The sequence below is a fragment of the Parabacteroides sp. AM08-6 genome, assembly GCF_003473295.1.
Classification (GTDB): Bacteria; Bacteroidota; Bacteroidia; order Bacteroidales; family Tannerellaceae; genus Parabacteroides.
Genome location: NZ_QRMP01000010.1, coordinates 1 through 93,171, shown reverse-complemented (window position 1 = coordinate 93,171; position 93,171 = coordinate 1). Strand labels below are relative to the sequence as shown.

74 protein-coding genes and 1 pseudogene are annotated in these 93,171 nt (G+C 41.6%); 35 read left to right on the top strand and 40 right to left on the bottom strand.

The genetic code is table 11. The annotated features are described in order from the left end of the window. The first annotated feature begins 376 nt into the window (after positions 1-376). Entirely contained in the window at positions 377-1,396 is a 1,020-nt protein-coding gene (locus tag DW103_RS09135; protein ID WP_122275330.1) for a glycoside hydrolase family 43 protein, read from the top strand. A 64-nt stretch (positions 1,397-1,460) separates the two neighbouring features. On the opposite strand, the gene DW103_RS09130 is transcribed toward DW103_RS09135, so the two are convergent. The 4 genes from DW103_RS09130 to DW103_RS09115 all read right to left on the bottom strand — a co-directional run bounded on the left by DW103_RS09130 (position 1,461) and on the right by DW103_RS09115 (position 9,397). Beyond that, positions 1,461-4,034, bottom strand: a complete 2,574-nt coding sequence (locus DW103_RS09130; RefSeq protein WP_122275328.1) for a glycoside hydrolase family 38 C-terminal domain-containing protein — start codon at positions 4,032-4,034, stop codon at positions 1,461-1,463. 299 nt (positions 4,035-4,333) lie between these two features. Then, positions 4,334-5,266, bottom strand: a complete 933-nt coding sequence (locus DW103_RS09125) for a metallophosphoesterase (RefSeq protein WP_122275326.1) — start codon at positions 5,264-5,266, stop codon at positions 4,334-4,336. 17 nt (positions 5,267-5,283) lie between these two features. Further along, positions 5,284-6,657 (bottom strand): hypothetical protein, encoded by a 1,374-nt coding sequence (locus tag DW103_RS09120; RefSeq protein WP_122275324.1) that lies wholly within the window; start codon positions 6,655-6,657, stop codon positions 5,284-5,286. 40 nt (positions 6,658-6,697) lie between these two features. Continuing rightward, the gene (locus DW103_RS09115; protein WP_122275322.1) at positions 6,698-9,397 is read right to left on the bottom strand and encodes a TonB-dependent receptor domain-containing protein; all 2,700 of its coding nucleotides are present in this window, start codon (positions 9,395-9,397) and stop codon (positions 6,698-6,700) included. Between the two features lie 636 nt (positions 9,398-10,033). Between DW103_RS09115 and DW103_RS09110 the strand changes: the two genes are divergently transcribed. The 5 genes from DW103_RS09110 to DW103_RS09090 all read left to right on the top strand — a co-directional run bounded on the left by DW103_RS09110 (position 10,034) and on the right by DW103_RS09090 (position 18,841). Then, positions 10,034-12,364: a glycosyl hydrolase gene (locus tag DW103_RS09110; RefSeq protein ID WP_122275383.1), complete on the top strand. Its 2,331-nt coding sequence runs from the start codon at positions 10,034-10,036 to the stop codon at positions 12,362-12,364. Positions 12,365-12,396: 32 nt separating this feature from the next. Further along, entirely contained in the window at positions 12,397-14,076 is a 1,680-nt protein-coding gene (locus tag DW103_RS09105; RefSeq protein WP_122275320.1) for a hypothetical protein, read from the top strand. A gap of 135 nt (positions 14,077-14,211) precedes the next feature. Beyond that, positions 14,212-16,974 (top strand): family 78 glycoside hydrolase catalytic domain, encoded by a 2,763-nt coding sequence (locus tag DW103_RS09100; protein ID WP_122275318.1) that lies wholly within the window; start codon positions 14,212-14,214, stop codon positions 16,972-16,974. Between the two features lie 140 nt (positions 16,975-17,114). After that, a complete protein-coding gene (locus DW103_RS09095) occupies positions 17,115-17,930 on the top strand; it encodes an alpha/beta hydrolase (RefSeq protein WP_122275316.1) in 816 nt (271 codons plus the stop codon). Between the two features lie 26 nt (positions 17,931-17,956). After that, positions 17,957-18,841 (top strand): TIM barrel protein, encoded by an 885-nt coding sequence (locus tag DW103_RS09090; protein ID WP_122275314.1) that lies wholly within the window; start codon positions 17,957-17,959, stop codon positions 18,839-18,841. Positions 18,842-18,981: 140 nt separating this feature from the next. On the opposite strand, the gene DW103_RS09085 is transcribed toward DW103_RS09090, so the two are convergent. The 8 genes from DW103_RS09085 to DW103_RS09050 all read right to left on the bottom strand — a co-directional run bounded on the left by DW103_RS09085 (position 18,982) and on the right by DW103_RS09050 (position 27,576). Then, a complete protein-coding gene (locus DW103_RS09085; protein WP_122275312.1) occupies positions 18,982-19,431 on the bottom strand; it encodes a YqaA family protein in 450 nt (149 codons plus the stop codon). Beyond that, positions 19,416-20,429 carry a hypothetical protein gene (locus DW103_RS09080; RefSeq protein WP_122275310.1) on the bottom strand — a complete coding sequence of 338 codons (1,014 nt, stop codon included), beginning with the start codon at positions 20,427-20,429 and terminating at the stop codon, positions 19,416-19,418. Before DW103_RS09080 ends, DW103_RS09085 begins: the two co-directional genes overlap by 16 nt. 57 nt (positions 20,430-20,486) lie before the next feature. After that, a complete protein-coding gene (gene purD / locus DW103_RS09075; protein ID WP_122275308.1) occupies positions 20,487-21,758 on the bottom strand; it encodes a phosphoribosylamine--glycine ligase in 1,272 nt (423 codons plus the stop codon). 11 nt (positions 21,759-21,769) lie between these two features. Beyond that, positions 21,770-23,980 carry a S9 family peptidase gene (locus DW103_RS09070; RefSeq protein ID WP_122275381.1) on the bottom strand — a complete coding sequence of 737 codons (2,211 nt, stop codon included), beginning with the start codon at positions 23,978-23,980 and terminating at the stop codon, positions 21,770-21,772. Continuing rightward, positions 23,970-25,466, bottom strand: a complete 1,497-nt coding sequence (locus DW103_RS09065; protein WP_122275306.1) for a class I SAM-dependent RNA methyltransferase — start codon at positions 25,464-25,466, stop codon at positions 23,970-23,972. Before DW103_RS09065 ends, DW103_RS09070 begins: the two co-directional genes overlap by 11 nt. 88 nt (positions 25,467-25,554) lie before the next feature. Further along, positions 25,555-26,487 carry a serine O-acetyltransferase gene (locus tag DW103_RS09060; protein WP_122275304.1) on the bottom strand — a complete coding sequence of 311 codons (933 nt, stop codon included), beginning with the start codon at positions 26,485-26,487 and terminating at the stop codon, positions 25,555-25,557. Positions 26,488-26,535: 48 nt separating this feature from the next. Further along, a complete protein-coding gene (locus tag DW103_RS09055; protein WP_122275302.1) occupies positions 26,536-27,003 on the bottom strand; it encodes a hypothetical protein in 468 nt (155 codons plus the stop codon). Between the two features lie 87 nt (positions 27,004-27,090). Then, on the bottom strand, positions 27,091-27,576 hold the full coding sequence (locus DW103_RS09050) for a pyridoxamine 5'-phosphate oxidase family protein (protein WP_122275300.1): 486 nt from the start codon (positions 27,574-27,576) through the stop codon (positions 27,091-27,093). Positions 27,577-27,678: 102 nt separating this feature from the next. Here DW103_RS09050 and DW103_RS09045 point away from each other — a divergent pair, with 102 nt between their 5' ends. Next, positions 27,679-28,314, top strand: a complete 636-nt coding sequence (locus DW103_RS09045) for an RNA polymerase sigma factor (protein ID WP_255418450.1) — start codon at positions 27,679-27,681, stop codon at positions 28,312-28,314. On the opposite strand, the gene DW103_RS09040 is transcribed toward DW103_RS09045, so the two are convergent. From DW103_RS09040 to DW103_RS09005, 8 genes are all read right to left on the bottom strand, one after another. After that, positions 28,286-29,920, bottom strand: a complete 1,635-nt coding sequence (locus DW103_RS09040; protein ID WP_122275296.1) for a family 78 glycoside hydrolase catalytic domain — start codon at positions 29,918-29,920, stop codon at positions 28,286-28,288. The genes DW103_RS09045 and DW103_RS09040 overlap by 29 nt on opposite strands. Positions 29,921-29,960: 40 nt before the next feature. Then, positions 29,961-30,947: a nucleoside hydrolase gene (locus DW103_RS09035; protein WP_122275294.1), complete on the bottom strand. Its 987-nt coding sequence runs from the start codon at positions 30,945-30,947 to the stop codon at positions 29,961-29,963. 33 nt (positions 30,948-30,980) lie between these two features. Continuing rightward, positions 30,981-31,919: a sugar phosphate isomerase/epimerase gene (locus tag DW103_RS09030; protein ID WP_122275292.1), complete on the bottom strand. Its 939-nt coding sequence runs from the start codon at positions 31,917-31,919 to the stop codon at positions 30,981-30,983. Between the two features lie 19 nt (positions 31,920-31,938). After that, entirely contained in the window at positions 31,939-33,249 is a 1,311-nt protein-coding gene (locus DW103_RS09025) for a Gfo/Idh/MocA family protein (protein WP_122275290.1), read from the bottom strand. Positions 33,250-33,310: 61 nt separating this feature from the next. Continuing rightward, positions 33,311-35,041, bottom strand: a complete 1,731-nt coding sequence (locus DW103_RS09020; RefSeq protein WP_122275379.1) for a RagB/SusD family nutrient uptake outer membrane protein — start codon at positions 35,039-35,041, stop codon at positions 33,311-33,313. A gap of 26 nt (positions 35,042-35,067) precedes the next feature. Beyond that, positions 35,068-38,301, bottom strand: a complete 3,234-nt coding sequence (locus tag DW103_RS09015; protein WP_233545650.1) for a SusC/RagA family TonB-linked outer membrane protein — start codon at positions 38,299-38,301, stop codon at positions 35,068-35,070. Positions 38,302-38,523: 222 nt separating this feature from the next. After that, positions 38,524-39,498: a FecR family protein gene (locus tag DW103_RS09010; protein ID WP_122275286.1), complete on the bottom strand. Its 975-nt coding sequence runs from the start codon at positions 39,496-39,498 to the stop codon at positions 38,524-38,526. Between the two features lie 327 nt (positions 39,499-39,825). Then, on the bottom strand, positions 39,826-40,116 hold the full coding sequence (locus DW103_RS09005; RefSeq protein WP_233545649.1) for a hypothetical protein: 291 nt from the start codon (positions 40,114-40,116) through the stop codon (positions 39,826-39,828). 361 nt (positions 40,117-40,477) lie between these two features. On the opposite strand from DW103_RS09005, the gene DW103_RS09000 reads away from it, so the two are divergent. The 5 genes from DW103_RS09000 to DW103_RS08980 all read left to right on the top strand — a co-directional run bounded on the left by DW103_RS09000 (position 40,478) and on the right by DW103_RS08980 (position 44,542). Then, the gene (locus DW103_RS09000) at positions 40,478-41,554 is read left to right on the top strand and encodes an acyltransferase (protein WP_158576679.1); all 1,077 of its coding nucleotides are present in this window, start codon (positions 40,478-40,480) and stop codon (positions 41,552-41,554) included. Between the two features lie 116 nt (positions 41,555-41,670). Then, positions 41,671-42,564 (top strand): metal ABC transporter solute-binding protein, Zn/Mn family, encoded by an 894-nt coding sequence (locus DW103_RS08995; protein WP_122275282.1) that lies wholly within the window; start codon positions 41,671-41,673, stop codon positions 42,562-42,564. Next, positions 42,548-43,306: a metal ABC transporter ATP-binding protein gene (locus tag DW103_RS08990; RefSeq protein WP_122275279.1), complete on the top strand. Its 759-nt coding sequence runs from the start codon at positions 42,548-42,550 to the stop codon at positions 43,304-43,306. Before DW103_RS08995 ends, DW103_RS08990 begins: the two co-directional genes overlap by 17 nt. Before the next feature lie 14 nt (positions 43,307-43,320). Next, positions 43,321-43,530, top strand: coding sequence for a hypothetical protein (locus tag DW103_RS08985; RefSeq protein WP_122275277.1), 210 nt, complete (start codon positions 43,321-43,323; stop codon positions 43,528-43,530). Positions 43,531-43,534: 4 nt separating this feature from the next. Continuing rightward, positions 43,535-44,542 carry an NAD(P)-dependent oxidoreductase gene (locus DW103_RS08980; protein WP_122275275.1) on the top strand — a complete coding sequence of 336 codons (1,008 nt, stop codon included), beginning with the start codon at positions 43,535-43,537 and terminating at the stop codon, positions 44,540-44,542. A gap of 25 nt (positions 44,543-44,567) precedes the next feature. Here the strand turns inward: DW103_RS08980 and DW103_RS08975 are convergent, their stop codons facing one another. The 3 genes from DW103_RS08975 to DW103_RS08965 all read right to left on the bottom strand — a co-directional run bounded on the left by DW103_RS08975 (position 44,568) and on the right by DW103_RS08965 (position 47,371). Further along, on the bottom strand, positions 44,568-45,356 hold the full coding sequence (locus DW103_RS08975) for a head GIN domain-containing protein (RefSeq protein ID WP_122275273.1): 789 nt from the start codon (positions 45,354-45,356) through the stop codon (positions 44,568-44,570). Positions 45,357-45,655: 299 nt separating this feature from the next. After that, a complete protein-coding gene (locus DW103_RS08970) occupies positions 45,656-46,483 on the bottom strand; it encodes a head GIN domain-containing protein (RefSeq protein ID WP_122275271.1) in 828 nt (275 codons plus the stop codon). A 24-nt stretch (positions 46,484-46,507) separates the two neighbouring features. Then, on the bottom strand, positions 46,508-47,371 hold the full coding sequence (locus DW103_RS08965) for a head GIN domain-containing protein (protein WP_122275269.1): 864 nt from the start codon (positions 47,369-47,371) through the stop codon (positions 46,508-46,510). A 463-nt stretch (positions 47,372-47,834) separates the two neighbouring features. On the opposite strand from DW103_RS08965, the gene DW103_RS08960 reads away from it, so the two are divergent. From DW103_RS08960 to DW103_RS08930, 6 genes are all read left to right on the top strand, one after another. Beyond that, on the top strand, positions 47,835-48,572 hold the full coding sequence (locus tag DW103_RS08960) for a LiaI-LiaF-like domain-containing protein (RefSeq protein ID WP_122275267.1): 738 nt from the start codon (positions 47,835-47,837) through the stop codon (positions 48,570-48,572). Between the two features lie 3 nt (positions 48,573-48,575). Further along, positions 48,576-49,379, top strand: a complete 804-nt coding sequence (locus DW103_RS08955) for a LytTR family DNA-binding domain-containing protein (RefSeq protein WP_122275265.1) — start codon at positions 48,576-48,578, stop codon at positions 49,377-49,379. A gap of 293 nt (positions 49,380-49,672) precedes the next feature. Further along, complete coding sequence (locus DW103_RS08950; protein ID WP_122275377.1) at positions 49,673-50,455, top strand: HipA family kinase; 783 nt, start codon at positions 49,673-49,675, stop codon at positions 50,453-50,455. Beyond that, positions 50,433-50,816, top strand: coding sequence for a DUF3037 domain-containing protein (locus DW103_RS08945; RefSeq protein WP_122275263.1), 384 nt, complete (start codon positions 50,433-50,435; stop codon positions 50,814-50,816). The genes DW103_RS08950 and DW103_RS08945 overlap by 23 nt, the downstream gene beginning before the upstream one ends. 307 nt (positions 50,817-51,123) lie before the next feature. Continuing rightward, on the top strand, positions 51,124-52,329 hold the full coding sequence (locus DW103_RS08935; protein ID WP_122275261.1) for a 6-bladed beta-propeller: 1,206 nt from the start codon (positions 51,124-51,126) through the stop codon (positions 52,327-52,329). A gap of 80 nt (positions 52,330-52,409) precedes the next feature. Beyond that, positions 52,410-53,306, top strand: a complete 897-nt coding sequence (locus tag DW103_RS08930; RefSeq protein ID WP_122275375.1) for a glycerophosphodiester phosphodiesterase family protein — start codon at positions 52,410-52,412, stop codon at positions 53,304-53,306. A gap of 198 nt (positions 53,307-53,504) precedes the next feature. Here the strand turns inward: DW103_RS08930 and dprA are convergent, their stop codons facing one another. The 7 genes from dprA to DW103_RS08895 form a co-directional block, all read right to left on the bottom strand. Further along, on the bottom strand, positions 53,505-54,614 hold the full coding sequence (gene dprA / locus DW103_RS08925; protein WP_122275259.1) for a DNA-processing protein DprA: 1,110 nt from the start codon (positions 54,612-54,614) through the stop codon (positions 53,505-53,507). Continuing rightward, entirely contained in the window at positions 54,615-55,016 is a 402-nt protein-coding gene (locus DW103_RS08920; protein ID WP_122275257.1) for a thioesterase family protein, read from the bottom strand. Then, positions 55,016-56,275 (bottom strand): peptidase U32 family protein, encoded by a 1,260-nt coding sequence (locus DW103_RS08915; RefSeq protein WP_122275255.1) that lies wholly within the window; start codon positions 56,273-56,275, stop codon positions 55,016-55,018. Before DW103_RS08915 ends, DW103_RS08920 begins: the two co-directional genes overlap by 1 nt. A gap of 370 nt (positions 56,276-56,645) precedes the next feature. Beyond that, complete coding sequence (locus DW103_RS08910; RefSeq protein WP_122275373.1) at positions 56,646-58,793, bottom strand: alpha-N-acetylglucosaminidase; 2,148 nt, start codon at positions 58,791-58,793, stop codon at positions 56,646-56,648. 87 nt (positions 58,794-58,880) lie between these two features. Further along, entirely contained in the window at positions 58,881-60,308 is a 1,428-nt protein-coding gene (locus DW103_RS08905) for a Gfo/Idh/MocA family protein (protein WP_122275253.1), read from the bottom strand. Between the two features lie 131 nt (positions 60,309-60,439). Beyond that, on the bottom strand, positions 60,440-61,117 hold the full coding sequence (locus DW103_RS08900) for a hypothetical protein (protein WP_122275251.1): 678 nt from the start codon (positions 61,115-61,117) through the stop codon (positions 60,440-60,442). Between the two features lie 14 nt (positions 61,118-61,131). After that, the gene (locus DW103_RS08895; protein WP_122275249.1) at positions 61,132-61,488 is read right to left on the bottom strand and encodes a BlaI/MecI/CopY family transcriptional regulator; all 357 of its coding nucleotides are present in this window, start codon (positions 61,486-61,488) and stop codon (positions 61,132-61,134) included. A gap of 218 nt (positions 61,489-61,706) precedes the next feature. Here DW103_RS08895 and dusB point away from each other — a divergent pair, with 218 nt between their 5' ends. Continuing rightward, positions 61,707-62,690: a tRNA dihydrouridine synthase DusB gene (dusB, locus tag DW103_RS08890; RefSeq protein ID WP_122275247.1), complete on the top strand. Its 984-nt coding sequence runs from the start codon at positions 61,707-61,709 to the stop codon at positions 62,688-62,690. A gap of 385 nt (positions 62,691-63,075) precedes the next feature. Here dusB and DW103_RS08880 read toward each other — a convergent pair whose 3' ends face one another. From DW103_RS08880 to DW103_RS08870, 3 genes are read right to left on the bottom strand one after another with little or no spacing between them, the layout of a single operon-like run. Next, positions 63,076-63,831 carry a succinate dehydrogenase/fumarate reductase iron-sulfur subunit gene (locus tag DW103_RS08880; RefSeq protein WP_122275243.1) on the bottom strand — a complete coding sequence of 252 codons (756 nt, stop codon included), beginning with the start codon at positions 63,829-63,831 and terminating at the stop codon, positions 63,076-63,078. A gap of 19 nt (positions 63,832-63,850) precedes the next feature. Further along, the gene (locus tag DW103_RS08875) at positions 63,851-65,794 is read right to left on the bottom strand and encodes a fumarate reductase/succinate dehydrogenase flavoprotein subunit (RefSeq protein WP_122275236.1); all 1,944 of its coding nucleotides are present in this window, start codon (positions 65,792-65,794) and stop codon (positions 63,851-63,853) included. Positions 65,795-65,828: 34 nt separating this feature from the next. Beyond that, the gene (locus tag DW103_RS08870) at positions 65,829-66,551 is read right to left on the bottom strand and encodes a succinate dehydrogenase/fumarate reductase cytochrome b subunit (RefSeq protein WP_122275235.1); all 723 of its coding nucleotides are present in this window, start codon (positions 66,549-66,551) and stop codon (positions 65,829-65,831) included. Positions 66,552-67,165: 614 nt separating this feature from the next. Here DW103_RS08870 and DW103_RS08865 point away from each other — a divergent pair. The 5 genes and pseudogenes from DW103_RS08865 (at position 67,166) to mobV (ending at position 71,748) form a co-directional block, all read left to right on the top strand. Beyond that, positions 67,166-68,398: pseudogene (locus DW103_RS08865) on the top strand (site-specific integrase). A gap of 11 nt (positions 68,399-68,409) precedes the next feature. After that, positions 68,410-68,799 carry a hypothetical protein gene (locus DW103_RS08860; protein ID WP_122275234.1) on the top strand — a complete coding sequence of 130 codons (390 nt, stop codon included), beginning with the start codon at positions 68,410-68,412 and terminating at the stop codon, positions 68,797-68,799. 34 nt (positions 68,800-68,833) lie between these two features. Next, positions 68,834-69,148, top strand: coding sequence for a hypothetical protein (locus DW103_RS08855; RefSeq protein ID WP_122275233.1), 315 nt, complete (start codon positions 68,834-68,836; stop codon positions 69,146-69,148). A gap of 230 nt (positions 69,149-69,378) precedes the next feature. Then, positions 69,379-70,254, top strand: a complete 876-nt coding sequence (locus tag DW103_RS08850) for a toprim domain-containing protein (protein WP_233545648.1) — start codon at positions 69,379-69,381, stop codon at positions 70,252-70,254. Positions 70,255-70,449: 195 nt separating this feature from the next. Further along, positions 70,450-71,748, top strand: coding sequence for a MobV family relaxase (gene mobV / locus DW103_RS08845; protein WP_122275231.1), 1,299 nt, complete (start codon positions 70,450-70,452; stop codon positions 71,746-71,748). Between the two features lie 109 nt (positions 71,749-71,857). Here the strand turns inward: mobV and DW103_RS08840 are convergent, their stop codons facing one another. The 7 genes from DW103_RS08840 to DW103_RS18445 all read right to left on the bottom strand — a co-directional run bounded on the left by DW103_RS08840 (position 71,858) and on the right by DW103_RS18445 (position 77,590). Further along, on the bottom strand, positions 71,858-72,340 hold the full coding sequence (locus DW103_RS08840) for a nuclear transport factor 2 family protein (protein ID WP_199652998.1): 483 nt from the start codon (positions 72,338-72,340) through the stop codon (positions 71,858-71,860). Positions 72,341-72,361: 21 nt separating this feature from the next. Further along, positions 72,362-72,955, bottom strand: coding sequence for a flavodoxin (locus tag DW103_RS08835; protein ID WP_122275230.1), 594 nt, complete (start codon positions 72,953-72,955; stop codon positions 72,362-72,364). Between the two features lie 4 nt (positions 72,956-72,959). Beyond that, complete coding sequence (locus DW103_RS08830) at positions 72,960-73,976, bottom strand: alpha/beta fold hydrolase (RefSeq protein ID WP_370453472.1); 1,017 nt, start codon at positions 73,974-73,976, stop codon at positions 72,960-72,962. 113 nt (positions 73,977-74,089) lie between these two features. Next, positions 74,090-75,337: a DUF418 domain-containing protein gene (locus tag DW103_RS08825; protein WP_122275229.1), complete on the bottom strand. Its 1,248-nt coding sequence runs from the start codon at positions 75,335-75,337 to the stop codon at positions 74,090-74,092. A gap of 20 nt (positions 75,338-75,357) precedes the next feature. After that, positions 75,358-75,840: a cupin domain-containing protein gene (locus DW103_RS08820; protein ID WP_122275228.1), complete on the bottom strand. Its 483-nt coding sequence runs from the start codon at positions 75,838-75,840 to the stop codon at positions 75,358-75,360. Positions 75,841-75,852: 12 nt separating this feature from the next. Continuing rightward, the gene (locus DW103_RS08815; RefSeq protein ID WP_233545653.1) at positions 75,853-77,496 is read right to left on the bottom strand and encodes an alpha/beta fold hydrolase; all 1,644 of its coding nucleotides are present in this window, start codon (positions 77,494-77,496) and stop codon (positions 75,853-75,855) included. Next, on the bottom strand, positions 77,438-77,590 hold the full coding sequence (locus tag DW103_RS18445; protein ID WP_233545654.1) for a hypothetical protein: 153 nt from the start codon (positions 77,588-77,590) through the stop codon (positions 77,438-77,440). The genes DW103_RS08815 and DW103_RS18445 overlap by 59 nt, the downstream gene beginning before the upstream one ends. Positions 77,591-77,765: 175 nt before the next feature. Here DW103_RS18445 and DW103_RS08810 point away from each other — a divergent pair, with 175 nt between their 5' ends. The 11 genes from DW103_RS08810 to DW103_RS08760 all read left to right on the top strand — a co-directional run bounded on the left by DW103_RS08810 (position 77,766) and on the right by DW103_RS08760 (position 93,021). Beyond that, entirely contained in the window at positions 77,766-78,662 is an 897-nt protein-coding gene (locus DW103_RS08810; RefSeq protein WP_122275226.1) for an AraC family transcriptional regulator, read from the top strand. Positions 78,663-79,155: 493 nt separating this feature from the next. Beyond that, on the top strand, positions 79,156-80,541 hold the full coding sequence (locus DW103_RS08805) for a family 43 glycosylhydrolase (protein WP_122275225.1): 1,386 nt from the start codon (positions 79,156-79,158) through the stop codon (positions 80,539-80,541). Between the two features lie 7 nt (positions 80,542-80,548). Next, positions 80,549-82,129, top strand: a complete 1,581-nt coding sequence (locus tag DW103_RS08800; RefSeq protein WP_233545647.1) for a glycoside hydrolase 43 family protein — start codon at positions 80,549-80,551, stop codon at positions 82,127-82,129. A gap of 309 nt (positions 82,130-82,438) precedes the next feature. Then, positions 82,439-83,536 (top strand): efflux RND transporter periplasmic adaptor subunit, encoded by a 1,098-nt coding sequence (locus DW103_RS08795; RefSeq protein ID WP_122275223.1) that lies wholly within the window; start codon positions 82,439-82,441, stop codon positions 83,534-83,536. Between the two features lie 8 nt (positions 83,537-83,544). Further along, positions 83,545-86,586 carry an efflux RND transporter permease subunit gene (locus DW103_RS08790; protein ID WP_122275222.1) on the top strand — a complete coding sequence of 1,014 codons (3,042 nt, stop codon included), beginning with the start codon at positions 83,545-83,547 and terminating at the stop codon, positions 86,584-86,586. Between the two features lie 35 nt (positions 86,587-86,621). Then, a complete protein-coding gene (locus DW103_RS08785) occupies positions 86,622-87,944 on the top strand; it encodes a TolC family protein (protein WP_370453474.1) in 1,323 nt (440 codons plus the stop codon). Between the two features lie 191 nt (positions 87,945-88,135). Beyond that, positions 88,136-88,873, top strand: a complete 738-nt coding sequence (locus DW103_RS08780) for an anti-sigma factor antagonist (RefSeq protein WP_122275221.1) — start codon at positions 88,136-88,138, stop codon at positions 88,871-88,873. 12 nt (positions 88,874-88,885) lie between these two features. Further along, the gene (locus DW103_RS08775; protein WP_122275220.1) at positions 88,886-89,818 is read left to right on the top strand and encodes an ABC transporter substrate-binding protein; all 933 of its coding nucleotides are present in this window, start codon (positions 88,886-88,888) and stop codon (positions 89,816-89,818) included. 20 nt (positions 89,819-89,838) lie between these two features. Further along, positions 89,839-91,749 carry a SpoIIE family protein phosphatase gene (locus tag DW103_RS08770; RefSeq protein WP_122275219.1) on the top strand — a complete coding sequence of 637 codons (1,911 nt, stop codon included), beginning with the start codon at positions 89,839-89,841 and terminating at the stop codon, positions 91,747-91,749. Positions 91,750-91,773: 24 nt separating this feature from the next. Continuing rightward, entirely contained in the window at positions 91,774-92,187 is a 414-nt protein-coding gene (locus DW103_RS08765; protein WP_233545646.1) for an ATP-binding protein, read from the top strand. A gap of 42 nt (positions 92,188-92,229) precedes the next feature. Next, positions 92,230-93,021 (top strand): SAM-dependent methyltransferase, encoded by a 792-nt coding sequence (locus DW103_RS08760; RefSeq protein WP_122275218.1) that lies wholly within the window; start codon positions 92,230-92,232, stop codon positions 93,019-93,021. Positions 93,022-93,171 lie beyond the last annotated feature (150 nt).

Below are 93,171 nucleotides of genomic sequence, written 5' to 3'. Positions count from 1 at the left end.
AATTTCAAAACCCCTATAAACAATTAAAGGCTGTCTCACGACAACCCCTAACCAAACTTTGTTAACCTTAAATCTAATACTATTATGAAAAAACCACGATGCAAAGATACGACCTCTCCCCGGTTTGTCAATAGTTAAAATGCTAATTTATGTTGTAAAGCATCTAATAAAAACTAACAGCATTCAAATTCTTTATTATTTGGACCGTAAATACTGAAGGAATGGATGGATTCTATAAAGTCAACCAATGATAATGTAAATAGTAAAAGAAATAATTGTTTTTTATTTTAAGCGATTTTGTATCTTAGTGGCTGATATCAGAAAAGAGCTTGTGGCTATTCGATAATAACAGTAAATGACAGATATAAATTGAATTATGAAAATGACACTCTACACATTTGTACTAATGATTTTGTTAGGACTTCCGGGTTTCCAACCGCTAAAGGGGCAAACTCCTGTTACTGTACAGAATATAGCCGATATCTATATTCGTGATCCTTATATTCTGACGGATACGAAAACAAATACTTATTATATGTATCGTTCGGCAGGCTCTAAAAATCAAAAAGGGGAGTCTGTCGGTGGAGTCGAGGTTTTTAAAAGTAAGGATTTAAAGAGTTGGGAAGGGCCATATCGCGTATTTACAGTTCCCGAAAACAATTGGATTACCGGAAGTGTTTGGGCACCTGAAGTACATGCTTATAATGGGAAATATTATCTGTTTGCTACTTTAAACAGTGATATTCAGTGGAAGAAAAGTCAGGCCGGATGGCCGGATTATACGTTCCGTGGTACACAGATATTTCATTCTGATTCGCCGGAAGGACCGTTTTTGCCGTTCGGTTTAGTTCCTCATACCCCTATGGACCGTATGGCTCTTGATGGGACACTATATGTAGAAAATGGCATACCATATATGGTTTATTGCCACGAATGGGTACAGGTTGCCGATGGAACGATGGAACTGGTGAAGTTGGCTTCCGATTTGTCTGCTCCGGAAGGTAACTCTCTAACTTTGTTTAATGCGTCTGCTGCCGACTGGTCTACAGGTTCTGTCCATAAAGCACCGCTGCCGACCTCCTATGTAACGGACGGTTGTTTTCTTTACCGAACCAAAACAGGCAAATTATTAATGATTTGGTCCAGTTTTATGGAGGATGATTATGCGATTGGCATTGCAGAATCGGTAACAGGTAGAATTGCGGGGCCTTGGAAACAGCAACCGACTCCCTTGTTTAACCAGAATGGGGGACATGGTATGATATTTAAGTCTTTTGATGGACGGTTGTTTATTACTTTCCATGGTCCTAATTCTCCATCCGGCTCAGAAAGAGCGCATATTTATGAATTGGAAGATACAGGTGATACGTTGAAATTGAAAAAAGAGATTATTTAGGAGAAATCCTAAATAACCTCTTTTTAGCGACACTTTACTTTTATGATAACGTATTTTGTTGTAATTACCGGGAAAGGGAAATGTCTCTTATTTTTAAAGTCCTTATTCCGTATCGGGGTATAGAAATCTTTATGGAAGATGTATTATTTTTTGCCGACACAGGTAAATTTTCAATCAGACGTCCATCCAGTTCCACCAAGCAGGCTTTCATGTTTTCCGTCGAGAAAGTAAGTGTTTTAGGTGCTTGGCTATCTTGTGCATTGAATAAACGAATATACAAACCATCTTCTTTGTAAGTCATGGAAACCAGCTCATAGGCGTTGTTCTCTATGTGAAAGAAAGAGCCTGTATTTAAAGAAGAATCATCTGTAAGGGTTGCCAATAGAGGTTCATTACGTCGCTCGCTCCATGTCCATATATGGTTCTTTTCCCATGTGCCGGAATGAGGCATGATTGCGTATGTTATCTCTGTAGGACGTGTTATATTATAGTCTCTTCCCCAAAGTCCTTTTCCTGCATATTGGAGATTCAGGGAAAGAGGAAAATCTTGTCCATGTGCATAACTGGTGGTATGGTTTGTGAAAAGAGCTAAACCGTACGGCTTGTCTTTGCTAGCCAAGTCAACCCAGTTCAAGATAATATTGTGTTTGATACTGTCCCAACGGTTAAAGAATGTGTTTTCCAGACGACTTTCGCAAACATCAAAAGGTGCATTTTTATAAATTTGTTGTTTCGATATATTGGAAGGAAAATGTACCAGTAGCTTATAGCGGTCATCATAAAAAGCTTTGCGGGGATTTTTCGCATCGAACGGAATTCCCGGTTCACCTATATGCGGATTACCTATCCAATCCAGTTTTACATACATATCTATGCGGGGCTCACCCTGCGCCAGGCAGATTGTTTGTGTAAACGGATGTTTACCGATTTTTCCTTCTATCGCAATTTTTACAAATAACGGACCTTGTTCGACTATTCGTATTTTTGCAGGTTGTTCCGTACTTGATATAAATCTTCCTTCGTCTACGAAATAACCGCGTATCTCATTAAAGTTACGTTCTTCCGTTTGATCTACAAATTCATATCCTCGTGCTTTTTTTGCTTTGAGGCTACGTATGATTCCCCCTTGAACAGGATCAAGGATTAATGTGTATAAGTCGCTTTCCAACTTATAGGTTCCGTCTGTGTTTTTTATGATTTCGGGTCCATTTTTTTTTGTTTTATCCGCTTTGTGAAGAGTGTAGGATGCATGGCCGGTTGAAGGAACTTTTGCCCGGAAAAACATTCGGGTATTTCCCTTTTCCGAAACTAATTGTGTAGGATACGTTTTCCCTTTTCTGTCTGCAACCATCCATTCAGAGTTTGTCCAGGCCTCCGGAACCTCTACGGATACAAGCTCATCGCGGTCTATGGCTAATGTATTATAGATACGTACGGTTGATTGCCCTTTTTCTGTCAATAAATCGAGTGCGTGATGAATAACTTTTTGACTGTTTAGGTTTGTCGCCGTTGTCCAGTCAGTAACGGTCTCAGCCCAGTTTTTTCCCTCCATTAAGTTGTTGTAGGGAACTATCCAACAATCGTGGTGTTGTGATAATAAAAGTGTCCTCCATCCTTCGTCAATCACACTGGCAGGCCAGTCCATTCCCTTATACAAACGAGCATAAACGGCCATTTTCTCAGCTTGCACGATTGCATTTTCTGAGGCACGTACTTCAGTAGACAAGCGTTGCATGACCTGTGTCCCCCACATTAATCCGGGCAATATATCCTCCTGTGTAGCATGCCAGTCATCTTGTGTTGTTGCAACAGAACTATTCTGAATATAATCACGCCAAGTTTTATAAGCGGTAGGTGTATAATAACCGGAAGTGTCTTGTCCTAACCAAGGGCCTTTATCCCAACCGTGACTCCAGGCGGCATCTTGAATGCACATACCTACCGGATTTTTTATACCTGCCTCCAAGCATTTGTGTATATATTCTTTTGAATTGTAGCTTGCGATGGATGTCCAGGTAGAATTGGGCGACAAATCCTCACAAGCATATCGTGGCACAGTAAGTAGCTTTGTACCGTCCGGTCCCATCCAATTTACTAATTCTCCTCCATAAGCATTTACGTATCCTCCCCACATTGTGTTCGGGTTTTTGGTTGAAGCATACGAGAAACCAAAAGATTTCAAAATGGTAGGCAAACAACTTGTAAAGCAAGGTTCTTCTGCCGAATAAGTGGAAAAGACAGCCTCCGGAAAATGTTTCCGTATCAGACGCATCCCGTATTCAAACTGCCGGATAGCGCTTTCGCCTGAAGTTCCGAAAAAATAACTTTGCGCATAAGTCGGATTAATGTATTCAATCCGTCCCGTTTCTACTGACTGATCTTTAAATAATCGTTTAAAGGCGGCATATCCTTCCGGGTCACGTAGCTTTACAACATTCCACGACTCAGGCTCAATCTCGATGTTCACACGCCAGTCCGGATTTTGACGTAGTTTCAAAGCTATAAAGGATGTCTGTCCTACCGGGTAATGTCCGTAAATACCTCCATGGTATCCATCGATAAAATAGGCTTGTTGGGCATCAACCCCTCCCGACACGAAAAAAAGAGTGATTATGAATGCAACTAGTTTTTTTTTCATGAATAGTTTCTGTTTGATACAATGCTTATTAAGACAAAGTTACGCAACTTTATTGTTTGTCAGGTGTTTTCTCCTAAGAATTTAACAAATGACAAAAGAAATATATTTTGAAAGACAGAATAGAAGAGCATAGCTACTGAAAATTGACCATATTTGTTCAACAAGGTGAAAATATTCTTATAAGTATATCTGATAAGATTTTGTGATAAAAGAAAGGTGCCCCTTTTGTGATAAAAGAGACACCTCGCATTGTCTATATTTATAGAGAGTAGAATTTATTTTTGTTGATAAGAGAAACTCTACTTCTTTCGGGTTATGGTATGAAGTATTTTCCCTGTTTTGTCTATCATGCGTAGAATCAGTTCTTTTTTATCAATGGAACAAACTGAGAATCCCGGTTCAGAACTACAAAACTTTGTTCCTTCAATGGGCTTTACTTCACGTGCCAGTGAAGCGGAAGAATTGACAATGTAGTCTATGTTATTTCCCGGAATACGGATATGCTGGAAGTTATGGATATGACCACAGATATACATATCTACTTTATATTTTTGTAAAATAGAATCTACACGTTTTTGCATGTTGAGACGTTCACTCTCTTCTTTTGATGTGTATGCGTGGATAGGGTGATGACCGGCTACGATAATCCAATTTTCTTTTGCATCGGATAAAACAGATTCTAACCATGATAATTGTTTATTGATATCTTGTTTACAAGCATCGGGGTATTTATCGTTTTCAGTACGATATTTGTCAATCAGAGGAGTTGTATCTATCCAGATAATGCGAATAGTGATACCTTTTTCTTCAAATACTTTGGTATAATAACGCTCGGGCATAGACCAGCGGCGACTTATATTCGTATAATCTAATACTGCTTGAGTATTTCCACGATATTCGTGATTTCCCAAAACAGGAAACCAGTCAATCATAAGTTCTGGATGTGTGTAAATAAGTTCGTAGTTTGTCATCCATAAAGGATCGTTTACACTTTGGACACCTTCGAAATGATGAACGTCTCCTGTGGCAAGAATAAACTCGGGACCGATTTCTTCTGCCATTGTTCCCATAAGTTCGGCTATATTCTTTTGGTCGTAATAACCGTTACGCCCCAAGTCATTAGCAATATAGAAATTAAACTTTTTGTCAAATATAGCGTAATCAGTCAGCTGGGCTTGAATAGCCGTGCTGACTGTAATAAATATAAATAGAAATAAGCTTTTAAATCTCATATTGTACAAATATTATTTTAATTTGTTCCATATGCTCCAAAACGTGCTTGTGGTGTTGGGGTTGTATATGATTGCCCGTTTATGGTAAGTCCATTGGTATTGAAGAATGTTTTTCCGCTAAAGTCACTGCATGCTCCGCTTAATACCGGACTATCTGCAGTTACATGAAAATTCCATGAGTTGTCATACGTGTAACTGTTTAGCTCATTGGTATTATAGGGGAAGTTTATGAATTTTGGATTGGTAGCGTCATCTCCAGCGAAAGCACTAATGATGCTGTTCTGATCAATAGCATCATTGTAATTTTTATTTTTTAATGTATAGCCGGCATAAGCGGTGATAGTACCGTTTTCGATATCTTGTGTCAAAGAGCTTTGTTGAGAGCCGGAAGCATAGTAGTTGTAATTAATAATAGAATTATTGTCACAGCCAGCATCCGGTGCTGGAGTTCCCCAACTGGGCACCATTGCTTTGAATTTACAGTTAACCATTAAATTATTAAAAACATTGACTAACGCATTTTTTTCAATGTAAGCGGAGCCTCCTTTAGTACCATCGCGTCTCCATCCGGCATTAATAATTGTATTGTTGTAAGCATTGATTAATGCCTGATAACGTCCGGCCTCATCGTTCTGTCCTGAACTGGAGAGTTTCAAACCGTTGGTGTTCGGACTATATATCACGTTAAAGGCAGCTTCTACTTTGCAACCGGCTTTGACGTTAATAGCTTCTCCTCCTGTTTCTCCGTTTGCCACAAACAAATTATTGGCGATGATGCCTTTTCCTCCCATCATGTAGATGGCATCAGATACTCCGTTTCTGAGAGTAGAGTTTATGATGACGTATTGTCCGTTCACGTTGTTTGTTGTGATTTGCGGAACATTATCATCTCCAGGAGTATATATTTCTTTTAGTGCAGATGGAGAGTCTGTAAGTACCTCTCCTCCGGTATATTCGATAACTGTATGATTAATTAACATTTCCGGGCAATTGTTGGTCGCAACGATGCCTCCCCAAAGTCCCTTAAAAGTATTTGTACTAGTACGTTCTGCTTCAGGGATGCTAAATAGTATTGGATTCTCCTCTGTCCCTTTGCAATATAAGCTTCCGTCTACAATAATTTCGATAGGGGTATGATTGACTCCTACCCCGTCTGTGTTAACTATAATTTTTACACCTTCTTCGATGGTTAAGCTCTTTCCTTGAGGAATGGTGAGGTGTCCGTCAACATTGATGGTTGAATTTCTCTCCCATATACCTGAAACTTCACCTGTTACAGTTTCTTCTTCTCCTGTATCTCCTCCATCAATGTTGATGTTGTCGTCGTCACTACACGCTGTTAACATCATGGACAGCGTAAAAACACTCATTAAAAAACTTTTAATTTTCATATTCTTTATGATATTATATTGTAAAAATGTTTCTTTTCTATTAAAGTTTAAATCTCACTCCCACCAATATGGATTGTCCGTAATGCTCCTTGCGCTCGGTGACTCCGCTTTTGTGGCGTTCGATTTCTTTCGAAAGAGTTTCATTTTGCTGGTTGCATGGTGTATAGCGTATCAGCGGGGTATTTAGTAAATTGGATGCTTTGGCAAATAGGCAGAGGCCACATTTGAACGATTTCTCAATGGAAGTATCTAATTTGACATAACCGTCTTCCCAAATATCATTATTATAATAGCGGGATATACTAACCATTCTTTTACCGGTATATCCGAATGCAATCTGCCCGTCCCAACCATGTTTTGTTTCTTTAAATAATAAGGAAAAATTGGCTACATGTGCCGCTTGTCCGAATAATGGACGTTTCTGTTCAACAGTTGTCGTTACTGTATTTGTTTCCGCATTCGGGTCTGGATTAGGGATTAACAGTGTTTTAGGAGTTTTGATTCTGGAATGGGTATAAGTGTAATTTGCCTTGATACCTATCCAATTGAAATACTTCATCACGTCTACTTCGACTCCTGAGTTGTGTGCAGTTCCGAAGTTATCCGGCATATAGTACACATCTTGTCCGCTGATTTTCAGCCCGTATTCGATGGGGTCTTGGATTCGCTTGTAAAAAGCTCCAATCATAAACTGCTCTGATGAACGAGGAAAGTATTCGTAGCGTAAGTCAATATTGTCGGAAATAGTACGTTGTAAATCCGGATTACCCTTTTCTTTATATTCTTCATTAATGATATTGTATGGTACGATTTCAAAGAAACTAGGGCGGTTAATGGCTCTTGCGTATGAGAATCGCAGATTGGCATTCTTGTGAACCGTATATTTCAGGTGAAAATCAGGTAATACGTCTACGTATTTTTGATTTCCGATGTTACGTGCTCCTTCGGTTGTGAATTTAAGTTCATATCCTTGATTGGTATGTTCTACACGTACTCCGGTTATAAGTTCTAATTTTCCGTATGTATATTTGGCCATTCCGTATCCGGCACCAATCTTTTCTGTCGCATCATAGTTTAGCGGGTCGCTTAGATTACCGAATCTTTTAACTTCAAACTTAATCTCGTCAAAATTCGTCCAATCCTCTCCTCTGACTTGTGTTCGCTGGTCGGCAATAGGTTTGAATGTATAAGAATTGAAGTAACTGTCCCGTTTCTTGTTTCTGTACATACCACCAGTGGAAATATCGAGCGAGGAATGGTTGCACAAGTTCCAGTGATAAGACAAGTCAAGGTATCCTGCTTTATCACGGTCGGAGTTATGTTCCCAACGTCGGGTAGCACCATGATTGATAGCAACTGTCTGTAACCCGCTTTGAGCAGTGGTTAGTTCAATTTCCGCATTATCCGGTGTTTCGTTATATGCTTTGGACAGTATGGCAGACCAGTTCAGTTTTAGAGCATTGCTTCTTAGTAGGCTATGTTCTCCTTTCAAAGTGGAACTGACAATGTATTGTCTATTATAACGCATGCGGATTGTTTCCCATTCAGGGTTAACAGCATCACGGATTTGTGAACTTCTCATATTGATGTATCCATTGTACCACATCAGCTTATTCCGGCTGTTGATGTGATAATCGAATTTAGCATGTGCTCCGAGCCGTGTTTGCACTTCGGAGAAGAAACGGTCTGTGATTCCGGTATAGTTGCTTCCAGGTTGATAGTAAATATCACTTTCTTTTCCTCGTTTATTATTTTGGAAATTGCCAGCAAGAATTATTCCTAATTTATCGTAGAAGAAACGGTCTCCATAAGAAATGCCGGCAACTAAATCGGGTAGTGCTGTTTTAGACTTCATGTGCAAGTTGGCAGATGTAAAGTCATCCATTGTGACGGCATAATCCGTTCCATGAATCTCGTTCGGAGATTTTTTTGTGATTGCTGAGTGATTGAATGAGAGGAAATCTCGGTCAAAAAAAAGTGAGTTATATCCGGTAGATAAATTGATAGAGAATTTCCGTTCATTGGGAGCATCTTTCATAATTAGATTGACTGCTCCACCGATTCCGTCACCTTCCATATTGGCTGTGAGTGATTTTGTTACTTCCAACCGGTCTAACAGTTCCGAAGGAAAAATATCCAGAGGAACAAAGCGGTTTTTATTGTCAGGACTAGGAATTTTAACACCGTTAACCAATGTATAATTATATCGTTTATCCATTCCGCGAAGAATGGCATATTGTCCTTCTCCGGTGCTGCTGCGTTCTACTGTCACTCCCGACATGCGCTGGATGACATTGGCAACGGTTAAATCGGGAGATAGTTCAATAGCTTTTGCGCTCATCACATTTACCACGTTCATGGCACGTTTTTCAATATCTCGTGCTGCGTTTTCCGTTCGTCCGTGGTTGATACCTGTCACAACGATTTCATTTAATTCTTCGATAACACTATCCAATATGATTTCAATGTCGTGATCGTGTTCCTTTCCACTCAGTTTGTATTCTGCATTTTTGTAACCAATATACGAGCATATTAATGTACCTGCATTATCTTTTAGTGTAAGAGTAAAACTTCCATCTAAGCCGGAAACAGTTCCTTTGGATGGGTCTTCTTTGACGACGATAGTGGCTCCAATAATTTCTTCACCCGATTGGCGGTCTTTTACTTTGCCTTTTACTACTTTTGCTTCTATTCCAGTTACGCTTAACAATAATAGCAGTAAAAATAATCCTTTTCTCATATCTACACTGTCTTTGCTTTTTGCCACAAAAGTAGAAGTGCTATATTTCTAAAAAATAACAGAGATGTTAATGTCTTGAAACAAAAGTATTACAATCACGTTGCTTTTGCTTTTGTAACAGACGTAGGAGTTTGACATTTGAACAATTGGTATTGATACATGATGGGAAAGAAAGATTACGGAGTTTTTTTGTCAGCGTTAATGAACCATCTAAAAAAGGATTACTTACAGATAAAGAAAGGATGGGTGGTATGGAGAGTTTTCTTCTATCCTTTGTTCCATTTTGTCTCAAGCAAATATACTTTCCATATATGTTGAAAGTAAAAAGCATAATTATCTTTTTTTCTTTCCATATATGTTGAAAGCAAAATATACAATTGTTGAAAGAATTTTTATCGGGAGGAAAATGAGAAAAAACGAGAGATGTTTAGTCTCTTTGTTCAATGACAAATTTACGACATTCGATTGTTTTTTGTCTCTATTTTTCTTGGAAAATTGAGAGAAATTGGGAAAAAGGGCAGATTCGCTTGTTTTTGAGCATAGAAACTAAAAATTAGAGAGGAAACATCTGTGAGGAAGAAATATTTTGATAACTTTGAATCTCAAATGTTTCCTATTGCTTAATGTATGAATGATATGAAAAAACTGGGAATTGTGTTGGGCGTGTGTGTGCTGTTCTTGGGGCATGTGGGCTGTAATGATTCTGCTGTTAAAAGCAGGAAAGAGATGAAAGCAAATTTTATCAGTCCTCCTAACAAATACCGGCCACAGCCTTTTTGGCATATAAATGGAGAGTTGACAAAAGAAGGTATTTACGAACAGCTAACGGATGCCTGTAAAAAGGATGGTTTCGGAGGTGTATCTGTTTTGCCGTTGACTCCGGCTACGATGTGGGGAGGAAATGGTGTTTGTCCGGGTACGACTCCGGCATACTTATCAGATGGTTATTTCGACAGATACCGGGATATTCTGGAATGTTCGCATCAATTGGGAACAGAGGTCATCTTATATGACGATGTGGATTTCCCCAGCGGAGTGATGGGTGGAAAAATGACGAAAGAATATCCACAGTATACGCAAAAGCGTTTATCCAAACAGGAAGCGGATATTGTCGGTCCGAGAAAAATCATTGAGAAAGTTCAGGTGAAGGATGCTTTTATGGGAGCGATGGCTATGAATATGGAAACATTGGAACGTGTAGACCTGACAGATAATGTGTCGGATGATGTATTGAAATGGGATGCACCAGCCGGAAAATGGAAAGTCATGTCATTTTATCTGGAGTATAATGTGGATGCGCGTTTGGATTATATGGATTCGGAAGCTGTCGAGCAGTTTATTTCGATGACCTACGAACAGTATAAGTCCCGTTTTCAGGATTATTTCGGAAAGACAATCCGAAGGACTTTTTTTGATGATGTCGGTTATCTTGGTAACTCACGTTTTTGGAATTTGGCGTTGACACGGAATTTTGAAAAACGTTATAATAAGAAAGCAGTTTTGTATTATCCGGCTTTGTGGTATAATATTGGTCCGGAAACAGAGGCGACCCGTGTGGCTTTTTATGGTTTGCGGGCTGAAATGGTTGGAGAGGGCTTTCCGAAGAAAGTAGGTGAGTGGAGTACCGATAATGGCTTGCTGAGTATGGGACATCCACCCGGAAACTATGAACCGACATCTGTAGATATGTATGGTGATCCGTTTAAATATTATCGTCATACTCCGGTCCCTTTGATGGATGCTATTCATGGTTATCCATACGGGCGTCCGGGATTTAAATTGATAAGTTCGGTAGCCGAAGCGATGGACCGGCCGAATGTGGCGGTCGAGATTTATGGCAACTATATAGCGGAGATGGACTCTTTTATGCTATATCGAGGAGCAATGGAAATCATGGTGCGCGGAGCAAATTTCCTGGTTCCTCATGGGATGTGGTATGACCCGAATCTGGTAAAAATCCCACCTCTGATAGCACATTACAGTAAGTTGCTGGGACCGGCTTTGCACCGATATAGTGATTATGTAGGACGTTCAATCTCTTTGTTGGAAAACGGGAACCGAGTTGCAGATATTGCTTTGCTTTACCCGATAGAAGCGTTGGAAGCTTGGTTTGAACAGGAAAATCCGAGTCGACCGGTTTGTGGAAAAGATGTACCTCCTCATACCGATTACAACCGGATAAGCGATATGTTGACCGGGCAATTACGGAAAGACTTTACTTTCGTTCATCCGGAAGAGTTATTGAAAGATAAATACCGGATACAGGACGGCCAGATTTTTTTGGATACCAAACAGACGCATCAGGCGTATAAATTATTGATAATGCCCTCTTCGAAAATCCTTTCTGTAGAGACATTGAAAAGGATTCGTGATTTTTATAACGCAGGAGGAAAGATTTTAGCAACCAATTTATTACCGTCCAAATCCGCAGAATTTGGACGTGACGATGAAGTCGTAGCTTTGGTAAAGGAAATATTCCATATCGATTCAAGAGACCCAATGCCTGCGGAATCTATTTCTGTAATCAATGGAAAAGGAGGACAGTCCATGTTTTTGCCTCTTGCGGAAAAGGATGCGTTAGAAAAGGCTGTCGATACATTGTTGCCGGAGCCGGATGTCCGGATTGATGCCGTAGAGGCTTTGAATCAACCGGATGCCTTGACTTGTCCACTTTTAGGGGTGGATGAGTATAGAAACCTTCCTTCTGAAAAGTTGGGAATGTTGTCTTATATCCATAAACAGAAAGAGGGACAGGACATTTACCTGTTTGCGAACTCATCGGACAAGACTGTAGATACCTGGGTTACTTTAAGAGGTCGTTTATGTCTGGAAAAATGGAATCCTCATACCGGCAGTATCGCGAAATGGAAGGATACTGAATATCAAAAAAATGCTTCCGGAGAAACATTTACTCGTTTCCGCTTACATTTGGAGCCTGTAAGTTCTGTTTTTGCCGTAAGTAAATGATATGATTTTGTAAAAATTAAATCTTAATATCGATGAAATCAGGAAGGAATATTTTTAAGTATGTTTTAACTCTGTTTGTCTGTCTGGGAATTGTTTCATGTCAGACAGAAAACACTGAAAAGGAGGCGGCTCCCCGCATTGTCAATATCATTAACTTTATCCGTCAGACTGAACCTCGTATTGAAGAGATAACAGATGAAGTATTGTACCAGACAGTTGTGGAGCAAGTGAAACAATTGAATAGACATCAGTTGAAAGGAACTTTCCTGTTACAATATGATGCATTGATAAATCCTAAATATCAGGATTTGTTGAAAAACGAATTGTATCCTGGTTCCGAAGTCGGAGGTTGGTGGGAAATCACGCAGCCGCACGTAGAAGCTGCCGGACTGAAATGGAGAGGACGTTATCCTTGGGATTGGCATGCCGATGTTGGTTTCGCTACCGGTTATACACCGGAAGAAAGGGAGAAGCTGGTAGATGTATATATGGAGAAATTTAAATCCGTGTTCGGTAAATACCCGACAGCTATCGGTTCTTGGTTTATAGATGCTCATACGTTGGGTTATATGTATGATAAATATCATATTGTAGCATCCTGTAATTGTAAAGACCAAGTAGGAACTGACGGTTATACTTTGTGGGGTGGCTATTGGAACCAGGCTTATTATCCAAGCCGACAAAATGCTTATATGCCGGCACAGACGGTAAAAGGCCAAATACCGGTCCCTATTTTCCGAATGTTGGGAAGTGATCCCATTTATCAGTATGATAGCGGTTTGGGTGGTTCTACTCAATCTGTCGTATCGTTGGAACCTGTTTATAAAGAAGGAGGTGGTTCCCGTACATGGGTGGAATGGTTCTTTAAGTCGATGTTTGAAGAACCGTGTCTGTCGTTTGCATATACCCAAGTAGGACAGGAGAATTCTTTTACATGGGACGCCATGAAACAAGGTCTGGAAATTCAGATACCTCTATTGGAAACTTTGCAAAAAGAAAAGAAGATAAGAGTGGAGACTTTGACAGAAGCAGGCGAATGGTTTAAGGAACAGTTCACCGTAACTCCATCGACAGCCGTTACGACTCTTGTGGATAATAGAGGCAATGACCGGAAAACGGTTTGGTATAATAGCCGTTTCTACCGGACTAATTTATTATGGGAAGGTTCTTCTTTCCGTTTCCGTGATATTCATCTTTTCGATGAGGCGTACGCTTCTGATTATTTGTCGCAAGCCGGAACATCCAATCAGTGTGTTTATACAACTTTGCCTTTTGTGGATGGTTGTCTGTGGAGTTCCGTTGAGCAATTGGCCGGCTTGCGTCTGAATTATAAAGATGCTTCTGGGGAAATGATAGAAGCAAAAGGAGGAATTCCTACAGTTGAGGAAAAAGGACAAGAATTACGGGTTAAATGGCCACTTGAAAGTAAAAAGGCTGTCTTGCAAATTACTTTTAAGGAAGATTGTATGGAACTTCTTTGCGATTCGAAAGAGAAAGACTTTGTTTGGGATTTGGAACTGACAGCCTTGCCGGGTGCTCCATTGCCTTTTACGACTATTACGGATAAAAAAGTATCTGCTTCCCAGAAGGACTTTAATTATCAAGTATCTTGCAAAACAGGTCGTTTTGTTGATTTACGAAAAGAGGCGGGGAGTAGCGTATTCAAGATAGAACCTGCCCATAATAAAATAGTTTTGCTTTTTAAGAATTAACCGGTCTATTTCCTGTAAAATGGAATTTGAGGGGAGGCATTATTTCCAAAAATGATAAGAGAGATGTCATTTTTGAAAGTAGTGCCTTTTCTAAAAGTTGCTATTTTTGCCCAATAACCTCAAATATAAATTATTATGAAGCGAGTTCTACTTCTTGTTTTTTTCTGGATAGGGATATCTCTTACAACAAGTGCACAGTTGTTAAAGCTGGCAGATTTAACTTGTGAATATGTCGAGAATCCAGTAGGTATAGATGCGACATCTCCGGTATTGGGATGGAAAATAACAGCATCGGAAAGGGGACAGTTTCAATCTGCTTATGAAATTGTTGTTGCAACTAATGAAGAGGATTTGCTTGCCGGAAAGAAACTGGTCTGGAAAAGTGGTAAAATAAAAAGCTCGAAGAATGTTGATGTGCGGTATAACGGAGCAAAGTTGAAACCTTTTACCCGTTACTATTGGAAAGTTCGTGTTTATAATCAGGATGGAAATGTTTCGGATTGGAGCGAACCTGCTTATTGGGAAACAGCCATGCTGAAACCGGCAGATTGGAAAGCCCAATGGATAGGAGATGGCTCGGTTGCTCCGGAAAAGGAAGTGGATTTCTATAACGATGATCCGGCTCCTCTGTTCCGCAAGGAATTTACTGCCCGTAAACCGGTTCAGACTGCTCGTCTTTATATAGTAGGCCTTGGCTATTTTGAAGCAACTATTAATGGAAGTAAAGTAGGAGACCATTTGCTGGAACCGGGATGGACGAATTTCGGGAAACAGATATTATATACGACTCATGATGTGACTTCTCAACTGCAAAATGGAGAGAATGTAATTGGTGTCGTGTTGGGAAATGGTTTCTTTAATCCTTTGCCTATGCGAATATTCAGACCATTACGGGAGTTTCTGTCTATCGGCCGTCCTTGTTTGAAAGCACAGCTTCGGATTGTATATAAGGATGGTTCGGTGGAAAATATAGTTACGGATGATAGTTGGAAAACGGCACAAGGGCCGATACTTCGTAATAACGTGTATCTGGGAGAACATTATGATGCACGGCATGAAATAAAAGATTGGGATAAAGTCTCTTTCGATGATGGAAATTGGAAGAACTCTGTTTTGTTGGATATTCCCCCCTCCGGTGTTCTCACGGCTCAGATGCAACCGTCTATCCGGGCTACAAAAGTATTTAAACCGACTCGGATGGCAGAGGTTCGTCCCGGTGAATTTGTCTTTGATATGGGACAGAATTTTGCCGGTGTGGTTCGTCTGAAAGTGAAAGGACCAAAAGGTACTACCATAAAAGTACGGTATGGGGAAGATATTTATTCCGACGGAAGCCTGAATGTCATGACTTCTGTTGCCGGACAGCAGAAGAGAATATGGGATGCGGACTGGTCACAACCCGGACAACCGCAAACAGCTTGGCAGGAAGACCGGTATACGTTGAAAGGAGAAGGTGTGGAAGTTTGGTCGCCTCGTTTTACTTTCCATGGGTTCCGGTATGTGGAAATAACCGGATGGCCGGGACGTCCTTCGTTGGACGATATAGAAGGGGTTCGTTTAAATGCCGATTTGCGGAGAACCGGTTCTTTTGAGTGTTCGGAGCCGATGTTAAATCAGTTGCATACGGTTTTGGACTATACTTTCCTAAGCAATGTGTTCAGTGTTCAGTCTGATTGTCCGGCCCGTGAGAAGTTCGGCTATGGAGGCGATATTGTAGGAGTGGCACGTACTTTCTGCTGGTTTTACGATATGGAAAACTTCTACCGGAAAGCAATCCGCGATTATGCTAACGACCAGCGTCCGTCCGGTGGTATGACTGAGACTGCTCCTTACAACGGCATAGCCGACAATGGTCTGGGAGAAGGTTCCGGTCCGATTGGCTGGCAACTGGCATTTGCTTATATGCAAAAACAACTATATGAATATTATGGTGATTTGGGAACAATACGGAATTATTATCCGACTTTGTTGAAACAAGTGGAATTCCTTCGTTCGCAAGCGAAAGAGAATTTGATAGAGACTTGTATTAACGACCATGAAAGCCTGGAACCGCGTATTCCGGCCTTGTTTGCAACCGCCCATTATTATCATCATGTGCAGCTTTTGTCTGAGTTTGCAACCCTGTTGGGGAAAAGAGAAGAAGCAAAGACGTACACCACTCTTGCCGGAGAAATCCGTGATGCTTTTATCAAGAATTTTGTGCATTCGAGGGATGGTAAAGTGGGAAATGAAACCCAATCGGCTCAAGCATTTGCCCTTTATTATAATCTACTTCCGGAAACTGAAAAAGAGGCTGCTTTCGACGGACTATTACGGGCGATAGAGAAACAGGGCGGACATATTGCTTCCGGCATTTTCGGAGTGCCGGCCATATTGAATGTTCTGCGCGAATACAACCGGAATGATATTGCCTATAAAATGGTGACGGAGAAAACTTTCCCCGGCTGGGGACACATGCTTGTGTCGGGAGCCACGACATTATGGGAAACATGGAAATATTCGGATAATGTCTATTCGCATAACCATCCGATGTTCGGTAGTGTAGGAGAATGGATGTATCAGTCGCTTGGCGGAATTAATGCTACGGCTCCCGGATTTAGCGAATTCATGATTAAACCGCAACCAGCCGGGGACTTGAATTGGGTAAATTGCCGGTATAATTCCGTGAATGGAGAGATTGTAAGTAATTGGAAATCGGAAAATGGGACTTTTACCTTGCAGGTGCAAGTTCCGGTGAATACGAAAGCTACCGTTTGCATTCCTGCTTCTCAGTCCGCGAAGATTAGGGAAAGCGGTAAGCCGGTATCGGAAGTAAAAGGTATAGAGCCCTTAGGATATAAGGAAGGATATGCTTGGTTTAAAGTGGGTTCCGGCAACTACACTTTCCGGGCGGATTGATTGATTAGTGTGATAATTGGGTTTGTTCGGGGAAAAACGTATGCGATTTCTCGAATGAACCCATTTTTTTTGCTACTTTAGCAGCAATAATTAAAGATTCATTGTCGGTTTATATCGTTCAATAAATAAATTAATACCTTATGAGACACATTCTTTTGTTCCTTTTTGTTGTTCTTACTCCCGCTCTTTTTGCCCAGCGGGTAGAACAATTCAAATTGTGGCCCGATAATCCGGATGCTGCGGAAGCTGAAATTTATGTTTATCATCCTGCTAAAAGTGAGAAGCCGACTCCGGCTATCTTGATTTGTCCGGGCGGGGGATATGCGGGACTGGCTATTGACAACGAAGGTCATAATATGGCACGTTGGTATTCTTCACGCGGCTTATTGTCGGTTGTCCTGAAATACAGGATGCCGAACGGAGTACATACCATCCCGTTGAGCGATGCCGAGAAAGCGATGGAGACGATACGTGCGAATGCCGCTAAATGGAATGTGGATACTAAATGTATCGGAATTGCCGGTTCTTCTGCCGGAGGACATTTGGCTGCTTCTGTCAGTACGTTGGCAGCCGACGAGAACCGTCCGGCTTTCGCTATTTTGTATTATCCGGTAATCAGTTTTGATGATAAGGTAACACATAGCGGTTCCAAACAAAACTTATTAGGTAAAAATATCGAAGACCAGGCTTTGGTAGAACGTTATTGTCTGGACAAACAGGTGAATGATAAAACACCTAAAACCTTGTTATTGCTCAGTGATGATGATAAATTAGTCCCTCCGGAAAACAGCATCCTTTATTATACCGCTTTGAATAAAAAACATATTCCGGCTTCTATTTATATCTTTCCCGACGGCGACCACGGGTGGGGAACCCAGCCGTGGTTCACGTATAAGGAGGATGTAAAAGAACTAATATTGAAGTGGCTTATCCATCATAAAGTATTAGAAAAATAATTATTAAACAAGTAAAGAAGAATAACATGAAAAACATTTCGAGAAGAACTGCTCTTAAAACCGTGTTGGCTGGTGGCGCGGCGATGGCCGTATCCGGTATGGAAGCAGCAACAACCGTGAAAAAGAAAAAAGTGGAAACTCCCGAACCTTTGAAAGGTAATATCCGTCATTCCGTGAGTAAATGGTGCTTTGGCGATTACGAACTGGGTGAATTTTGCGAAATATGCAAGAAGATAGGAATCGAATCCGTTGAGTTGCTTGACCCGAAGGATTGGCCTGTCGTACAACAACATGGCTTGACTGTAGCGATGGCACAGGGAGCCGGGTTGGGTATCGACCGGGGTTTTAACGACCCGAACTTGCATGATGAATTGGTAGCCAGCTATGAAAAGGTGATTCCGATGGTAGCCGAAGCCGGACTGACTAATTTAATCTGTTTTTCCGGACGCCGTAACGGAGTGACCGACCTGCAAGGGTGGGAAAATTGCGCGAAAGGCTTGAAGCGTTTGATGCCGACAGCCGAGAAGTATAAAGTGGTGCTGACAATGGAGCTGCTTAATAGTGTCGGTCATAAAGATTATCTTTGCGATCATACCGTTTGGGGGGCGGAATTATGCCGTCGTGTAGGCTCTCCGAATTTTAAACTCTTGTATGATATCTATCACATGCAAATCATGGAAGGGAATATCATCGAGCATATACAGAAATACCATGAATATTTCTCTCATATCCATACAGGCGGTAATCCCGGCCGTGCCGAAATCGATGAAACACAGGAACTGTATTATCCGGCCATTATGCGGGCAATCGTAGAAACAGGTTATAAGGGCTTTGTAGGACAGGAGTTTGTTCCGCGGCAAGCCGATAAAATCGCTTCTTTAGAAAAATGTATTCGTATCTGTGACGTATAAACTGAGGAAGTTGGTACAAAACGTAAGTGTTTTTCTCTGAATATGTAAGTATTTTAGGAAAAAGACTTACGTTTTTTTGTGCCTTATTAGGGCATTCCGGATTATTTTATAGAGTTTCGAACTTATTTGATGTAATTGGTCTATATCATTTCTTGTACTTTATAGACAAATTCCATCCATACCCAATAGCGGATGGCTTTACCCATGAACATGGAGATGGCTACAATCCAGATATTTGCACGCAGGAAACCGAGAGCAACCGCGATGAAATCGCCTATACCCGGCAAGAATACAAAGAAGGCCATCCACGAACCTTTGTCTTTTATCCAGTTTTGTACTTTTTGGAGTTTAACTGGGTCTAATTTCAAATACTTTTCTATCCATTCTACTTTACCGAGCATTCCGAGCCAATAACAACTCATCCCGCCCAAAAAGTTACCGATAGTCGCCGCAACCATACAAGGCCAGTAGGCTGCTCCCGCCAATAAAACTCCGGTTAGAACCACTTCGCTGCTGAAAGGCAGAATAGTAGCTGCCAGAAAAGAGGCGATGAATACGCCGATATACCCATATTCTATAAGAAATTCCATAGGCGAATAAATAAAAGTGCTATCAGTAATACTAATGTAATATAGAACAATCCGATAATGAATTTTCCCCGCATTACCGTAAAGAAATGAGCAATCAGGATAGCCGATGGCACGCAAGCTGTTTCCAGAAATTCTTCGGATACCTGTTCATACAATAGATAGAGACAAAATGCCCATACCGCCATCATAATCAGAAAAGAAAGGAATTGACGGGAACGCAGCGTATCTTCATAGTCATGGGTGATAATGTTGATTGAAGCCGCCAACGTAAGCAGGGCAATCGCGAAAATACCTATCCAGTCCAACAAGACAATCTCTCCTATACTTAACAGGCGTATTTTGAATAAAACACTGAAGGATTGCGTAAATGGAGCGAAATTCCCTTCCCATGCACACCATCCTAACAAGAACCAATAAATGGTTCCGACTCCCAGCAAAGAGGCTGCAAATGTGCGGGGGGTGAGCGAACGAAAACTGTACATTCCAATCCAGAATAAGGGTAGGAACCATAATAAATGTATCCATAACAGACTTCCGATTCCGATAAGCAATGCGGTATTGTAGGCTTTGCTTCTTGCTTCCGGATCGTGATAGGAAATGAATAATTGATAGATAGCCAATATCAGGCAGAACACACCGACAGAGGTGGATTTCAAAGGGAAGAAGTCCGGGTTTGTGCTGATAAAAAGTACATAGAAGAGAAACGGCAATATTGTCTTTTCTCGTATCAGCGCAAGTGCGTAATTGGCTCTGTGCAAAAGGAAAGCACCGCCGAACATCAATATCATCCCGATGATGTAAGTAAATTCTTTTCCCGGTAATACCTGGCAGATGAAATTCCATAGAGGGGTGGCCGAAACTTCTCCGTAAACAGGATAACCAACGGAATACCAGTAGCTCACTATCCAACAAATGATGCAGGCCAATAGGACTGGTATGAATGTTTGCGGGGCAGAGAAACTGAATTTTCGGGAATATGTATTATATGTACCTCTCATATCAGAATTATTTGCCAGTTACTTTTCTTCTAAAAAGGTAACTGGCAAGTCACATACTTATAAATCGAAACCTATGTCGCTACGGAAATACTTCTTGTCGAAGTCGATGGTTTTAGCTCCGGCAAACGATTGTGCGAGTGCTTCTTCCTTGTTAGCCCCGTAAGAGCTTACGGCAATGACGCGTCCGCCGTTCGTTAGGATTTGTCCGTCGGCTTCTTTGGTTCCGGCATGGAAAATAATGTTTTCGGATGATATTTTATCCAGACCACTGATGAGTTTTCCTTTTTCGTAAGCTTCGGGATATCCGCCACTAACCAACATGACTGTAACGGCGGCACGCGGGTCGTGTGTCAACGTACGATTGCCTAAATTACCTTCGGCCACGCCTTCCAGCAATTCTACGAGGTCACTTTGGATACGGAGCATGACAACTTCTGTTTCCGGGTCTCCCATACGGCAATTGTATTCGATTACCATCGGTTCATTTTTTACGTTGATAAGTCCGAGGAAAATGAAGCCTTTATAGTCTATGTTTTCCGCTTTCAGGCCTTCGATGGTAGGACGGATAATCCGTTTGTCTACTTTTTCCATAAACGTCTCATCTGCAAACGGAACGGGAGATACGGCTCCCATGCCGCCGGTATTCAAACCTGTATTCCCTTCGCCGATACGTTTGTAATCTTTGGCAACAGGAAGAACTTTATAATCTTTGCCGTCTGTCATAACAAATACGGAGCATTCGATACCGTCCAGAAATTCTTCGATTACCACCGTTTTACTGGCATCACCGAACATACCACCCAGCATGTCACCCAGTTCTTTTTTTGCTTCTTCCAGTGTGTCCAGTATGAGTACGCCTTTACCGGCGGCTAAACCGTCAGCTTTCAGCACGTAAGGGGCTTCCAACTCCTCAAGAAAGGTATATCCTTCTTGAAGGTTGTCGGCTGAAATGCTTTTATACCGGGCTGTCGGGATGTTATGACGCATCATAAATGCTTTGGCAAAGTCTTTACTTCCTTCCAGTTGTGCACCGGCCTTGGACGGACCGATAACAGGTATATTGGCCAGTGCTGCGTCATTCTTGAAGAAATCGTAAACACCTTTTACCAAAGGGTCTTCCGGACCGACCACAACCATATGGATGTTGTTGGCCAATACAAATTCCCTGATAGCGGGAAAATCGTCGGCTTTTATCGCGATGTTCGTGCCGGTCAATGCAGTTCCCGCATTACCGGGGGCGATAAATAACCGGTCCACTTTCGGGCTTTGAGCTATTTTCCAGGCTATTGCATGTTCGCGGCCGCCTGAGCCTAATAATAAGATATTCATATAATTATATTTTATTCTTTGTTTGTATTTTTCAGATAATCGTCGAAGTACCGGGTAATCTTTTCGTACAGGTGGGGCCGGTCTTTACCAATGACATTGTGCTCATGACGTGGATAGACAAAATAGTCCGGATAAGTATCTGCGTCTACACAGGCTTTTAGGAAGCCGAGGCTATGCTGCCATACCACAACCGGGTCGATGTCGCCGTGTATAAGGAGCAGATGGCCTTTTAGGTCTTTTGCTTTCAACTTCAGATTAGCGTTTTTGTATCCATCCGGGTTGTCTTGAGGACGGTCCATATAACGCTCTCCGTACATGATTTCGTAATTACTCCAGTCGATAACAGGTCCGCCGGCTACTCCTACTTTGAAGATTTCAGGATACGAACACATCAGGTTGGTGGTCATGAAGCCACCGTAGCTCCATCCATGTACACCAATGCGGTCTGTATCTACATAAGGTAAAGACTTCAGAAACTCGACACCTTTTACTTGGTCGGCCATTTCGTTTACTCCTAAATTGCGATGGATAACACTTTCGAAAGCATGTCCGCGATTAGCCGAACCGCGACTGTCTATTGTGAATATCACATATCCGCGTTGTGCCATGTAAATATCCCAACCGCCAACTCCGTTTTTCCAGCCTCCCGTAACTAATTGCGCATGTGGACCGCCGTAAACATAAACGATAGTCGGGTATTTCTTTGTTTCGTCCAGACCGACAGGTTTTACCAGACGAAAATTCAAATCGGTTATGCCATCAGCGGCCTTGATGGTTCCTGTGACAATTTCCGGCATGGCATACCCGGCGTATGGATCTTTTGCTGTCAGCAACGTACGCAGGGTTTCTCCTTTTTTCGTATCAATCAGTTCGATTATGCGGGGAGTGGAAGGTGAGGAGTAATTGTCGAGCAAGTATCTTCCTGAAGTACTGAGTTGTGTGTTGTGTACTCCGGTCAAGGTGGCATGTCCGCTTAAACAAAGGGTATTTCCTTTTTTCAAAGAAACTTTCCATGTGTTGATATTCAGGGGTGTACCGTAGTGGAACGAACTTAAAAGATGTGGTTGGGTTGATGAAAGGAAGAGATTCTCTGCTTTTGCATCGAAGCCTAATACATCCAGTACCACCCATTCGCCTTTTGTGAGCTGTTTCAATAATTCCCCTTTTGTATTATACAGATATAGGTGATTGTAGCCGTCCCGTTCACTTTGCCAGATAAATTTATCCGGATTGTTCGGGAGAAAGAGGACCGGATGCTGCGGTTCTACGTAATGTTCGTCCGTTTCGGTAAACAAATCGGCTTCCTTTTCTCCGGTCAGGGCGGAATAACGAACCAGATGCATTTCATTCTGTTCGCGGTTCAGCTCTGCGATATAAAGACTCTTTTCGTCGGGACTCCAAGCGATGTTTGTCAGATACTTTTCTTTGGGCAAACCGGTTTTCAACCAAATGGTTTTTCCGGAAGAAAGATTGTATACGCCTACCGTTACTTCATGACTTTTCATGCCCGCCATCGGATATTTGTGCGGTTCGGCTTTGGCACAACGGTTATCGATATTGACGAACGGATAATCTGTTACCATACTTTCATCCATACGATAGAAAGCCAAGGCTGAGCCGTTCGGAGACCAGAAAGTGCCTTTATGAATGCCAAATTCATTCTGATGTACCGACTTACCGCATACAATACCGTTACCAGTTTCTTGGGTAACGACTTTTACGGTATTATCCGGTGAAAGGATTTGTATATTGTTCCCTTCCGTGAAAGCCAGATAACCATTTGCCGGACAGAAATCATAGTTTGTCCATGTATCTGTTAGCTGGTAATCGGCCACTACCTTGTTCTCAAGGTAGTTATAATGAATACGGTGACGTTTGGAAATAAAAGACAGAACCGGTTGTTCTTTGTAAGGAACGGAAAAGGCAGGCAGACTACCTACCGTTTGTAATCCGGCTTTTGTCAGGGCCTCGTTAAGTTGTTGGCGAGTGAATGCTACTCTTTCATTTTTAGTAGCTTCCCCACTTAACATACTGTCGCCTTTGGCATACAGGTAAGTGTCGCCGCACCACATCAGCTGTTTCAGGTTGCGTGGAACAAAACGACTATAATTCTTACCTCCCGGTATCAGGTCGTGTAAGGTAAATTGTTTCTCCTGTGCCATTACCGACAAAATAGTTGAAAATGAAAATATACAAAGCAACAATCTGCTCTTAATCGTCATAATTGTTTTTCCCTTTTCTTTTGAATGGTTTTTTAAACGAATGTTCACTGTTCTTTTTATCTCCGAAATGTTTTTTTCCTCTGAAATCATCATCATCTTTAAAGCGTTTCTTGATAGGACGTTTACTTTCAGAATCCTTCCTGAACGGACGGTCTTCTAAGAAACGTTTGCCGGGGATAAATGTAGCCCCTTCGCTATCATCTTCACTGTGGGCGGCTGCAAAGCGACGTTCGGGACGATCCATACGGTCTGTTTTGAAGTTTGGGCGTGAAGGCCTGTCCGGTCTGCGTTCAAACGAACTTTTCTCTCGTATGACAGGGCGCGAAAGGCTTTCTTCTCCACTTTCGCTTAAAGCCTTTTTATAATCTTTGTTTTTCCCTTCGAAAATTTGATAACAACGATATTCGCAGTCTAATGAGCCATTGATTAGCTTCATCCGTTCATTCGGTTTCAGTCCGATTTTGTCGAAACATTCGTCTTTGTAACTTAAAATCCAGACATTGTAACCGGTGAATACATGCTTGATGCGTTCACCTATCATATTGTATAAGCCCAATAAATCGCGGGTAGAGATACGTTCGCCGTAAGGGGGATTAGTGACCATGATACCCGGTTGAGGCGCTTCCGTAAACTGCTGGAAAGGCAATACTTTTAAGTCGATGTATTTCATCAAGCCGGCACTACGGATATTTTTTTCAGCGATTTCGATAGCGGCAGGGCTAATATCAGAACCGTAACATTTAAATTTAAAGTCACGTTCCTGGCTTTCGTCGTTGTAGATACGGTCGAACAGTTCTTGGTCGAAATCTATCCATTTCTCAAAAGCAAATTCTTTCCGGTGTATACCCGGGGCGATATTAAGGGCAATCATCGCGGCTTCTATCAGTAACGTACCTGAGCCACACATCGGATCTACGAAATTGGATTCACCTTTCCAGCCGGTTTTTAAAATCATACCGGCAGCCAGCACTTCGTTCAACGGTGCTTCAGTCTGCTCTACACGATATCCGCGTTTGTGAAGACTTTCGCCGGAACTGTCGATAGACAAGGTACAATCGTTGTGTGAAATATGGATGTTAATGTATAAATCCGGATTATTTACCCGTACAGACGGGCGTTTTTCATATTTTTCCATGAAGTAGTCTGCTATAGCATCTTTTGTGCGGTAGGCTACGAACTTGGAATGGTTGAAATCGTCGGAATAAATAACGGAATCGATTGCGAAAGTTTTATCCAGCGACATATAGTTTTCCCACATCACTTTTTTCGCTTCTTTGTATACAGTGTCGGCGTCTTTCGCTTTGAAGTGATAAATGGGTTTCAGGATACGGAGTGCCGTACGGCAATAAAAATTTGCTTTGTAAAGCACTTCCTTATCTCCGGTAAAGGGAACCATCCGGCGACCAATTTGAATGTCGTTGGCTCCTAACGATAATAACTCACCAGCCAGTATTTCTTCTAACCCGTAAAGGGTCTTGGCCACCATCTCGAAAGTTGGTGATTGACGGTTGACAGTTGACAATGTTGTGTCTGCTGCTTTTTCCATTGTTTATTAGTAATTCTTATATTAATTGTTAATCCTTTGTTGTTGAATTTCTCATATCGACCGTTTTATCGACCGTCAATTGGGAAACGATTGTCCCGGCAGGAACATCCTGGGTAATCCAGACGTTTCCACAAATGGTTGCCCCTTCGCCGATATGTATCCTGCCGAGCAGGGTTGCGTTGGAGTAAATCGTTACATGATTGTCCAGTATCGGATGGCGGGCAATTCCGCGAATGGCATTTCCATTTTCGTCGGGCGGCAATTTTTCTCCGGCAAGACTCACTCCTTGGAAGATACGGACATGATTACCGATTACACTGGTTTCACCGATAACGGTTCCTGTTCCATGGTCGATAGAGAAGAAATTTCCGATTTGCGCACCCGGATGAATATCAATACCTGTTTCCGAGTGTGCCATTTCGGTTATCATACGTGGAATGAAAGGAACTCCCAACATGTATAGCTGGTGAGCGATACGATAATTACAAATAGCCCGAAAACCCGGATAGCAGAAAATAACCTCATTGATATTTTGTGCGGCAGGATCTCCGTTGAAGGCTGCTTCTACATCTGTCCCCAATTGGATACGTATGTCGGGAAGTGTTGCAATAAAAGCTTCCGATAGTTTTTCCGCTTCCGTATAAATCCGCTCTTCAGGACAAGTTGAGCAATTAGTGTCGCTGAAACAAAGCCCTGCATATATCTGTCGCGTAAGTAAACTATGCAATGTCTCGATATTCACTCCGGTGTGAAAGCGGATTGTTTGTTTGCTGATGCGTGCGTTTCCGTAATAGCCGGGGAAAAGGATTGCCCGGCATAAATCTATAATTTCTTTCAGCACTTCACCGGAAGGCAAAGCTTCTTCATCGCGATACGCATGAAACAACTGCCTGTAAGATGCTTCATCTGAAAGCTTTTCTACTGTCTTATCCAGTACCTCGCTATGCTTCTGCAAATCCATTATTTTCAGAATATTCTTTAATTGGACAAAAGTACATTATTTTTCCAATTAGTAGTTCATAACGACTCTGAAATGTAAATCTCCGGGCCATACATTTGTCGCAAAATCACTGTAAGTAACATAAAAGGCAATGGAGCCAGGCATGTAGTCAAAATGTACGATTTCCGACCATTCTTGTCCCTGCACATTTTCCGCCGGGTGTGTATAAGGCAGAGGAGTCTGTACCTCATTTTGTTGGTCGAAGTTCATGATTAGGTAAGCAAACACATTTCCGTCATAATAGATGTCGTCAGACAGTTCTTTTATTGGAACTTCACACATATAGTATGGATTAAGCCCGTCTTCGTCAGTATATAATTCCCAGTCCTTTTCGTGTATCGTATATGTTTTTACAAACCAATACATGCTATTTCCATCTTGTCCATCTTGTCCGTCTCGTCCCGGAGGGCCGGAAGGTCCTTCACAAGCAGTAAATACCGTTAGCGTCAGAAACAATAATAACAGAAATCTTTTCATTTTATGTTTATTTTAGATGCGTATTCGACAAAATTAGTCAAATATTTGAATATCTTATCCTATAAAAGTCTTTTCTATAAAGAATGTTCAAATAGGCATTGTTTTTTTATGCGGAGCGCCGAACTCTTTACAACTGACTTCGTCTATTTCTACTTTCCATATTTTTACATTGACAACAGCAGGATTGCTATAGGTAAAGCTTTTATCCGAATATTGTTTCATAATAATGTCCAACGCCTCTACTTTCTTTTCAAAGTTTTCCTCAAAAACTACCCTTCCCCAGCAAATCACACTTTTGGAACGCATCCGGTAACTGCATGCCACTTCGGGGTGCTGAAACACTAAGTCGTGGTCTGTACTAAACGTGATACACGCCCGAGGGTTCCGTTCTAGTATCGATATGCTGCGTCCTTCTTGTGCGGAATGTAAATATATAACGCCTTCACGATATCCGAAGTTCATAGGCAAAACATAAGGAGTTCCATCCGTGTCGGCTAATCCTACATAGCAGATATCGCATTTCTTTATAATCGCTTCAATCTGTTCTTTATCAGTATGTACTAACGTTTTCATTTTATCGTTTTGAGTTTTTATTTACAAACATACGAGTTTTTTTGTTTTCTTGGAAATAAGGAAGGGCGAGTGATTGAAAATTAAGATTATATTCTTAAGTTTGTGTATTTATTTATTTCGTTGAAAACAGTAAAAATAGATATCGATCATCTTGCTCGTTCTGTTTCCGAGGACAATAGAAGTGCATTTAATATGCTTTATCAAGTATATTATGAAAATGTGTTTCGTTTTTCCTATTATTTTTTGAGAGATAAGGAGGCATGCCGCGAAGTGGTGTCGGATGTTTTTTTCTCAATCTGGCAGTCTCGTAAGAAGCTGAAAGAGATAACAAATCTGGAAGCTTATTTTTATATTGTCACGAAAAATGAGGCGATGCGTTACCTCAATAGAAAGAATGAATATGAAAAGCTCTCCTTAGATGATTTTCCGATTGAATTGGAAGACCTGGAGGCATCATCTCCGGATGGGCAACTTATTGATAAGGAAATAGAAACTTTACTTACGCAAATCATAAACGAATTGCCTGATAAATGCCGTCTGATTTTTCTGATGGCTCGTCAGGAAGGGCTTAAGCCTAAAGAAATCGGAAAGATTTTATCTATTAGCGAAAGTACCGTCCGTGTCCAAATGAAAATTGCGGTTGAAAAGATTATTGAAAAGATTCGTCCGCATTTCCCGGATTTGACACTGACGGTACTTTTTGGCTTTTTTACTGGAATATATCAGGATATTTGTTGATAAAATAGACTGGCGTACAACTCCATGCGTGACAGTAGCTGTTTATTGGGAAAAATCCGTAAGGAGACAACTCATCGTTGTTCGGGTCATAAACTTCCCAGAAAGTATCCGCTCCTTTTTTTACCATGCCGCCCCAATAGTCGACAAGTAGTTTTTTAGCCTCATCATTCATGCCGCATTTTAATAAAGCTTCTACGACATAATGGTAAGCGTACGGACAACCCGGGTAACAAGCATCCGGCATCGACATTGCTGTTTTCATTGCCCGTGCTCCCTCTTTCAAGGTCAGTGTTTCAGACAAAATCATCCATACTTGCGAAAGGTAAGATACTTGCTTGGTTTCTCCGCTGACAATGACACCTTGTTTCTTGTCATAGAAGTATTTCCGGGCAGCTTTTTTCATCTGTACGGCTAATGCCGGCCACTCTTTTACTTCTTTTTCCTTACCCAACATTTTTGCAAGCTCATAACTATGCAGGAGTGCCCAAATTGTCAATCCCTGCATAGAAGCTTGCCGGTCATAATTGTCCTTCCAATCGAATACCAGCCAGTAAATCGGAGGTTTTTGCATATCATAAATCATTTCGGGAGAGAATTGGCGGAGTGCCATCTCGATTTGGCGAATTGCCACCGGCCATAAATCGTTGGCCGTTTCCCTATCTCCGGTTGCTTTCAGGTATTCCAATAATGCCACATTGTAGATTAATGCATAATCCAGGCAATGTTGTCCTTCCTGCGGATGCGGTTGCGGGTCTTCCATAACGGTTGCATGCAGAAGCCCTTCATCGTTGGAAAGAGCTGCAAGCAAATACAGACAGCGCTTTGTCAATGCATGATTTTTGTAAGAATAAGCATTTGCTAACGCTTCCAGATAAAGGTCGCCAATCCACAAACGACGGTCGCGCTTCGGACCATCTTCATAAACAGTTTGCATACATTCTTTCAGCGTAGATAAACCTACTTCATTGATTTGTTTAATGAGCGGATCTGTTGTAGAGGCTAAATCCATGCGTATGGGTTCTACTGCGCTTTGTGCTTTGAACGACATTTTGTCGAAAGCGAAATCGAAGGAAGAAGAACCCAATACGTCAATTTTAAGATAACGGAAAGAAACCCTTCGCGGAATACTTGCCTCAATAGGAACCGTCATGAGGGTGATGACCTCATCCTGCAACCAGGCACGGGATAAGCCTCCCGGATATGGGTCGAACGGAGTGTTCAGTTCTCCCGGAACCTCTGCGAATGTGAATTTCAGGCGGACAGGAGCATCTGACACGGCTTTACTTAATAATTTTAGCGAAAACGTAAAATCGCCGGTAAGGTGTTCACCGAAATCAAGGATTACTCCGGAATGTTTTTTCAACGATTCTCTGAATAGCGGGTCGATACTGCCGACTTCTTCCATTCTCCAACCCTGATATGCATTTGCGTCTTTTACAGAGTTGACAATTCTCAAAGGATGATGTTCCTTATAAATGAGCGCAGGTTTGCTGGCTTCGCTTTTTTGCAACCATTCTTTACTCGCCTTGTAATATTTGCTTTGGGCAAAACAGGAAAGGGAGCATGTACTTAAAATTCCAATTAAAATCAACAGGTGTTTTTTCATGAGATACTATATTAAATTAAAACACAAACTATACGGGATATTACTTCTTTTGAGGCAAATGCATCATTAAATGCTCGATTTCAGCAGTCAATTGTTCTTTAGGCATTTTAAAAATCAGATGAGCATGTTGGCCGTTCGGGTCTTTTTTCCAAGTATTGCTGCCATCGTCATTGACTGTAATTGTACCATATTCCACATCAAAATATTTAGAAGCTCCACGGACAGCCACCAATGTAGCAGTCTGATCCCAGCTATCCCGCCCTTTGGGATCATCCTGCTGCAGACACATGGTATAAGTGTCCACAATCGGATTGTTTTTGATGCCACTCTCGACCAGTCGTTTGCCTGTAAATATTTGAGAACCGATTTCAAAACCACTGAACAGAATAGGGGTCGGCCATTCTTTCATAATATATTGGGACGCTTTTGCATCTACATAGACATTAAATTCCTTTCCTTCAGGAAAAGCTCCGGCCATCGATACTAATTGTTTTACTTTCTTATCGATTAGTTCTTTTCCGGATAATGGGGAAATTTCATCTGCCTGAGACAAGAGCAGATTTTGTAAATTGGAGAAGAAACCGACCGTGACGATTGTTACGCTTTTGTCCGGTTGCTGACTCAGAATACGGCGATAGAGCTTCAAGGCATCTTCGCTGTCTGCCGTCGCTTTTGTCCGGTGCGGATATTTTTTAGGTAATTCTTCCGTCCAGCGTAATCCGCTATGCCATGTCGTGCGATCTGCCGCTTCTCCACGTACGGCAGCTGTTGGAATATCCGGTCGTCCGAAATAAGTATTAATTACTTCGATACAAGGAACAGCCGTTGGACATTTATTGGAAGAGACAGTTGCCAGAATGTTCACTTCTCCCGAGTCTGCCAGTGCATGCAGCAAAGCTAAAGCTCCGACATCATCGTAATCCGGTGCCATATCGGTATCGAAAATCAGATTAACCGCTCCGTTTGTTCTGTTGTTACTGCAAGCGATGCAGAGTAATAAAGAGAAAAGCAAAAAATAGTTTTTCATGTCATGAAGTTATTTATTCGTTAAAAATACAACTTATTTCATTGCTTGTGCAATGACTGTCGAAACTTTTTTATATCCTGTTTCCAATGCTTTCTTTACACCTTTTCCTGTCCAGTATGCAGGATTAAAAAGTTCGAGTGATAATGCTCCCCGGAACCCGGTTTCATATAAAAGGGGCAACAGTTTATCGAACGGGCAAATACCGTCCCCCGGATAAACCCGGTCCGCATCCGACAATTCGGTTCGGGCAGGGGTAGCAGGATAATCATTAATATGAAAAACAGGAAGTTCCGCTCCATTAATTAGATGTAGACTGTCAAAAGAATTATTACCCCGGTAAAGATGATAGAAATCCAGAAGCATTGAGGCTTTCGGATGTCCGGTTCCTAAAGCAATCCGGGCGGCGTCAGCCACTTGGTTTAAAGCCCCGGAGCCCCATACTTCCAATAACGGGCGTACATTGATAGTCTCTCCATACTCTAATATCTTGCGGTAATTATCGGAATATCTCTCGAAATCGTTCCGGTCTAATTGGTCGATACCTAAAGCTGTAGCAGCGATGCAACGGCTTCCTAAAGCGGCAGCCATATCCATCTCTTTCAGCATTTCGTCCATTCCTTTTCCTCCTGCAATCCAGGGCGAAAATCCGATGATATTTTCGAGTATGAGATGTGCAGCCTGAAGCTTGCCGGCAAGTTGTCGATAGCTTCCCCCTTTTTCGACATAGGCTTCTATATCTTTTGTCCAAAGTTCAATACCCTCGAAGCCTGCTTCGGCACAATATTCAATTTGTTGTTCGACAGGCAGATTATATCCGGAAATAGTAGAAGTATTGAGACTTATCCGGAAAGGCATTCTCTTAGGAGATGATGTGGAACAAATTGCCGGGGCAGCAGTTCCAAGTTTGACTCCTAACAGAGCCAAACTTGAACTAATCAACATTTTCCTTCTCGAAATTTTGATATTCTGCATTTATTTCAATCATTAAAGATTATAATTCCGGGAATTTCCACGGTTTACGATAGTTGGGCTTAATTAATTTATTGGCCTCGGCATTATCGAACTTTTTCTTTGCATCGTCATATACAAGCGCAGATTTGACGCGTGCAGAGATATTTCCCAGATGAGCATATTTGGCACATAAACTACCGTTATCTATGGTGCAAGCTGTGTTCATATCCCGGCTTTTCATGCAATTCAGGAAATTGGTGACATGGTCTTTGTGGTCCTGGAAATTCGGCATACTTTTTATAGCCTCTATCTTATTTTGTTCCGGAAGAACTTCCCAACTTTCACGGTTTGCAATCAATGTGCCGTTCGTCCCTTTAAATTCAAGACCGTAATTTCGTCCGTAAGGACCGCTTTCCGTTCCGGCTACATTACTCCATTGAATGATAAAATCATCATATTCGTAGATAACGGACAAGGTATCGAATGTTTCCGCATAATCATCCGGATAAGCAAAATTGCCACCCGAACTGAGTATACGGTTCGGCATACCTTTTACATTCATACCCCAGAGAGCCATGTCTAAAAGATGGACTCCCCAGTCTGTCAAAAGTCCGCCTCCGTAATCCCAGAACATTCTCCACAGTCCATGAAATCTTCGTTCGTTGAAAGTTCTTTTGGGAGCCGGACCCAGCCAAGTTTCGAAATCAACTCCTGCAGGTACGGGACCGTCCGGTACAGGGTTGAGTATGGCGGCATAATTGAAATTAGCCCAGACATTTACACGGGCGATTTTTCCTAATTTCCCACTATCGATATATTTCTTCATTTCGTGCCAGTGATTACCGCTTCGTTGCTGTTGTCCCACTTGAACGACACGATTGTATTTTTTAGCGGCGGCCACCATTACATCACATTCCGCAATCGAGTTTGCAATCGGTTTTTCTACATATACATCTTTTCCGGCTGCACATGCGTCCACCATCGGCAAACAATGCCAATGGTCCGGTGTTCCTATAATTACGGCATCTATATCTTTTCTTTCCAGCACTTTCCTGTAATCGCCATAAAGTACAGGTTTTTTGTTCCTCATTTTTTCGACTTCGGCAGCTCTTCCTTCCAGAACACCTTTGTCAATGTCGCATAAAGCGACACAATCCACTTCCGGATGAATTAGAAAATCCGATAAATCAGCCCATCCCATACTTTTGCATCCGATTAATGCTACATTTATTTTATCGTTAGCTCCGACAGCATGGGCAAACATGCTGCTTTCATTTAGAATGGACGGCATAACCAGTCCTGCGGCAATAGCGGATGCCGAATTGCGAATAAAATTTCTTCTTGATATCATGATATTAAATTTAAGTTTTAGTGAGGAAAGATACGAATAAATATCTTTCCTCACATAAATATTAACGAGATATATCGTCGTATCCCGGATTTTGTTCAAGATGCGGATTGGAACCTAAGGTTGTCCGCTTGATGGGAAAGATGTCGGTATGATTGTCGGCATCCGGTTGCTTGTCCCACCAAGTACCGGTTGTAAACTTATTCCAGCGACATAAATCCGTACGACGGCGTCCTTCGGCGAAAAACTCACGTCCCCATTCATCAATCAATTCATTTTCTGTCAGTTGTGCATTTCCTTCCGGAGCATATAGGTATTCTTGATATTTCTCGGTCGGGTAATAACGTTTACGGACCTGGTTTAATAATCTTCCGGCTCCTTCAGTATCTCCCGATCGGAACTTGCATTCCGCCAGCGAGTAATAAATTTCCGCCAGCCTGATTTCTGAATAATCCGCTTCCTGTTTACCTTCGTCTTCGTCTTTGTAGAACGGGTATTTTGCAAAATGCCAACCTGAATTATGGTCGCCGTTTTTCATATCGGAGACTTTATTTTCCGGAATTTCTCCCGGAGCTATCCCGTGGAATACACCGACCTGGTCACGTATATATAGGGGTAAGCCATTTGACGGAGATGTTACTTTTTTAGTTTTTCCTCCTTCTTCATATTCCAGATAGCCGTAAAGGAACATTCCCTCACGCGTGTTGTTCCCCAGATTTCTGTATTTCTTCAAACGACAATCTTCCGGATATTTCTGGAATTTATGGGCCGGCATACCTAAAGTGAAATTATAAAGATTTCCTTCAATATCGTGGCTGGGTTGTAAAGCATATTTCGGATTAAAACCTCCTTGTTTTATTGTTCCCAGATAATATTGGGCATTCGCCGGTAAGCACCATCTGTAAACATCTGTTTCGTAGTGCCAGTGGCTACGTCCGTAGCTTCCCGGAAAACCGAAGATAACTTCATTGCAGGTTTCGTTATTCCAGTCATACGGTGCATCCCACCGACTGGCTATTTCATAAAAACCATAATCGCCGTTGATAATTTTTTGCGCATAGTTTGCACATTCGTCATACATGGGTTTACCTATCCATTTTTCTGCATTTAGATAGAGGCGGACCAATAAAGCCGCAGCACCTGCCTGATTCCATTGTCCCTGATTTCCTCCATTCCCGTTTGAACCTTGTTTTTGAGGTAGCAGATTGATGCTTTCGGTTAATTCTGTTTCGATGAAATTGAATATAACTTCCGGTGAAACTTGCCCTTGTGAGTTCAGACTGGCATCTTTGCTGATTGCTAAAGGAATGTTCCTGTATGCGTCCAGCAAACGAATATAGAACCAGGCTCGTAATGTCCGGATTTGCGCGGAGAAAGCGTCAAATTCTTCCTGACTCATTTTAAATCGCTCCGGGTCGAGTTCCTTAAAGTCATCCAATACGGAACAAGATTGCATAATACCGGTGAAACAGGCATCCCATTCGCTGATATCATCTTCAATGGTCCATGTATGATAATGATAACGCTGCCATACCTGACCGTCAACCCACCAACCGTCACGATTCCATGTCCCTAACTGGTCTGTTGTTTCTTCATTAATGGTGAAACGTGTTCCGATGCTCCAAAAAGCGTGTTCGAAAGGTCGGAATGTAGCACGGATAACATCGTCTTTTGTATTATAATAGTTCTCTGTAACTATCTGGTCATATACATTTTCTGTCAGGTCGGTACATGAAAATGCAACAGTCGACAAAAGGATACCTCCCACATAGCTTATAATATTTTTGTATTTCATAAAATCTGATTTTTTAAGGTTGAACATTAGAAATCCAATTGTAAACCGAACAGTAATTGAGCTGTTGTCGGATAATAATTTCTGGTACCGTTGTTTGTGCCGGGAGTCAAACCGTTCATTTGATAACTTGCAGGGTCTACACCACTGAAACCTGTAATAGTAGCCAGATTCTTACCTGTTGCATACAGCCGGATACTATCCAGCCATTTATTATTGATATTGAAACGATATCCTAATGTTAGAACATCCAATTTTACATAATCACCTTTTTCCAGGAAGTAGTCTGTCAATACATTTTGTCCCGAAGTTATAGCGACATTTTTGTCATAAGCTTTTTTCAGGACATTTCCAGGAGCACTTTGTAACCCATAATAAAGGTCATGTACATTGAATAAATCATAACCGAAAGCTCCGCGCAGATAAACTGTCAAATCCCAGTTTTTATAAGTAAAAGTATTGCTTAAAGAAGCTGTGAATTTAGGTAATCCGTTGCCGGTAATCCGCTTATCTTCAGGGAGTGCTTTGTCAATAGGTATTTTTTCCGTATTATCTTTATTCCAAACCAACCAGTTTCCATTTTCATCAATACCGGCGTATGCCCAAGTATTATAATTACCTAAGCGCTGTCCTTCTTCCATTCGTTGAAGACTTCCTGGATTTCCCGGTGATTCCATGTTACAGACATCCTGATATGCTTGTCCTGTAAATTCATTATTGGAGAAATGCAGGAATTTATTATTGTTTGTCGAACCGACAAAACCGATGTTGTAACTGAAATCTTTTGTTTTCACAGCCTGTACATTCAAATCGATTTCAATACCTTTATTCCGCATTGTTCCTACGTTTACGAATGTATTAGCAAACAAATAGGGAGGAACAGGAACATTATAATCACCCAGAAGATCCTGTTGTTTGCGACTATAGTAGTTTAATGAACCATATACCTTGTTGCTGAACAAAGTAAAGTCCACCCCGACATTCCAGTTGAGTCCTTTTTCCCATTTTAGGTTATAATTCGGATTCTTTGCCGGACCCCATACCGTGAAGTACGAACCTTCATAATAGTAACTACCAAATCCTTGCATAGTTGCCAGCGATTTGTAACTGTCGAAATTCTGGTTACCGGTAACACCAAAGTCGCCACGTATTTTCAAGTCGTTAATCCAGGTAAGATTTTTCATAAAGCTTTCATCGCTTATACGCCAACCGGCAGATACGGCAGGAAAACTTCCCCACTTGTTGTTCTTTCCGAATTTGGAAGAACCTTCGTACCTGTAAGAAGCGGTGAACAGGTAACGTCCTTTGTAGTCGTAATTGACACGGCCGAAGAATGCGATTAACTTGGAATCATTCTTATAGCTTCCCATTTCATTGCGACCTTCTTCTTTTGCCCATTCACCTTGTGAAAGGTTGTTGTAGCTGAGGATATCGGAAGGAAAATCTTTGTTGGCTGCCGACATTCCTGAATTTTGGAAATACTGATAAGAATAACCACCCATGACTTTCAGCCGGTGTTCATTCTTTTCCATGGCGTAGTTTATCAACCATTCCAAACTTTCCTGGCGTGATTTGCCATAATCACGGCTGGCTTCTCCTGAACGCCCGTTGTTTTGTGCCATCGTGCTGATAGCTGGACGGAACCAGAAATTAAAGTTGTCATTTTGCTGCTGAGCTAATGTAACCTGGGTATTTAAAGAATGAATGGATGCTCCGTCTTTAGCCAACAGTGGCAATAAATTCAATTTCATCGTAGCATCCCAGTCCAATAACTTGGTTTCACCGCCGCTTTCGTCTAATTTCAATAACTCAACCGGATTCATATCGGCTGCCTGTCCGTTAAAGTTGGAATATTGTCCGGGTACTTTCGGGTCGAAAACCGGAGTTGTGGGATTCGCTTCCAATGCAGCTTTAAATACGCTCCAGTCCGAATTATTCCGATAAACGAAACGCGGGCTTATATTTGCGGAGAAATTCAGTAATCCGCTTTTCGTTGTATGGTTAAGAGAAAAACGTGCTCCATATTCTTTACGGTCCGAACGGATATCAATACCGGTAGCATCTTTAAAATCGATACTGGCACGATAATTACTTCTGGAATCACCTCCGGAAAGGGTTAACGTATGCTGATGGGCGAAACCGGTACGGGTGATTTCATCCAACCAATTCGTGTTTCCTCCTTGATCTACTCCCTGATTGTTCGGCACACGATATTTACGGAATTCTTCAGCATCCAATGGTTCCAAATCATGTACCATAAAGTTTGCACTTACAGTTCCGGTATAAGAAGCATGTAATTGTCCGTCACGATTCCCTTTCTTTGTCGTAATTAATAAGACACCGTTACTGCCTCGTGTACCGTAAATAGCCGATGCGGCACCATCCTTCAGGATGTCCATCGATTCGATGTCGTGCGGATTGATGTTTGTTAAGTTTCCGCCGGGCACTCCATCGATTACAATGAGCGGACCTAATCCTGCTGCACGGGAAGAAATACCTCGAATCTGGATATTTGCCTGGTTGTTGGGGTCGCCCATACCTGTATTAGTTACAGATACACCTGCCACTTTTCCCTGAATCATCATAGAAGGGTCTACATTACTGACACTGAGAAAATCTTTGCTTGAAACGTGCGAAATAGCAGATGTCAATTCTTTTTTCGCCACACTACCGTATCCGACAACTACGACTTCATCCAGATTTTGTGTGTTTTGTGATAATTGGATGTTGAAATTAGTCTGGTTACCGATGGCTATTTCCTGTGTGTTGTAACCAATATATGAAACGACCAAAGGGATATTCGTTTTTTCAATTTCCAAATCAAATAGACCATTACTGTCCGTCATTGTTCCTATAGTTGTTCCTTTCACGAAAACATTGGCACCCGCAATAGGCTCTCCTAATTCATCTTTAATAATACCGGATATACGATGTCTCTGCTGATTTACTCCGTTATTATCATTCTTTTTATAAATGATAATATGTTTTTCATCAATCGTGTAAGATAAGTTTTGTCCGGCTAACAGTTGCGACATAATGTTGTCGATGCGCATTCTATCCGCTTTTACGGATACTTTTTTTGATAGATTTACTTCTTCATTTCTGTACCAGAATGAAAAGTCACTTTGTTTCTTTACTGCATCGAATGCCTCGCCTAAAGTAACACCCTCCAAATCGAGCGATATCTCGGCTGTTTGTGAGTAACTAACCGATGCAAATGTGCAGAAAGTGGTCAACAAGCATAGAACTACGGTAATTCTCATAATATTAATGACTTTTTTTAGCAGACTTATTGGTACGGCCTGCCCGTTGTTTAAAGATAAATTCATACTTTTGTAATGATTTTAGGTTTGTAATTGTGTTGCTAAAAATTTCAGACTAAAGTCTCTTAAAATCGGAAGATGTTGGTAGCATTTTCCGATTTTTCTTTTGTTACGTTGTGTTTGTCATAGGATTGAATATTAAATGATTAACTAAGTTTGTCCTTATTTGATAGATATCTGGTCTCCATCTATATTGTATTTGATTCGTTTGTCCCTTGTCATTACTCTCAGTATCTGTTCCAGATTTTCTCCCCGAACAAAATCGCCGGTAAATACTGTATTTCGTAAATCATCGGAAGCGATATGAATATGGACATTAAATTTCCGTTCCAGTTGCCGGGCAATATTCTGGAAAGTCACACTGTTGAAATAAAATTTTCCATCTTTCCAAGCCATGTAGTTATCCAGATTTACAATTCGTTTTGAGAATAACCTTTTGGTTTTATCGAAGCGGACTTGTTGTTTGGGTTCCATCATGATATAGGGTGCTTCCTCTGCCAGTCCGGTACAAACCCTTCCTTCGCTGAGTGTCACTTCTATATTATCTTCATCACAATATGCTTTTACATTGAATTTTGTTCCCAGCACTTTCACCTGAATATCATTTGCTGTGACGATAAACGGGTGCTCCGTATCGTGTGTCACTTCAAAAAAACCTTCCCCCTGAATACTTACTTTTCTTTCACCGGTAATGAAAGCGGAGGGATAGGTCAATGTGGAACCCGCGTTTAATGTAACTTTACTACCATCCGGCAAAATAACCGAGCTTTTCATGCCTAACGGATTCTCCAGTGTGATAAGTTGGCTGCTCTGTCTTTGATAACCGGCATCATAACTCAAATAGCCGGTCAGTCCTAATAATATAAAAGCAACAGCTGCCGCAGCCGATACCCTGAGCCACCGTAGCCGGGTTATTGATTTGTCGATTTTAGAATTGAGCTCTTTGAAAATAGTATCGCGTACTTCTTCTGCATATTGTGTAACGGAAGGAGAGGTCCGGACAGATTCCAAAAGTTTGTACAACTTCCGGTTGTCTTCTGTTTCAACTTTCCATCTTTCCAAGGCATCCCCTTCCTCCGGCTCTGTGTCGTGCAAAAGTCCCTGGCTTAACAACTCTATTTTATTTTTTTCTTGCATATTTTCTCTTCTATATAATATATGAGTGGTAGGTATTCATTTTCGTTTAAAAGGAATCGAGATTTTTTTACTTTTATCGATAATTTGGCTCTTGTATTTTAATATGCGTGTAAATTTTGCTCTTTATGATTATTTTGTTGAAGAATTATTTCTGTGGACAATAATTTATGACCTTCGGACCTTTTAGATAGAAAAGAAGAGATACAAGAATTGAAAAGAGTGCTGAATCCAAATATACCACCCGAATTTGTAGTTGTATATGGTGCAGATAGGAGTAGTACAGCTATGAGACTGAAGTTTACAAGCGTTATAACTTTTGTCTGTCGTCTAATTGAAAAATGAAAAAATAAACCAGCTTAGTAAAGCAATAATGAGAACAGAACATCCGAAAATCAAAGTCATTTTGATGGAAGAGTTTAAATCAGCTTCCTCTTTCTCCTGGATTTTCTTTTTGATTTCTTCGAATTCCTCTAATGAAATGTCCGGTAATTGGGATTTTTGCTCTGAATCCAATAGACGCTTCCGGGTATCGTGTAAACGTTCCCTGCCTATTTTACGAAGCTCCCGATTTTCTTTGTCTCGTTGGAGCATATCGTTTATACAACCTAAAGTTCCCATGGCAAATCATATTTAAGTCAATAATTTACAAATATAATCATTTTAATTGATAAGGCGTTCAAAATCATCTTCGAAAGCTTTTTTCCTTTTTCTCGTTCCCTTATGACCGTTTGGAAAAAACACCTGTGCAAATCTGATTTTTCACCTTTGCAAATATTCTTTCAATATATGTTGAAAGTAAAAAAGACAATTGTATTTATATATTTCAACAATTGATGTTTTTCATTTCTATATATGTAGAAAGAATATTTGCAAAGGAGAAAAATACAAAAAGGTACGTAGTTTTAGCTAAAAAGCTACAGTGCATAATAACAAAATAAAGGTAAAGATGCTATATTTGTGGCACTAATACATGTTAACAATGGAGAAGAGGGTGGTTTACTACGATATGCTAAGGGGATTAGCAATTATCGGTGTGGTTGGTATTCATGCTTTTTGGTCTTATCAAGACTATCTTATAACAAACCCGATGAGCAAGGTCGATTTTAATATTTTTATCAGGCAACTGATAGGCTGTTGCGTACCTATGTTCTTGGCGTTATCGGGATTCTTTTTGGCAAATAAAGATCTTTCGACTTTTAGCCTGTACACTAAATTTTTGAAAAAGCAGGTGCTAAGAGTTTATATACCGTGTCTTATTTTTTCAATTCCTTTTCTTATATGGGGATTGCAGCATTATTTTGGTGACAGCAATTATTTTACAAAGGTGTGCTACAATCGCACTTTGATGTGTAAGGATGGCAATCTCATAGAGAATGTATTGTATTACTTGGTGTGTGCCGAAAGTGTATTTTATTTTGTCGCAGTAATAATTCAATTTTATGTTTTGCTTCCTCTCATGCAAAAGTTGGCTGAGTTAAAGATTAAGGGGTTGCTCATCGGTGCATTAATCTCGTTACTTACAACAATTATATTGTATTACATAGCATATATTCAAAACATAAACCTTATTCTGATTATATACGGGGGGCTGTTTCCTTTCTGGGTACTCTATTATTTGATAGGTGTCTATTATGGCCGTGGGTATAGATTGAATATGTCTTGGAAAACAGCCTTAATACTGGCAATAATCTTCATTCCGATAATGTATGCCGAGACCTATTATATGGTAATCGATAAGGGATATAATCTTCCGGCGGCTATGGGTAACCGTAAGTTCTCATGGATAGTTTATTGCACATTCGTTTTGATTGCGATGTTTGAATATGCGAAAGATTTTAAAGCAAATAAGGTGACTACTTTTTTAAGTGTTGCCGGAGAATATTCCTATGGTATATATCTTATACATCTATTCTTTTTGTTGTTTGTCGTCAAGACGATATTTCCCGACCTGTCATGGCTAATTGAGACTCCGGTAACAATTCTGTTGTCTATGGCTGTTATTGCCATAGTTAGAAAAATAAATCAACCAATGGCCAAGAAATATTTTGGTTTTTAGCCTTTAAACCATGTCTTTGTAAAAATGGGCAGAGGTGATTTGCACATTTTTATTTCTTAGAGTGTGTACCTGAAAATTATCATGTACATTTGTATCTTTGTCAAAAAAACGAAGAAATGAAATATTCCGGATTGTATATCATACTGACCTTTTTGCTTTTGCTGACAGCTTGTAGTGGGAAACGAGCTGACGGGAAAGTGGTGACGGTGACGATTGAACCGCAACGCTTCTTTGCTGAGAAGATTGCAGGGGATAAATTCGCCATCCATTGTGTCGTACCTTCCGGGCAAAGTCCTGAAACGTATGACCCGACTCCGAGACAAATGGTAGAGATTGGAAAGAGCGAAGCTTATCTGCGTATCGGTTACATTGGTTTTGAACAGGTCTGGATGCAAAAGATAAAGGATAACAACCCCGAACTGAAAGTTTTTGATGTATCCGAAGGCATGAAGTTTCTGAACGAAACGGAAGAAGAACATGACCATGAAGGTGAAAAAACACATCATCACTCTCATTCGGGAGGTGTTGACCCGCATATCTGGAGTTCTATCGAAGGAGCAAAGGTGATTGCCTGGAATACATTGAATGCCTTTATCGAGTTGGATAAGGAAAATACGGAATATTATTGGAAGAATTATAATGCTTTGTTGGGCGAAATAGATAAAACGGAGGTAGCCATCAAGCAATTACTTGCTCCGCTGACTGTGCGGACCTTTATTATTTATCATCCGGCTTTGACCTATTTCGCGGAAGAATTTAATCTGACACAACTTTGCATCGAGATGGACGGAAAAGAACCTTCACCTGCACAGTTGAAAAAGTTGGTAGAGACCGCGAGGGAAAATCATGCCCGTGTGGTCTTTATCCAGCAGGAGTTTGACCGGAAAAATGCTGAATTGATAGCAAAAGAAACAGGCTGTCGTTTGGTGGTTATCAACCCGCTGGACTATCATTGGGATAAGGAACTGATACATATAGCTAAAGCACTTGCTGATGGACAAACTGATTGAATTGGAAAATGTAACGGCCGGATATGGAAATAAAACTGTTCTGAAGGATGTTTCCCTGACCGTGTATAAGGATGATTTTCTCGGTATTATCGGCCCGAACGGGGGAGGTAAAACAACTTTGCTGAAGGTTATTCTCGGATTATTGTCTCCGGTGTCCGGCTCTATTCGTTTTTTCCGGGATGGAAAATCGGTTTCTTCACTAAAAATCGGCTATTTGCCTCAGTTGAATAATATTGATAAGAAATTCCCTATTTCGGTCAGGGAAGTGATTGCTTCCGGCTTGGCTGCCGAAAAGCCTTTGTTTCGTTCGTTTAACATGAAACAGCAGGAGAGGGTTAGTGAGGTGATTGTTCAAATGGGGCTGGAGGAGTTGTCCGGACGTGCGATAGGTGAACTGTCCGGCGGGCAGTTGCAACGAGTGTTGTTGGGACGGTCCATCGTTTCACGGCCGCAGTTGTTGATTTTGGATGAACCTAATTCGTATGTGGATAAACGGTTTGAGTCGCGTTTCTATCAATTGTTGGTAGAAATCAATAAGGAAAGTGCCATTATTCTTGTTTCGCACGATATCGGAACAGTTCTGACAATGGTGAAAAATATAGCCTGTGTAAACGAAACATTACATTACCATCCGGGGGCTGATGTTTCCGAAGAATGGTTGGGTGAGAAGTATGCTTGTCCGATTGAGTTGATTGGGCATGGCGACCTGCCGCACCGGGTATTGAAAAAACATGAACATTAATTTTTGATTTAGATATGTTACCACACACACTTTGTTGGATTAGCTTACCTGAGATTGGGGTGATTGCCGGTGTTGCCGTAATCCTGTTCGGTTGTAAGGCTGTGTCGCAGAATCCGTTTATCAGCCGTGGACAGAAAATACTTTGGATGCTGACAATTGTCGTCCTGAACTGGATAGGGTTATTATGGTATTATTATGTCTATTATATGAAAGATAAAGAGTAAGATTATGAAAATATTAATTACCGGAGCTAGTGGTTTTATCGGGAGCTTTCTTGTAAAAGAGGCCTTAAGCAGGGGATACGAAACTTGGGCAGGGATTCGTTCTTCGAGCAGCCGGGCAAATTTGCAGGATGAACGCATTCGCTTTATCGACTTGAAGTATGATAACTTGGATATTCTGACGGCTCAATTAACGGATTTCGTTCGCAAAGAGGGACCTTGGAATTATATTATTCATAATGCAGGACTTACTAAAACTCCGGATAAGAATAATTTTTACCGTGTTAATGCAGAGAATACCCGGAATTTTATTGAAGCGCTTGCTGCGGCAAATTGTAAACCGGAGAAATTCCTTTTGATGAGCAGTTTGAGTAGCTATGGCCCCGGCGACGAAAAGTCGTTCCGTCCGATTCGCTTGGATGACCCGCAGTGTCCGGATACAGTTTATGGAAAAAGTAAATTGCAAGCGGAAAATTATTTGCGTCGGCAGGTATATTTCCCTTATGTTATTTTGCGTCCGACAGGTGTGTATGGACCCGGTGAAAAGGACTATTTTGTAGAAATCCAAAGTGTAAAGTCCGGTTTTGACTTTACAGTCGGTTTTGTTCCGCAAAGGATTACTTTCATTTATGTGAAAGATTTGGCAACAGTTGCTTTTTTGGCTTTGGAAAATACTGCGGTTTGGAACCGTGAATATTTTGTTGCAGATGGAGATGTTTATACAGATGAGGAATTTGCTCGTTTGATACAGGAGATTTTACGGAAAAAACATGTCTTACATGCACGTATTCCGATGGGGTTGGTTTATATAGCCTGCCATTGTTTGGAATGGATAGGCAAACTGCTGAAGAAGAGCGTGACTTTGAATACGGATAAATATATTATCCTGAAACAGCGCAACTGGATTTGTGATGTTGCTCCGCTTCAGGATGAATTGGGCTTTATTCCTGCTTATCCGCTGCGTCGCGGCTTGGAGGAAAGTATTGCATGGTACCGGAAAGAGGGCTGGCTGTGAATCTGCCGGCTTCCGCTCCCATTGGCTATTCTTTTACTTCTTCGATGGTCCCTTTTCCCAGTATTTTCTGTTGAACGGCTGTCGGCCCTTTATAGCGAATACTGCCTTTTCCGACAACGGATGCTTTCAGGTTGTTTGTCGGATGGACTTGTGCCGAACCTTTCCCTGTTATTTTGCAATTTACTTCCGGAACGGCAACTCCGAAAGCCATAATTTCGCCGTCTGTCGTGATGCCATAATCCGCCTCACTTGCTTTTCCTTTCTTCAGGTTGATTGTGCCTGAACCGTTGATGCTACATTCGAGTTTATCGGTTTCCAGTTCATTGACAACCATATTGGCACTACCGGAGACATTCAAATCCAATTTCCCGGTTTTAATAGGCTGTTTTAGTTGAATGAGGCAGTTGGAATTTGCGTTTATCTTAAGTTCATCTCCTACTAATTGGCTGTTTAGCATAAAATTGGCATTTCCGGAAGCTTTAACTTGCTTCAACCATTTGGAATTGGTTTTGACAATAAACTTGGTATAGTGGTCTACTTTTGCTCCTTTAAAACCGATACTTAATTCACGCTCCTTTATTTCGATGACTATATAAGGATGCAGGTTTTCGTCTACCGTTACTTCCACATACGGTTCGGCATCCGATTGTTCATAATTGAAGTCGATAACTCCGTCTACCTTAATAGCGTTATATTCAGCTACATTTATTTTCTTGGTAGAAAGCTTGCCGTTTCCTTTTACATGGTCTGCTGCCTGCATGGAAAAAACTGTTCCCAGCAGGAGGATTATTACGAATAAACTTTTTGTTTTCATACTTGTATCTCTATCTTGTTTTATTATTTAATGCGCCGTTTGCCGAGTAACTACAAAAATAGAACGAATTTAATTGCCGAATCGTACTTTACTTATGATATTATCAGTTAAAACTAAAGAAAAAGCTTTCTTGGGAGGGTCCTATAAAGAAAAAAGGGGGATGGAGCAAAGCCCCACCTCCCTTATATAAAGATGTGTCTATGATTACTTTCTCAAGTAGTCCAAAGTTATTAGAAGTGCATGATTCTTGTTATTGATAAAATATCTACGGTTGGAATCATGTCTATAAATTAAAAAAATTATCTTGCTTTCTCAATATCTGCGGAACCGGAACTATGGATTGAATTTGTACGCGGATTGCCCTTGTAAGTAACATCTGAACTACCGGATGCTTTTACGTCTAGACTTTCAGTGGCATGGATATTGATATCACTGCTTCCGCTTGCTTTACAGGCCAGTTCTTTTATAATAAAACCGAATGCGTCAATATCGCTACTGCCGGATGCATTGATTTCACCCGTGTAGGCTTTTCCTTTCATCTCAATGTCGGATGAGCCTGAAGCGTTTACGGTTATTCCGTTGCAAATCAAATTACTGATGTCCATATCACTGGCTCCGCTGGCGGATAATTCACATTGGTCCACATGGATAGCCTGTTTTAAATAAACATCGCTAGCTCCTGATGCCATTACTTTGAGTCGATTGCCGTTCAGAGGTGTTTGCGATTTGAAATAAAACGAACCGGATACCCTTAAGTTTTCCAGTTGCGTGGAATTACTGCTTATAATCATTTGGGTAGGAAATAAATGTTTGTTTTTTTCTACCCGGATTGATAATTTACCATTAGAAGATTCAATGATTAATAAAGGTAATAGGTTCTTATCGATGGTGATAGTCAGGGATGGGCTACCTGATTTCTGTGAATAGTTGAAAGTCGGAATTTCGTTATTTTTTAGCTTGGAGAGGCTTTGATTCTGTGATATGTTTCCTGTTATTTCCAATGAATTGTAATCGGAGATGTTGATTTCTTTCGTAATGACGTTTCCGTCTCCTTTGATTTTCTCGGCTTTTCCTGTTGCTGCGCACAGTGTGAGCAGAGCAATTAATGCGAGTAGTCTTGTTTTCATCTTGATGCTATTTTTATTTGTTTGTTACTCTTCGTATCTTTTGATGGAGCCACCGGCAACAACATCTTCGCTGATGGTCGGGTTCCCTTTATATCGAATTTTTCCTCCTCCTGCAGTGCTGGCATCCAGCTGCTCGGTTGCATACACTTGTATGCTTCCTCCCCCTGCTACGCTACATTCTGCTTTTTTTACATTGCAGTTGTAGCCATAGATGTTACCTCCTCCTGCTACACTGTAGTCTGCTTTATCCGCCTTCCCGTTTAGGTTGATTTCACCACCTCCGGCTATGCTGCAGTTTAGATTGGTCATTCTGAATGTCCTCAGGTTGATTTCACCTGAACCGGCAATGCTAAAATCTCCTTTATGGATATCGGTCGGTTTGCTGAAATTGATACTTCCACTTCCCGCAATATTGGCATTGAACCGTTCCGCTTTGAATTTACTGTTTATATTCATGTGGCAACCGCCTACAAGGTTGATGTCTTTCAAGGTTTCGGAATTGGTGGTAATAATGTATTTGGTCGCGCTTATGCTGAGGCCGCTCCGGTACTTTACTTCCCCATTGTTTATTTGTATTGATTCATCATCGTCATCGTCGTAGTAGTCGTCGCTTTCATCTTTGAAACCGATAGAGAGTGTCTTTCCTTTTACACGGATATCCAAGTAAGGCAGAATATTTTCGTCTATAGTAAGTTGTAAATAGGGACTTGCAGAAGACTGCTCGTATTCGATAGTTACTCCACCTAAGGCTTCGATGGCATCATAATCTTTTATTGAGATTTCTTTATTTACGAGGTTGCCGTTTCCTTTAACTGTTCTGGATTTAGCAAAACTACTTGTTGCTATCAACAACAGGCAGCTAATCAGGATGAAAAGTTTTGTATTCATATTTTTTTTGTTTAATCTTCATTTTAATAGACGAGCTGTTTCGGAATAGGTTGCATATCGGGATGAAAAAAGTAAAAAAAGAGGAAAACTTTTTGATTTTAATATTCTGGGAGCAAACAACAAGGTTTTTGAATGTCGTTAATTTTTATTAGATGCTTTACAACATAAATTAGCATTTTAACTATTGACAAACCGAGGAGAGGTCGTATCTTTGCATCGTGGTTTTTTCATAATAGTATTAGATTTAAGGTTAACAAAGTTTGGTTAGGGGTTGTCGTGAGACAGCCTTTAATTGTTTATAAGGGTTTCTGAATGTCAGAAGCCCATTTTTTATTACAAAAGTATGGTATTTTACCGAGAATAATCCGGTATTCGTCGGGAACTATCGGTGAATGACCGTTTTTTTATTGTGCAACAAGCCTTGTTACAATAGTTTTGTACCAAAATTTAAAATTGAATAATCATGAGAACAAATCAACGGGAAGTTTATTTCGGCCATCGTAAATTGAATTCGTTTGTGACTGCAATTGTATTTATTGTAGTAGGTCTGATGTTTATCGGACGGAATTTGGGCATAATCGATGATTATTATTTTCATTTGATTATTTCTTGGCAAATGCTTTTGATGGTAATCGGGCTCACGCAGCTGATTAAATGTAATTATTGGGGAGGTTTTACGGTTCTTGCTATTGGTACGGTATTTTTGTTGCCGAAGATAATCGAGGTGGATACTAGTTGGGTGAATACTTTCTGGCCACTGATTTTTATTATCATAGGGGTGTCTATTTTGTTTAAGAGAAGGTCACGCAAGAAGTGGAGTAGTGATTGGAAGACGGAATATCAGCAAGAAAGTTGTACGTCGAATGACGGATTTGTCGTTTCGGACAATACGTTTGGCTCAATCAAGCAAATAGTGTTGGATCCGGTGTTTAAAGGAGCTCGTATCCGGAATACTTTTGGCGGAACGATTCTCGATTTGAGGCGGACGAAATTGGAAGCTCGGCAGACTTATATTGATGTGGAATGCGCTTTTGGAGGCATTGAAATCTATTTGCCTTCCGACTGGAATTTACAATCCCAAATAAACGCGGTTATCGGAGGATGCGATGACAAGCGCTATGGTCTATCTGAAGTAGATCAGGAGCATCTCTTGATTGTACGGGGAAGTGTCACTTTTGGCGGAATCGAATTTAAGAATTAAAGTATGCAGACGCATCCATTTATCGAATCGGTTGCCAACCGTGTTGCGGGAATTGCATTGACTGTGGTCGCATTTCTGGTTTATACAGGGCTGTTATACAGGTATGGGCAGGAAAGCGGATGGATTGCTGCTGCAGATAGCTTGGTCTCGATTGGTTTGTTGGCTGTGGCAGGGTTTCTTTACGGATATATCGATGGGACGCTGCACGCCTTGCAAGTGCAAGTACTTTCGGCTATCCTGGCTTTGGGCATAAGTTTGGCAGGAGCTTTCGAGCTTCAGATATTGCTGGTGCGGGAGGCAATTCCTGATTTTATCGATAGTATTCCGTTGCGTGTAGTATTCGGGGCTTTATGTTGGATTATTTTATTGCAATGGTATCGGATAAACCGGATTTATGAACAACAACTTGAAGAGCCTGTTGAGAAGGATGAAAAGAAAGGTGGGCCGGAAATGGAAATCATAGAAACTGAAGATGCTCTATTGGACCGTATTTCTGTGAAAGACGGCACACGCATACATATTATTCATATAGACGACCTGTTGTATATACAAGCAAGTGGGGATTATGTAACATTGTTCACCTCTACCGGGCAGTATGTAAAAGAACAAACAATGAAATATTTTGAAACACATCTTTCTTCCGCTTTATTTATTCGCATCCATCGTTCCTGTATTGTGAACGCGGAACAGATTGTGCGGGTGGAGTTGTTCGGAAAGGAAAATTATCAGGTAAGGTTGAAAAATGGTGTTTGTTTGCGGGCAAGTTTGAACGGATACCGCCTGCTGAAGGAGCGTTTATCTCTCTAATCTGACTGCTTTAAATGTTAAATTTAGCAGTTTTTGACCGCAATATGTATAGTTTCGCCTTTCTTGACACTTTTTGTCGGAATGGGCTTATTCGTTTAACAAATATTATTCGCAAAGTCCTTGGCAAGTAGTTTCTACGGTTGTATATTTGCATTGTGGTTTTTTCATAATAGTATTAGATTTAAGGTTAACAAAGTTGGTTAGGGGTTGTCGTGAGACAGCCTTTAATTGTTTATAGAGGTTTTGTTTTTTAAAAAGGACTTGTATCTTTATCCCCGATTAATATGGAAGAAATGGAATTACGGATAGCAGATGTAATGCGGTATATTATGCCTCTTAGGGAAGGCGGTTCGTTGCCGGCATTGGCCGAAGCCGATGATGGCTTCAAATATGTCGTGAAGTTTCGTGGAGCCGGTCATGGAACGAAGGCGTTGATTGCCGAACTTGTAGGAGGGGAGGTTGCCCGTGTGTTAGGGTTTCGCGTCCCCGAACTGGTTTTTCTGAATTTGGATGAGGCTTTTGGCCGCACGGAAGGAGATGAGGAGATTCAGGATTTGCTACAGAATAGTCGTGGGCTTAACTTGGGACTACATTTTCTTTCCGGAGCTTTGACTTTCGATCCGGTGGTGACGAAAATAGATGCGAAAACGGCTTCACGAATAGTTTGGCTGGATGCATTTCTTACAAACGTAGACCGTACGTTCCGTAATACTAATATGTTGATGTGGCATAACGAATTGTGGCTTATTGACCACGGTGCTTCCTTCTTTTTCCATTATTCGTGGGTGAACTGGGAAAAACATGCCATTAGTCCCTTTATACAGATAAAGGACCACGTGTTGCTTCCTGAGGCCTCTTTGCTTGAAGAGGCAGATAAGGAGTTTAAACAATTGTTGACTGAGGATAAGATACGTGCCATAATCGCTTTAATTCCGGATGACTGGTTGCATTGGAACGATAGTCCGGGTACTCCGGATGAAATAAGAGATGTCTATGTCCGTTTCCTTTTAAAGAGATTGGCCCATTCCGAACTGTTTATTAAAGAAGCACAACATGCAAGGAAAGCACTTATATGAATATGCCGTTATCCGCGTTGTCCCTAAGGTAGAACGGGAAGAGTTCATCAATGTGGGAATTATTTTGTTCTCAAAAAAGGCAAAATACCTGAAAGCTGTCTATAAAGTAGACGAGCGGAAACTTGACCTTTTTGCAACTGAGTTGGAGAGGGAGTCGCTCTATGGGAATTTAAAGGTTTTCGGTAAAATATGTGCAGGTAAAAATGATGGGGGACCGATAGCCGCATTGGATATTCCCGAGCGTTTCAGGTGGTTGACCGCTGTTCGGAGCGCTTCGATTCAGACTTCGCGTCCACATCCTGGTTTCTCGGACGATTTGGATGAAACGTTGCAAAGATTATTTAGCGAACAGGTACTTTAAAATCACGCGGGAAAGTGTTAAATTTAGCAGAATTTGCATGTATTGTATATAGATTTGAATTAGCTAACACATTTTAGTGAAAAAGCTGTCGCAGCTTAACATATATTGTCTCGGAAAAGCTTGACAAAGGGCTTTGACGGCTGTATATTTGCATTGTGGTTTTTTCATAATAGTATTAGATTTAAGGTTAACAAAGTTGGTTAGGGGTTGTCGTGAGACAATCCTTAATTGTTTTATAGGGTTTTTGTCTGAAGAAATTGATTTCTCTTGAAAGAATATACATATCTTTGGGGAAAATATAACAATTATGAAAATTATAAGATTGATAACTGCATGTTTCATCCTGCTATTAATCACAATATCTATTTTGTCATGTAGAAAAAAGCAAGACAATACTTCTTCGGAGGCAGAAATGACTACTCCGATAAATATTTCGGATTTAGAGACTACATATGGAAAACTCTCTTCTTTTGTGAAAGAAATCGAAATGATTTCATTAGAATTTACCGATGAATCAATATTGTCTGAAATAAAAAAAATAGTAATTTCGGATGATTATGTTTTTGTGATGGAAAAGTCAAATCAAAAAGGTATATATGTTTTCAATCGTAAAGGAAATTTCTTGTATCGGATAGGCACTCGCGGACAAGGACCAAAAGAATTTATAGATTTGTCGGATTTCTCTTTGAACGAAGAAGAAAAATTAGTTTATCTATATGATCTTCAAAGAAAAAAGATATTAACGTTCTCTTTCCAGAATCAATTTGTAGGTGAAGTGCAGATGAACTATTTTGCTGATAAATTTGAATATCAGAATGGGCTTTTTTATTTGTATAGAGAAAATCCAAGCTTTGGAGATCCTTTATATTCATTGGTGGTAAAAGACAAAAATGGGAAAACTGTTGGTAAATATTACCCTTCTTTGAATGATTCGCCTCTGATACACAAATGTATATTTAGAAAAACCGAAAAGAACATACTATTTGCACAACATATGAATGATTCCATATTCTCTTTGACAAATGAAAGAATGAATCCGATATATTACATTGATTATGGGGCAAAGAAGATGAGTCTTGAAGATAGGGAGGATATTCGAAAAGATATCAGGCCGGCAATAAATGTTCTTCTGGAAAAGAAAACTATAGCAGGCATTACTGATGTATTTGAAATAAACGATAAGGTCTTTATTAAATTCGTAAATGTGATAATACCTATGTTCTGTGTTTATGATAAAACAACAAAGGAAACAAATGTTTTTCAGTATTTTCTGGATGATCTATTATTCATAGCAACTAATCATCCTATTGGTCAATATAAAGATTGTTTAATCTCTATCCTTGACCAAGATGACCTTCAAAGTGCTATAGATGTAGGATTTAACTCTTGGATAGATGAAGGGGTACTGAATATGGAAAAGGCCGATAGATTGAGAATGATGATAGAAGAGAAATTTCCAAATAGAAATACCGGAGAAAATAATCCGGTTGTGTTTCTCTTGAAAGTCAGTTAATATATTTCAATTGTTTTCTATATTTGTAACGTGCTAACAAACAAGATAATCTAAATTGAAACAAATAAAAAATCTGTATGATGAAACTTCTTCATTTGCCTCTTTTTTTTCTGGGCGCCTTTTTATTGGTGATAAATGGGTGGGCCGCAGATTCTTCCCGGACAGAACCTCACTACATCTCGATAGGGAATAGTGAGCAATTACATAACTATTTTCGATACTCCCCTGACCGCCCGATTGTGATAAGCGGTCATCGTGGCGGAATGTTGGAAGGATACCCTGAAAATTGTATCGAATCTTTTGAAAAGACCTTGTCTTTTATGGAATCCTTTTTTGAAATCGATCCGCGATTGACAAAAGATGGTGTGATTGTGTTGATGCATGACGAAACAATCGATCGTACGACAACCGGGAAAGGACGTGTTTCGGATTATACTTACGCCGAATTGCAGGCTTTCAATCTGAAAGACCGGAATGGGAATGTGACTCCTTATAAAATTCCGACTTTGAAAGAATGTATCGAATGGAGCCGGGGAAAAACAATTCTGAATCTGGATATTAAAGATGTTCCTTTGGAGGTTATGGCGGATTTTATCGAAGAGGTGAAACCTGTGAATGTAATGTACACTGTTCATAATCCCAAACAAGCCCAGTATTATCTTGACCGGGATAAGCAGGCTATGTTTTCCTGCTGGTGTAAAAATAAGGAAGAATTTGATAACTACGAGAAAGCCGGTATTCCCTGGAAGCAGGTAATGGCTTATGTCGGTCCGAAAATGAAACCCGAACAACAGCCTTTGTATGATGCTTTGCATCGTAATGGTGTGATGTGCATGATTTCAGTCGCTCCGACACATGATAGAGCCGAAAGCGAGACAGTGAAAGTTGACGGTTATAAAATGGAGATTAAAACTAAACCGGATGTGATAGAAACAGATTATCCTTATCTGTTTAAAGGATTGAATCTGGCTAAGTAAGTCTGATTTCAAGACTCTTTAGGGGCAGTTAAACTCTTTTGTCTGTTTTTATGTGTGGCATTAACAATTATTAGCCGAAAAAGACTTGACAAAAGGGTTTGGCAACTGTATCTTTGCATCGTGGTTTTTTCATAATAGTATTAGATTTAAGGTTAACAAAGTTTGGTTAGGGGTTGTCGTGAGACAGCCTTTAATTATTTATAGAAGTTTGTAAATGTTCCCAGGCATTCCTTTCACAACTCCATTCATTTCCATTTCAAATAACATTGTTGAAATTATATGTACAGGCATATCGAGAGCGCGAACCAGTTCATTGATATGTATTTCTCCTTTTTCACGCAAGATTGCGGTTATCCGGGCATGTTGGTCGTTTTCAGGAAAAAGTAGTTCTGTTTGTATTGCATCCGGTTTTGTCGAAGTTGTCATCTCCCAGCATAAAGCTGAAATAAGGTCGGAAGCTGAAGTTATAAGCCCGGCTTTGTTTTGTCGTATTAGGTTGTTACAGCCCTTGGAATGAGAATCGTTTACACGTCCTGGAAAGCAATAAACATCTCGTCCATACGAAAAGGCAATGTCGGCTGTGATGAGAGAGCCACCTTTCTCGGCAGATTCGATAACAACGGTTGCATCCGCCATGCCTGCTACAATGCGGTTCCTTTTGATGAAATTAGGCTTGTCCGGATCTGTCCCACTGGCGAAATCTGTCAGCAATCCTCCTCGTTCAAGCATTTCAATGGCAGTATTCCGATGGGCTGATGGATATATGCGGTCCAGGCCATGCGCTAATACGCCAATTGTAGGCAATTGATTTCGTAAAGCGTTTCGATGGGCACAAACATCGATACCATAGGCTAATCCGCTTATAACAAGTAAATCCGGATAAATAGCAGCCAGTTCCCGGATAAGTGTTTCGGTCAGGTCTCGTCCGTAATCCGTTGCATTGCGTGTCCCCACAATACTGATGATACGGGCTGCATTTAAATCTGCATTTCCTTTGAAATAAAAAAGGACAGGAGCATCCGGACATTCTCTCAATCGGGTCGGATAATCCTCTTCGGTCATGAAATAGCAGGAAATCTGATTCTTTTCGATGAAGGAAAGTTCTTTTTCTGCACGTAGAAGCACTTCCGGGCGTTTAATCTCGGCAGCAGTGAAACTTCCGATTCCCGGAATACGTTCCAATAATTGTTGCTTTTCAGCAAATACGGCCTCTGCGTCGCCTAAGGTTTGTAGCAGTTGACGGGCCAGGATGTCTCCTACACCGTTAATCATAGTCAGGCCAATTTGGTAAATCAGTTTGTTAGTCATTTATTCTATTCTTTTTAGCATTTCATCGAAATATTCTCCTCTTGTTAATTTCCCGTTTTCGACGATAACAGATTCTACAATACCTTTGGTTGCGAGAGCACCGTCCGAAACTCTATAAATATCCTGTTCAAATACCAGTTTCACCCCTTTTTTGTAAACATTCAGGCAAGAGGTATAGCTATCGCCGCTTCGCAAAGAATTTTTATACTGGATTTCTACGCGTGATACGAAGCCATCCACCCCTTTTTCGTGCATTTTCCCGAAATTTTCACCAAGAGACTCCAAGAATTCATGGCGCGTATGTTCCATATAATGCTGATAATTGGAATTGTTTACCACCCCTTGCAGGTCACATTCGTAGTCGCGGACTTTGTCTGTCAGTTTAAAAAGGTATTCTTTCATTATATCAATTCTTTAGTGATACGATTGGGTTCCATTTTGTATAACCGGTCGGACGGGCGAATTTTCTCGCACACCTTAAAGGAAAAGCGTTCGCCTTTGAGCGTCTCTTCTACCGGTTTTAAATCCACGCGAATTTCGTCGATAGTCTGCATCACCGCTCCTGTTGTCGGACCTGTGATTAATATTTCGTCACCTACTTTCAGCGAACCGGATTCCATTTCAAATTCGGCGACACCTATTTTGTCGAAATATTTAATGCCTTTTGCTACATATACTTTCTTTTTGGTGGCTCCCGAACCATATTTACTACTCCATTCGCCAAGGCGCTGCCCTAAATAATACCCGTCCCAGAAACCACGGTTGAAGACACTGCGCAGACGTTCGTCCCAGATGGCCACTTTTTCTTCGTTAAAAGTCCCGTTACAATAGGCACGTACCGCTTCTTTGTAGCATTCCGTCACAAGACGCACATATTCCGGCCCACGGGCACGTCCTTCAATTTTAAATACACGTACGCCTGCATCCATCATCTTATTCATAAAGTGAATGGTTTTCAGGTCTTTCGGAGACATAATGTACTGGTTCTCTATGTCAAGTTCGATGTTGCTGTCCTTATCTTTTACCGTGTAGGCGCGCCGGCATATCTGCATACAAGCACCTCGGTTGGCAGATGCATTCATTTCGTGCAGGCTGAGGTAGCATTTTCCCGAAACGGCCATACATAAAGCTCCGTGGGCAAACATTTCAATGCGGATAAGTTCACCCCGGGGACCTGTTATTTGTTGTTCGACAATTTGCTGATAAATTTCGTGTACCTGTTTCAAGTTCAGTTCACGGGCCAAAACGACCACATCTGCAAAGCGAGCGTAAAATTTCAGTGCTTCCGCATTGGAAATGTTCAATTGTGTGGAAAGGTGCACTTCCTGCCCGATGCTATGCGCATAATTCATTGCAGCTACATCGGCAGCAATGATGGCGGAGACTTCTGCAGCCTTGGCTGCATCAATGATTTCGCGCATCAAAGGTAAATCTTCCCCATAAATAACCGTATTGACCGTAAGGTAGCTTTTAATACCCTGTTCCCGGCAAATGGCGACAATCTTGCGCAAATCGTCCGTTGTAAAATTATTGGAAGAACGTGAGCGCATATTCAATCCTTCGATACCGAAATAAATTGAATCGGCTCCTCCCTGGATAGCTGCCATCAGAGATTCATACGAACCCACAGGTGCCATTATTTCAAATTCTTTTTCGTTCAAGATATTCTACATTTATGTATTTCAACCACAAAGTTAGAAATAATATCTGAATCACCGCCCGGGGAGGGGATGGCTTCACAATACGATGTAGAAAATATACGATATAAAACTTTCGGGTTTCAAAAGGAAATGGAATTTCTCATCCATTTTGTGAATCAACCGTAAGTGACAGAATGTTCATCATTTTTGTGTTTTGCAATCTGTTTGATACGTTAAAAAGGGTTACATGTGCGGGTAATTTATTTTACCCGCCATGCTAATCCGATTTAGTCGCTATGATAGTGACATTTTGATAATCGGGGAAATTTATTGCTGTGACTTTTCAGAGAAGATATTTCATATAGCCGGATTGATATATCAATTAGTCAAATTAGAGCCCGACCTCTTTCCATATTCTTTTAGCGGTTATAACCACATCTCCCTGAGGAGAATCGGAATACGTATTATGCTGTAATGTCCAGGGTTCTTCTATGCTGTAAAAATCGATTTCTTTTGGATTTTCACCTCGCATTTTTGCTTCCAGATAATTGAAATAGGTGCTCCAGCGATAGCGATAGAAATCTTTCAATAGACCATTCCATTCCCTATGAGCATAATCGCGCAATCCACCTTCTGCCGCTTGCCGGTTTCCCCAAGTTGTAATCTGCACACGGGCGTTCCATTCATACAAATCTTTTTCATCTTGTGTTTGCCCTAATTTGCGGGCTTTATTAATCCATGAGCCAACCTTGAATTCAGGGCGGGTCCCCAACAATTCATCCTGACAATCTATCAGATGTAAATATTGGGTGGACAACATCTTAAATGCTTTTATATTCCCGGCATGATAAGCCGCGGTAACTGCCCGTTGTACAACACGTCCTTTTTCTGTTATCGCTTGCCGCAAAATATCTATTAAATCGTATTCGAAGTTATTATTCCCTTTGTATTTATCTGCAACCGATAGAAATAAACGGGCAGCTTGTATTACATCTTCGGGATTGTAATAAACCTCACAGTTTGACCAACTGGAAACTGTAGTGATTACTTCTGCCGGACGGGCACAAAATACAGATTCGGTCGTCCCTTCCTGTACAGACCGGTCAGGGCAATTGTAGATTGAATTAGATAATAATTTCCAAGCTTCCATTATTTGAGAATCGTTTGTGCCATAACGGGCAAAAGTATAATTCCTCAACCATTCGTCTTTCTCAAAACGCTCATTGCGCCAAGGAAGTTCACAAAGCAATTCGAACATGACAGGATTGTTTTCTGAGCCTTCCATGGTAATTCCCACGCCTTTCAACATTTCTCCTTTGGAGCCGGATTTTGCGTCATAAAAACTCTGTATAACATGATTCATTTTTCCATGTAACCCCACATTCCCTCCGAAATTTAGAAGCATACAATACAACCAGTCATGTTTGCCATAGCCATCTTTCCTGTACCAGGTAGATTGAGGATCTCCCCATTGGGGGCGACTTTCGCTAAACAAATCCAGTACCAATAAATCTCCTTGGGGAAGATTCTCTATCATTGCCTGATGGGGACAAGCCTGCCAAGCCTGCATCACCCATACGGCTTTCGGATTGGCTGTTTTCATTTCCCGCATAATGGCTTTGCCTGCAGCATCCAGGTCTACCCCTTCCACACTGCCTCCCTCATGAAACGGATCCATTGAGAAGTAATTTGCCTTGCCATACAATTTTTCCAGTTCTTTATAATATAATTGGGCAATTTCACCGAAACGGGGGTCTGTCGGTTGCAAGAAAGCCGGACGTTTGTAAGCACCCCAATTACCGGGATCGGAAACGTTTAATCCGATTTTCTCTTTTGCATTATGGGGCACAATGCCAGCATAACCCGGAAATACCGGTTCTATGCCATATTCGCGCATTCGCTTCACAATCCGCTGTTGAAGAGCCGTTTGCTGTTTATACCAGTTGTCGGGATTAGGACCTCCCCAGCCTTCCAGATTGTTCATCAGCCACCAAGCTAAGAAACCGGGACCGGCTATAAAATCATTGATTTCACTTTTCGTATATCCAAGTTTTTCCAGTACATTATACCACACTGTTTCAACTCCGACAACGGACAAAGGAATATTAATCCCATGCAAAGCCATCCAGTCGATTTCCTTTTCCCAACGTTCCCAATCCCAGAAAGCCATTGTGTAAGAATAAGTACAATAATTCAAATCGTAACGATATTTCATGGATGTCTCACGACGCTCTTTCTGGGTAACCGGGGGTAGTTCTGCCGGCAATTTGGCCTGCATACCGTTCCACGACAGATGGATGCCTGCGTAATATTTTAAATACCAATTAATGCCGGTCGCAATATTCACATAATTATTACCTCGGACCACTACTTTTTTACCTTTCTGGTCCAATTCAAAGAAATCCTGATCTGACTTCACCTTTTCAATCAGAAACTTTTTAGAAGCTCCTTTGTCTATACGTTCCAAAAGTTCCTGTATCGGGGATGCCTGAACGGAAAGGCAGGTTATCAAAAGTAGTAATACACATTTTAGTTTCATAAAATCAACCATTAAAACAATTACTAAATTTTTCCTTCTGTACGTTGTTTAGGAGAATTTCCCGAATAAATCTCTACTTACATTTTATCATTTCGGTTGTTCAACGACTCCTGTATTTCCTCCTCCTCTCAGAGTTAAATCGACGGGTTTGTTTTTTTGCCAGGAACCACAGGTGAAGTCAGGTACATCGATTGAATTTGAGCGGTTGGCCACCGACCAGTAACTTAACGGAGTAATGCTACACCAAGTTGCAGCATCATATACATCCATGTCGAGTGGCAGACCATTGCGCAGACAATCAATCATACGCCAGTCCATAATGAAATCCATGCCACCATGCCCGCCGATTACTTTTGCTACATCTGCTATATGTTTGACCATTTCAGGTGTATACTGCTCCTCCAACTCACGCATCTTTTCCTCGCTGACAAAATTATCACCGAAGGCAATTTTTCCTGGTTCCGGGAACTTACGGCAAGAACCTTTGGTTCCGGTCAGGACATGTAGACGATCGTAGGGATGTGGGGTACTCACGTCATGTTGTATCATAATCGTTTTGCCTTTTGCCGTGCGGACTGTAGAAGTATTCATATTTCCCCGGTATTTCATTTCGGCCATCGGCTTATAATAATCATTCTGAGCAGCTAATTCTTTCGCTTTGGCTTCCATCAGAAAATCATTGGTCGACATGGAAGTCATATATTCCATCTTGTCACCTCTGTTGATATTCATAGCCCAGCATACCGGTCCCAATCCATGTGTCGGATAAGGATTTCCACTCTTATGGTTCTCATCCCAACGCCAGGTAGGCCATTGCGGTTCTCCGAACATACCACTCAGCAACTCATGGATATAAGCACCTTCACCGTGAATTACCTCACCGAACAATCCTTTCTGTACCATGTTGACCGTCAGGATTTCGAAGAAGTCGTAACAACAATTTTCCAACTGCATGCAATGTCTCTTAGTCCGTTCTGAAGTCTCTACCAATTGCCAGCACTCTTCCAATGTTCCGGCGGCCGGGACTTCTACTGCCACATGTTTGCCGCATTCCATTGCGTAAATGGCAATTGGCGTATGCCATTTCCAAGGAGTGGCAATATAGACCAAATCGATATCTTCCTGTTCACATAATTTTTTCCAACTGTAATCATCCCCGAAATACTCTTTTGCCGGACGACGGTTAAAACGTTCCAGCGTTTTCTGATTATCCTTTACGGCTTTTTCCCGAAGATCGCATAGCGCGGTGATTTCTACATCCTTTACATTCATCATGCGTGTCACGGCCCAACTACCCCGGCTACCGATTCCTACATAACCAATCCGGACAGTAGGAATAGCAGGAGCTGCATATCCACACATATTAAAATTTTGTTTTCTGTTTTTTCCTTTTTCTACGGCTTTACTAACAGCTTCTTCCGCTTCCTTCACGGAGGTGCAGCCTGTACCTGTCACACCTGCGAGTAATGCTCCAAAGCCAAAAGATGTACCTTTTATAAAATCACGACGTTGCATATATTAAAATGTTATTTGTTAAAGAAAATATGCGGCAAAAATACCAAAAAGATTTTTATCACACCTTTTTCTCTGTTATATTGTATCAATCGCTTATTCATAATGAACTTTTAAAATAAAATCCGGCAGTTTCAATGTACATGGATGAAACTGCCGGATTTTACGAATTTCCGTGAATAAACTATTTTTGTATGAGGTCGAAAGTCTGATATTATTTTCTGATTACCTCGTATTTTACATCGAATTTGATTTTCTCTTTTTTTCACGAGTAACAGTTGATATTTTGTTGCATCGATGCCTTGATTCAAAACGCCTTTGTCTGCTTGATATTCGTGAATATCCCGCAATTCGCGTTTTAGAAGCCATGCGGCGGGGTTGAACCACTGCATGATAGAAATTATTTCTATGAAAATGATATCGAAGGAATGACGGTAGTGGAGATGCATTTTTTCATGTGTCAATATCTCTTCCGGATTATTGATGTAATCTTCTTCTGAGAGAATAATGTAATATCCCCAACTAAAGGGTGCAATAGGCTGGGAAGTCAGAACCAATGTGTATTCTCCTTCTTTTTTATTAATTCCTGTTCGAATAATCCGGAACATTTTATAAAAGGACAAGCAGACAGTCAACAGAAAAAAAACATATCCGCCCAGATAGATTATACCGGCCCATTTTCCCCAAGATGTTTCCTTTTTTATGAGGATTGGAACGCTTGTTGATATATTGCTGAATAACGCTTTGAAGCAGATATAAAATATAGCCAGACAGATACCGGATTTTAGTATATATAGAAGGAAGGTTTCCATAAGTTCTTTAGATTCTATTTGTTTTTAATCTGCCGGATTAAATCCTGTAATTCATCAATTGTCAGGGCTTCTTCCTCTATCAACGTGGAAACCACGCGGGTATAGGAGTTGTCGTAGTATTTAGTGATGACCTGTTTCAGGGAGTTTCTCCGGTATTCATCTTCTGAAACCAACGCATAATATTGGTGTGTGTTGCCGAACACCTTGTAGCCGATGTATCCTTTCTCTTCAAGGGAGCGGACAATTGTTGACAAGGTATTATAATGGGGCTTCGGCTCGTCTTGCAAATCCAATAGTTCGCGGACAAATAAAGGGCCTTGAAGCCAAAAGTAGCCCAAAATTTCTTCTTCTTTCGTTGTTAATCTGACCATACTACATCTTCTTTTTAAAGGAATGTCCAAATATAACTATATTCTTTAGTAGTACAACTATATTATATAGTTATTTTACTATAAATCGTAGTAGGTTCCCCATTTTTCCTTTTACTTGGAGGAAAAAGAGTACCTTTGTGTCCTTAAATTTTGATTTTTCCGTAAGTCCATAACGATTTTTTGTTTTTGAGATTATCTTTTTTTACACAAGGCATGATATGAAAATTGGTACAATAGATTTAGGCGAACGCCCGGTTTTTTTAGCTCCGATGGAAGATGTGACGGATATTGCATTTCGCTTGATGTGCAAACGTTTTGGAGCGGATATGGTCTATACCGAATTTGTTTCCAGCGATGCTCTTATCAGGAGCGTCAATAAAACGCAGCAAAAGCTGACGGTTGCCGACGAAGAGCGTCCGGTCGCTATTCAGATATATGGAAAGGATGTGGCTTCCATGGCTGAGGCTGCCCGAATTTGCGAGGCTGCCGGCCCGGATTTGTTGGATATAAACTTTGGTTGCCCGGTGAAAAAAGTTGCCGGGAAAGGTGCAGGGGCCGGGATGCTCCGTAATATCCCTTTAATGCTTGAAATAACTCGTGAGGTAGTGAAGGCTGTCAGTATCCCTGTTACGGTTAAAACGCGTTTGGGTTGGGATGCCGATAACAAAATAATTGTAGACTTAGCGGAACAATTGCAGGATTGTGGTATTGCCGCCCTTTCCATACATGGACGTACCCGGGCACAGATGTATACGGGCGAGGCGGACTGGACATTGATAGGAGAAGTAAAAAATAATCCGCGTATGCATATTCCTATCATCGGAAATGGTGATGTCACTTCTGCAGAGATTTGTAAGCAGCGTTTTGAGCAATATGGAGTAGATGCTGTGATGATAGGCCGGGGTAGTATCGGCCGACCTTGGATTTTTCGTGAAGTCAAACATTATCTTTCTACCGGCGAGCTTCTGCCGGATGAAGCTTTTTCCTGGTATTTGGATATTTTGAAAAAGCAGGTATTGCAAAGTGTGGAGCGTTTGGACGAACGTCGTGGTATCCTTCATATTCGTCGTCATTTGGCGGCAACTCCTCTATTTAAGGGTATTGCAGATTTTAAACAGACTCGTGTGGCGATGTTGCGTGCGGAAACAGTAGAAGAACTCTTCAATATCTTGGATTCAATACCTGGGAAGTTTGATATTTAGATAAAAAGTGTTGATTTCTAATTTATCCGGAGTCCCTGAATAATGATATAATATAAGTATGAAAACGCATACAGTGTCAAATCTTAAAGATAATGTGGCAAATTTGTAATAAAGTGATATAAAGGGTATTGTTTATACTCAAAAATACATTATATTTGTACCGAGTTTTTTTCATAGTATTTTAGATCTAAGGTTAACAAAGTCTTTGCGGAGGGGGAGTCGGGAGATTGTTTCGCTGGAAAGCAACAAAAAAGTCGCATCCATTCTAATTATAGGGAGTGCGACTTTTTTGTGCGCGCTTTTTCCCCTAAATCTTCTTGTGTGGAAATGAAAAAGGCTGCTACCTGAAGATAACAGCCTTTTTTGCATACATATATATAATGTATTAGTCTTTCAGCTTTGCACTGATGAACTCGCGGTTCAGACGGGCAATGTTGCTGACGGAAATGTTCTTCGGACATTCCATTTCGCAAGCACGTGTGTTGGTACAGTTACCGAAGCCCAATTCGTCCATTTTGGCAACCATCGCTTTGGCACGGCGAGCTGCTTCAATCTTACCTTGAGGAAGGAGGGCCAACTGGCTTACCTTTGCTGAAACGAACAGCATAGCTGAACCGTTTTTACAAGCAGCAGCACAGGCACCACAACCGATACAAGCAGCAGCATCCATAGCCAAATCTGCATCAGCTTTAGGGATAGCGGTTGCATTTGCATCGGGTACACCACCGGTATTTACCGAAACAAAACCTCCTGCCTGAATGATTTTATCGTAAGCATAGCGGTCTACCATCAAGTCGCGGATGACCGGGAAACCGGCAGAACGCCATGGTTCGATAGTGATGGTTTCGCCATCGTGGAAACGACGCATATACAGCTGACAGGTTGTAGCACCTGTAGCCGGTCCGTGTGGATGTCCGTTTACATACAATGAACACATACCGCAAATACCTTCACGGCAGTCATGGTCGAATACAACAGGTTCTTTACCTTCGTTGATTAGTTGCTCATTCAGGATATCCAGCATTTCCAGGAAAGAAGTTCCCTGATTGATGTTTTGAAGCTGGTAAGTTTCAAACTGGCCTTTTTCTTTCGGGCCTTTTTGACGCCAGACTTTTAACGTGATATTTATATCTTTATCCATGATTCTAAATTTTTTGTAGTTACTTCTTATAGTTACGTGTCTGGGGTACTACGAATTCATAATTCAACGGCTCTTTCAGCATAACAGGGTCTTTATCTTCACCCTGATATTCCCAACAAGACACATACATGAATTTGTCGTCATGACGAAGTGCTTCGCCTTCTTCAGTCTGATGTTCTGTACGGAAATGACCACCGCAGGATTCTGCACGGTCCAAAGCATCATGAGCCATCAATGTTCCGATTTCAATGAAATCAGCCAATCGCAATGCTTTTTCAAGCTCGATGTTCTGGTCGTTGCTCTGACCCGGGATACGGACGTTGGTCCAGAACTCCTTTTTCAGGTCTTTCAACATCTGGATAGCTTCTTCCAATCCTTTGGCATCACGTGCCATACCGATGTGTTCCCACATGATATGACCTAATTTCTTGTGGATGGAATCAACTGATTCTTTACCCTTGATGCTCATCAATTTCTCGATACGAGCCTGCAAAGCCTTTTCTGCTTCGGCAAATTCAGGTAAATCTGTGCTGAAGCGCGGAACCTGGATTTGGTCGGACAGATAGTTTTGGATAGTATAAGGCAATACGAAATATCCGTCGGCCAATCCTTGCATCAAAGCAGATGCTCCCAGGCGGTTTGCACCATGGTCGGAGAAGTTGGCTTCACCGATAGCGAACAGGCCGGGAATAGAGGTCATCAGTTCGTAATCTACCCACAGACCACCCATAGAGTAGTGCAGGGCCGGATAAATCATCATCGGAGTTTCGTATGGATCGTCATCGGTAATTTCTTCGTACATATCGAACAAGTTACCATATTTCTGTTTTACTACTTCTTTTCCCAGACGGTTAATGGCATCGGAGAAGTCCAAGAATACGGCTAAGCCGGTATTGTTTACACCGAAACCGGCATCGCAACGTTCTTTTGCAGCACGTGAAGCTACGTCACGAGGTACCAAGTTTCCGAATGCCGGATAACGACGTTCCAGATAGTAATCACGGTCTGCTTCAGGAATATCTTTTCCCTTTTTTGTTCCGGCCTGCAAAGCCTTTGCATCTTCCAACTTCTTCGGGACCCAGATACGACCGTCGTTACGCAGAGATTCTGACATTAAAGTCAGTTTAGACTGGTAATCGCCGTGTACAGGAACACAAGTCGGGTGAATTTGCACCATACAAGGATTAGCAAAATAAGCACCTTTCTTGTAACACTGCCATGCTGCAGAACCATTGGAGGCCATCGCATTGGTAGACAAGAAGAATGTATTTACATAACCACCGGTTGCCACTACGACTGCGTGGGCGGAAAAACGTTCGATTTTACCGGTAATCAAGTTGCGGGCAATGATACCACGGGCACGGCCGTCAACTTTTACGACATCCAGCATTTCGTGACGGGTATACATTTTAACTTTATTCAAACCGATTTGACGGCTCAGGGCGGAATAAGCACCCAGCAACAACTGCTGTCCGGTCTGTCCACGGGCATAGAACGTACGTGATACCTGTGCACCTCCGAATGAACGGTTGTCCAACAGACCTCCGTATTCACGTGCGAAAGGTACACCCTGTGCTACGCACTGGTCGATGATATTGTTGGAAACTTCTGCCAGACGATAAACGTTTGCTTCGCGGGCACGATAGTCACCACCTTTGATTGTATCATAAAACAAACGGTAAACAGAGTCACCATCGTTCTGATAATTCTTTGCTGCATTGATACCACCCTGTGCAGCGATAGAGTGTGCACGACGAGGAGAGTCCTGGATACAGAAATTCAGCACATTGAATCCCATTTCTGCTAAAGAAGCAGCAGCGGAAGCACCGGCCAAACCGGTTCCGACTACAATCACGTCCAAACGACGTTTGTTTGCGGGATTCACCAGTTTCTGATGATCTTTATAATTTTTCCACTTCTCGGCCAACGGCCCCTGAGGGATTTTAGAATCTATTTGAGTCATAATGATTTATTTTCAATTATTGTTACACCTTAAATTAAAGTCCCGGGCAAGCAACAAGTCCACCGCCTACGCCATTCAGATAGAATACGATAGTGATAATAGCGAATACAGCGCAGATAACAGTTGCTACGATCTTAGAAATACAGATCCAACGGTTCATCCAGATTGTGTTGTTCCAGCCGATAGTCTGGATAGCACTCCAAAAACCGTGAGTCAGGTGGAACCACAAAGCGGCATACCATACCAGATACAATACCGTGTTCAGGATGTTGCCTTGGAAGTAATAATTAATGAATGCCGCACCATCCTGAGGAGATACGGTCGTTGTCCCATCGCAAAGAGTAACCATGTGATTGCCCATTAGTTCGGCGAACATCATCTTATACCAGAATTGGCTGAAGTGCAACACCATGAACAGGATAATGATAATACCCAGTACCAGCATGTTTTGGGAAGCCCATTCCACGCCTTTCGGACGAGCGTTAATTGCATAACGGTCGTTACCGCGAGCCTTACGGTTCTGCAGCGTCAGGATAACCGCATACAAAAAGTGAATCACAACGCCTGCTGCAAGCACTAAAGTAGCAGCCACGGCATACCAATTAGCTCCCAACAATGAGCAAATCATGTTATAGGCCTCTCCGGAGAAAGCAGCCGCCACATTCATTGACAAGTGGAACAATAAGAACAAAACGAGAAAAAGGCCTGATACACTCATTATCAGCTTTTTCCCGATAGAAGAATTAAGTAACCACATAAGATAATAATTTAAGTTATTTAATTGTGTTTAAAAATTTCAGCTAACCTATGTAATTGTCACGCAAAGGTAGACTAAATACGTATATCACGCAAACGATTAAAGAAATATTTCGCCAATTGACAGGATGTTCGTTATTTGAGCGTTTTGTAATCGTATTGATACGTTAAAAAGGGTTACATGTGCGGGTAATTTAATTTACCCGCCATATTAATCCTATTTAGTCGCCATAATAATGACATTTTGATAATCGTGAGCCTACATAAAATCTGAGATAGTGAGACTTTTTAAGATTGTGGTGAAATTTTTGTTATATGTTGTGTCGAAAAGATTACGTTTAGGATAAAATTAAAATAAACAACTCCGCAGAAAGCAAAAAAGAGCAGAGCGTAGCGAATCAACTGTAAAAGTGTTCGTTACGCTCTGTTTTTGTCTTCGGGTGGCACAATAACACGTGCTATTAAAGCCAATATGCGACAGAGTTGAATTACTAAGTCATTACCAAACACAAAATGCAAATAGTTTGGTAATCGTATCTTATTCAGTGATTTGCGTATATTTGCGTATCAACGAATAACTCTAAGAGAACTAATTTTGTAACCAAAAAAAGAGTTATGCGTTCGACATTCAAAATTTTAATGTATCTAAAGAAAGGCAGCGAGAAACCTAACGGAAACGTGCCTTTAATGTGCCGTCTGACAGTGGACGGAGAAATCAAACAGTTCAGCTGTAAAATGGATGTTCCACCCCGACTGTGGGACGTGAAGAGTGGCAGGGCTTCGGGCAAAAGCATCGAAGCACAGAAGATAAACCATGCCGTTGATAAAATCCGAGTGGACGTGAACCGTCGCTATCAAGAGATGATGCAGACGGACGGATACGTTACCGCTGCCAAATTAAGAGATGCCTATCTGGGTATCGGTATCAAACAAGAAACCCTGCTCAAACTTTTTGAGCAACACAATGACGAGTTCTTAAAAAAGGTGGGACACAGCAGGGCACAGGGAACATTCGCACGCTACCGCACTGTATGCAAGCATATTTGAGAGTTCCTGCCCCACACCTACAACCGCAAGGATATACCGCTGAAAGAGTTAAATCTCACCTTTATCAACGACTTCGAGTATTACCTCAGAACGGAACGTAAATGCCGTACCAATACAATATGGGGCTATATGATTGTATTGAAACACATTATCTCCATCGCTCGAAATTCGGGCGTATTGCCGTTCAATCCCTTTGCAGGGTATATCAACAGCCCCGAAAGCGTGGATAGAGGCTATCTCTCGAAAGAGGAACTACAATCACTAATGGATGCACCCATGAAGAATAAGACTTACGAACTGGTGCGAGACCTATTTTTATTTTCGACCTTTACAGGTTTGGCGTATTCGGATGTTAAGAACCTTACTATGGATAACTTGCAGACATTTTTTGACGGCAAGATGTGGATTATCTCCCGAAGAAAGAAAACCAATACGGAATCCAATATCCGACTATTGGAAGTACCCAAACACATCATCGAGAAGTACAAGGGAATGACAGGCGATAACCGTTTATTCCCTGTTCCGAGCAATAGCAGTTGCAACGAGAAATTGAAAAAGATAGGCACTCAATGCGGTATTAAAACCCGACTGACCTTTCATGTTGCCCGTCATAGTGCGGCAACAACCATACTGTTATCCAATGGAATACCTATTGAAACCGTTAGCCGTATTCTCGGACATACGAACATAAAAACCACTCAAATCTATGCGAAGATTACCAATCAGAAGATTAGCCAAGATATGGAAATCCTATCGCGTAAGATTGGAGATTTGGAAAAGAGCTTGTGCAAAACCATCTAAAAAAGTGCGCCATGAAAAGAGAGATAATCACAATCAGCGAGAACGGTATAATCACCATACCGGGTGCAACCACCACTCCGATTCTAATGAGGGATTTTGAGATAGCGGAGTTATTCGGGGTATATAGCCTAACGGTAAGGGCAGCTATCAAAGCGGTATTAAAGTCGGGGGCGGTTGCTCCCGACTATACGCACGGTGGTGTAGTAGTTGGTAAGAGCATTTTACCCGATTACTTCGGGCTGGATATGATAACCGCCATCGCTTTTCGCATCCACTCACCACAGGCACAAGCGTTTCGGGAGTTGGTTTTAAGCAGACTAAGCACAGTCGGCAAACCAGCGACACCGCCCCTGTTTATTCAAGTGAGTTGCGGTAAGCGAAATAATGAGTTCAAGAACTAACCACATCAATAACCCATTATCACAATAACCCATTATGTCAAGAACCAAAGAACTCAAAATAACCGTTTCGGAATTAGGTTGTTATAGCCAGTTGGTAGCGGAACTCAACAAAAAACGGCTACTCGCTGACTACGATTTAAGTACCATCGAATTGAAGGTAAAGCACAACAAGCCCAAACCGATACTCAAAAAAGATGTAGTCGAACTCATCAACAACCTGCTACGCTACCAACCAGCAAACAGGGAACGCTTAATCAACAAGGATAGTACAGGAGAACAAGGCGTACCGCTTCAATCCCGATTTCTACTACTAACAGAGTGGTTTAGTTTATTTTGGGCATATATATAATAGAGTAAAGTAAAACGGTGCTACTGGCTGGTTCGGTGGCGGTTTAGTTTATTCTGTATCCTATATATACAATCTAAACTAAACCTATATGGAGAGTTATTTCGCCACATAGATAGGTTGCTGGCGAAAAGAAAAAAGATTAATCACATTAAACCATCATTCAAATGACCATAGAACAAGCTAAGAACATCGCCATTGCGGAGTATCTGCAAAGTTGCGGCATCACCCCCGTGAGAGTACAGGGTAACAGCATTTGGTATCTCTCGCCACTTCGCACCGAGAGCGAACCGTCCTTTAAAGTGAACCAATCCCGTAACGAGTGGTACGACTTCGGTTTGGGCAAAGGTGGCGATATAGTGTCGCTGGCGATGCGGTTGCACGGAACGGACAGCGTAGCATACGCACTGAACGCCATCGGGAGCAACACGCCTAACATCAAAACCCTCTCTTTCTCTTTTCGCCAGCGAGAGAGTTTTGACAGTTTCGAGGATATAACCGTCAAGCCACTCGGTAACGCTGCATTGCTCCAATTCCTTGCCGAACGGCAGATACCCACATCATTGGCAAGGCAGGCTTGCCAAGAGGTGTATTACAAGCATAACGGCAAACCTTACTTCGCCATCGCCTTTGGCAATGAGCAGGGAGGGTATGAGCTTCGCAATAAGTATTTCAAAGGGTGCTTTGCCCCCAAAGCGGTAACCGCTATGAACAACGGTGCTACATCGTGTTGTCTGTTCGAAGGGTTTATGGACTATCTATCCTACATGGTGTTAAAACAACGTAACAGTCCAACCCCATCTATAATAAAGGAAAGGGACTACTTCATTTTGAACTCCACCGGTAGCACGCCCAAACTGTTGGACAGGCTCGCAAGGTACGAGAAGATATATTGCTACTTGGACAATGATGAAACAGGCATGCGTACCACCATCGACATACAACAACGGTATGGGGTGAAGGTGTCCGACCAATCGGTACACTATCGAGGGTACAAAGACTTGAACGATTACCTGTGTGGAAAACGGCTTACCCGGTCAGTAGAGTTGTCCCAGCCAACCAAGCAGACCGAACCGCCCAAAAAGAAAAACAGGGGTTTCCGTATGTAACATGCAGCACGCTTTCCCCACAGGTATTTACGAAAGAAATACCATAGCTTATTAGGGCTTTTTCTTCACGCTTCGTTGCACTTCACTAAAAAAGCCCCAATAAGCCAAAGGGTTTGCAACCCTCTGGACACCCCAAATCGGCAGTGGGCTGCCGAAGCAAAGAGCCTTAAAGTTAAACAATAAAATCAGAAATAAATGGGATATGCAGTATTACATCTGGAGAAAGCAGTCGGTTCGGATAGTGGAATGTCGGCACACATTGAGCGAACCATCGCCCCGAAAAATGCGGATGCTAACCGCACGCATCTCAATTGGGAGATGATAACGTTTCCCGATGGAGTCACCAACCGCACCGAAGCGATTCAGCACCGACTGGAAACAGCAGGGTTGCAACGCAAGATTGGTAAGAATCAAGTTCGGGCGGTTCGCATCTTGCTTACGGGTAGCCCCGATGACATGAAACGGATTGAACAAGCAGACAAGTTGGATGATTGGTGTCGGGATAACCTCGATTGGTTGAAGAAGACCTACGGAGCAGAAAATATCGTTTCAGCGGTGGTGCATCTTGACGAGACCACACCCCACATCCATGCCACGATGATACCTATCGTTACAGGCGAGCGGAGAAAGGCGAAAGCGGAGCAGACAACAGGTAAAAAGAAGTATCGAAAGAAATCCACCGACACCGCCCGACTGTGTGCCGATGACGTGATGAGCCGTGTCCGACTGAAAGAGTATCAGAACACTTATGCCGAACAGATGGCGAAGTATGGATTACAACGGGGTATTGACGGTTCTCAGGCTAAACACGTTACCACTTCTCAGTATTATCGGGACTTGCTTACACAATCCGAAAGCGTACAGGAGAATATCACGCAGCTACTTGAACAGAAAGAGCAAGCGGAACAGGAACTATCTTCTGTCAAAGCCGACATCAAAAAGGAGAAGTTGAAAAACTCCGCTGCGGATGTGGGGGCAACTTTATTGGATGGTGTCGGCTCTCTCTTCGGAAGCTCAAAGACCAAGCAACAGCAGCAACAAATCGAAGCCCTTACAGCCGAGAACTGCAATCTTTCCAATGACATCAAAGAGTTGAGCACTAAGATTAGTGCGATGGAGATTGAGCATAAAACCGCCACTGACAAGCTATCGGAACAGTTGAATAAGATTTTTAACTACTTTCCGCATATAAAAGAACTGTTACGTTGGGAGGGCTTTTTGCGAAGCATTGGGCTACCTGATGATATGGTTCGCAGGCTATTCAATAAAGAAACGGTTGTAGGCTCTGGCGAACTCTACTCAAAGGAGCATAGCAAGCGGTTCAAAGTTGAAAATGCCTCTCTGAAATTGGAACAGGATAAGGCAAAACCCGAAAACATCCGCTTCACCGTCAATGGAACGGATGTATTCGATTGGTTCAAGCAAAAACAAAGGGAGTTTCTTTCATCATTAGGAATAAATATAAAAGAGAGGACACAACAACGAAAATTGTAGATGCACCAACTATTAGATCATACTAAAATCCCAATAAAACGCTGCTTATATCACTGATAAACAGTTTTTTTTGCTAAATTGCAAATTTTCCTGCATAATAGATAACCGCTTATTCTCTGAGCAGTCGAGTAAACGACAGCGAACCTAATTTCCATTTACCATCCATCAATATGTATACCTCCGTCACCATAAAAGGATTGACTACTTCGTTGCCTCCGACAACGGCTGTTAGACGGATTCTGTCTAAGATGATAGCCGTATTGCCTATAAAACGGATCGATGTTTCTTTTATTTCTGTGTGCTTATAATGGATTCCACCGCTTTTGATGGTATTTATCTCTTGTTCCTTATTCATCGTACCTCCCATATGGACGAAAACAGCTTCTTTGTGAAATAGGTCATTCAGTGAATCTACATTTTTATCTGACATCCACTGCCATTTTTGCTTGGATAAGTTTAAAAGTTCCTGTTTTGTCTTTTCGTCGGTCGTTTCCTTTTGCTGTGCATGTAGACTTTGCAAACTCATTATTGATAAACCCAAAACAAGAATTGACAACATCAAATAGTTCTTTTTCAATACTTTCTTTTTCATGATGTATGTGTTATTAATTAGTTATTTATCTACAGTTTGTACACCTATTTCCTTCAGCCAACTATCTAAATTGGTATTTTTATTAGTTGTTCCAAAACCTTTTAAATGCTTCGAATTCGGTGTTAGCTCAACTATTTTTGCCAACGTTTCATCCCTATATGTTGCTTGGTAAGTGCAAAAGGGAATTACTGTTTTTCCCGAGAAATCATAGGCATCACTCTCTAAAAAAGACCAAACAGCCATCGGAGCGGTGTGCCACCATACGGGGCAACCTACAAATATTGTATCGTATTGGTCAAAATCCTTCACTATAGCTTTCAACTTAGGGCGAATGCCCTTATCCAGTTCTTCTTTTGCCACCTCGGTACATGGTGTATATTCGGTCGGATAAGGATTTACGGTTTCTATTCTGAAAAGAGTGCCACCACTATAGCGGGCTATATTCTCGGCAACCTGTTGAGTAGTACCACCCCAACTGAAATAAGCAATGAGAATTTTGCGGTTCCTAACTTCAGGAATTGTATTTTCCTCTATAGAGCTATCGTTCTTTCTTTCACATGCTAATAGTGGATATGTGGCTATCAGCATAAATAGAATTAATACTATATTCTTCATAACGTTACTTATTATTGATACCTTTCTCTTTTATCCATTCGGATAACAAATCAGCTATTACTACATTATTTAAGTCAGACATTGGGAAATGTGTGTTTCCATATATCCCGATCTTGGGTAGTTCGATAAGGGTAGCATTTCCTCCGTACCTATTGATTGTTTCTACAAATTTACGACCCATTTGAAGGCGAACACGCCAATTCTCACTACCGAGTTTATCTGTTACCTCTTCCGGGATATAATCTCCGAAATATAGAACAATCGGGATTTTGGTAAGTTTCATAAACTCTGCCATCGGCACCCCTGTTCCTGAAAGTGTACCTGTAAGGCTTGGCATGGGGTTGGGTACTTCATCTTCGGGAAAAACATAGCCGCCAGGTTCGTAAGAAACAATAGCTCGCACGTTCGAATTTTGTATTCCTGCCATCCAACCCGGATAACCTCCAGCCGAATGAGTGACGACTATTCCTTGTCCTATCTTATTCATCAGGGCGTTGATGGAAGATAGTACCGGTTCCATGCTGTGCGTACTAATGTCAGGAGTCATTTGGCGGAAGAATTGTTCTAAAGCTGCCGAATCGGTCGGAAATTGTACCCCTTTGTTGAAGTGCGGCCACTGACCGATACGGAATATATCAAACCAGAACTGTTCATCGGCAAGTGGTTTGAGTTCCATTTGAGCAGTAGTTCGGCCGGCACGTCCGCGACCGGGAAGATCGATCAGGTATGTGCCGAATCCACGCCGCAACATCAAGGTATTGAATCCCTCTCGTCCATCGGGTGTTGTTTGCCAACTACGTGCCGACTGTCCGTAGCCGTGGATGAAGATCAGAGGCATTTTATGGGCATTCACCGGTAATTGATAATCAACAACAGCATGATCGGCATGAAAACTCTGCCCCTGCTCTACTGATTTTCCCCAACCTGCAAATTGACTGTTATCATATTCGCCCGGATGTTTCAATACCGTTCCACCAACGGCAAAGCTGCCTTGTTCTTTGATAACGAGAAATTCATTCATATCACTTTTATCACATTGCTGTTTGCATCCTGTGAAGAACGCAAGACTCATTATTAATATGGCTATATATTTCATATTATTTTCTAACATAAATCAGATTGTCTAATTAATAATTATTGTTTTTTTCTAAATGGTTGTACTTTAAAATAGGTAGCTGAGCGCCAAAACCACTCTAAAGGACCATATAGATAATATTTCAACCAAAAGGTGCTGAGTATAGCCTGTATAATGTATACAACCAAACCCAAAACAAATACCTCAGTAGTTCCCCAACTGCCGAATATTGCTCCTAATCCCCACATGGAAAACAGAATCCCTCCGGCAATACTTTGTGTTACATAATTAGTCAAGCCCATACGTCCGTAAGGTATGATGACATTCAGATACATTCTAACACTATTTGTCTGATATAGAATGATAAACCCAAGTGCTAAAGTCCCGGAAAAAAACACTGTATGTATATCATTAAGTGCCATAGATAGTAACATCACAGTAGATAACCCTTCGCCCGACATAAGCATCCTGAAAGTAACTTCCTGCAATGGTATCAGACTAATAAGCACACAAACAAGAGTAAATCCTACAAAAAGTAGTATGTTTCTTTTTTTATGTGTTTCTATTCCTTCAAAGAATCGCAAACGTCCTACGACCAAGCCCAATATAAAAAGAGCCATTGTAATATATCCGCGTCCGTTTAACCCGAATTGATAATTTAACTTCCTTATAAATCCGGTGGTTAAATTTCTTTCAGCCGACTTGAAGAACGATGGCTTTTCCTCTGTCTCTCTTGAAGATACTGCCCTGTTTCTACCGGTTTCACTTGATACAGCTCTTTGTGACATGTTTGTTGTTTGCTCGGTTTTTACTAAACGGTCATAACTTGTTGAAATAATACGGGGTGTGCCGATCAACAGAAGCACCGCAATAACAATCAACACCCAATTTTTCAAAGGAAAAAGTAATACCATGATTACTCCGAAAGCAGCATATATAGTTAAAATATCAGCAGTAAAAAAGCTATTTCCAACGATACCTATTGCAAAAAGAACGACCATGCGCCATATAAAACGTTTTCGAAAATCGATACCTTTTTTAGCGCCACGATCCATCTGTATAAAGAAACTTAACCCGAAAAGAAAGGCGAAAATATTAATAAATTTACCCATTATTACATGTTGTGAGAGCCATTGAATAGCTGTGTCCAACATTGGGAATCGAGGTTCAGGGGGCAGCATGTCTGAAAAAACGCCAAAATGTTGTAACATGTGCATGAGAATAACACCAAGCAGTGCAAACCCTCTTAGTGCATCCAGAACGTGAATCCGACTTTGGGGAGATGAAATAGTTTGACTTTGTTCCATTTTTATTTTCTATTTGATAATTATTTGTAGTTGTTATACTCTTTGTCTGTTACTGGCTCAAACCATTCAACAGCACCCTTAGATGGTTGCGTGCCGATGGCAATGTGCGTAAATTCGCTATCGGGAGCGGCTCCGTGCCAATGAACCACGTTTGCGGCAATCTTCACCACATCGCCGGGCAGAAGTATTTGAATGGGTTCTCCTTTCTGCTGGTAGTAACCTTTGCCGGAGGTGCAAAGCAATATTTGTCCGCCCGGATGGGAGTGCCAGCTATTGCGAACGCCCGGCGCAAAAGTAACGTTGCCTACTGTGCAGTCCATCGAGTCTGCGGCAGTAACGAATCTTTCGAGCCATACATTTCCCGTGAAATTAGGGCTATTCTCCATCAATGCTCCTTTGCTGAACACGTTTTTCGGTATATTCATTTCCTGACTCTCTTTCTTTTGACTGCAACACGCATTGAATAACAAAGCGATTACGATTAGACATAGAATATTTCTCATGACTATATAATTTTACTGTAAATATTGTTTGTAGAATGCGTCCAATTTTGGAAGCGTGATGTTAAGATAATCCGGACGGTCATACAAATCGACATGCGTAGCACCGGGAACGATGAATAACTCTTTGGGTTCAGAGGCTTTTGAATAGGCATCTTCACTGAAATAAGCAGATACGGCATTTTCTCCGACAATAAAGAGTAGCGGACGTGGCGAAATGGTTTCAATCTGCACAAACGGGAAAAAATTCATCATCGGTGCAAGGCTGGTATATGAATAATATGCAGTAGAGTTGGGATGATTACCCCGTGGCGTATCATAATAATCCAGAAAATCAAGGGCGTATTGCGGAGTAGAAGCATCCACCTTTTCAGGCAATGCACGAATGTCACGGCGCTCCGCCCCGCCAAACTCGGCTGTACGCTGAGTGCCTATTTGGTCGAGCGTTACCATGCGTTGTTCGTAAGTAGTGGCATCGCCTACCCCTCTGCGGCGAGCTCGCCCCATATCATACATACTGATGGTTGCAACCGCCTTGATACGATGGTCTATTTGTGCTGCGCTAACCGAGTAACCACCACCACCACAGATGCCTAATACGCCAATCTGTCCGGCATTGACAGCCGAATGATTGGATAGAAAATCAACTGCTGCACTGAAATCTTCAACACGCACTTCGGGCGATTCCATCTGACGTGGATAACCACCGCTCTCTCCGTAATAGGAGGCATCGAATGCCAGTGTTATATAACCCAATTCTGCTAATTTACGGGCATGCAAACCTGATGTCTGCTCTTTAACTCCACCAAAGGGATGACCAACGATAATGGCGGAATATTTTTTCGATGAGTCATAATCCGCAGGGAAGTAGAGATTGCCGACTACATCTATCAAAAACCGGTTATGAAAAGTCACTTTCTGTATCTTCACCCCGCTTTCCACTATTGTAGTCGGCTCAGCCGAATTGCTGAGTGGCATTTTGTTCTGCAAAATTTCGTTCAAAACCATACGTCCGGCATCAGCTTCGTTACGTCCGATTTTACTTTCGACAATAGAGAGAAGATCTCGAAGTTGACGAGGACTGACGCCAACATGTAAAGCTATATTTATATGTCCTGCCATCATCGGTTCTACCCCACCGATGGCGACAAGAACCGACAGCGTGGCAATCTCTCGCTCGGCATACGTCAGTACATCACGCTCAAAGAGATCGGCAAAGAGATGTTCTTTCAGAAAACGTTCAATTTCGGGTGCAAGTATTGCGTAATCGGCTTTAGGAGCATCGGCAGGAGTACCGGATATTTCGGCAAGAATATCCCGCCCTCGTTCATATTTGGTGCGAGAGTCTGTGATAGGCAACGCCTCACGCCCTCTATTGTCTGTGATGCCTTGCGTTTTACGCTCATTAAGCACGGCTACGAAAGTTTGCAAGCCCCTCAATGCTCTGGGAAAGCCGCAATAAGCATAGGAGTGAACCAACACCTCTTTTATTTCATTGACAGTCATTCCCGCATTAAGCCCCTCATTCAATGCTGGTTTTAGTTTAACCAGATCGCCTTTACCCGTCAGGGAGGCAATCGAGACGATGTGTTGTTCTTTCTTATTCATCTCCTGTGCTGATTGTGCAGATACGGACAATACGATGAAAGCCGTAAGCATGAGTAAAATAATCTTTTTCATTCGCTATATTTTCTTTATGATCCACCCGTAAATCGTTTTTGCAAAGATAGAGCGTGCATAGATGTTCGTCCATAGATGAATTACGGTTTAAAACACCAATTTTACTGATTGTGATTTATAGGTTGCCGCACAATAACACACCTTACGGAATCACTAACCAAAATTACAGATTCTATGAATGTTCGGATAAATACCAATTGAGTTTTTGTATATTTGTGGAAAGTTACTTTCAACAACATAATATTATTATGGGAGATATTATAAAATTAGATTCCATTCAGGACTACAACGAGGTCTTAGGGGTCGAAACATTGCATCCGTTAGTGAACGTTGTCAACATGTCCGAATTAGATGTAATTCGTCATGGGCGTAAAAACTTTGGGTTCTATTGCATTATTCTCAAACAAATTGATTGCGGGCCGCTTCTTTACGGTCGCAATCAGTATGATTATAAGGATGGTACTCTTGTGTTTGTTGCTCCAGGGCAAATTGCCGGTGCTAATGATAACGGCGAAACTCGCAATCCTCATGGATGGATTCTTATGTTTCATCCTGACCTGCTGCGAGGTACGGCACTTGATAGGCAGATGAAAGATTACACATTCTTTTCATACGGGGCAAACGAGGCATTACATATGTCGGAGCGTGAACGACATATTATTATCAACTGTTTCAAAGAAATTCGTGAAGAGCTGGAACATGCCATTGACAAACATAGTAAACAAATTGTTGCGGCAAATATTGAGGTACTGCTAAATCATTGTGTACGTTTTTATGACCGTCAGTTCATTACTCGTGAGATTGTGAATCGTGATTTGTTAAGTCGTTTTGAAAATTTGCTTGGTAGTTATTTTAATTCGGACAAACCTCAGCAATTAGGTTTGCCTTCTGTTGCATGGTGTGCCGCAGAGTTACATCTCTCTGCCAACTATTTCGGCGATCTGATTAAAAAAGAAACAGGTAAATCGGCGCAAGAGTATATCCAATTGGCTACCGTAGAACGAGTAAAAGAACTACTCACACAAGGCAAGCAATCTATCAGTGAGATTGCTTATATATTAGGGTTTAAATACCCACATCACCTAAGTCGCCTTTTCAAAAAAGTAGCCGGTGTAACTCCGAATGAGTATAGGAGTGTGAGTTAAAGTTTTCGAAAATTAAATCAATAGCCCCCCGATTACAAGCCTATTCCATAGTTAGGGTACAGTTTAAAATCGGAGAACTTTGCTTTTGTGTAGCTGAAAACTAAATATTATTTTTTAGATTGCAATAAAGAATATTTTCGTATTTTTGTTCTCACAAGAGTTATTTGAAGGTACAACATCGCAAAACGCTGAAATACGCACAGTTGCCAAATCGTTACCTCACTTTTTTAATACACTGCAAATTGTTTATTTATCAATTGGTTAAGCCAAACCAAGAATAATCTAAAATAAATACATAGTAGAAGCGCAAATTTGAGTGTAGCGTAGCGGATTTACTGTGAAAAAAGGAGAGAATGTTATTGATTATATGCGTTTTTTACTAAATTTGTAAAAGCGAGTTAATAGGCTGTTAAAAACGGGTAACATGGGGAGAACAGCCCTAATCGGAGATAGCACTTCTATGTGTTATTGGTGATGTTTTATATATAGTATCATGAAAGTGAAGTGGAAAAGAGTAATGGGATTTTTGCAAGCCTTTTTAGTGGCTACTATGGTTGAAGCTCAAGTGGTGAATCCGTTTGGGAATGCTTTGATTCCGGATATGATTGCGGATGCCAGCATACAGGAAATCAATGGGGTGTTTTATTGTTATGCCACAACGGACGGATATGGAAGAGGACTAGATACATCCGGTCCTCCTGTCGTATGGAAATCGAAGGATTTTGTGCATTGGAGTTTTGACGGTATATATTTCCCGTCGGCTGCAAAAGAAAAATATTGGGCCCCTAGCAAGGTAATCCATGCCAACGGAAAATATTACATTTATCCTACGATTAACGGTTACATGTACCCGGCTGTTGCGGAACATCCGGAAGGACCGTTCAAATTGGCTCGCGGAGAAGACGAGTTTTATGAACCTTACACGTCTTCCACTTTATTGCAAACAAAAGATCCAGAGGGTATTGATGCGGAAGTATTTGTAGATGATAACAAGCAAGCGTATGTGTTTTGGGGACGCAGGCATGTGGCTAAATTGGCGAAAGATATGGTTACGGTAGATTCTATCATTCGTGTCATTCCTACCCCCCGTAAAGAATATTCGGAAGGGCCTATATTCTTTAAGCGAAAAGGTATCTATTATTATTTGTACACTATCGGGGGAGATGAGAAATATCAATATGCTTATGTGATGAGCAGGGTTTCTCCTCTCGGTCCTTATGAATGTCCGGAACAGGATATCGTGTCGACTACGAATTACGAACGTGGTGTTTTTGGTCCGGGACATGGTTGTGTTTTCAATACAGATGATGAACATTTTTATTTTGTTTATTTGGAATTCGGTCGTCGCAGTACCAATCGGCAAACTTATGTGAATCGGTTGGAATTTAATGAGGATGGTACGATTTGCCCGATAGAACTTAGCCTAGATGGAGTAGGAGTTTTGGGGAAAAGGAAAAAAGAGAAAAAAATCAAGCCTGATACGGTTTATGCATCCAGTACGAGGGAGGCCTTATATATCGAGCCTATGAAAGACGATTTATGTCGTCGTACGGAATATTTTGTTCCGGCTTTTGCCGTTGACAGGGCGAATGGTTCTCGATGGATGGCTACAGCAGAGGATAAGGGTCCGTGGCTCATTGCAGATTTAGGGACAGTTCGGAAAATACAACGTAGTGAAGTTTATTTTGTACGTCCGACAGCGGGTCATGCCTATTTGCTTGAAGGTTCGAGCGACGGAACTGTATGGCAGAAGTGTGGGGGACATGGAGACATACGAATAAAATCTCCGCATGTCGATAAGTTGAATAAGAAATATAGGTTTCTTAGAATCTCTATTTTAGAGGGTGTTGCAGGAATCTGGGAATGGGATATTTATTGAAAGAGCTATGATGAGGTATTTGTGGTTAATGATTTTTAATATTTGCCTTTGTGCCGCTCTGAAAGGACAGCAGCAAAGAGAATGGGGGCACTGGATAATCTGGGGAGACCAAGGTAACGGTATTTATATGAATCCAATCATTCCGTCTGATTATAGTGATATGGATTGTATCAGGGTTGAGGACGATTATTATGCTATATCTTCCACATTTCAATTTTCTCCGGGAATGACAATCTTGCATTCCAAGGATCTTGTGAACTGGGAAATTTGCGGGAATGCCATAGGGGATTTGACTCAAATTGGTGAAGAATTGAATTGGACCCGCATGAACCGTTATGGCCGTGGAGTATGGGCCGGGACGCTACGTTATCATGATGGTCGTTTTTATCTTTTTTTCGGTACGCCGGATGAAGGCTATTTTATGACATCGGCGATACATCCCGAAGGACCATGGGAACCATTGATTCCTCTTCTGCTTGAACCGGGTTGGGATGATTGTTCTGCAATTTGGGATGATAAGGGAGCGGCCTATTTTGTGGGTACTCATTTTGCCGAAGGGTATAAGACTTATCTTTTTAAAATGTCGGAAGACGGAAAAAGTATAAATCGAAAATCGGCTCTACTTATTAATTCCGGAAGTGGTAGAGAAGCCAATAAATTGATTAAGGTAGGCGAATGGTATTATTTGATTTTTAGTGAACATAAATCGGGTATAGGCCGCTACGTTATGGCGAAACGCTCGAAGAAGGTGGTAGGACCTTATAAAGAAGAAAAACAGTTGGCGTTGCCTTCATTAGAGGCTATGGAGCCTAATCAGGGGGGTATTGTTTTGGGGAAGGATAATAATTGGTATTTCTTGACCCATCATGGCACTGGTGACTGGAGTGGCCGTATTGTCAGCCTTTTGCCCGTTACATGGATAGACGGTTGGCCTATATTGGGAGAAGTATTGAGTTCAAATATTGGTACGATGAAATGGGAAGGAGCAATGCCTTTTAAAGCGGATGAGAAATTAAGCATTCGGAGAAGTGATGATTTTGACGATGGGCAGTTAGCTCCGCAATGGCAGTGGAATTACCAACCGAGGAAAGATTTTTTCTCTTTGAGCGAACGTCCGGGATGGCTTCGTTTGAAGGCTTACCGTCCGTTGGAATCCAATCAATTGCTAAAGGCTGGTAATACACTTACGCAAAGAACTTTTAGAAAACAAAATAATAATGTGGTGGTAAGAATGGATATTTCCAATATGGAAGATGGGCAAAAGGTTGGTATTTGTCATTTTTCGTCACAATATTCCTCCATCGGAGTGGTAAAAGAAGGAAGCGATTGTTATTTGGAATATCGGAAGAACGGTAAAATAACAGGAGGTATACGAATCCTGTCAAAATTTATATGGTTCAGAAGTCAGTGGGGGCTGGATGGCAAGTCCCGATATGCTTATAGTTTGGATGGAGATAATTTTTTGCCTTTTGGGGAGCCTTACCAACTGGTTTGGGGGAATTATCGGGGTGATCGTATCGGTGTGTATTGTTTTAATGATAAAACAGAAAGTGGCTTCGTGGATGTGGATTATTTCCATTATAGGTAGAAGTAATCCCTTTTGTATAATCATAATGTAGAACAACAAGAATGAAACTATGTTATATTTGCAAATAAAGAGAGCTGTTTGGTGATATAGTGTCATGCGTCGCTGAAAATGCTTTGATTTTCAGCCGTTAATTTATTTTTCAAATATCTGGGTAAATATTTATCTCTTAATTGGTTGTGTCAAGTTGATGAAAATTTGACACAAAAAGTTTCGTTCATTAAACTTTTTGTGTCAAACTTAGTCTATATTTCTGCATAGTTGCGTATATTTACCATGTCAATAATGTATTGTTGAATACCAGAGAAGAATATGACTAAAAGAGTGAAGTGGGGCGTTACCGCCGTAATTTTCCTGATGATTGCAGGGATGATTGCTTACCCGCAGATAAAAAAACAGTTGAAAGCATCGAAGGATGCAGCCGAAATTATTCCATCGGCGGGCGCGCAGCCCCGGAAACAAATTCTTAACATTAATGCGGAAGTGCTGAAGTATCAGTCTCTTACCGATAAGGCCATTGTAACAGGCAGTACTATACCGGATGAAGAGGTGGATTTGTCTTTTGAATCGTCCGGAAAGATTGTAGCCATTTACTTTACGGAAGGCACACATGTGAAAGCCGGAGATTTGCTTGCCAAAATCAATGACAAACCTTTGCAGGCTGAACTGAAAAAACTGGAAGCCCAGATTCCACTGGCCAAGGACCGGGTTTATCGTCAGCATACTTTGTTAGAAAAAGATGCTGTCAGCCAGGAGGCCTACGAACAAGTGGCTACCGATTATGAAAAGTTGATGGCCGATATAGAACTGGTAAAAGCCAATATTGCACAAACAGAGTTGCGTGCTCCATTCGACGGAATTATCGGTTTGCGTTATGTCAGCGAAGGTGCCTATGCTTCTCCTACGACTATTGTGACGAAGTTGACCAAGATTTCTCCCCTCAAAATCGAGTTCTCCATACCGGAGCGTTATGCCACGGATATAACGGATGGGACACATATCATTTTTAAAATGAATAGTGCCGGCGGTATTATGCAGGATTATCAGGCTACTGTTTATGCTGTAGAAAGTAAGGTAGACGAGGCCACTCGTTCGCTGAAAGTCCGGGCTACTTATCCGAATAAAGACGAGGCAATTATCCCCGGTCGTTATACTTCCGTCGAAATTACCCGCCGGGATATAAAAGATGCGTTGGCTATTCCAAATGAAGCGTTAATACCGGAAATGGGAAAAAATGTAGTTTACCTATATAAAAATGGTATAGCGGAACCTGTCGAAATAGAGCTGGGACTTCGTACTGAAAGCCACGTGCAGGTATTGGAAGGGCTAAGTCCGGGGGATACCCTAATCACCTCAGGCGTGATGCAGTTGCGTACCGGAATGCAAGTATCTATTGATAATCTGAATTAAGAATCAGCATGGCGAATATTTCTGAAATAAGCATAAAAAGGCCGGTTCTTTCGACAGTGATGATGCTTGTCCTCCTGTTGTTCGGAATGATTGGATATAAGTTTCTGGGTGTACGTGAGTTTCCCAGTGTGGATAATCCTATTATCTCGGTCAATGTATCCTATCCCGGTGCCAATGCGGAAGTAATCATGAATCAGATTACCGAACCTTTGGAACAAAATATTAACGGTATTCCGGGTATCCGTTCCCTGAGCAGTGTCAGTAGCCAGGGTAGTTCCCGTATTACGGTCGAATTCGAATTGTCAGTCGATTTGGAAACAGCGGCAAATGATGTGCGTGATAAGGTTTCACGTGCCCAACGTTATTTGCCTCGCGACTGCGATCCTCCGACTGTATCGAAAGCCGATGCGGATGCGACTCCTATCATGCAGATTGGTATCCGAAGCAGTAAACGCTCATTGATGGAATTAAGTGAAATTGCCGAATTGACGGTGAAAGAACGTTTGCAGACAATCTCGAATGTGAGTGGTGTGGACATTTGGGGACAGAAACGTTACTCCATGCGTTTATGGCTGGACCCCATTAAGATGGCCGGTTACGGTGTTACTCCACTGGATGTTAAGAACGCGGTGGATGCCGAGAATGTAGAGCTTCCTTCCGGTAGTATTGAAGGTAATACAATCGACTTGTCTATTCGTACGCTGGGTCTGATGCATACAGCTAAAGAATTTAACGATTTGATTGTCAAGAAAGAAGGAGAAAATATCGTTCGTTTTCAGGATATAGGACGTGCCGAACTTGCTCCGGAGGATTTGCGTAGTGCGATGCGTAAAAACGGGGAACCGATGGTTATCGATGTCATTATTCCACAACCGGGTGCCAACCAGATTGAGATTGCAGACGAGGCATACAAGCGTATCGAACAATTAAAGAAAGACTTGCCGGAGGATGTGACTATCGAGATGGTTTATGATAATACCCGTTTTATCCGTGCTTCTATTAAAGAAGTGGAAGAAACTATTTATGTAGCATTCTTGCTGGTTGTATTGATTATTTTCTTGTTCTTGCGCGACTGGCGTGTGACCTTGGTTCCTGTGGTCGTTATTCCGGTTTCACTGGTCGGTGCGTTCTTTGTGATGTATATCTCCGGCTTCTCTATCAATGTGTTGACCATGTTGGCGGTTGTATTGTCCGTGGGTTTGGTGGTGGACGATGCGATTGTGATGGCCGAAAATATCTATGTCCGTATCGAGCAGGGGATGGAGCCGAAAAAGGCCGGTATAGAAGGGTCGACGGAAATCTTCTTTGCCGTAGTTTCCACGACGGTGACGTTGGTGTCCGTTTTCTTGCCTATTGTGTTTATGGAAGGTATGACCGGACGTCTGTTTAAGGAATTCAGTATCGTGATTGCCGGTTCGGTGACGATTTCCTCTTTTGTCGCTCTTACGTTTACCCCGATGTTGGCCACCAAATTATTGAAGAAGCGTGAGGATAAAGGTTGGCTTTATACAAAGACAGAACCGTTCTTTGAGGGAATGAACAATATATACGCAAAGAGCCTGAATGCTTTTCTGAATCGTAAATGGTTGGCTATTCCGATTGTTGTGATTTTGTTCGGTTCCATCGGGTATTTTTGGAGAACTATCCGTTCCGAACTTTCTCCATTGGAGGACCGGTCGTCTATTTCGATTAATATTCGTGCCCAGGAGGGAGCCACTTTCGAGTTTATTCGCGATTTTACGGACCGTATAGCGGCGATGGCTGATACATTGGCTCCGGAACGAAAAGCATTGACCGTCCGTTCCAACAATAGTAATGGTTTTATTTCCGTTTTACTTCCGGATATAAAAGAGCGTAAACGTTCACAAATGGAGATTGCCGATGTGCTCTCTCAAGGAGTCCGGAAAGAAACCCAGGCACGTGCTTTTGTTCAACAGCAGTCTACTTTTGGTGGCCGCCGTGGCGGTATGCCGGTACAATATGTATTGCAGGCAACCAGTTTGGATAAATTGCAGGAATATTTACCTGCATTTATGCAAAAAGTAAGTGAAAGTCCTGTTTTCCAGATGGCGGATGTGAACCTTAAGTTTACCAAGCCGGAAGCGCGTATCGAGATAAACCGGGATAAGGCATCTTTGCTGGGTGTCAGTACCCGTACGATAGCACAGACGCTGCAATATGCGTTGAGTGGTCAACGTATGGGCTATTTTTATATGAATGGAAAGCAATACCAGATATTGGGCGAAATAAACCGCCAGCAGCGTAATACGCCGCTCGACCTGAAATCCATTTATGTCCGTAGCGACCATGGAGAAATGATACAGTTGGATAACTTGGTGAGCTTGAAGGAAGATGTAGCTCCGCCACAATTATACCGGTATAACCGTTTTGTGTCGGCTACGGTATCCAGCGGTTTGAATAAAGGATATACGATAGGTGACGGTTTGGATGAAATGGACCGTATTGCGGCTGAAACATTGGACGGCAGTTTCCGTACGGCCTTGTCGGGTGAGTCGAAAGAGTTCCGTGAGAGTTCTTCAAGCTTGATGTTCGCCATGATATTGGCGCTGTTTATGATTTATTTGGTGTTGGCTGCTCAGTTCGAAAGCTTTAAGGACCCGTTGGTTGTGATGTTTACGGTGCCGTTGGCGATTGCCGGAGCTTTGATATTTATGAGTTATTCCGGTATTACAATGAATATATTCAGCCAAATCGGTATTATTATGCTTATTGGACTGGTGGCAAAGAATGGTATTCTGATTGTAGAATTTGCCAATCAGCGGCAGGCTGCCGGGTTGACTATGGCTGAGGCCATTCGTTCTGCCTCTACGCAGCGCCTCCGTCCGATTTTGATGACAAGTATTTCTACTATATTAGGTCTGGTTCCGCTGGTTTATGCGACGGGCGAGGGAGCTCAGGGGCGTATAGCCATGGGGATTGCAGTTGTCGGAGGTATGCTTGTGTCTACCTTCCTTACCTTATTTATTGTACCGGCTATGTACAGCTTTATATCGACTGACAGGCAGAATAAATTGAAAATTGAAAAATGAAAACTGGATTGGGAATGAAACGATTCTTTTATATAATGGCATTGATTGTTTCTGCGGCCTGTTCCTTACAGGCGCAGAGGGTGTTCAGCCTGAATGATTGCATTAAGACTGGGTTGGAGCGTAACTATTCCATTCGTATTGTCAGGAACGAACAACAAATCAGCGATAATGATGCAACGTTGGGCAATGCCGGTTATCTGCCTACTGTGGATTTGAGCGGTGGTGTCAGCGGTAGTGTCAATAACAACAGTAATAAGCTCTCTGATGGAACAACGGAAAAGGCAAATGGCGTCAATAGTGAAACTGCAGATATAGGACTGAATGTCAACTGGACTATTTTCGACGGGCTGGGTATTCAGGCTACTTATGCGAAACTGAAGGAATTACAGCGTATGGGCGAACTGAATACCCGACTGACAATCGAAGATTTTGTCGCTGATTTGTCCGGAGAATATTATAATCTGATTCGTCAGAAAATCCGTCTCCGTAACCTCCGTTCCACGCTTGACCTTTCACGCGAACGTTTGCGTATAGTGGAAGAACGTTATTACATCGGTTCGATGTCCCGGTTGGATTTGCAGCAGGCCCAGGTGGACTTTAATGCCGATAGCTCCAACGTGCTGAATCAACTTGAGCAGGTTCATACTTCCCGTATTCGTCTGAACCAGTTGATGGCATTGGAAAATGTGGAGGAACAAATACATATCAAAGACTCTTTGATTACTCCGAATCCTTTTTTGGATGAAGTGGAATTATGGAAAAGCACTTTAGCTTCCAATGTCGTACTTTTGATTTCTCAAAAAAACAAAGTAATTTCAGAATTAGATTATAAAAAGATACGTAGTCGCAATTATCCTTATGTCAAACTGAATGCCGGCTATGGGTATACGGCGAATTGGTATGAAGTCGGTTCTACTGATTTGCAGCGTCGTTTGGGATTGAATTATGGCCTTACGGTCGGTATTAATGTGTTTGATGGATTTAATCGTAAACGCGAACAGCGAAATGCACGTATTCAGGTAGAAAATATGGAGTTACGTACGCAGGAACTGGAACTTTCGCTTCGTGCGGATTTGAGTAATTTCTGGATGGCTTATCGTAATAATCTGGATTTATGGAGCTTGGAAAAAGAAAACCTGGTGGCCGCACAAGAAAATTACCGTATTGCCATCGACCGTTATAAGCTGGGAGACCTTTCCGGTATCGAATTGCGTGAAGCTCAAAATAGCTTGCTGGAAGCAGAAGAGCGTCAGTCTATCGCTGAATATTCAACGAAAATATGCGAGATATCCTTGCTTCAGCTGAGTGGTCAAATCCTGACGTACACAGGGCCGGACGAGGAGAAAGCAAGTTATTAATTTGTTAAATGTTACTGCCTGGGTTGAAAAAAACTAAATTGAACGGTCTAAAAATAGTGTCATACCTTGTTGTTTGCTGGGTTCTTTGATTTTTGGGATGGCGAAGATTATCAGCGATTACGAATTGTTGTTGATTTTTATGTATTTTTGCTTCGTTAAAGCATCATTTACGTAAAAACAATAACACAAGTATGGAGAAAGAGATTGTCATTAGCAATGATTTGACCGAGGTTATCGGGATTACTCGTTTTGTGGAAGATTTAGGCATCTCATTATATCTGCCTCCCAATGTTACCCGAAATATCTGTCTTGCGGTAGAAGAGGCTGTTACGAATATCATCCGCCATGCTTATCCGGATGGTAAAACCGGCAAAATATCACTCCGGGCGAGTTTTGTCAATGGGGAATTGACCTTTCTGATAGTCGACGATGGCATTTCATTTGACCCTACTCTCAAAAGTGAAATATCCTCCAATCCTTCTGTCGGGCAGATATTGACCGGAGGATTGAGTTTCTTTTTGGTTTGCCGTACGATGGATGAAGTTACTTACCATACAGTAGATTCGCTGAATTACCTGATGCTTACCAAGCGTATTAAAGCGACCGATGAACCTCAGGAAACGATGAAGACTAATTTCTGTAAAATCGAGGACATCATTATTCTTACCATCGAAGGACGCCTTGATACAGTAAATGCGCGTGAATTTGAGTCAACCATACTTCCCATGCTGGTAAATAATACAAAAAGAATCGTTATTGTTAATTGTAAATGGTTGACTTACATCAGCAGTTCGGGATTACGCAGTTTTATCCTCTTGCAAAAAAGCATGTCCAACCGGAATGAACATCTTATTCTGGAAGCCATGAGTCCTGAAATCCGGAAAATATTTGATATGACAGGTTGTTCTTCTCTTTTCACTATTCTTTAATCTGTTTCTACGATGGAATGGCGAAAATCCATATTCTTTTTGTCGGTTGTATGCCTTCTTGTGCATACGACGGAGGCACAGAAGATTATTCTTACTCCCAAATGGACGGCCCAGGCGCAGTTTATCGGTTATTATGTAGCGGAACAAATGGGCTTCTATAAAGAAGAAGGACTGGATGTGCAAGTCAAACATCCGGCAGTTTCCGAGAGTTCGTTCTCCATACTTCAGGAAGGGCGTTCACAGGTTGCGGTTATGAACTTATCGTTTGCCCTGACGGCAGATGCGGATTTGGTAAATGTAATGCAAACCTCACAGGAGAACAGTTTGATGCTGGTAAGCCGTTTGCCTTTGGAGAATATAAATTCATTGCAACATAAGAAAGTGGCAATATGGAACCATTTGAGTGATGAATTGCTTGACCGCCTGAAACGCTACTACCATTTGGATGTAGAATGGATACGTTTCAACAGCGGGGTCAATCTTTTCCTTTCCGGTGCGGTGGATATTTGCCTTGTTGGGAGCTATAACGAATATATCCAGTTAGCGGAATGTGGTTTTCAATCCGATTCTTCTTATATATACCGTTTTTCCGATTATGGCTATAATTTGCCGGAAGACGGGCTGTATGTTACCCGCGAATTTTATCAGAGCCATTCGGATACGGTTGCAAAAATCGTGCGTGCCAGTGTCCGTGGTTGGAAATGGGCGGGCGAGCATCCTGAGCAGGCATTGGATATTATAATGGAAGTTGTACGTCGTAACAACATAGGAACGAACCGTTATCATCAACGGAAAATGCTCGAAGAACAACTTCGTCTGCAAGTAGACGAAAGTACGCATACAAGGACGTATCACCTCAGTCGTCAAGGCTTTGAGAGAGCTGCGAACATCCTGTTGGATGATAAGGAGAAAAGCAGAATCCTTTATGAGGATTTTGTGAAATAATGCATCAAACCGTATAGATAATGCGAAAACTGCAATTCAAATCTTTTGCTACCCGGATGAGCCTTTATGTGCTTTCGTTCACATTGGTCGTATTTACTGTGATAATGGGTTTGTTTTATGCGTATAGCCGTGATAAAGTAACGGAATATGCTGTGAACTATACGCATGAACAATTGCAGAATATGACTGCCCGGATTAGCAGCCTTTTACTGACAGTCGAGACAACGTTGAATCATTCTGTCTGGATGATTGAAGAGAATCTGGCTAACCCGGATTCGCTTCGGCGTGTCATTACGGCTGTTGCGAAAAATAATGACCTTATCCTAAGTAGTGGAATCGCTTTTGTCCCTGATTATTATAAAGAGAAAGGAAAATACTTTATGCCTTACGTCTCGTTGCGTGACGGTCGGACAGACTATCAGGTATTGGGCGGGCAGGATTACGATTATCCTTGCATGGACTGGTATCTGATACCCAAATTGTTGAAACGGAGTTATTGGAGCGAACCTTATTATGACGAAGGGGGCGGAAACTTCATTATGAGTACTTATGCGATGCCTTTATACGATAGCAAGGGAGAGGTTTATGCTATTTTTACCGCCAATATCTCACTTTCCCAGTTTACAGATATGGTAGACCGGCTGAAACCTTATGAATCGAGCTATACATTCCTGCTGAGCCGTAACGGTTGTTATCTGACGCATAAGGATGAAAGCAAGATAATGAACGAAACAATTTTCTCCACGGCTTTCGAACAGGGTGACACCGACTTGGAACATATCGGTAGGGAAATGTTGCAAGGGCACACGGGGACGAGAAAACTAAGACAGAACAATCGAGAGACGTATGCCTTCTATACAGCTATTCCTGACATCGGTTGGTCAATCAGCAATATTTGCCCGGCTAGCGTTATTTTAGCTGATTTGTATACGGTTTCCAGGCAAATCATTTATCTGTTCCTGATAGGAATGTTGGTTTTATTCTTTATTATTTATCTTATTATCCGCCGGGTTGTACGCCCGTTATCCGAGTTTTCACATTCGGCCCGGGTGATTGCTACGGGACGTTTTGATGTGGAGTTGCCTCAGGTTACTTCGCGGGATGAGATTAAAACATTGCATGATTCGCTGGTTTATATGCAGCAATCGTTAGCCTCTTATGTCACCGAGCTGCGCGATACAACGGCATCTAAAGAACGCATAGAGAGCGAATTATCCATTGCCAGGGAGATACAAATGGGGATGATACCGAAAATCTTCCCTCCTTTCCCGGATCGGAAGGATGTGGACCTGTATGCCCTGTTGCAGCCGGCCAAAGAAGTTGGTGGTGATTTGTATGATTTCTTTATAGAAGACGAACATCTGTATTTCATTATCGGCGACGTATCCGGCAAAGGGGTCCCGGCATCGTTGTTTATGGCAATCACGCGCAGTCTGTTCCGAACACTCTCGCCGCACGCTGTCTCTCCGGCTTCCATTGTGACGGAGCTGAATAATGCTTTCTCTGAAAATAATGAAGCCAATATGTTTGTTACGCTGATTGTGGGCATACTGGATTTGCGGAACGGTTTATTGAAACTTTGCAATGCCGGACACAACCCTCCCGCGCTTATCCTGCCTGACGGGAAAGCTTCTTATATGAACCTGAAAAAACATCTTTTTGTAGGCGTAATGGAAAATTATGACTATACGGATGAAGAATATATGCTCGAACGGGGAACAAAATTGTTCCTGTACACTGATGGAGTCGTAGAAGCCGAAAATGAGAGAAAACAATTGTACGGTGATGAACGGCTGATAAAAACACTAACTGACAATGCTTCGCAGGATGTCCGCAACATGGTGAATACTGTTATTCATTCCGTTGCCGACCATGTGGGGGAAGCAGAAGCCAGTGACGATTTGACAATATTAGTGATAGATTTTGAATAAAGTATTTAGTAAATCAATATCGTTATGAAAATGGAAAAAGAAATCAGAATAACGAATAATTTGGAAGAAGTTTCTTCTCTTTGCACGTTTGTGGAAGAACTGTGTGAAGAACTGGGTTTGTCTGCCGAAACGACTATGAATATAAATCTGGCTTTGGAAGAAGCGGTCGTTAATATTATTATGTATGCTTACCCGGAGCGGGAACAGCACGATATCTTGCTGAGTGCTACGTACCAACCGCAGCAACTTATCTTTTTGCTGACCGACAATGGGCAGCCTTTCGATCCGACTCAGGTAAATTGCGCTGATGTCAGCTCGTCGATTGAAGAACGTCCGGTTGGCGGATTGGGTATATTCCTCATTCGCAACATAATGAATGAAGTATCCTATTTGCGCCTGGACGGGAAAAATCAGCTAATCATGAAGAAGAATATTTGATAGTACATTTTGTGTATCTTTGCATCGCTAAACGTGAAAAAGATGCGCATAATACCGGGAACTAATACAATACGAAAAGGGGTTCTTTTATACCGGGGTATCCGGTATCGGCGAGGATACGGGGTGCACTCGCCTTTCGTTTATAATCTGATTACCAAGGTAATAGAGGAACGCTGCTTGTATTATAGTTTTTACGATATCGAACTGATACGTAAACAATTGCTTTTCCGCGACAGGCTGATTTCCTATCCGGACCGGCAGAAGAAAGGACGGATACGCCGGCGTCCTATCGGAGAAATAGTGGAGCGTGAAGCAATAAAACCGAAGCATGGCGCTCTCTTGTTTCGTTTGGCTAATTATTTCAAATCGCAGTATTTCTTACAGTTAGGCCCTGCTATGGGGTTGTCCACGCTTTATCTGACATCCTATGCGTCAGGATTGAAATGTATTGCTTTGGAAAATGTTCCGGAATTAGCTTCTATTGCAAAAATAGCATTCGAGAAAGCTGCCCGTAATCCAATCGATTTGCGTACAGGCGTTTATAAGGACTTACTTCCGAAAGCCTTGAATGATATGGAACGGCTGGACTTTGTCTTTTTCAATACCTTATACGAACAACACAATAATCATTGGCTTTTTGAGGAATGCTTGAAAAGGGTACACGATGATACGATATTCGTATTCGAAGGTATCAAAGCTAGCCGTAAGATGCGTGATTTCTGGCAGAATGTCTGTTCTCACTCAGAAGTTACGGTAACAATCGATTTGTATTCGATGGGCATTGTTTTTTTCAACAAGCACCTGCATAAACGGAATTATATTGTTTACTTCTGAAAAAGGCCCTTGTAGGAATAACCTGAAAAGCTCCGCCCTTTTGTATATTTGCTCTTATTGTTTGTATGGTTTCAATGCGACAAATTTGCCTTTCGACAACTATCGTAAGGCCTTTCGACAATTGTGGTAAGGCCTTTCGATAACTGTCGC

Coding starts and splice junctions, on each gene's coding strand:
- DW103_RS09135 (WP_122275330.1), top strand. CDS start 377: ATGAAAATGACACTCTACACATTTGTACTAATGATTTTGTTAGGACTT.
- DW103_RS09130 (WP_122275328.1), bottom strand. CDS start 4,034: ATGAAAAAAAAACTAGTTGCATTCATAATCACTCTTTTTTTCGTGTCG.
- DW103_RS09125 (WP_122275326.1), bottom strand. CDS start 5,266: ATGAGATTTAAAAGCTTATTTCTATTTATATTTATTACAGTCAGCACG.
- DW103_RS09120 (WP_122275324.1), bottom strand. CDS start 6,657: ATGAAAATTAAAAGTTTTTTAATGAGTGTTTTTACGCTGTCCATGATG.
- DW103_RS09115 (WP_122275322.1), bottom strand. CDS start 9,397: ATGAGAAAAGGATTATTTTTACTGCTATTATTGTTAAGCGTAACTGGA.
- DW103_RS09110 (WP_122275383.1), top strand. CDS start 10,034: ATGAAAAAACTGGGAATTGTGTTGGGCGTGTGTGTGCTGTTCTTGGGG.
- DW103_RS09105 (WP_122275320.1), top strand. CDS start 12,397: ATGAAATCAGGAAGGAATATTTTTAAGTATGTTTTAACTCTGTTTGTC.
- DW103_RS09100 (WP_122275318.1), top strand. CDS start 14,212: ATGAAGCGAGTTCTACTTCTTGTTTTTTTCTGGATAGGGATATCTCTT.
- DW103_RS09095 (WP_122275316.1), top strand. CDS start 17,115: ATGAGACACATTCTTTTGTTCCTTTTTGTTGTTCTTACTCCCGCTCTT.
- DW103_RS09090 (WP_122275314.1), top strand. CDS start 17,957: ATGAAAAACATTTCGAGAAGAACTGCTCTTAAAACCGTGTTGGCTGGT.
- DW103_RS09085 (WP_122275312.1), bottom strand. CDS start 19,431: ATGGAATTTCTTATAGAATATGGGTATATCGGCGTATTCATCGCCTCT.
- DW103_RS09080 (WP_122275310.1), bottom strand. CDS start 20,429: ATGAGAGGTACATATAATACATATTCCCGAAAATTCAGTTTCTCTGCC.
- purD (WP_122275308.1), bottom strand. CDS start 21,758: ATGAATATCTTATTATTAGGCTCAGGCGGCCGCGAACATGCAATAGCC.
- DW103_RS09070 (WP_122275381.1), bottom strand. CDS start 23,980: ATGACGATTAAGAGCAGATTGTTGCTTTGTATATTTTCATTTTCAACT.
- DW103_RS09065 (WP_122275306.1), bottom strand. CDS start 25,466: ATGGTGGCCAAGACCCTTTACGGGTTAGAAGAAATACTGGCTGGTGAG.
- DW103_RS09060 (WP_122275304.1), bottom strand. CDS start 26,487: ATGGATTTGCAGAAGCATAGCGAGGTACTGGATAAGACAGTAGAAAAG.
- DW103_RS09055 (WP_122275302.1), bottom strand. CDS start 27,003: ATGAAAAGATTTCTGTTATTATTGTTTCTGACGCTAACGGTATTTACT.
- DW103_RS09050 (WP_122275300.1), bottom strand. CDS start 27,576: ATGAAAACGTTAGTACATACTGATAAAGAACAGATTGAAGCGATTATA.
- DW103_RS09040 (WP_122275296.1), bottom strand. CDS start 29,920: ATGAAAAAACACCTGTTGATTTTAATTGGAATTTTAAGTACATGCTCC.
- DW103_RS09035 (WP_122275294.1), bottom strand. CDS start 30,947: ATGAAAAACTATTTTTTGCTTTTCTCTTTATTACTCTGCATCGCTTGC.
- DW103_RS09030 (WP_122275292.1), bottom strand. CDS start 31,919: ATGCAGAATATCAAAATTTCGAGAAGGAAAATGTTGATTAGTTCAAGT.
- DW103_RS09025 (WP_122275290.1), bottom strand. CDS start 33,249: ATGATATCAAGAAGAAATTTTATTCGCAATTCGGCATCCGCTATTGCC.
- DW103_RS09020 (WP_122275379.1), bottom strand. CDS start 35,041: ATGAAATACAAAAATATTATAAGCTATGTGGGAGGTATCCTTTTGTCG.
- DW103_RS09015 (WP_233545650.1), bottom strand. CDS start 38,301: ATGAGAATTACCGTAGTTCTATGCTTGTTGACCACTTTCTGCACATTT.
- DW103_RS09010 (WP_122275286.1), bottom strand. CDS start 39,498: ATGCAAGAAAAAAATAAAATAGAGTTGTTAAGCCAGGGACTTTTGCAC.
- DW103_RS09005 (WP_233545649.1), bottom strand. CDS start 40,116: ATGGGAACTTTAGGTTGTATAAACGATATGCTCCAACGAGACAAAGAA.
- DW103_RS09000 (WP_158576679.1), top strand. CDS start 40,478: ATGGAGAAGAGGGTGGTTTACTACGATATGCTAAGGGGATTAGCAATT.
- DW103_RS08995 (WP_122275282.1), top strand. CDS start 41,671: ATGAAATATTCCGGATTGTATATCATACTGACCTTTTTGCTTTTGCTG.
- DW103_RS08990 (WP_122275279.1), top strand. CDS start 42,548: ATGGACAAACTGATTGAATTGGAAAATGTAACGGCCGGATATGGAAAT.
- DW103_RS08985 (WP_122275277.1), top strand. CDS start 43,321: ATGTTACCACACACACTTTGTTGGATTAGCTTACCTGAGATTGGGGTG.
- DW103_RS08980 (WP_122275275.1), top strand. CDS start 43,535: ATGAAAATATTAATTACCGGAGCTAGTGGTTTTATCGGGAGCTTTCTT.
- DW103_RS08975 (WP_122275273.1), bottom strand. CDS start 45,356: ATGAAAACAAAAAGTTTATTCGTAATAATCCTCCTGCTGGGAACAGTT.
- DW103_RS08970 (WP_122275271.1), bottom strand. CDS start 46,483: ATGAAAACAAGACTACTCGCATTAATTGCTCTGCTCACACTGTGCGCA.
- DW103_RS08965 (WP_122275269.1), bottom strand. CDS start 47,371: ATGAATACAAAACTTTTCATCCTGATTAGCTGCCTGTTGTTGATAGCA.
- DW103_RS08960 (WP_122275267.1), top strand. CDS start 47,835: ATGAGAACAAATCAACGGGAAGTTTATTTCGGCCATCGTAAATTGAAT.
- DW103_RS08955 (WP_122275265.1), top strand. CDS start 48,576: ATGCAGACGCATCCATTTATCGAATCGGTTGCCAACCGTGTTGCGGGA.
- DW103_RS08950 (WP_122275377.1), top strand. CDS start 49,673: ATGGAATTACGGATAGCAGATGTAATGCGGTATATTATGCCTCTTAGG.
- DW103_RS08945 (WP_122275263.1), top strand. CDS start 50,433: ATGCAAGGAAAGCACTTATATGAATATGCCGTTATCCGCGTTGTCCCT.
- DW103_RS08935 (WP_122275261.1), top strand. CDS start 51,124: ATGAAAATTATAAGATTGATAACTGCATGTTTCATCCTGCTATTAATC.
- DW103_RS08930 (WP_122275375.1), top strand. CDS start 52,410: ATGAAACTTCTTCATTTGCCTCTTTTTTTTCTGGGCGCCTTTTTATTG.
- dprA (WP_122275259.1), bottom strand. CDS start 54,614: ATGACTAACAAACTGATTTACCAAATTGGCCTGACTATGATTAACGGT.
- DW103_RS08920 (WP_122275257.1), bottom strand. CDS start 55,016: ATGAAAGAATACCTTTTTAAACTGACAGACAAAGTCCGCGACTACGAA.
- DW103_RS08910 (WP_122275373.1), bottom strand. CDS start 58,793: ATGAAACTAAAATGTGTATTACTACTTTTGATAACCTGCCTTTCCGTT.
- DW103_RS08905 (WP_122275253.1), bottom strand. CDS start 60,308: ATGCAACGTCGTGATTTTATAAAAGGTACATCTTTTGGCTTTGGAGCA.
- DW103_RS08900 (WP_122275251.1), bottom strand. CDS start 61,117: ATGGAAACCTTCCTTCTATATATACTAAAATCCGGTATCTGTCTGGCT.
- DW103_RS08895 (WP_122275249.1), bottom strand. CDS start 61,488: ATGGTCAGATTAACAACGAAAGAAGAAGAAATTTTGGGCTACTTTTGG.
- dusB (WP_122275247.1), top strand. CDS start 61,707: ATGAAAATTGGTACAATAGATTTAGGCGAACGCCCGGTTTTTTTAGCT.
- DW103_RS08880 (WP_122275243.1), bottom strand. CDS start 63,831: ATGGATAAAGATATAAATATCACGTTAAAAGTCTGGCGTCAAAAAGGC.
- DW103_RS08875 (WP_122275236.1), bottom strand. CDS start 65,794: ATGACTCAAATAGATTCTAAAATCCCTCAGGGGCCGTTGGCCGAGAAG.
- DW103_RS08870 (WP_122275235.1), bottom strand. CDS start 66,551: ATGTGGTTACTTAATTCTTCTATCGGGAAAAAGCTGATAATGAGTGTA.
- DW103_RS08860 (WP_122275234.1), top strand. CDS start 68,410: ATGAAAAGAGAGATAATCACAATCAGCGAGAACGGTATAATCACCATA.
- DW103_RS08855 (WP_122275233.1), top strand. CDS start 68,834: ATGTCAAGAACCAAAGAACTCAAAATAACCGTTTCGGAATTAGGTTGT.
- mobV (WP_122275231.1), top strand. CDS start 70,450: ATGGGATATGCAGTATTACATCTGGAGAAAGCAGTCGGTTCGGATAGT.
- DW103_RS08840 (WP_199652998.1), bottom strand. CDS start 72,340: ATGAAAAAGAAAGTATTGAAAAAGAACTATTTGATGTTGTCAATTCTT.
- DW103_RS08835 (WP_122275230.1), bottom strand. CDS start 72,955: ATGAAGAATATAGTATTAATTCTATTTATGCTGATAGCCACATATCCA.
- DW103_RS08830 (WP_370453472.1), bottom strand. CDS start 73,976: ATGAATGAATTTCTCGTTATCAAAGAACAAGGCAGCTTTGCCGTTGGT.
- DW103_RS08825 (WP_122275229.1), bottom strand. CDS start 75,337: ATGGAACAAAGTCAAACTATTTCATCTCCCCAAAGTCGGATTCACGTT.
- DW103_RS08820 (WP_122275228.1), bottom strand. CDS start 75,840: ATGAGAAATATTCTATGTCTAATCGTAATCGCTTTGTTATTCAATGCG.
- DW103_RS08815 (WP_233545653.1), bottom strand. CDS start 77,496: ATGCTTACGGCTTTCATCGTATTGTCCGTATCTGCACAATCAGCACAG.
- DW103_RS18445 (WP_233545654.1), bottom strand. CDS start 77,590: ATGGACGAACATCTATGCACGCTCTATCTTTGCAAAAACGATTTACGG.
- DW103_RS08810 (WP_122275226.1), top strand. CDS start 77,766: ATGGGAGATATTATAAAATTAGATTCCATTCAGGACTACAACGAGGTC.
- DW103_RS08805 (WP_122275225.1), top strand. CDS start 79,156: ATGAAAGTGAAGTGGAAAAGAGTAATGGGATTTTTGCAAGCCTTTTTA.
- DW103_RS08800 (WP_233545647.1), top strand. CDS start 80,549: ATGATGAGGTATTTGTGGTTAATGATTTTTAATATTTGCCTTTGTGCC.
- DW103_RS08795 (WP_122275223.1), top strand. CDS start 82,439: ATGACTAAAAGAGTGAAGTGGGGCGTTACCGCCGTAATTTTCCTGATG.
- DW103_RS08790 (WP_122275222.1), top strand. CDS start 83,545: ATGGCGAATATTTCTGAAATAAGCATAAAAAGGCCGGTTCTTTCGACA.
- DW103_RS08785 (WP_370453474.1), top strand. CDS start 86,622: ATGGCATTGATTGTTTCTGCGGCCTGTTCCTTACAGGCGCAGAGGGTG.
- DW103_RS08780 (WP_122275221.1), top strand. CDS start 88,136: ATGGAGAAAGAGATTGTCATTAGCAATGATTTGACCGAGGTTATCGGG.
- DW103_RS08775 (WP_122275220.1), top strand. CDS start 88,886: ATGGAATGGCGAAAATCCATATTCTTTTTGTCGGTTGTATGCCTTCTT.
- DW103_RS08770 (WP_122275219.1), top strand. CDS start 89,839: ATGCGAAAACTGCAATTCAAATCTTTTGCTACCCGGATGAGCCTTTAT.
- DW103_RS08765 (WP_233545646.1), top strand. CDS start 91,774: ATGAAAATGGAAAAAGAAATCAGAATAACGAATAATTTGGAAGAAGTT.
- DW103_RS08760 (WP_122275218.1), top strand. CDS start 92,230: ATGCGCATAATACCGGGAACTAATACAATACGAAAAGGGGTTCTTTTA.